General features: G+C 58.2%; 88 protein-coding genes and 1 tRNA gene (1 of these 89 running past the window's edge). 73 read left to right on the top strand and 16 right to left on the bottom strand.

Annotated elements, in window-relative coordinates; genetic code table 11:
- Nucleotides 1-242 precede the first annotated feature (242 nt).
- The 7 genes from C7J97_RS02590 to C7J97_RS02560 all read left to right on the top strand — a co-directional run bounded on the left by C7J97_RS02590 (nucleotide 243) and on the right by C7J97_RS02560 (nucleotide 6205).
- Nucleotides 243-575 (top strand): PadR family transcriptional regulator, encoded by a 333-nt coding sequence (locus C7J97_RS02590; protein ID WP_113991955.1) that lies wholly within the window; start codon nucleotides 243-245, stop codon nucleotides 573-575.
- On the top strand, nucleotides 568-1236 hold the full coding sequence (locus C7J97_RS02585; RefSeq protein WP_113991954.1) for a hypothetical protein: 669 nt from the start codon (nucleotides 568-570) through the stop codon (nucleotides 1234-1236). Before C7J97_RS02590 ends, C7J97_RS02585 begins: the two co-directional genes overlap by 8 nt.
- Nucleotides 1237-1459: 223 nt before the next feature.
- A complete protein-coding gene (locus C7J97_RS02580; protein ID WP_113991953.1) occupies nucleotides 1460-2332 on the top strand; it encodes a D-alanyl-D-alanine carboxypeptidase family protein in 873 nt (290 codons plus the stop codon).
- A gap of 84 nt (nucleotides 2333-2416) precedes the next feature.
- On the top strand, nucleotides 2417-3142 hold the full coding sequence (locus C7J97_RS02575; RefSeq protein WP_113991952.1) for a YkgJ family cysteine cluster protein: 726 nt from the start codon (nucleotides 2417-2419) through the stop codon (nucleotides 3140-3142).
- A gap of 186 nt (nucleotides 3143-3328) precedes the next feature.
- Nucleotides 3329-4357: an ABC transporter substrate-binding protein gene (locus tag C7J97_RS02570; protein WP_112120705.1), complete on the top strand. Its 1029-nt coding sequence runs from the start codon at nucleotides 3329-3331 to the stop codon at nucleotides 4355-4357.
- A gap of 116 nt (nucleotides 4358-4473) precedes the next feature.
- The gene (locus tag C7J97_RS02565; protein ID WP_097780424.1) at nucleotides 4474-5415 is read left to right on the top strand and encodes an ABC transporter permease; all 942 of its coding nucleotides are present in this window, start codon (nucleotides 4474-4476) and stop codon (nucleotides 5413-5415) included.
- The gene (locus C7J97_RS02560; RefSeq protein ID WP_005925547.1) at nucleotides 5408-6205 is read left to right on the top strand and encodes an ABC transporter ATP-binding protein; all 798 of its coding nucleotides are present in this window, start codon (nucleotides 5408-5410) and stop codon (nucleotides 6203-6205) included. Before C7J97_RS02565 ends, C7J97_RS02560 begins: the two co-directional genes overlap by 8 nt.
- Before the next feature lie 119 nt (nucleotides 6206-6324).
- Here the strand turns inward: C7J97_RS02560 and C7J97_RS02555 are convergent, their stop codons facing one another.
- Together C7J97_RS02555 and C7J97_RS02550 are read right to left on the bottom strand one after the other, a co-directional pair.
- Complete coding sequence (locus tag C7J97_RS02555) at nucleotides 6325-7413, bottom strand: sugar kinase (RefSeq protein WP_015538573.1); 1089 nt, start codon at nucleotides 7411-7413, stop codon at nucleotides 6325-6327.
- 163 nt (nucleotides 7414-7576) lie between these two features.
- The gene (locus tag C7J97_RS02550; protein WP_112120708.1) at nucleotides 7577-8491 is read right to left on the bottom strand and encodes a radical SAM protein; all 915 of its coding nucleotides are present in this window, start codon (nucleotides 8489-8491) and stop codon (nucleotides 7577-7579) included.
- 133 nt (nucleotides 8492-8624) lie between these two features.
- On the opposite strand from C7J97_RS02550, the gene C7J97_RS02545 reads away from it, so the two are divergent.
- The 3 genes from C7J97_RS02545 (at nucleotide 8625) to C7J97_RS02535 (ending at nucleotide 13077) form a co-directional block, all read left to right on the top strand.
- A complete protein-coding gene (locus C7J97_RS02545) occupies nucleotides 8625-10643 on the top strand; it encodes a fructose-1,6-bisphosphatase (RefSeq protein ID WP_113991951.1) in 2019 nt (672 codons plus the stop codon).
- A 281-nt stretch (nucleotides 10644-10924) separates the two neighbouring features.
- The gene (locus C7J97_RS02540; protein WP_097783974.1) at nucleotides 10925-12211 is read left to right on the top strand and encodes a UDP-N-acetylglucosamine 1-carboxyvinyltransferase; all 1287 of its coding nucleotides are present in this window, start codon (nucleotides 10925-10927) and stop codon (nucleotides 12209-12211) included.
- Between the two features lie 77 nt (nucleotides 12212-12288).
- Nucleotides 12289-13077, top strand: coding sequence for an MBL fold metallo-hydrolase (locus C7J97_RS02535; protein ID WP_113991950.1), 789 nt, complete (start codon nucleotides 12289-12291; stop codon nucleotides 13075-13077).
- 155 nt (nucleotides 13078-13232) lie between these two features.
- On the opposite strand, the gene C7J97_RS02530 is transcribed toward C7J97_RS02535, so the two are convergent.
- From C7J97_RS02530 to C7J97_RS02520, 3 genes are read right to left on the bottom strand one after another with little or no spacing between them, the layout of a single operon-like run.
- The gene (locus C7J97_RS02530; protein ID WP_113991949.1) at nucleotides 13233-14213 is read right to left on the bottom strand and encodes an ATP-binding protein; all 981 of its coding nucleotides are present in this window, start codon (nucleotides 14211-14213) and stop codon (nucleotides 13233-13235) included.
- A 9-nt stretch (nucleotides 14214-14222) separates the two neighbouring features.
- Nucleotides 14223-15137 carry a DnaD domain-containing protein gene (locus C7J97_RS02525; protein ID WP_097786329.1) on the bottom strand — a complete coding sequence of 305 codons (915 nt, stop codon included), beginning with the start codon at nucleotides 15135-15137 and terminating at the stop codon, nucleotides 14223-14225.
- A gap of 16 nt (nucleotides 15138-15153) precedes the next feature.
- On the bottom strand, nucleotides 15154-15522 hold the full coding sequence (locus C7J97_RS02520) for a hypothetical protein (RefSeq protein ID WP_113991948.1): 369 nt from the start codon (nucleotides 15520-15522) through the stop codon (nucleotides 15154-15156).
- Nucleotides 15523-15714: 192 nt separating this feature from the next.
- On the opposite strand from C7J97_RS02520, the gene C7J97_RS02515 reads away from it, so the two are divergent.
- Nucleotides 15715-15790: transfer RNA gene (locus C7J97_RS02515), tRNA-Thr, on the top strand.
- Between the two features lie 131 nt (nucleotides 15791-15921).
- Here the strand turns inward: C7J97_RS02515 and C7J97_RS02510 are convergent.
- Together C7J97_RS02510 and C7J97_RS02505 are read right to left on the bottom strand one after the other, a co-directional pair.
- Nucleotides 15922-16248 carry a GlsB/YeaQ/YmgE family stress response membrane protein gene (locus C7J97_RS02510; protein ID WP_015538566.1) on the bottom strand — a complete coding sequence of 109 codons (327 nt, stop codon included), beginning with the start codon at nucleotides 16246-16248 and terminating at the stop codon, nucleotides 15922-15924.
- A gap of 20 nt (nucleotides 16249-16268) precedes the next feature.
- Complete coding sequence (locus C7J97_RS02505; RefSeq protein ID WP_015538565.1) at nucleotides 16269-16958, bottom strand: endonuclease III domain-containing protein; 690 nt, start codon at nucleotides 16956-16958, stop codon at nucleotides 16269-16271.
- 172 nt (nucleotides 16959-17130) lie between these two features.
- Here C7J97_RS02505 and C7J97_RS02500 point away from each other — a divergent pair, with 172 nt between their 5' ends.
- From C7J97_RS02500 to nrdR, 34 genes are all read left to right on the top strand, one after another.
- The gene (locus C7J97_RS02500; protein WP_015538564.1) at nucleotides 17131-18405 is read left to right on the top strand and encodes a replication-associated recombination protein A; all 1275 of its coding nucleotides are present in this window, start codon (nucleotides 17131-17133) and stop codon (nucleotides 18403-18405) included.
- A 24-nt stretch (nucleotides 18406-18429) separates the two neighbouring features.
- Nucleotides 18430-18834 (top strand): Fur family transcriptional regulator, encoded by a 405-nt coding sequence (locus tag C7J97_RS02495; RefSeq protein ID WP_015538563.1) that lies wholly within the window; start codon nucleotides 18430-18432, stop codon nucleotides 18832-18834.
- Between the two features lie 118 nt (nucleotides 18835-18952).
- Complete coding sequence (gene miaB / locus C7J97_RS02490; protein WP_113991947.1) at nucleotides 18953-20344, top strand: tRNA (N6-isopentenyl adenosine(37)-C2)-methylthiotransferase MiaB; 1392 nt, start codon at nucleotides 18953-18955, stop codon at nucleotides 20342-20344.
- Between the two features lie 60 nt (nucleotides 20345-20404).
- A complete protein-coding gene (locus C7J97_RS02485; RefSeq protein ID WP_005925591.1) occupies nucleotides 20405-20812 on the top strand; it encodes a YlbF/YmcA family competence regulator in 408 nt (135 codons plus the stop codon).
- Between the two features lie 114 nt (nucleotides 20813-20926).
- Nucleotides 20927-23542: a DNA mismatch repair protein MutS gene (mutS, locus tag C7J97_RS02480; protein ID WP_097783968.1), complete on the top strand. Its 2616-nt coding sequence runs from the start codon at nucleotides 20927-20929 to the stop codon at nucleotides 23540-23542.
- Nucleotides 23543-23576: 34 nt separating this feature from the next.
- Complete coding sequence (mutL, locus tag C7J97_RS02475; protein WP_113991946.1) at nucleotides 23577-25721, top strand: DNA mismatch repair endonuclease MutL; 2145 nt, start codon at nucleotides 23577-23579, stop codon at nucleotides 25719-25721.
- A gap of 13 nt (nucleotides 25722-25734) precedes the next feature.
- A complete protein-coding gene (gene miaA, locus C7J97_RS02470) occupies nucleotides 25735-26655 on the top strand; it encodes a tRNA (adenosine(37)-N6)-dimethylallyltransferase MiaA (RefSeq protein ID WP_113991958.1) in 921 nt (306 codons plus the stop codon).
- A 5-nt stretch (nucleotides 26656-26660) separates the two neighbouring features.
- Complete coding sequence (locus tag C7J97_RS02465) at nucleotides 26661-27974, top strand: biotin/lipoyl attachment domain-containing protein (protein ID WP_242983420.1); 1314 nt, start codon at nucleotides 26661-26663, stop codon at nucleotides 27972-27974.
- Between the two features lie 109 nt (nucleotides 27975-28083).
- Nucleotides 28084-28548, top strand: a complete 465-nt coding sequence (locus tag C7J97_RS02460; protein WP_005925611.1) for a cell division protein SepF — start codon at nucleotides 28084-28086, stop codon at nucleotides 28546-28548.
- Complete coding sequence (locus C7J97_RS02455) at nucleotides 28532-29350, top strand: YlmH family RNA-binding protein (protein WP_113991944.1); 819 nt, start codon at nucleotides 28532-28534, stop codon at nucleotides 29348-29350. The genes C7J97_RS02460 and C7J97_RS02455 overlap by 17 nt, the downstream gene beginning before the upstream one ends.
- A gap of 21 nt (nucleotides 29351-29371) precedes the next feature.
- Nucleotides 29372-30211 (top strand): DivIVA domain-containing protein, encoded by an 840-nt coding sequence (locus C7J97_RS02450; protein ID WP_242983419.1) that lies wholly within the window; start codon nucleotides 29372-29374, stop codon nucleotides 30209-30211.
- Between the two features lie 36 nt (nucleotides 30212-30247).
- Nucleotides 30248-33043, top strand: coding sequence for an isoleucine--tRNA ligase (gene ileS, locus C7J97_RS02445; protein ID WP_113991942.1), 2796 nt, complete (start codon nucleotides 30248-30250; stop codon nucleotides 33041-33043).
- Between the two features lie 92 nt (nucleotides 33044-33135).
- Complete coding sequence (gene lspA / locus C7J97_RS02440; protein WP_113991941.1) at nucleotides 33136-33618, top strand: signal peptidase II; 483 nt, start codon at nucleotides 33136-33138, stop codon at nucleotides 33616-33618.
- A 3-nt stretch (nucleotides 33619-33621) separates the two neighbouring features.
- Nucleotides 33622-34554 carry an RluA family pseudouridine synthase gene (locus tag C7J97_RS02435; protein WP_113991940.1) on the top strand — a complete coding sequence of 311 codons (933 nt, stop codon included), beginning with the start codon at nucleotides 33622-33624 and terminating at the stop codon, nucleotides 34552-34554.
- Nucleotides 34551-35378, top strand: coding sequence for an HAD hydrolase family protein (locus C7J97_RS02430; protein ID WP_113991939.1), 828 nt, complete (start codon nucleotides 34551-34553; stop codon nucleotides 35376-35378). Before C7J97_RS02435 ends, C7J97_RS02430 begins: the two co-directional genes overlap by 4 nt.
- Before the next feature lie 82 nt (nucleotides 35379-35460).
- On the top strand, nucleotides 35461-35805 hold the full coding sequence (locus C7J97_RS02425) for a ComEA family DNA-binding protein (RefSeq protein ID WP_015538554.1): 345 nt from the start codon (nucleotides 35461-35463) through the stop codon (nucleotides 35803-35805).
- A gap of 53 nt (nucleotides 35806-35858) precedes the next feature.
- A complete protein-coding gene (gene ppk1, locus C7J97_RS02420) occupies nucleotides 35859-38252 on the top strand; it encodes a polyphosphate kinase 1 (RefSeq protein ID WP_113991937.1) in 2394 nt (797 codons plus the stop codon).
- 126 nt (nucleotides 38253-38378) lie between these two features.
- Complete coding sequence (locus tag C7J97_RS02415) at nucleotides 38379-38909, top strand: M23 family metallopeptidase (protein WP_113991936.1); 531 nt, start codon at nucleotides 38379-38381, stop codon at nucleotides 38907-38909.
- Nucleotides 38906-39415 (top strand): metalloprotease, encoded by a 510-nt coding sequence (locus C7J97_RS02410; protein WP_113991935.1) that lies wholly within the window; start codon nucleotides 38906-38908, stop codon nucleotides 39413-39415. The genes C7J97_RS02415 and C7J97_RS02410 overlap by 4 nt, the downstream gene beginning before the upstream one ends.
- A 37-nt stretch (nucleotides 39416-39452) precedes the next feature.
- Nucleotides 39453-41312 carry a TIGR03960 family B12-binding radical SAM protein gene (locus C7J97_RS02405; RefSeq protein ID WP_113991934.1) on the top strand — a complete coding sequence of 620 codons (1860 nt, stop codon included), beginning with the start codon at nucleotides 39453-39455 and terminating at the stop codon, nucleotides 41310-41312.
- On the top strand, nucleotides 41287-41931 hold the full coding sequence (locus C7J97_RS02400) for a TIGR03936 family radical SAM-associated protein (RefSeq protein ID WP_113991933.1): 645 nt from the start codon (nucleotides 41287-41289) through the stop codon (nucleotides 41929-41931). The genes C7J97_RS02405 and C7J97_RS02400 overlap by 26 nt, the downstream gene beginning before the upstream one ends.
- A gap of 217 nt (nucleotides 41932-42148) precedes the next feature.
- A complete protein-coding gene (rplS, locus tag C7J97_RS02395) occupies nucleotides 42149-42490 on the top strand; it encodes a 50S ribosomal protein L19 (RefSeq protein ID WP_015538550.1) in 342 nt (113 codons plus the stop codon).
- 105 nt (nucleotides 42491-42595) lie between these two features.
- On the top strand, nucleotides 42596-43147 hold the full coding sequence (gene lepB / locus C7J97_RS02390) for a signal peptidase I (RefSeq protein WP_113991932.1): 552 nt from the start codon (nucleotides 42596-42598) through the stop codon (nucleotides 43145-43147).
- Entirely contained in the window at nucleotides 43144-44067 is a 924-nt protein-coding gene (gene ylqF / locus C7J97_RS02385; protein ID WP_113991931.1) for a ribosome biogenesis GTPase YlqF, read from the top strand. The genes lepB and ylqF overlap by 4 nt, the downstream gene beginning before the upstream one ends.
- On the top strand, nucleotides 44064-44711 hold the full coding sequence (locus C7J97_RS02380; RefSeq protein WP_113621081.1) for a ribonuclease HII: 648 nt from the start codon (nucleotides 44064-44066) through the stop codon (nucleotides 44709-44711). Before ylqF ends, C7J97_RS02380 begins: the two co-directional genes overlap by 4 nt.
- On the top strand, nucleotides 44708-45076 hold the full coding sequence (locus tag C7J97_RS02375) for a YraN family protein (protein ID WP_015538547.1): 369 nt from the start codon (nucleotides 44708-44710) through the stop codon (nucleotides 45074-45076). Before C7J97_RS02380 ends, C7J97_RS02375 begins: the two co-directional genes overlap by 4 nt.
- A gap of 98 nt (nucleotides 45077-45174) precedes the next feature.
- Nucleotides 45175-46641, top strand: coding sequence for a threonine synthase (gene thrC / locus C7J97_RS02370; protein WP_113991930.1), 1467 nt, complete (start codon nucleotides 45175-45177; stop codon nucleotides 46639-46641).
- Between the two features lie 36 nt (nucleotides 46642-46677).
- A complete protein-coding gene (locus C7J97_RS02365; RefSeq protein WP_097783957.1) occupies nucleotides 46678-47361 on the top strand; it encodes a metallophosphoesterase in 684 nt (227 codons plus the stop codon).
- A gap of 216 nt (nucleotides 47362-47577) precedes the next feature.
- Nucleotides 47578-48894: a trigger factor gene (tig, locus tag C7J97_RS02360; protein WP_097786312.1), complete on the top strand. Its 1317-nt coding sequence runs from the start codon at nucleotides 47578-47580 to the stop codon at nucleotides 48892-48894.
- 138 nt (nucleotides 48895-49032) lie between these two features.
- Nucleotides 49033-49629: an ATP-dependent Clp endopeptidase proteolytic subunit ClpP gene (clpP, locus tag C7J97_RS02355; protein ID WP_015538544.1), complete on the top strand. Its 597-nt coding sequence runs from the start codon at nucleotides 49033-49035 to the stop codon at nucleotides 49627-49629.
- A gap of 36 nt (nucleotides 49630-49665) precedes the next feature.
- On the top strand, nucleotides 49666-50988 hold the full coding sequence (gene clpX / locus C7J97_RS02350) for an ATP-dependent Clp protease ATP-binding subunit ClpX (protein WP_113991929.1): 1323 nt from the start codon (nucleotides 49666-49668) through the stop codon (nucleotides 50986-50988).
- A 227-nt stretch (nucleotides 50989-51215) separates the two neighbouring features.
- Nucleotides 51216-52496, top strand: a complete 1281-nt coding sequence (locus tag C7J97_RS02345) for an aspartate aminotransferase type Ic (protein WP_005925678.1) — start codon at nucleotides 51216-51218, stop codon at nucleotides 52494-52496.
- Between the two features lie 182 nt (nucleotides 52497-52678).
- Nucleotides 52679-55012, top strand: a complete 2334-nt coding sequence (gene secF, locus C7J97_RS02340) for a protein translocase subunit SecF (protein WP_112120721.1) — start codon at nucleotides 52679-52681, stop codon at nucleotides 55010-55012.
- A gap of 16 nt (nucleotides 55013-55028) precedes the next feature.
- The gene (gene nrdR, locus C7J97_RS02335; protein WP_112120722.1) at nucleotides 55029-55496 is read left to right on the top strand and encodes a transcriptional regulator NrdR; all 468 of its coding nucleotides are present in this window, start codon (nucleotides 55029-55031) and stop codon (nucleotides 55494-55496) included.
- Between the two features lie 58 nt (nucleotides 55497-55554).
- Here the strand turns inward: nrdR and C7J97_RS02330 are convergent, their stop codons facing one another.
- Both C7J97_RS02330 and C7J97_RS02325 read right to left on the bottom strand, forming a co-directional pair.
- Nucleotides 55555-55923: a DUF4363 family protein gene (locus C7J97_RS02330; protein ID WP_112120723.1), complete on the bottom strand. Its 369-nt coding sequence runs from the start codon at nucleotides 55921-55923 to the stop codon at nucleotides 55555-55557.
- Nucleotides 55920-56612 carry a DUF421 domain-containing protein gene (locus C7J97_RS02325; protein ID WP_112120724.1) on the bottom strand — a complete coding sequence of 231 codons (693 nt, stop codon included), beginning with the start codon at nucleotides 56610-56612 and terminating at the stop codon, nucleotides 55920-55922. The genes C7J97_RS02330 and C7J97_RS02325 overlap by 4 nt, the downstream gene beginning before the upstream one ends.
- Between C7J97_RS02325 and C7J97_RS02320 the strand changes: the two genes are divergently transcribed.
- From C7J97_RS02320 to C7J97_RS02310, 3 genes are read left to right on the top strand one after another with little or no spacing between them, the layout of a single operon-like run.
- Nucleotides 56611-58155, top strand: a complete 1545-nt coding sequence (locus C7J97_RS02320) for a spore germination protein (RefSeq protein WP_113991928.1) — start codon at nucleotides 56611-56613, stop codon at nucleotides 58153-58155. The two genes, C7J97_RS02325 and C7J97_RS02320, sit on opposite strands and share 2 nt — an antisense overlap.
- Nucleotides 58152-58940 carry a hypothetical protein gene (locus C7J97_RS02315; RefSeq protein WP_113991927.1) on the top strand — a complete coding sequence of 263 codons (789 nt, stop codon included), beginning with the start codon at nucleotides 58152-58154 and terminating at the stop codon, nucleotides 58938-58940. The genes C7J97_RS02320 and C7J97_RS02315 overlap by 4 nt, the downstream gene beginning before the upstream one ends.
- 23 nt (nucleotides 58941-58963) lie before the next feature.
- Nucleotides 58964-59896, top strand: coding sequence for a hypothetical protein (locus C7J97_RS02310; RefSeq protein WP_242983418.1), 933 nt, complete (start codon nucleotides 58964-58966; stop codon nucleotides 59894-59896).
- Here C7J97_RS02310 and C7J97_RS02305 read toward each other — a convergent pair.
- From C7J97_RS02305 to C7J97_RS02295, 3 genes are read right to left on the bottom strand one after another with little or no spacing between them, the layout of a single operon-like run.
- The gene (locus C7J97_RS02305) at nucleotides 59893-61242 is read right to left on the bottom strand and encodes a sensor histidine kinase (RefSeq protein WP_113991925.1); all 1350 of its coding nucleotides are present in this window, start codon (nucleotides 61240-61242) and stop codon (nucleotides 59893-59895) included. The genes C7J97_RS02310 and C7J97_RS02305 overlap by 4 nt on opposite strands.
- The gene (locus tag C7J97_RS02300) at nucleotides 61239-61925 is read right to left on the bottom strand and encodes a response regulator transcription factor (RefSeq protein WP_113991924.1); all 687 of its coding nucleotides are present in this window, start codon (nucleotides 61923-61925) and stop codon (nucleotides 61239-61241) included. The genes C7J97_RS02305 and C7J97_RS02300 overlap by 4 nt, the downstream gene beginning before the upstream one ends.
- A 3-nt stretch (nucleotides 61926-61928) precedes the next feature.
- The gene (locus tag C7J97_RS02295; protein ID WP_113991923.1) at nucleotides 61929-63710 is read right to left on the bottom strand and encodes a Na/Pi cotransporter family protein; all 1782 of its coding nucleotides are present in this window, start codon (nucleotides 63708-63710) and stop codon (nucleotides 61929-61931) included.
- Between the two features lie 266 nt (nucleotides 63711-63976).
- On the opposite strand from C7J97_RS02295, the gene hprK reads away from it, so the two are divergent.
- The 13 genes from hprK to C7J97_RS02230 all read left to right on the top strand — a co-directional run bounded on the left by hprK (nucleotide 63977) and on the right by C7J97_RS02230 (nucleotide 79099).
- Nucleotides 63977-64912, top strand: a complete 936-nt coding sequence (hprK, locus tag C7J97_RS02290) for an HPr(Ser) kinase/phosphatase (RefSeq protein WP_113991922.1) — start codon at nucleotides 63977-63979, stop codon at nucleotides 64910-64912.
- Between the two features lie 28 nt (nucleotides 64913-64940).
- Nucleotides 64941-65837, top strand: coding sequence for a UDP-N-acetylmuramate dehydrogenase (gene murB / locus C7J97_RS02285; protein ID WP_113991921.1), 897 nt, complete (start codon nucleotides 64941-64943; stop codon nucleotides 65835-65837).
- Nucleotides 65838-65868: 31 nt separating this feature from the next.
- Complete coding sequence (rapZ, locus tag C7J97_RS02280; protein WP_113621071.1) at nucleotides 65869-66732, top strand: RNase adapter RapZ; 864 nt, start codon at nucleotides 65869-65871, stop codon at nucleotides 66730-66732.
- Nucleotides 66733-66748: 16 nt separating this feature from the next.
- Nucleotides 66749-67681, top strand: a complete 933-nt coding sequence (gene whiA / locus C7J97_RS02275) for a DNA-binding protein WhiA (RefSeq protein WP_005925729.1) — start codon at nucleotides 66749-66751, stop codon at nucleotides 67679-67681.
- Nucleotides 67678-71187, top strand: coding sequence for a DNA polymerase III subunit alpha (locus tag C7J97_RS02270; protein ID WP_113991920.1), 3510 nt, complete (start codon nucleotides 67678-67680; stop codon nucleotides 71185-71187). The genes whiA and C7J97_RS02270 overlap by 4 nt, the downstream gene beginning before the upstream one ends.
- A 272-nt stretch (nucleotides 71188-71459) precedes the next feature.
- Nucleotides 71460-72434: a 6-phosphofructokinase gene (gene pfkA / locus C7J97_RS02265; RefSeq protein ID WP_005925738.1), complete on the top strand. Its 975-nt coding sequence runs from the start codon at nucleotides 71460-71462 to the stop codon at nucleotides 72432-72434.
- Nucleotides 72435-72595: 161 nt separating this feature from the next.
- Nucleotides 72596-72979 carry an MmcQ/YjbR family DNA-binding protein gene (locus C7J97_RS02260; RefSeq protein ID WP_113991919.1) on the top strand — a complete coding sequence of 128 codons (384 nt, stop codon included), beginning with the start codon at nucleotides 72596-72598 and terminating at the stop codon, nucleotides 72977-72979.
- On the top strand, nucleotides 72969-73604 hold the full coding sequence (locus C7J97_RS02255; protein ID WP_005925743.1) for a GyrI-like domain-containing protein: 636 nt from the start codon (nucleotides 72969-72971) through the stop codon (nucleotides 73602-73604). Before C7J97_RS02260 ends, C7J97_RS02255 begins: the two co-directional genes overlap by 11 nt.
- 92 nt (nucleotides 73605-73696) lie before the next feature.
- Nucleotides 73697-75247 carry a glutamine-hydrolyzing GMP synthase gene (guaA, locus tag C7J97_RS02250; RefSeq protein ID WP_113991918.1) on the top strand — a complete coding sequence of 517 codons (1551 nt, stop codon included), beginning with the start codon at nucleotides 73697-73699 and terminating at the stop codon, nucleotides 75245-75247.
- Nucleotides 75248-75485: 238 nt separating this feature from the next.
- Nucleotides 75486-76262 carry an AzlC family ABC transporter permease gene (locus C7J97_RS02245; protein WP_097783948.1) on the top strand — a complete coding sequence of 259 codons (777 nt, stop codon included), beginning with the start codon at nucleotides 75486-75488 and terminating at the stop codon, nucleotides 76260-76262.
- Nucleotides 76252-76557, top strand: a complete 306-nt coding sequence (locus C7J97_RS02240) for an AzlD domain-containing protein (protein WP_005925791.1) — start codon at nucleotides 76252-76254, stop codon at nucleotides 76555-76557. The genes C7J97_RS02245 and C7J97_RS02240 overlap by 11 nt, the downstream gene beginning before the upstream one ends.
- Before the next feature lie 22 nt (nucleotides 76558-76579).
- Entirely contained in the window at nucleotides 76580-77416 is an 837-nt protein-coding gene (locus tag C7J97_RS02235) for an SDR family oxidoreductase (RefSeq protein ID WP_113991917.1), read from the top strand.
- A gap of 333 nt (nucleotides 77417-77749) precedes the next feature.
- Nucleotides 77750-79099 (top strand): uracil-xanthine permease family protein, encoded by a 1350-nt coding sequence (locus C7J97_RS02230; protein ID WP_044960821.1) that lies wholly within the window; start codon nucleotides 77750-77752, stop codon nucleotides 79097-79099.
- Between the two features lie 3 nt (nucleotides 79100-79102).
- Here C7J97_RS02230 and C7J97_RS02225 read toward each other — a convergent pair whose 3' ends face one another.
- A complete protein-coding gene (locus tag C7J97_RS02225) occupies nucleotides 79103-79762 on the bottom strand; it encodes a nucleotidyltransferase family protein (RefSeq protein WP_015538516.1) in 660 nt (219 codons plus the stop codon).
- A 103-nt stretch (nucleotides 79763-79865) separates the two neighbouring features.
- Here C7J97_RS02225 and C7J97_RS02220 point away from each other — a divergent pair, with 103 nt between their 5' ends.
- The 10 genes from C7J97_RS02220 to yqeB are packed head-to-tail and all read left to right on the top strand — an operon-like array spanning nucleotide 79866 to nucleotide 89049.
- On the top strand, nucleotides 79866-80669 hold the full coding sequence (locus C7J97_RS02220) for an FAD binding domain-containing protein (protein ID WP_113991914.1): 804 nt from the start codon (nucleotides 79866-79868) through the stop codon (nucleotides 80667-80669).
- Entirely contained in the window at nucleotides 80670-81140 is a 471-nt protein-coding gene (locus C7J97_RS02215) for a (2Fe-2S)-binding protein (protein WP_015538514.1), read from the top strand.
- Nucleotides 81137-83425, top strand: a complete 2289-nt coding sequence (locus tag C7J97_RS02210) for a xanthine dehydrogenase family protein molybdopterin-binding subunit (protein ID WP_113991913.1) — start codon at nucleotides 81137-81139, stop codon at nucleotides 83423-83425. The genes C7J97_RS02215 and C7J97_RS02210 overlap by 4 nt, the downstream gene beginning before the upstream one ends.
- 6 nt (nucleotides 83426-83431) lie before the next feature.
- Nucleotides 83432-84133 (top strand): selenium cofactor biosynthesis protein YqeC, encoded by a 702-nt coding sequence (yqeC, locus tag C7J97_RS02205; protein ID WP_113991912.1) that lies wholly within the window; start codon nucleotides 83432-83434, stop codon nucleotides 84131-84133.
- Complete coding sequence (gene selD, locus C7J97_RS02200) at nucleotides 84130-85167, top strand: selenide, water dikinase SelD (protein WP_113991911.1); 1038 nt, start codon at nucleotides 84130-84132, stop codon at nucleotides 85165-85167. The genes yqeC and selD overlap by 4 nt, the downstream gene beginning before the upstream one ends.
- Nucleotides 85168-85181: 14 nt before the next feature.
- A complete protein-coding gene (gene yedF / locus C7J97_RS02195) occupies nucleotides 85182-85796 on the top strand; it encodes a sulfurtransferase-like selenium metabolism protein YedF (protein ID WP_242983417.1) in 615 nt (204 codons plus the stop codon).
- Entirely contained in the window at nucleotides 85793-86941 is a 1149-nt protein-coding gene (locus C7J97_RS02190) for an aminotransferase class V-fold PLP-dependent enzyme (RefSeq protein WP_113991909.1), read from the top strand. Before yedF ends, C7J97_RS02190 begins: the two co-directional genes overlap by 4 nt.
- Nucleotides 86932-87162: a putative Se/S carrier protein gene (locus C7J97_RS02185; RefSeq protein ID WP_015538510.1), complete on the top strand. Its 231-nt coding sequence runs from the start codon at nucleotides 86932-86934 to the stop codon at nucleotides 87160-87162. The genes C7J97_RS02190 and C7J97_RS02185 overlap by 10 nt, the downstream gene beginning before the upstream one ends.
- A 19-nt stretch (nucleotides 87163-87181) precedes the next feature.
- Nucleotides 87182-88237 (top strand): XdhC family protein, encoded by a 1056-nt coding sequence (locus tag C7J97_RS02180; RefSeq protein ID WP_015538509.1) that lies wholly within the window; start codon nucleotides 87182-87184, stop codon nucleotides 88235-88237.
- Entirely contained in the window at nucleotides 88234-89049 is an 816-nt protein-coding gene (gene yqeB / locus C7J97_RS02175; protein ID WP_005925826.1) for a selenium-dependent molybdenum cofactor biosynthesis protein YqeB, read from the top strand. The genes C7J97_RS02180 and yqeB overlap by 4 nt, the downstream gene beginning before the upstream one ends.
- Before the next feature lie 73 nt (nucleotides 89050-89122).
- On the opposite strand, the gene C7J97_RS02170 is transcribed toward yqeB, so the two are convergent.
- From C7J97_RS02170 to C7J97_RS02160, 3 genes are all read right to left on the bottom strand, one after another.
- Complete coding sequence (locus tag C7J97_RS02170) at nucleotides 89123-89317, bottom strand: DUF3873 family protein (RefSeq protein WP_015538508.1); 195 nt, start codon at nucleotides 89315-89317, stop codon at nucleotides 89123-89125.
- A 160-nt stretch (nucleotides 89318-89477) separates the two neighbouring features.
- Nucleotides 89478-89981, bottom strand: coding sequence for a DUF2812 domain-containing protein (locus tag C7J97_RS02165; protein WP_015538507.1), 504 nt, complete (start codon nucleotides 89979-89981; stop codon nucleotides 89478-89480).
- Complete coding sequence (locus C7J97_RS02160; RefSeq protein WP_015538506.1) at nucleotides 89978-90295, bottom strand: PadR family transcriptional regulator; 318 nt, start codon at nucleotides 90293-90295, stop codon at nucleotides 89978-89980. The genes C7J97_RS02165 and C7J97_RS02160 overlap by 4 nt, the downstream gene beginning before the upstream one ends.
- Before the next feature lie 252 nt (nucleotides 90296-90547).
- Between C7J97_RS02160 and C7J97_RS02155 the strand changes: the two genes are divergently transcribed.
- Nucleotides 90548-91543 carry a PhoH family protein gene (locus C7J97_RS02155; RefSeq protein ID WP_112120735.1) on the top strand — a complete coding sequence of 332 codons (996 nt, stop codon included), beginning with the start codon at nucleotides 90548-90550 and terminating at the stop codon, nucleotides 91541-91543.
- Between the two features lie 23 nt (nucleotides 91544-91566).
- On the top strand, nucleotides 91567-91895 hold the 5' portion of the coding sequence (gene ybeY / locus C7J97_RS02150; protein ID WP_005925846.1) for an rRNA maturation RNase YbeY. The gene runs 163 nt beyond the window's last position; 329 of the gene's 492 nt are visible here — the first part of the coding sequence; it begins with the start codon at nucleotides 91567-91569; its stop codon lies off the right edge, out of view.

The following is a 91895-nucleotide window of genomic DNA, read 5'->3' as shown; positions in this document are numbered from 1 at the left end:
GAACACAGAAGTTAAGCTTACTTGTGCCGAAGATAGTTAGCTGGAAACGGCTTGTGAAAATAGGTAGTCGCCGACTTGAACAGAAAGCTCTGAGATGAAAGTCTCAGGGCTTTTTTGTTGCATAAAAATATAGCGTGATTTTTGGTCGTAATGCTAATATGTCAGGACTTGACAAGAACACTACTACGTAATACAATGTAGATAAGCTACTACGCATTACATACTAGCAGGAAGGAGGTTATATGGAAAACAATGCGCAGCTTTTAAAAGGCGTTCTGGAATATTGTGTTCTGAAATTGATTGCGCAAGAGCCGACCTATGGCTATGAGATCGTGATGCATCTGAAACAGGTCGGATTTTCTGACTTGAGCGAGAGCACGCTCTATCCGCTGCTATTGCGCTTGGAGCAACAGGGAAAGGTCACGGTGGAGCGCAGACCTTCTCCCAAGGGACCGAGCCGAAAATACTACATTGTAACGGAAGAAGGGCGGCAGGCGCTTCTTGAGTTTCGGCAGGATTGGAGCCAGCTCTGCCAGTTGGTGGAAAAAATTTTTAAGGAGGAGCCAGATGAATAAGTATTTTGCATTGCGAAAAACAAACCGGATGCGTACCGAGTTGCTGACTGAAAAAAGTCAGGAGCAGCTTAAAGAAGTGATTCGTTATCTTCGCCGGGTCAGCTGGGACTTCTGTGGCATCGAACTGGTGCGCAGCGATTTGCTTGATATTGCAATCCAAGCCAACAAAGAAAATCAGGAACTGTTTTATTCGATTTCGGACGCAAAGACCTTTGTGGAAGAGGTCAAGCCCAGCTTGAAAACACTGAGAGCCGGGGATTACTTCTGGTATGTTGCACCTCTGTATTTCTTTTTTGGGTGGGGCGTGGAAGGCTTGCTGCTCTATCCGGTAATTGGAAATTGGGTTTTTGAACTATCCGTAGGGTATCTGATGCAGCTTGTTGTTGCAGTGGCGGCGTTTTGCGTACTTTTCCGCCGGATGATGGAGCAGATAGGCTTTCCGCCGCGAGAGCATTGGCTGAAATATGCTGCATGGCTGGTGCTTTATATCGTGATTTTATATGGAACGGGCTGGTTCTTTACCCAGATCGCGGGTAAGATTGTACTGCTGCGGCTTCCGATTCTTAGCTATTCGGTCTTTTGCCTGCTTCTGGGTGCGGGGCTGTATGCGGTACATTTCTGGAGATATGGAAAAGATTCGCGTCTGAGTGCTCGCATATAAAGCAAAAAGCGACTTCGCTGCACTGTGCACAACAGTGCGACGGAGCCGCATACCTTATTGGGTAGTTGCCGACTTAACTGAAAGCTCTGAGATGAAAGTCTCGGGGCTTTTTTGTTGCATGAACATAAAAATACATAGCCGCAAATTTGCAGGGAAAAGCGCTTTTGCCTCGTGTTACAAGGTGAAAGCGCTTTACAATTTTGCAAAAAGGATGCGATTGATCATGAAACGATTCCACCGCCGCTGTCGGCGGCTATGTATTCTGGCAGCGCTGCTTGTGCTGCTGGTACTATTTTTGAGGCAGAATGTCCTGCTGGATACTGCCAGCCGACACGCAATCTTACTGGACGCCCAAAGCGGGCGGGTACTGGCGCAGAAACGTGCTGATGAGCGTACTGCACCGGCTTCCCTGACAAAAATGATGACTGTACTGCTGGCCATTGAGACTGAGCCCGATCTGGATAAACAGGTAACACTACCGGAGGATATTTTTCCAGCCTTACAGACCGAAAAAGCATCTATGGCGGGCTTTGTACCCGATGAGACTGTCACGGTGCGTGACCTGCTCTATGGTGCGATGCTGCCCTCCGGCGCAGAATGCTGTGAGGCGCTGGCGCAGCTGGTAAGCGGCAGTGAGGATAACTTTGCCGAACTGATGAACCAAAAGGCTGCAGAGCTTGGTATGAAGAATACCCATTTTACAAATGCAACCGGTCTGACCGATACCGAGCACTATTCCAGCGCGGCAGATATGGCAAAGCTCTTGCAGGCAGCGCTGCACAATACGACCTTTCGCACAATTTTTACAACCAAGCACTACACCACTACGGCGACTGCACAGCACCCGGAAGGCGTTTCGCTGACCAGCACACTGCTGGGCAAGCTGGACGGAACAGAGCTTCCCGAGGGGGCACAGATCGAAGGCGGCAAAACAGGGTATACCGCCGCCGCAGGGCTGTGTCTGGCCAGCCTTGCCATCGTGAACGGAAAAGAGTACATCCTTGTTACGCTTGCCGCGCCCGGAGACCACGGGACGGAGCAGTACAATATCCGCGATGCAGTGCATGTGTACCGGAAACTAGCGGATAAAAAATAACCGCGCTACACAGGGCTCGCCTTGCAAACCGGGTGCTCCGGCGGTACAATAGGGACATTCTATCATGGAAAAGGATGTTTGACTATGCGAGACGAAGCCATTGATCTGTGCGGACAGGTGGATTTTACCCGTACCGATGCCATGCCGCTGCTGGAGCGGGATACGCAGTTCCGCTTTGCCTGTGCGGGCTGCGGCAACTGCTGCCGCGGGCGGGAGGATATCGTGCTGTCCGGGTATGACTTGTGGCGTATTGCTGCCCGGCTGCGTCTGCCGCCGCAGATCGTAGCCCGGGGTTATTGCCGCAGCAGCATTGGCAGGGTGAGCCATTTACCGGTGCTGCGGCTTGCCCCGGTGAAGGAAAACCGCAACAACTGCCCCTTTCTGACCGAAAACCACTGCGCCATCCATGAGGCTGAGCCACTGGTTTGCGCACTGTATCCGCTGGCGCAGGAGATCAGCCGGGCAGGGGAGGTACACTACTTTTTGCAGCCCACCGGCTGCGGCGGGCAGGTGATCGAAGCAAGGGTGCAGGATTACCTTGCCCGCTACGATGTGCCCGCCCGGGAAGCCATTGACGTGCGCTGGGCGCAGACCTGCATGGCGCTGGAAGATACAGTGGAGCAGCTGGAGGCAGTGCTCAGCCCGGTGCTGGTGCACCGGATGCAGGCGAAGCTCTGGCAGGCACTGTATTTTGGCTACGATTATGCGCAGGACTATCTGCCGCAGCTGGAAGCAAACCTGCGAACGCTGGACACGGAACTGCACAAACTGACGGAGTATCAGAAAAAACGAAATAATGGTTCGAAATAATTGATGAATAGATTTGCTTGAATCGATAATAAAGGCCGTTTTCGGGTAAAAGTGGATTGTTTTGCCAGCAATTCTGTGCTATACTTCACGAGTGTAAAGCGAACCTTGTTTGATCCGCTTACAATATCGGCCCGGAGTGCGGCGTCCTGTTGGCTGCAAGGGCTGGAGATAGAGGAGATCATCAATATGCGTAAAATCACTCGTCGTTCCTTCCTGACTGCTGCCGTTGCCTGCGGTGCAGCAGCTGCCCTTTCCGCCTGCGGCGGTTCTTCCTCCGCATCTTCTGCGGCAGCGTCCTCCACGGTTGCTTCTGCATCGGTCGCTGCCGCTTCCAACGGCGAAAAGTTCACCGTTGGCATCTGCCAGCTGGTGCAGCACGCTGCACTGGATGCCGCTACGCAGGGCTTTGAGGATGCGCTGACCGCTTCCTTTGGCGAGAACGTCACCTTCGACTTCCAGAATGCACAGGGCGATTCCGCTACCTGCGCCACCATTGCTAACGGCTTTGTTTCCTCCGGCGTGGCACTGATCATGGCAAATGCTACCCCTGCTTTGCAGGCTGCACAGGCTGCTACCAACACCATCCCCATTCTGGGCACTTCCGTTACGGAGTACGGCGTGGCACTGGGTCTGGATAACTTCTCCGGCACCGTGGGAGGCAACGTCTCCGGCACCTCCGATCTGGCACCGCTGGATCAGCAGGCAGACATGATCGTGGAGTGGATGCCCGAGGTCAAGAAGGTCGGCCTGCTGTACTGCTCGGCCGAGGCAAACAGCCAGTATCAGGTAGACGAAGTGCAGAAGTATCTGGAGGCCAAGGGCGTGACTGCTACTCAGTACGCTTTCTCGGATTCCAACGACCTGTCCTCCGTCTGCCAGAAGGCTGCGGACGAGAACGATGCACTGTATGTGCCCACCGATAACACCGTTGCCGCCAATACCGGCATCGTGGACGGCATCTGCCGCCCGGCTAAAAAGCCTGTGTTCGCTGGTGAGGAGGGTATCTGCTCCGGCTGCGGCGTGGCCACCCTGTCTATCAGCTACTACGACTTGGGATACACCACCGGTGAGATGGCAGTCAAGATCCTGAACGGCGAGAGCGACATCTCCACCATGGCCATCGAGTACACCGATGTGACCAAAAAGTACAACAAGGCCATCTGCGATGACCTTGGCCTGACCGTACCGGAAGGCTATGTAGAGATCGAAGCCTGATAACAGCAAAACCGGAACAATATAAAAATAGCGGAGAAGAGTTGATTCTTGCTCTTCTCCGCTTTCCCGTATCAAAGCGGGAGATAAAAAAGTGTAACGTTTAGGAGGAAATTGTTTTGGAGATCATTGCGAGACTTGCAAACCTGCCGGGCGCTTTACCGGGTGCCTGTGCGCAGGGGCTTATCTGGGGTATCATGGCCATTGGCGTGTACCTGACCTACCGTATTCTGGATGTAGCCGACCTGACCGTGGACGGCAGCTTTGGCACCGGCGGCGCGGTGTGCGTCATGTGCCTGCTTTCCGGCATGAATGTCTGGGCAGCATTGCTGGTGGCTGTGCTGGCCGGCCTTGCTACCGGCCTTGTCACCGGCCTGCTGCACACCTTTATGGGCATTCCCGCCATTCTGGCCGGTATTCTGACCCAGCTGGCGCTGTATTCCATCAACCTGAAGATCATGGGCAAGGCCAACCAGTCCATCAACGTGGATAAATACGGCCTGCTCATCTCCCTGCGCTGGGTCAAGGAATTTGCCCTGCACAACCCCATCATCATGGTCATCCTTGCTACGGCGGTTGTTATTGGGGTGTTGTACTGGTTCTTCGGCACGGAGCTGGGCTGCGGCATCCGCGCTACCGGCTCTAACCCTGCCATGTCCCGCGCACAGGGCATCAACACCAACTTCAACATCGTGCTGGGTCTGGCCGTTTCCAATGCGCTGGTGGCTTTGTCCGGTGCGCTGCTCAGCCAGTATCAGGGCTTTGCAGATGTGGGCATGGGACGCGGTGCTATCGTCATCGGTCTGGCTGCCGTCATCATTGGCGAGGCCGTGTTTAGCCGCATCTTCCATAACTTTGCCCTCAAGCTGGCCTCTGTTTCCATCGGCGCGATCATCTATTATATCGTCATTCAGCTGGTGCTGACACTGGGCTTTGATGCAAACCTGCTCAAGCTGCTCAGTGCCTCCGTGGTGGCAGTGTTCCTTGCCGTGCCGTACTGGAAGGGCAAATACTTCTCGAAGCCGGTCAAAAAGGCAAAGGAGGACGCAAAAAATGCTTGAGATCCAAAATGTTTCCAAAACCTTCAATGCAGGCACGGTGAACCAGAAGACCGCCCTGAACGGCCTGAACCTGAAGCTGAACGAGGGCGATTTCGTTACCGTCATCGGCGGCAACGGCGCAGGAAAATCCACCATGCTGAATGCCGTGGCCGGTGTGTGGCCGGTGGACGAGGGCAAGATCCTCATTGACGGCGTGGACGTCACCCGCCTGAGCGAGCATCAGCGCGCCGCTTACATTGGCCGCGTGTTCCAAGACCCCATGACCGGCACTGCCGCCACCATGCAGATCGAGGAAAATCTGGCGCTGGCAGCTCGGCGCGGCAAGCGCCGCACCCTGCGCATCGGCATCACCAAGGCCGAGCGGGAGCAGTACCGTGAACTGCTTAAGACCCTTGATCTGGGCCTTGAGGATCGACTGACTGCCCGCGTGGGGCTGCTTTCCGGCGGTCAGCGGCAGGCGTTGACCCTGCTGATGGCTACCATGAACAAGCCGAAGCTCCTGCTGCTGGATGAGCATACCGCTGCACTGGACCCCAAAACGGCTCTGAAGGTGCTCACCCTCTCGGCGCGCATCGTGGAGGAGAACCATCTGACCACCATGATGATCACCCACAACATGAAGGATGCCATCAAATACGGCAACCGCCTCATTATGATGCACGAGGGTCACATCATCTACGACGTGGCAGGGGAGGAGAAGCAGAAGCTGCACGTCTCCGATCTGCTGGCCAAGTTCCAGATCGCCAGCGGCGGCGAGTTTGCCAACGACCGCATGATCCTGTCCAACTAAGCAAGAACAGAAGGATGCTCCATCCGCTTATGGCTGGAACGCCCTTCTTAAATAGCCTGATTGCATTACAAAAAATAGGCTCCCCGCCAAATGGCAGGGAGCCTATTGCTGTATGCGGGTTACCGCTTGATATCGTAGTTCATGTTCATCAGGTTGCGGATGGTGCTCACATCATCGGTGATGTTGGCATCGCCGTGGATGGTGTGCTTGATGGCGCTGCTGGCCACTGCAAAGTTGATCATATCCATAGCTTTGTAGTTGTGCAGCATGGCGTAGATCAGGCCGCTGGCAAAGGCGTCGCCGCCGCCCACGCGGTCCAGAATGTTAAAGGTGTACAGCTTGCTCTCGAAGGTGTGACCCTCGTACCACATAAAGGCCTTCAGGCTGTTCTCGCTGCCGCTGTGGGCGTAGCGCACATGGCGGGCGATGCACTTCAGGTTGGGGTAGCGCTCGATAAACCGCTGGAAAATCTCGTCTTGCTGCTCGTAGCTGGGCTGCAGGGGCACACCGTCCTTCCAGTCGCCCTTGCTGTGGTCGTTTTCGTCCTTCCACAGGTGGTAGGGCTCAATGCCCAGCAGCACATCCACGTAGGGCAGGCACTCGGTGCAGAAGTCTCGTGCTTCCTCCCAGGTCCACAGGGTGGAGCGGAAGTTGCCGTCAAAGCTCACGGTCAGGCCCTTCTTCTTGGCAACCTTCAGCATATCAAGGATCAGGCTGCGGCAGTTGGGTGCCAGTGCCGGGGTAATGCCGCTGAGGTGCAGCCAGTCGTAGCCCTCCAGCAGAGCGTCTAGATCCACCTGAGAGAAATCGTACTCGGTAATGGCACTGTGCTTGCGGTCGTAGATGACCTTGGATGCGCGGATGCCGTAGCCGGTCTCCAGATAATAAGTACCCAGACGGTTAGAAGGGGTCTCGTCCGGCTCGGTCAGGATCATGGGGGTGCAGTGCACATCGTTGGAGCGCAGCCAGCGCACAGCGCTCTTGCCCAGACTGTTGTTGGGTACTACGCTGAAAAAGGTGCTGTCCACGCCAAGGTTTGCCAGCGCCAGCGCAATGTTGGCCTCGCTGCCGCCGTAACTGGCCTCAAAAGCGGATGCCATGCGGATTTTTTCGTAGTTCGGCGGGGTCAGGCGCAGCATGATCTCACCACAGGTGATGAACTTCTGGCCATTGGGCTCGCTGCCAAGGATCGGATTGAAATGTTCCATAAAGCTCCTCCTGATGACATTGCGGAAACCCGCAACTATTAACACATCGTTGTATCCATTATAGTGCGTTCCCGGACAGAATGCAAGCGTTTGCACGCGCAAGCAAGAGAAAATAAGACCGAAAATTTGGTAAAGTTGCCGAAAAGGCTGCTCTGCCGCAGAATTACACTCCGGTCAGGTCAAAGCTGGGGGTGTATTCCTCCTTGGCGCTGCTCTTCTGCTGCATATAGCCCTGCACAAGCCCCTTGTCCATGGCGTAGTTCACCACCCGGCGGTATTCGTAGGTGGTGATGCGCCGCCCGATGCCGTGCTCTGCGGCCTTGTAGAAGGGAGTGTACTGGCTCATGACGCTGGGCAGAAAGCACCCGGGGTCGGCATCGTTCCACGCAGCCATCTGGTCCAGCACGGCAAAGCTGTCCTCCACATGACCCGGCAGCGCCAGATGCCGCAGAATGACCCCCTTTTGCAGGATGCCGTCTGCATCGAACACCGGATGTCCGGCCTGCGCCATCATGGCCTCGATGGCGGGCTTTGCCTCGGCAAAATAGTCCGGCGCGGCGGAAAGCTCTGCAGACAGGGCAGAGGATACATATTTTAGATCAGCCAGCCAGATGTCGATGTACCCGCGCCAAGCCTCTACGCTTTCCACGGTCTCGTAGCCGCCGGTATTGCACACGATGGGCAGCCGCAGCCCCTTGGCGCGGGCAATGTCCAGCGCGGCAATGATCCACGGCTGCCACTGCCCGGGGGTGACCAGATTGATGTTGTGCGCGCCCTGCGCCTGTAAATTCAAAAAGATCTCAGCCAAATGCTCCACGGTGATCTCTTTGCCCAGCCCCTCGGCGCTGATGGGGTAGTTCTGGCAGAAGCAGCACTTCAGGGTGCAGCCGGAAAAGAACACCGTGCCGCTGCCCCTTGTACCGCTGATGCAGGGCTCCTCCCAGTGGTGCAGGGCAGCACGGGCAGCTTTTAACGTAGCGCCCGCCCCGCAGAAGCCGGTGCGCCCGGCGGCACGGTCAGCACCACAGCGGCGGGGGCAGAGGGTGCAGCGAGTGGGAACGGAAATGGTTTTCGGCATAATATCCAAAGTCCTTTGCTTAAAATTTTCGTATTCAGTATACCACTTTTGGTGCCATTCGTGCTATACTGAAATATAGAGAAACGATAATACAAAAAACGCAACATCTTTGCAGGGCAAGGAATACGTTATGATGGAGGAGACCATGCGCACCGAAACCGATGAGATTCGCGATAATCTGAAGTACCTGACCCTGCTGGCCAGAGATTACCCTTCGCAGGCGGCAGCTGCCAGCGAGATCATCAGCACACAGGCGCTGCTCAAGCTGCCCAAGGGCACCGAGCATTTCATGAGCGACCTGCACGGCGAGAACGAGGCCTTTGTGCACATCCTGAACTCTGCCTCCGGTGTCATCCGGGAAAAGGTGGATGCCGTGCTGGGCAACACCATGCCGGAGGCAGCCCGTGCAGAGCTTGCCACCCTGATCTATTATCCCACCGAAAAGCTGCCTCAGCTTAAAGCACGCTGCACTACCGAGGATGCACTGGAGCAGTGGTATACCCAAACCCTTCTCCAGCTGATCGATATCTGCCGTCTGGTGTCCTCCAAGCACACCCGCGACCATGTGCGCGGCTGTCTGCCCTCCAGCTGCGGCTATATTCTGGACGAGCTGCTCCATGCCCACTTTGAGGATCACGATAAAGATCTGTACTACGGCCAGATCGTGGGCAGCATCATCGAAAATGGCCGCGCCGACCGCTTTATCGTGCGGCTGTGCGAGCTCATCAAGCATCTGGCGGTGGATAAACTGCATATCGTGGGCGACCTGTTTGACCGCGGCCCCCGCCCGGACATTATTCTGGATCTGTTGATGCGTCATCACAATGTAGATATCCAGTGGGGCAACCATGACGTGGTATGGATGGGCGCTGCCGCCGGCAGTCCCATCTGCATCTGTACGGTACTTAAAACTACACTTGCCTACCACAACCACGGGATGCTGGAGGACTGCTACGGCATCAACCTGCGGCACTTGCAGCGCATGGCGGAGCAGTTCTACGGCGAGGACGACCTTTCCATCTGGATGCCCCACACGGACGCCGCCCGCGGCCCCTATACGGAAGGAATGCTCCACCGCTGCGCCGTGATGCACAAGGCCATCTCCATCCTTATGTTCAAGCTGGAGTGTCAGGTCATCGACCGCAACCCGGATTTCCAGATGCAGGGGCGGGACTATCTGCGCCGCATCGACTGGAACGCCCACACCGTGCAGGTAGGGGAGAAAAGCTATCCTTTGCGGGACACCTCCTTCCCCACAGTAGACCCGGCAGACCCCGCAAAGCTGAACCCGGACGAGCAGCTGGTGCTGCGCAAGCTGGTACAGTCTTTCCGGCAGAGCGAAAGGTTACAGCAGCATATTGAATTTTTGTACGCCAAGGGCAGCGTGTACCACATTGAGAACGGAAACCTGCTCTACCACGGCGCTGTGCCCATGAATACGAAGGGCGGCTTTGCGGTGGAGCACTTTGAGGGACGCCGCTACTCCGGCCGTGCCCTGATGGATTACTGCGACGCCCGCGCCCGCCGTGGCTACTACGGGGCAGAAGGCAGCGCCGCCCGCCAGAGCGGACAGGATTTTCTGTGGTATCTGTGGTGCGGCAAGCTTTCGCCGTTGTTTGGCCGCAGCGCCATGACTACCTTCGAGCGGCTGTATATCGCAGACCCCGCCACCCATGCGGAGGTCAAGGACCCCTATTATAGCTGGTACAACGACGAAGCCGCCTGCCGCCGCATTCTGGCAGAGTTCGGATTGCCGGGCACGAGCCATATCGTCAACGGCCATGTGCCGGTGCAGGAGAAAAACGGCGAAAGTCCCATCAAGGGAGGGGGACGGCTGGTGGTCATCGACGGCGGGTTCTGCCGCGCCTACCACGAAAAGACCGGCATTGCCGGGTATACGCTGGTGTATTCCAGCCGCACCATGTCCCTGCGCACCCATCAGCCTTTTGAAAGCGCAGAGAAGGCGGTGCGGGAAAATTTGGATATCCTGTCCCAGAAGAACATTCTGGAGACTGAAAATCATCGCATCCTCGTGGAAGATACGGACGAGGGCGAGGTGCTGCGGGAGCGCGTGCACGACCTGAAGCAATTGGTGACGGCCTATCAGCTGGGCTGGATCCCGGAGGCGCGGTGCGAGGATCACGTTTGGTGATATCGCCAAAGGGTGAAATTTGGGTCGGTATTCGTCAAAATTGATGAAAAATTCAATAAATTATTGGAATATCCGCGTGTAATCTGGGCAAAACAGAAAATAATGAAACAGATACAAATCGGGCTTTGCTTTTTTGTGGAAGTAGTGTATAATAGGATAGTTATAAATCTGCCCCGGTGTTGGTAAATCTGTACACCCCGGCAGTACAAGTAACAAGATGGAATGCTTTCAGTAGCCTTAACAGGCCTGTGGCACAGGCCTTTGACAAGGAGATCATAAAAGTGGAGAAATTTGTTATTACCGGCGGTAAGCCCCTGCACGGAGAAGTTACTATTTCCGGCGCAAAAAATGCGGCTGTGGGTATTCTGCCTGCCACCATTCTGGCAGCGGATGTCTGCGTGATCGAAAATCTGCCCGATATCAGCGATGTGTCGGTCAGCCTCAAGATTCTGAGCACCCTTGGTGCACAGGTGAAGATGCTCAACCGCAACACCTACGAGATCGATACGCGGCATCTGGTCACTACCAATGTGCCGGACGATCTGTCCCGCCAGATGCGCGCCAGCTACTACTTCCTTGGCGCACTGCTCTCCCGCTTCGGCAAGGCACAGGTGGCCATGCCCGGCGGCTGCAATCTGGGCCCCCGCCCCATCGACCAGCACCTGAAGGTGTTCAGTGCACTGGGCGCAGAGGACAGCGTGGATTACGGCATGATCACCGTGCGCACCAAGCAGGAGCTGACCGGTGCCCATATCTTCTTTGATAAGGTCAGCGTGGGCGCTACCATGAACGGTATGCTCTCTGCGGTCATGGCCAAGGGGCAGACCATTCTGGAAAACTGCGCCAAGGAGCCCCATGTGGTGGATCTGGCAAACTTTTTGAATATGTGTGGCGCAGACGTGCGCGGTGCCGGTACGGATGTTATCAAGGTGCGCGGTGTGGAAAAGATGCACGGCTGCACTTACAGCATCATCCCGGATCAGATCGAGGCCGGCAGCTACATGGTAGCTGCGGCTGCCACCGGCGGCGATGTGCTCATCAAGAATGTTACCCCCAAGCACCTGGAGCCCATCACGGCAAAGCTGCGCCGTGCAGGGGTCACTGTGGAAGAATTTGATGATGCTGTGCGGGTATCCCGTACCGGCGATATTCTGCCGCTGAAGATCAACACCATGCCGCACCCCGGCTTCCCCACCGATATGCAGCCCCTGATGGGTGTGCTGCTGAGCGTGGCCAAGGGCACCAGCACCATCACCGAGAGCGTGTGGGATAATCGTTTCCGCTATGTGGACGAGCTGCGCAAGATGGGTGCCAGCGTACAGGTGGACGGTCAGGTGGCCGTGTTTGAGGGCGTAGAAAAGCTCAGCCCCGCACCGCTGCGCGCTTCCGACCTGCGTGCCGGTGCCGCCATGGTGGTGGCCGCTTTGATGGCCGATGGCACCAGCGAGATCGAGGAGATCGGTCATATCGAGCGCGGCTACGAGAATATCGTGGAAAAGCTGCGCGGTCTGGGCGCTGATATCAGCAAGGTGGAGCGGATGCCTGCTGCGCTGGAACAGGCCCTGTAACACAAACAACAAAACAAACAGCCTGCCGTAAGTTCTGTGCGGCGGGCTGTTTTCAGGTGGTAACATAAGAGGTTTTCATGGCAGAGTTCATTTCATTGTATTCCGGCTCCTCCGGCAACAGCAGCGTGGTGCGCTGCGGTGCGCAGTACCTCATCGTGGATATGGGCAAGGGTGTACGCACCACCACGGCAGCGCTCAAATCACTGGGACTAGCCGTCAGCGATTGTGCGGGCATCCTTGTCACCCACGAGCACAGCGACCACGTCAAGGGGCTTTCCACTTTCCTGAAAAAGAACCCGATGCCGGTGTACGGCGCAGCGGCTACGCTGGATTTTCTGGACGCCAACGATATCGTGCCCGCCAACTGTGAGCTGAACACGCTGGAGGGCAGGGAAGAGGACATCGGCTGCTTCGGGGTACAGTCCTTCCCCACCAGCCACGATGTACCCTGCGTAGGCTACCGCATCCACACCCCGGACGATAAGACCATGACCATCGCCACCGACCTTGGCACCCTGACCCCGCCGGTGCACGAGGCGCTTTCCGGCTGCGACCTTGTGGCGCTGGAAAGCAACTACGACCTGCACATGCTGCGCAGCGGGCCCTACCCCTACTATCTGCGCGCCCGCATCGAGAGCGTGCGGGGACACCTTTCCAACGACGAGTGCTCCGCAAAGCTTCTGGAGCTCATCCAGAGCGGCTGTAAAAAGTTCGCCCTGTGCCATCTCTCGCAGGAGAATAACACGCCCAACCTTGCCTTGCAGACCGTGTTCACCACCTTGGGTGCAGCCGGTGTCGTGCCGGAAAAAGACTGCATCGTGCAGGCACAGCGCCGCAACGAGGTGAGCCCTGCATTAGAGTTCTGATTTGCCGCAAAATAAAGCCATCTGCAACAGCTGATTCCAAGGGTTTCGCCCCTGGTCATGCTGCGGCAGATGGCTTTTTATTTACGCGGTGCTGCGCATTTGTTTTGCAATTGTTTCTCTCGAAAGATGGACGGCTCCGGCAGAAATGAAACGACTTATTCGGCGGCTTTCTGTACCCGGATATCACTGCCTAAAAACTGGATCTGCACAAAGGCCGCAAGGCGGCTGGAGATCTTCTCTGTATACAACTTTTCCAGCAGTGCGCCGTCCGTGATATTGGTGGTGACAATGGTAGGCAGCTTTGCGCCCAAGCGGTTATTCAGCAAGCTGTACAGATTCGTCAGGAAAAAGCTGGAATTGAACTCGGTGCCCAGATCGTCCAAAATCAGCAGGTCAGCGTTGCAGGCAGTCTGGAACAAGGTCTCCTCCTCGCCGCCGGGGTCGGTGCCGAAATGTAGCGCTTCCAGCTTGCCGAAAAAGTCCGGGCAGGAGACATAGATCACATCATAGTTCTGCCGCAGCACCTCACCGGCAATGGCAAGGGCGGCATGAGTCTTGCCCAGCCCTGCATTGCCCACCAGCAGCAGGCTTTCGCGGGTGGTGGGGGAAAAGTCTGCCGCGTAATCCCGCAGGTCGGCCAGAACCTCGGCCATATAGCTGCGCACGCTCTCGCCCAGCGCTTTGTCCACCGTGTTGGGGTAGTAGTCCAGCTGCATGGTGTCAAAGCTGGAGATGGACAGGCTGGACAGCTCCTCAATCTCCTTCCGGCGCAGCTGTTGCATCACCCGGCGCACACAGTCGCAGGTGCGGCCGTTCACCGCGCCGGTGTCCTCGCATCGCTTGCAGATGAACTTCGGCTCCAGCGCATCCGCAGGGCGTCCGCTTGCGGCCAACAGGGCAGTCAGCTTCTGCTTTGCCGCCGCAAGGGCGGCAGCAGTCTCGGTGCGGTCCTTGCCGGAGGCTCCGGCAATGGCGCAGCGGATGCCCCGCACACGCACTTCCTCCTCGGCGTGGCGCAGCCCGGGAATGGCAGCTTCGGCCTCGGCCTGTGCATCCTGCGCTAAGGCGCGGGCGGTCTGACGCCGCATGGCTACGGTGCGCAGTGCCTGCTGATACAATTCGTTTTTGGTACGCATAAAGGCTCCTTACTCCGGTTTCTTGATAAGAGAACGGCGGCGGGTGGCGTTTTTCAGGATATCGTTTCCGCTGGGTGCAGCGCGGTCCACCCGGATATTTCGGCTTGCTCCGGCTGCAGCCACCGGGCCGCGCACATCATGGATGCTGCGCAGACCCTTGGCGTTCCATGTTTTCAGGATGCTGTTCCAGTACCACAGATCCCGCTTGGGGCCTGCCTGTACGGCGGCTTCCTGCACCATGGCGTCGTCGTAGCCGTACACCTCGTACCAGCGCGCAATGGCTTTGCGCCCGCCCAGTGTCAGCTCCTCGGGGGTGATCTGCAGCAGGCTGCTGACGTATTCCTCGCGGCTCTGGCGCAGCGCCAGCAGCTTTAAGTGGGCATCGGCCTGCTCACCGGTCTCCACGCCCTCAGCGCGCCAGACCTTCAGCTCATGGGTCACAGCGGCCATGGTGCGCTTGCCCCGGCTGGCCACATAGGCTACGCAGAGCATCACAGTCTCAGGCGCAAAGCCCTCCTGCACATACAGGTTCACCAGCTTTTCCATCTCGGCATGGGTCAGCGGACGGGCAAAGCTGGTCTGTCCGCAGTCGATCAGGCTGGAGATCATGGGGTCGGTGCGGCTGGCGGCGGCGATCTCCGCCCAGCGCATAGGGGCAGGGGCGCTGGGCTCTGCGCCCGGTGCGGCGTTTTCTTCGTAGCGTTCCAAAAGCCCTGCACCCGCCCAGAAAGCCAGCGCACTCTCGGCGCTGATGCGGCTGCGCAGCTTGAGGTCGGCGCAGAGCTTGTCCGGGTCGGTCACGCCGGTGGCCAGCACATACAGCGCCACCCGCACATTGTATTCTTCGGCAATGCCCAGCTTGGAGAACACCAGCTGCGGCACGGCGATGGTATCGCCCTTCAGTTCCTTCAAACGGTAGATCATGGTTTCCTCGTTCAGTTTATTCGTTGGCAGTATCCGGCTCGGCAGGCGGCTCCCAGGGGTCGCAGTCCATCATGTCCGGGCAGTTGTTCCAGCGCTCCGACTCGGCCTCGTAGGCGTCTTTCAGATACTGCGCAGCGGCGGCACGCCCTTCGTCTGTAAGCGGGAATACCTCCCGGCGGCGCAGGGCGGGGTCGGTCTTGTCGATCGTCCAGGGCGCGGGCCAGTAGTCCACTGTGAGGATCTTTTCCTCCTTGGTGGCATCCGCGCCGCCGTCCGGGTCCGGCACGGTGCGCTTGCCCGGGGTAAGCCGGTAGCGCAGCCCGGCCTCGTTGCCGCTGTAATCATTCTTGCACAAAAAGTAGTGCAGCAGGGGAACAAAGATCATGGTGCAGCTCGTCCTTTCCGGCAAAAGGCGCAGCCTTTTGCGCAATCAATTCTATTATAAAGCCGCCGGGCTAAAATGCAATAACTTTTTGTGAAACACTCTGCAAAAGCTGCCCCGCTTACAGGAAATCCGGCCTTGACAGCACCGTAGAAATATGGTAAAATATTGCCTGTTGCAGCAGGTGTGCAATGTGCTACTGTGGCTCAGCTGGTAGAGCAGCTCACTCGTAATGAGCAGGTCGCCTGTTCGAATCAGGTCAGTAGCTCCAAAGAAAAACCCCCGAAAGTTGGCTTGTGAAGCCGGTTTTCGGGGGTTTTGCTTTGTGCGGAAAAGCAAAGCCGCCGCACCCTGCCCGGAAACTCCGGCAGCAGAATGCGGCGGCATACTGTTACAAAAAACTTACTTAGAGATCTTCTGACCGATCCAGATGCAGATGCAGGCACCGATCACCGAAATGGCAAAGGAAGAAAAGCTGCCGGAGGCGTGGATGCCCAGCAGGCCGAACAAAAACTCGCCCACAAAGCTGCCCAGCACGCCCATCAGAATGTTGCGGCCAAGGGAAGTTTCCGTGCCCATAAAGCGCCCGGCCAGATATCCGGCCAATGCGCCCACCAGCACGCCCACAAAAAGGGAGGCCAGCACGCCCACCAGCGTCAGCAGGCCGGTCAGGCAGCCCACCAGCACACATAGCAGGGCAATGATGAGCAAAATCGTTAAAGTGATCATAGTTTATACCTCCTTAAAAATTATGGCTCTGCCTGCTGCCCGGCGGCTTCGCGGGCGGTGCGGCAGATGTCTTTCAAACAGCATTTTTCGCATTCCGGCTTGCGGGCGTTGCACACCGCACGGCCATGCATCACAAAGCGGTGGCAAAGGTCGCTGCCTTCCTCCGGCGGGATGATCTTCCATAGCGCCATCTCCACCTTTTGCGGCTCCTTAATGCCGTCCACAAGGCCAATCTTATTGCACAGCCGGATGCAGTGGGTGTCGGTAACGATGGCGGGCTTGCCGAACACATCCCCCATGATGAGGTTTGCGCTCTTGCGCCCTACGCCGGGCAAAGCGAGCAACTCCTCAAAGGTATTGGGCACACGGCAGTCGTACTTGTCCCGCAGCATCCGCATACAGGCCGAGATATCCCGCGCCTTGGAGTGTCCCAGCCCGCAGGGCTTGACGATGGCTTCAATGTCCTCCGGCTCGGCGGCAGCCAACGCCGCCACGCTGGGGTATTTTGCAAACAACTCCTCCACCACAATGTTCACCCGGGCATCCGTGCACTGGGCGGCCAGCCGCACGCTGACCAGCAGCTGCCATGCGTGGTCGTAGTCCAAGGTGCAACCAGCATCCGGGTATTCGGCCTTGAGACGCCGGATGACCTCCAGCGCCAGCGCTTTTTTTGCGGTAAGATCCTCCGGGGCTTTTTTTCGTACCGGCATGGGACAAACCTCCTTTGAAAGGGAATACCTGAATCATACCATGTTTGACAGGATTTGTAAATGTTTGCAGGGCATTATCTGAGAATGATTTTCAGAAAAGCCCTTGTCCTCCTTTTCTAAATGCGCTATACTATATAAAAAGTGCCTTGCGGGCAGGAAAGGGGAACCCACCATGAATGAACCACTTGCGCAGCGCCTACGTCCCAAAACGCTGGCGGATGTGTGCGGGCAGCAGCATCTGCTGGCTCCGGGGCGGGTGTTCCGCCGTACCATTGAAAGCGGGCGCATTCCCAACATGATCTTTTACGGCCCCTCCGGCACCGGAAAGACTACGGTGGCACGCATCATTGCCGAGAACAGCGGCATGACCCTGCACAAGCTCAACGGCACCTCCTGCGGCACCGGGGATATCAAGGCAGTGCTCAAGGATATCGGCACGCTGGCAGCGGCGGGCGGCATTCTGCTGTATCTGGACGAGATCCAGTACCTGAACAAAAAACAGCAGCAGAGCCTTTTGGAATGCATCGAGGACGGCAGCGTCACCCTGATCGCCTCCACCACCGAGAACCCCTATTTCTACATCTATAACGCGCTGCTTTCCCGCTGCACGGTGTTTGAGTTCAAGCCCCTTGCCGCAGCGGACGTGGAGCGCGGGGTACGCAACGCCGTGCAGCGCCTTTCCGAGGGCGAGCAGGTGCCGGTATGCATGGACGAGGATGCCTGTGCCTATCTGGCTGAGAGCGCCGGGGGCGATCTGCGCAAGGCACTGGGCTGTCTGGACTTTGCGGTCACGGCAGCGCCGGTGGAAAACGGAGAAAAACGCATTACCTTAGATATGATCCGGCAGGTCACCCGCCGCACCGCCATGCGCTATGATCGGGAGGGCGACGACCACTACGACATCGTGTCCGCCTACCAGAAGTCCATGCGCGGGTCCGACCCGGACGCGGCGCTGCACTATCTGGCACGCCTGCTGGAGGCGGGAGACCTGCCCTCTGCCTGCCGCCGCCTGATGGTGTGCGCCTGCGAGGATGTGGGGCTTGCCTATCCGCAGATCATCCCAATCGTCAAGGCGGCGGTGGATGCCGCCAACATGGTGGGTCTGCCGGAGGCGCGTCTGCCGCTTGCGGATGCAGTCATTCTGGTGGCCACCAGCCCCAAATCCAACAGCGCCCACGATGCCATCAACGCAGCCATTGCGGATGTGCAGGCCGGGCGCACCGGACCCATCCCGCGCCAGCTGCAAAACAAGCACTTTGACGGCGAGGATGCGCTGGTAAAGGGGCAGAACTACAAATACGCCCACAGCTACGCGAACCACTGGGTACAGCAGCAGTATCTGCCGGATGTACTGAAGGATACCAAGTACTACACCTTTGGCGACAACAAGACCGAACAGGCCGCCCGGGCGTACTGGGCCAAGATCAAAGGGGAAGAAAACGTCTGAACCGTGTGAAAAAGGAGGATGGATATGCGTTACTCAAAACAGCGGGAGCTTGTCATGCAGACGGTGCAGCAGCTGTGCGACCACCCGACTGCGGAAGAAATCTACGATAAAGCCGCGCAGGAGTGCCCGAATCTGAGCCTTGGCACAGTATACCGCAACCTGAACAGTCTGGTGGAAGCCGGGCGGGTGCGCCGGGTGTCCATTCCCGGCAAGGCGGACCGCTTTGACCACACCCTGCCGTGGCACAGCCATTTGTACTGCACCGTCTGCGGCGGCGTCACCGATGCAGAGGTGGACGGAAAACAGGTGATGGAGCTGGTCAAAAACCAGAAGGGCAGGGTGCAGGATTGTGCCGTGGTGCTGCTGGGCGTGTGCGAAGAGTGCTGCCGCAGGCAGGATGCAGAGGCGGCAGCGGCTAAACAGGCATAAAATTTGCGTGTTTCCTCTTGCCCGCAGCGGCCAAACAGGGTATACTAAAGAGTGTCTTTTATAGAATGGCAGAAAATAGAGTTTCGCCGCACGGGGCTACCCTGCCCGGCGGAGAAGGATGGTTTGCTTGGAATACATTAACTTTGAACATAATACCGTTGCCGCCGAGCTGGTGCGGCAGACCTACGACACCCCGCCGCTGGCCTTTGTGCACAGCTACGGCTGTCAGCAGAACGTCAACGACGGCGAGCGCATTAAAGGCGTGCTGGTGGATATCGGCTACGGCCTGTGCGATAAGCCCGAGGATGCCGACCTGATCTTGTTCAACACCTGCGCCGTGCGTGAGCACGCCGAGCAGCGGGTGTTCGGCAACGTGGGCGCGCTGAAGGGCCTTAAGGAAAAAAAGCCCGGCCTTATCATCGGCCTGTGCGGCTGCATGGCCAACCAGAAGCATGTTGTGGAAAAGCTGCGCAAGAGCTACCCCTATGTGGATCTGGTGTTCGGCGTGGACGGCATCGACACCCTGCCGCAGCTGATCGCCCAGAAACTGCAAAAGCATAAGCGGGTGCTGCTGGACCCCGCACAGCGTCCGGTCATCGTGGAGAACATTCCCATCCGGCGCGAGAGCGAGTTCCGCGCATGGCTGCCCATCATGTACGGCTGCGATAACTTCTGCACCTACTGCATCGTGCCCTACGTCCGCGGCCGCGAGAAGAGCCGCAAGCCCGGCGATATCCTTGCGGAGTTCCGCAGCCTTGTGGAAGCGGGCTATAAGGAAATCACCCTGCTGGGTCAGAACGTGAACAGCTACGGTAAGGGGCTGGAGGAACAGATCGATTTCTCCGACCTGCTCAACCTGCTGTGCACCGTGCCTGGCGATTATCATATCCGCTTTATGACCAGCCACCCCAAGGACGCCAGCCATAAGCTGATCGATACCATCGCCGCCCAGCCGAAGCTGTGCAAGCACCTGCATCTGCCGGTGCAGTGCGGTTCCGACCGGCTTTTGCAGCAGATGAACCGCCACTATACGGTGGAGCAGTATCTGGAGCTCATCGATTACGCCCGCAAGACCGTGCCCGGCATCACCTTCTCCAGCGATATCATCGTGGGCTTCCCCGGCGAGACCGAGGAGGACTTTGTAAAAACGCTGGAACTGGTGCGCAAGGTGGGCTATATGCAGCTGTTCACCTTTATCTACTCCAAGCGCACTGGCACCAAGGCTGCCGAAATGCCGGACCCCACCCCCCGCAAGGAAAAGACCGACCGCATGACCCGCCTGCTGGCTACGCAGGACGAGATCGCCATGGCGCTGGTCAAGGCGCAGGTGGGGCAGACCGTCCGGGTATTGGTGGAAGGCTTCGGGCGTAATGAAGGCACCCTTTCCGGCCGGTTGGACAATAACCTGACCGTGGAGTTTGCCGCCGACCCGGCACTGCTGGGCAGCTACGCGACTGTACATCTTACCGGTGCCCGCGCCACCGTGCTGCTGGGTGAAGTGGAAGCATAAAAATGTGATTCCGGGGCAAACTGCCCCAGAAAGAATAAAAACAACAAGGAGAACCCAATCATGGATTGCATTGATCTTTTCAAGCGTGCCGCTATGGCACTTCAGACCGACCCCCGCTACGTCATTCTGGATCAGGCCCGCAAGGCAAACGACAAGGATGAGGAACTGCAGAACCTGATCGGCGAGTTCAATCTGGCCCGCATGGACCTGAACAACGAGATCGGCAAGAACGAGCGCGATGACGCCCGCATCGCTGAGCTGAACGAGAAGGTGAACAGCCTCTACGGTCAGATCATGGGCAACGAGGGCATGGTGGCATACAACGAGGCCAAGCGTGAGTGCGAGAACCTGGTCAACTATATCGACGCCATCATCAACACCGCCATGAACGGCGGCGACCCCATGACCGTGCAGGAGCCTTCTGCCTCCTGCACCGGCAGCTGTTCCACCTGCGGCGGCTGCCACTGAGCAAACTTTTTTGACCGGAACGCGGCTGTGCAACACAGACCGCGTTTTGTTTGCACCGGCGGTTACAGCCCGCAAACCGGCTGACGGAACCATACAAGGGAAAGAGGAAAAACCATGGCAGAGCTTTCGCCCATGATGCAGCAGTATCTTGAGATCAAAAATCAACACAAGGACGAAATTCTTTTTTACCGCATCGGCGATTTTTACGAGATGTTCTTCGACGATGCCGTCACGGCGTCCCGGGAGCTGGATCTTACCCTTACCGGCAAGCAGTGCGGCCTTGCGGAGCGCGCCCCCATGTGCGGCGTGCCCTTCCACAGCTACGAGGGCTATGTGGCGCGCCTGATCGCCAAGGGCTATAAGGTGGCTATCTGTGAGCAGGTGGAGGACCCCGCCAAGGCGAAAGGCCTTGTCAAGCGGGACATCATCCGGGTGGTCACCCCCGGTACGGTCATCGAGAGCAGTATGCTGCAGGACGACCGCAACAACTACATTGCCAGCCTGTACCTCAAGGGCAAAAAGGCGGGCCTGTGCTTTGCGGACGTTTCCACCGGTACGGCGCATATCACCGAACTGACGGCGGATAAGATCGCCCCGGCGGTCATTACCGAGCTGTGCCGCTACCACCCCAGCGAGGTGCTGCTGAATCCCGGCCTGCTGGACTGCCGCGAGGTGACCGCCTACATCAAAAAGAACATGAACTGCTCGGTGGAACTGGTCGAGGACGAGCGCTATGCGCCGGGGCTGGTGGCCTCTGCGCTGGAAGAACAGTTTGGCCGCGACTGGCCGCAGACCACCGGCATAGCTGCCGAGGGCCTTGTGCGCTTTGCTATGGCCGCCCTGCTGGAATACCTGCACGATACCCAGATCAAGGGTGTGGAGCGGTTAAAGACGGTCATTACTTACAACGAAGCCCAGTTCATGCGGCTTTCGCCGGTTACCCGGGCAAACCTTGAGCTGACCGAGACCCTGCGCGGACGCGAAAAGCGCGGTACCCTGCTGTGGGTGCTGGATAAGACCAGCACTGCCATGGGCAAGCGGATGCTGCGCAGCTGGATCGAGCAGCCGCTTATTTCCAGCCAGCTCATCAACCACCGCCTGAACGCTGTGGAGGCGCTGGTGCGCCAGACCATGGTGCGCGGCGACCTGACCGAAGAACTGCACTACATTGCGGATCTGGAGCGCCTGATGACCCGCACGGTGTACGGCTCTGCAACCCCCAAGGAGATCTACACCCTTGCCCAGACCTGTGACCGTCTGCCCGGTCTGCGCAAGCAGGCAGAGGGCTGCAACTGCCCGGAGCTTGCCGAGCTGGCCGCAAGTATCGACCCGCTGGAGGATATCAAGGCGCGCATTTATGCCGCAGTAGACCCGGACGCCCCCTCCACCCTCAAGGATGGCGGTGTCATCGCCAAGGGCTACCATGCCGAGGTGGACGAGCTGCGCTCCATCCGCGATAACACCAAGGGCGTGCTGGCACAGCTGGAAGCCCGCCTGCGGCAGGAGACTGGCATCCCCAAGCTGAAAATTGGCTATAACCATGTGTTCGGCTACTTCATCGAGGTGAGCAACTCCTACAAAAACCTTGTGCCGGAGACTTATATCCGCAAGCAGACCCTCACCTCCGGCGAGCGTTACATCACGCAGGAACTGAAGGAGCTGGAAAGCAAAATTCTTGGCGCGCACGAGCGGCTCATCTCGCTGGAACGCCGCCTGTTTGACGAACTGCTGGAGAGCATTGGTGCCCAGCTGGATCGCATCCAGCGCACCGCTAACGCCATTGCTCAGCTGGATGTGCTGGCTGCGCTGGCGCAGGTCGCTGCGGAAAACAACTACTGCCGCCCCGTGGTGGACGACAGCGATGTGCTGACCATCACCGAGGGGCGTCACCCGGTGGTGGAGCAGGTGCTCAAGGGCAGTATGTTTGTGCCCAATGATACCACCCTCAACTGCACCACCGACCGCTGCCTCATCATCACCGGCCCCAATATGGCGGGTAAATCCACTTATATGCGTCAGAATGCCCTCATTGCGCTGATGGCGCAGATCGGCTCCTTTGTGCCGGCAGCCAGCTGTCATGTGGGCGTGGTGGACGCCATCTTCACCCGCATCGGTGCCTCGGACGACCTTGCCGCAGGTCAGTCTACCTTTATGGTGGAGATGACCGAGGTAGCGGAGATCCTGAAAAATGCCACTGCCAAAAGTCTTGTGGTGCTGGATGAGATCGGCCGCGGCACCTCCACCTTTGACGGCATGAGCATCGCCCGCGCCGTGGTGGAGCATATCGCAGACCCCGCCAAGGGGCTGGGCTGCAAGACCCTGTTCGCCACCCATTACCACGAGCTGACCGAGCTGGAAGGCACCGTAGAGGGCGTAAAAAACTACAATATTGCGGTCAAAAAGCGCGGCGAGGACATCACCTTCCTGCGGCGCATCGTGCGCGGCCCCGCCGACGACAGCTACGGCATCGAGGTGGCAAAGCTGGCCGGTCTGCCCGGCAGCGTGACCCGCCGCGCCCACGAAGTGCTGCGTACGCTGGAGGCCTCTGCGCCCAAAAACAAGGTAGAGCAGATGGATTTTGACGCCTTGCAGGAGTACAATTCCCCGGCAGTGCCCAGCGAAATGATGGAAAAACTGGAGGCTGTGGATGTGGAAACGCTTACTCCCATTGAAGCGCTGAACTTTTTGTACGAGCTGAAAAAGACCCTCAAGGGCAGCCTGAACGGCTGACCGTAAAAATCAACCACAGGGGAGGGAAAAGACCATGGCAGTCATCCATGTTCTGGATAAACATACTGCGGAGCTGATTGCCGCCGGTGAGGTGGTGGAGCGCCCCGCATCGGTGGTCAAGGAGCTTTTGGAAAACTCCATCGACGCCGGTGCAACGCAGGTCACCGTAAGCATCGAGTCCGGCGGCGTAAAGCTGATCGAGATCAGCGATAACGGCACCGGTATTGATGCTGAGTATATCCCAACGGCTTTCATCCGCCACGCCACCAGCAAAATTGAAAAGCCGGATGACCTGAACAGCATCCACACACTGGGCTTCAGGGGTGAAGCACTGGCTTCCATTGCCAGCGTGGCGCGGGTAGAGTTGCTCACCCGCACCGAGGTGGACGAGTTTGCCACCTGCTACCGCATCTCCGGCGGTGAGGAGCAGGGCAGGGAGCCTGCCGCCCGTGCTGTGGGCACCACCATCCGGGTGCAGGACCTGTTCTACAACACCCCCGCCCGCATGAAGTTCCTCAAAAAGGACTCCAGCGAGGGCACCTTTGTGGCAGATAACGTGGGTCATGTGGCGCTCAGCCACCCGGAGGTCAGTGTCAAGTTCATCCGGGAAGGCAAGCTGCAATACGTCACCCCCGGCGATGGACAGCTGCGCAGCGCTGCCTACGCGGTGCTGGGGCGGGAGTTCAGCCGCGACCTTATCGAGGTGCACTCCGAGGAAGGGCTGTACCGGGTCACCGGTCTGATCACCCCGCCCAAGAGCTGCCGCGCTAGCCGCAGTATGCAGCATTTCTACATCAATGGCCGCTATGTGCGCAACCGCACCATCATGGCGGGCATGGAAATGGCCTTTAAGGGTACGACCATGCAGGGCAAGTTCCCGGGCGGCATCCTGCTGCTGGAAATGCCCACCGACCTTGTGGACGTCAATGTCCACCCTGCAAAGATTGAAGCCCGCTTTGCCCGGGAAAATGACGTGTTCGATGTCGTTTACCATGCGGTCAAGCTGGCGCTGGCACAGCCCGGCACCGGGGAGCGCCGCTTCACCTTTGAAGCAGACGAAAAAGAGAAAACTGAAAAAGAAAACGATACTCAGAGCGAAAATACTGTAAAGAATAATCACTTTACAGGACTTTCTGCCGTCATTCCGGGTCAGGCAGACCCCGGCACGCTGCCCGCGCAGCGTTGGGAAGCTCCGCAGCCACAGCGCCCCGCTGCTGCTGCGGTGAAAATCACCGCTTTTACCGCGAACACCCCGCCGGTACAGCCCGCACAGCCTGCCCGCGCGGCTGCTGCCGTGCCCCCGTGGCGGCAGTCTGGCCCCGCAGAGGATATCCTGGACCCGGTGGTCACCCTCCACAGCCCGGAAAAACCAGATGCAACCGAAGTCCAGCCCGCACCGCAGCCCTTCCGGGCAGCCGCTGCTGAGGCACAGCTGGATGTGCACCCGGAGACGGACGCCGCAGCCGATCCGCTGTTGGATCACATGGCGGCATGGAACACCATGCCCGCTGCCCCGGAGATTGAAGTTGCAACGGTGCCCTATCAGCCGGAGGAACCGGTGCAGTCCGAGCAGCCGGAACAGCTGGGTTTTGATGTGCCGCAGGGGGAAGAGCCGCTGCGGTATGTGGGCGAAGTATTCCGCACCTATATTCTGGCAGAGCGGGGAGACGAGCTGTGTCTGATCGATAAGCACGCTGCCCACGAGCGTCAGCTGTACGAAAAGCTGGCTGCGAACTACGGCAACGTGCCCAGCCAGCTGTTGTTGCAGCCCGCCGCCATCGACCTCTCTGCAGAGGAAAAGCAGGCGCTGCTGGAAAACCTCCCCCTGCTGGAAAACGCCGGGCTGGATGTGGCGGACTTTGGCGGCAGTACGGTGCTATTGCGCGCTGTGCCTGCGGACGTAGAGCCGCAGAATGCCGAGGATCTATTGGTAGAGATCGCCGACCGCCTGCTCAAGGGCAGCCGGGACGCGCTGAACGAGCACACCGAGTGGGTATTGCACTCCATCTCCTGCCGCGCCGCCATCAAGGCGGGGGACAAGTCCTCCCCGCAGGAGCTTATGGCACTGGCCGAGAAGATTCTCTCCGGCGAGGTGCCGCCCTTCTGCCCCCATGGCCGTCCCTGCGTGCTCAAGCTTACCCGAAAGGAGTTGGAAAAGCAGTTTGGACGCATCGTGTAATGCAAAACCCGCCGTGGTGGCTGTGGTAGGCCCCACCGCCACCGGCAAGACCGCGCTGGGCGTTGCGCTGGCGCAGCAGTTTTCCGGCGAGGTCATCAGCGCCGACTCTATGCAGATCTACAAAGGTCTGGATGTGGGCACCGCTAAGGTCACCCCGCAGGAGACCTGCGGCATCCCGCACCACGGCGTGGACATCCTCACTCCGGAAAAGACCTTCAGCGTGGCGGATTTCACCGCGCTGGCAGGGGAGTATATCCAGGATATCACTGCCCGGGGGCATCTGCCGCTGCTGGTAGGCGGCACCGGACTGTATGTGCAGAGCCTTTTGTATGGGGTGCGCTTCACCGCCGAAAAAGCCCCGGATGGTCTGCGCGAGCAGCTGACCGCTGAACTGGAAGCCAACGGCCCGGAAGCCATGTACGCAAAACTGCAAGCCGTGGACCCGGAAGCCGCCGCTGCCATCCACCCCAATAATAAGGTACGGGTGCTGCGGGCGCTGGAACACTACCGCGCCACTGGCAAGCGTCTCAGCGAACAAAAGGCCGATTCGCTGCCGCCGGAGCGCCCCTACCGCAGCCTTGTGCTGGGGCTGGATTTCCCGGACCGCGCAGCGCTGTACCGCCGCATCGACCTGCGGGTGGACAAAATGCTGGAGGCCGGGCTTTTGGCCGAGGCAGAATACGTCTGGCATAACCGCGAAGCCTTCCGCACCGCCGCACAGGCCATCGGCTATAAAGAATTTTTTCCGTATTTCCAGCAGACCGCCACGCTTGAGGTCTGCACTGAAAAGCTCAAACAGGCCTCCCGCAACTACGCCAAGCGCCAGCTGACATGGTTCCGCCACATGGACGGGGTTACATGGCTGGACGCCGGGGCGGCGGACGTGCGGCAGACCGCTTTGCGCCTGACCCAAGACTTTTTATTGAAAGGATGATCCTTATGCCGGAAACCCCTCAGGAACCGCGCCACAAGTTTTCTGCGCTTACCACGCTGGCGGCTGTGCTGGCCGCCTTTTTGCTGGCGGCGGCAGCGTATGTCTGCTGGCAGGCGGCGCACATCCTTTTCCCCCAGAACGTCTACGAAACGGCGCTGCCCATCACCATCTCCGATACCATTGAAGCGGACGGCGTGCTGCTGTTTGACGAGACCTGCATTTCCGGCAGCGGCAATCTGGGTTACCTTGTCTCGGACGGCGAGCGGGTGTCGGCAGGCACTGCCGTTGCAGAGCTGTATACCGACGCCAATCAGGCGGTGCTGCGCCAGCAGCTGACCCAGCTTACCAGCCAGATCGACCTGTTGCAGCGCTCCCAGAACACCGCAGCCACCCAGCTGGACGGCCTGCTCAAGGAGCGCTCCGGTGCGCTGTATGACCTGCTGGACGCACTGGACACCGCCCAATACAGCGATGTGGACGAAAGCACCGATGCCTATTTGCTGGCGCAGAACAAGCTGTGGATCACCACCGGCGATACCGCCGGCTTTGCGGATCAGATCGCGCTGCTTGCCCAGCAGGCACAGACCGTGCAGGCACAGCTGGGCAACCCCACCCAGATCACCGCCCCTACCACCGGCTACTTTGTCCGGGCTGCCAGCAGCGGACGGCTGAACGCCGGTGCTGCGGACATTCTGGCGCAGAGTCCGGAGCAGCTCAAGGCCTATCTGGACTCTGACCCCGAGATGCCGCTGGATGGCTGTGTAGGCAAGCTGGTAGCCGGGTTCAGCTGGCAGTACGCCGGGGTGTGCTCCGCAAAGCAGGCCGAAAAGCTGCTGGGCTCGGACGGTAAGCCCCTGCGCACGGCGGTGGAGATCAGCTTCCCCGGCCAGAGCGATGCCGCCTTGCGCGCCACCGTTTCCGAGGTGACCATTGATGCAGAAAAGGATGTTGCCCGCTTTGTGCTGCAATGCAACTCCATCAACGGCGATGTGCTGTGCCTCAACCACGCCCGCGCACGCATCAGCACCGGCGAGAGCACCGGCCTGCGGGTTCCCGCCGCAGCGGTGCACTACCTCAAGGAGGACGGCACCGAGGCCGAGACGCAGGGCGAAAACTATATTCCCGGCGTGTACGTCAAGTACGGCAACATCGCCCGTTTCTGTAAGATCGACCCGGTGGATGCCGACCATCCGCTGATCTCGGAAGACGATTACATCCTTGTTTTGCCCAAGGGAACGGACGGTTCTGTCAGTCAGGTAAGGCTTTATGACGAAATAATCGTCTCCGGACAAAATTTATATGACGGAAAACTTTTGTAGTTATTGACATCTGCTGCAAAAAATCAGATAATAGTAAAAGCTATTTGCATTCTTTTTGCAAAGAACGCCAGGCAGCCGGGCGCTGCCCGAATGAAAGGAGCAGATAATTATGTCTTTGCTGGATAGCATTAAGAAGGGCCTGATGGGCGAAGGGGACGAGTACGAGGACCAGTACATCGATGACGGCCCCCAGATGGTGAACAACAACAGCGGCGTTGGCATCGGGATGGACGAAGAGACCGAAGAGCCTGCCGAGGGCACCAGCAAGAAGAACAAGGTGGTCAACATCCATGCCACCACCCAGCTCAAGGTGGTTCTGGTCAAGCCCGAGCGGTTCGAGGATGCCAGCACCATTGCCGATCATCTGAACAACAAGCGTACCGTGGTGCTGAACCTGGAGTCCACCAACAAGGAGGTTTCCCGCCGTCTGGTAGACTTTTTGTCCGGCGTGGCCTACGCCAACAACGGCCAGATCAAGCGCGTAGCCAACAGCACCTTTATCATTACCCCGTACAACGTAGATATTATGGGCGATCTGCTGGACGAGCTGGAGAACAATGGCGCATTCTATTGATCCAGCAGCCGGTGCGGTACGGGGCTTTGTGCCCGCCCGCAACGATGAGGAACGCTACCTTATGCGGCATATCGAGGATCTTGCCGATGCGGCTTTTTCCCGCGGCATAGCCCGGTACTCTGCATTCCTCAGCGACCGGGAACAGGATCTTGCCCGGGCGGCACTGGGGCGTGCCGGTGTGCGGGACGGCTGGCGTCTTGACGGCGGCTGGCCCGAGGCCGAGCGCAGGGTGCTCTGTCTGGAGCCGGAGTACAGCTACGGCGAGTGTCCGGTGCGCTGCGTACAGCTGCAATGCCGGGCACTGCCCGGTGCGGCGCTCCCCGCGCACAAGGATTATCTGGGCAGCCTGATGGGGCTTGCCCTCAAGCGCGAGGCGCTGGGCGATATCCTGCTGCCTGCCGATGCGCCGGGCACAGCCTATGTGTTCGCACTGGAACCGGCGGCAAAGCTTATCTGCCGGGAGCTGTGTCAGGCGGGACGCACAGAGGTGTCCACCCATCTGCTGGAGTCGGAAGAGATCCCGGCTTTCCCGGCACCGGAGCGGCAGCTGCTCACCGCCACTGTGTCCTCCCTGCGGCTGGACGCGGTACTCTCTGCCATGCTGCACGTCAGCCGCGGCACCGCTGCGGAGCTGATCGAGGCGGGCAGGGTAGAGATCAACCATCTGCCGGTGGAAAAACCCCATGCCCCCGTATACGAGCAGGATGTGTTCACCGTGCGCGGCAAGGGCCGCTTCCGGCTGACTGCATTGCCCGGGAAAAGTAAAAAAGATCGTTCGATCATTGAGTTCTTTCAATATTAAAAGCTATGGGAGGAAATGACTATGCTGACCCCGCAGGATGTCCGCTCTGTACAATTTGAAAAAAACCTCCGCGGCTACCGTACAGAGGACGTGGATCGTTTTCTGGACAAGGTCGAGGAGCAGCTGCAGCAGAACGATGCGCAGGCAGAGCAGCTGCGCAAGCAGATCGCTGATCTGACCGCAGAGAACCAGAAGCTCAAGGATGAGCTGCAAAGCTTTGAGGCCGACGGCGATATGCTCAAGAGCGCGCTGATCAACGCCCAGCGCATGGGCGAAAACGTGATCCGTGAAGCAAACCAGAAGGCTGAGGAGATCATTCACCGCGCAAATCTGCGGGGCGATGATATCATCCGCGACGCCAACGAGCTGCTGCAAAAGGCAAGCGACCGCGCAGACGAGATCGAGAACGAAGCCAACGAGAAGCGTCTGGCTGAAGAGCGGGAGTACGACCGCGTCCGTCTGGAGGTCACCCGCTTCAAGGCGGATGTGCTCAATTTGTACCGCAGCCATGTGGAGTCTTTGAGCCGTCTGCCGGAGTTCCAGAAGGACGCTAAGGAAGCCGAAAAGGACGCCCCCGTACAGGATGCCGAGCCTGTGCAGGAAGCTGCCGCAGAGCAGCCCGCCGCACAGCCCGAGACTGCCCCCGCAGCCGATGCCGCAGCAGCCCCGGCCGAGCAACCTGCCGAAATGACCGAAACCACCGAACCTGCCGCCCCTGCCGATGACGACAAGGCGGCTGACAGCAGCGAGGATTTCTGGGCAAAGGACGAAAGCCAGCTCAAGCTGGACCCGCCTCCTGCTGATATGAAGCCGGACGAGCCGGACTACGACGCTTTTCAGGGCGTAAAGTTCAGCGAGTAAGGCACCCAACGCAAAAATAGAGGAGAGTGTAAACCATTGGCTAAGAACAAATCGCAGTACGACAGTACGTTGAACCTGCCCAAGACCCTGTTTGAGATGCGCGCCGGTCTGCCCAAAAAGGAACCGGTCATGCTCAAGGACTGGGACGACAACGACCTGTACAACCAGCTCATGAAGCACAACGAGGGCAAGCCCCTGTTCATTCTGCACGACGGCCCTCCGTATGCAAACGGCAACATCCACATGGGCACCGCCCTGAACAAGATCATCAAGGATATCATCATCCGCGAAAAGAACATGGAGGGCTATCAGGCTCCCTATGTGCCCGGTTTTGATACCCACGGCCTGCCCATTGAGCTGAAGGCCCTGTCCTCGGTGGGTGACAAGAAGAAGGACATCTCCAAGCTGGAGCTGCGCCAGATTTGTGAAAAGTTTGCCACCGAGCACATCGACATCATGAGCGACCAGTTCAAGCGTCTGGGCGTTATCGGTGACTTCGAGCACCCCTACCTGACCCTGAAGCCGGAGTTTGAGGCACGTCAGATCGAAATCTTCGGCGAGATGGCCAAGAAGGGCTACATCTACAAGGGTCTGAAGCCTGTGTACTGGTGCCCGGACTGCCGCACCGCACTGGCTGAGGCCGAGATCGAGTACGGCGAGGACGACTGCGATTCCATCTTTGTGCGCTTCCACGTCTCGCAGGACCCCAACGGTGTGCTGGCAAAGTACGGCATCCCCATGGATAAGACCTACTTCGTCATCTGGACCACCACCACTTGGACCCTGCCCGCCAACGAGGCTATCTGCCTGAACGGTCAGTTCGAGTATTCTTTCGTCAAGATCGGCGAGGAGTACCACATCATGGCGACCGATCTGGTCAAGAGCGTCATGGACGCCTGCCACATCGAGAACTACGAGATCGTGGGCGAGCCCGTTTCCGGCGCTGAGTTCGAGCTGATGCGCTATAACCACGTCTACCTGCCCAAGGAGGGCTGGGTCATTCTGGGCGACCACGTCACGCTGGAAAGCGGTTCCGGCTGCGTTCATACCGCAGGCGGTCACGGCGTGGACGACTTCAACGTCTGCCAGAAGTATCCGCAGGTGCCCATCACGGTGCCCGTGGATGACGGCGGCTATCTGACCGAGTTGGCCGGCAAGTACGCTGGGCAGCGCGTGTGGGCAGCCAACAAGACCATTCTGGCCGACCTGACTGCTTCCGGCGCTGTGATGGGTCAGGTGCACATCAAGCACCAGTACCCCCACTGCTGGCGCTGCCATCATCCCATCATCTTCCGCGCTACCGAGCAGTGGTTCTGCTCCATTGCCAAGTTCCGCGAGGATGTGTACAAGGCCATTGATACCGTCACTTGGATGCCGGATTGGGGCCATGACCGCATGACCGGCATGGTGCGCGACCGCAACGACTGGTGCATCAGCCGCCAGCGCACTTGGGGCGTGCCTATCCCCGCCTTCTACTGCAAGAAGTGCGGCACCTACCACATCACCGATGCTACCATCAAGGCTGTCAGCGCCCTGTTCCGCAAGGAAGGCTCTGACGCATGGTATAAGTACGATGCCGAGCAGATCATCCCCGCAGGCGAAGTGTGCGAGAAGTGCGGCGCTTCCGAGTGGGAGAAGGATTCCGACATCATGGACGTCTGGTTCGACTCCGGCTCCACCCATGCTGCCGTGCTGGACGAGCGCCCCGAGCTGCGTTTCCCCGCCGATATGTATATGGAAGGCGGCGACCAGTTCCGCGGCTGGTTCCAGTCCAGCCTGCTGACCAGCGTTGCAAGCAAGGGCTGCGCACCCTATAAGTCCGTGCTGTGCCACGGCTGGGTTGTGGACGAGCAGGGCAAGCAGATGCACAAGAGCGCCGGCAACGGCGTGGAGCCCAGCGAGATCATCAAGGACTACGGCGCAGACATCATCCGTCTGTGGGTGGCTTCTTCCGACTACACCGTGGATGTGCGCGCCGGTAAGAACATCTTCAAGCAGCTCAGCGAGGCTTACCGCAAGATCCGCAACACTGCCCGCTTCATTCTGGGCAATCTGGACGGCTTTGACCCCAACACCGATTGTGTTGCAGACGATCAGCTGCAGGATATCGACCGCTGGGCACTGGCTGCGCTGGATGACCTGATCGTCAACACCAACGCTGGCTACGCTGTGTACGACTTCAACAAGGTCTACCACGCTGTGTACAACTTCTGCGTGGTGGCCATGTCCAACTTCTATCTGGACGTCACCAAGGATCGTCTGTACTGCACCAACGGCACCGCCCGCAAGGCCGCCCAGACTACCATGTACAAGATCCTTGTTGCTCTGGACAAGATCATTGCCCCCATCCTGTGCTTCACCAGTCAGGAGATCTGGGACTTCATGCCCAAGACCGAGGGCATGAACAAGTATGTGGTGTTCGAGCAGATGCCCAAGGCTGGCCAGTACGCCGCCGACGATGCCTTCAAGGCAAAGTGGGCACAGCTCATCGCCGTGCGCGACGAGGTCAAGAAGGTGCTGGAGCAGGCCCGTGCCGAAAAGCTCATCGGTGCATCTCTGGAGGCCTCCGTCACCCTGTACTGCAGCGATGCCGTCTATGACCTGCTGAACAGCATCCCCATGGACGAGCTGGCCGACCTGATGATCGTCTCCCATGTGGAACTGGTCAAGGGCGAGGGCGGCGCTGCCAGCGCTGTCGAGGGCTTGGGCGTTGCAGCTGCACACGCCACCGGCGACAAGTGTGAGCGCTGCTGGAAGTACTCTGCTTCCATCGGCAGCCACCCCGCACACCCCACCCTGTGCGCACGCTGCGCCAGCGTTGTGGAAGCATAAGCGTCCCGCATCAATACAAATCTGTTTTGTAAAAAGGGCGGCGCTCCCTTGAACGGGGAGCGCCGTTTTTTATAACAGAAACGAGGTAGCTAATGGCATTTGTACTCTTCAATCTGGCAGCTGTGGCTGCGCTGATCGGCATTGACCAGCTGATCAAACTGTGGGCGGTGCAGGTTTTGCAGCCGGTAGGCGCTATGCCGTTCATCCCCCATGTGGTGGAGCTGCGGTTCGTGCTCAATCCGGGCATGGCTTTCAGCCTGCTCAGCGGCAAGCAGCTGTTCCTGATCATCGCCACAAGCGCGGCGCTGCTGGCGGTCGCCTATGGCCTGTTTTTCCGCAGCCGCGGCAAGCGCCTGCAGCAGGCAGCGCTGGTGCTGGTGCTGGGCGGCGGCATCGGCAACCTGATCGACCGTGTGCTCAACGGCGAGGTGGTGGACTACATCAACCTGCTGTTCATGCGCTTTGCTGTGTTCAATTTTGCAGATATCTGCGTTTGCGTGGGCGTGGCACTGTGGGTGCTGGTGATCTTTCTGGACGAAGTGCACGCCGATGATGCCGCTTCCAAGGAGCAGTAAATTATGGAACAGCGTGAATTTATCGTAGAGCAGGAGACTGCCGGTCAGCGTATCGACCGCTTTCTCAGCGGCGAGGACACCGGCCTGTCCCGCTCGGCGTTGCAGGCGCTGGTGGCCGAGGGGCATGTGCAGTGTAACGGCAAGGCCGTGGCCAAAAGCCTGAAACTCAAGGCAGGGGACACCGTGCTGCTGGAGATCCCAGACGCAAAGCCCATCGAGGCCGTGCCGCAGGATATTCCGCTGGAGATCGTCTACGAGGACGCCCATCTGCTGGTGGTCAACAAGCCCAAGGGCATGGTGGTGCACCCCGCACCCGGCAACCCGGACGGCACGCTGGTCAACGCCCTGCTGTGGCACTGCAAGGGCAGCCTTTCCGGCATTGGCGGTGAGATCCGCCCTGGCATCGTCCACCGCATCGATAAGGACACCAGCGGCCTGCTGGTGGTGGCAAAGGACGACGCTACCCACATCGGCCTTTCCCAGCAGATGGCAGTGCACAGCGTGGAGCGCGCCTACCAGACGGTAGTTTACGGCGGCTTTGCGCAGGACGAGGGCTTTGTGGAAGCAAACCTCGGCCGCAGCAAGATCGACCGCAAAAAAATGGCGGTCTACCCGGCAAATGAGCCCCACACCAAGTATGCCTACACCGGCTATAAGGTGCTGGAGCGGCTGGGGGAGTTCACCCTGCTGGAATGTCGCCTAAAGACCGGCCGCACCCATCAGATCCGTGTACACATGGCCTCCATCCACCACCCGGTGGCAGGGGACCCGGTGTACGGCCCCCACAACTGCATCACCAGCCTGCACGGCCAGTGTCTGCACGCCAAAACGCTGGGCTTTGTCCACCCCATCACCGGGGAGCAGCTGCGGTTCGATTCCGAGCTGCCGGACTACTTTACCCATTTTCTCGCAACTCTCAGGAGGAAAAACACATGAACGATTCTCTGGCATCCACTTTGGTGCTCTGTGATCTGGATAACCTGCTGCTGGGCGAGGATGGCAATCTGACCCAGGTGGTGCGGGATGTTTTGCAGCTGTTCAGCAGCCGCGGCGGCAGACTGACCGTTTTTTCGCAGCGCTCCCCGCGTGCCGTGCGCTCCATTCTGGGCAGCGTGCGTCTGGCTGCGCCTGCGCTGGTGTGCGGCGGCACCATGGCCTACCACTATGCCGACGGCAACCGGGTGCCCCTGTGCAGCTTTGCCCAGCAGCAGGAGCTTTTTGCCTGCCTGCCGGATACCCCCGGCGTGGGCGTTGCCGTGCAGATGCAGGACGGCACCACCCGTGTGCTGCGCATGAGCACTGCGCTGGAGCGCCACCTGCGGCAGGAGTGGACCCCGTATCTGCTGGCAAACGCCGCCGATATCCACCCCGAGCAGGTACTGCGGGTGTTGCTGTATCAGGACAGCAAGTCTGTGCCCCTGATCTCGCTGGCAGAAAAGGCCATCGGGGATCATGTTGCCCTGCTGGGTGAGCGCATTGCCCCGGACACCCTTGTCCTCACCCCCAAGCGGATCTCCGGACGGGAAATGCTGGACACCGTCTGCACCATGGCGCAGGTGGGTGCGGAGCAGGTTCTGGTGCTGGCGGGCGGTCAGCCCATGCTGGAGCTGGTGCAGACCGTGGAGCACAGCGCAGTGGCCGCCGATGCCCCGGCAGAGTTGCGCCTTGCCGCCGGGCAGGTCACCCTGACGGATGCCGCCGGTGGCGCTGCCGTGGAGGTTTTGTACCGCATGGTGCGTGCTGCTGAAAAATCTGTGTAAAACTTATGCAAGGTCCTCTGCAATTTTTCTGCAGAGGGCTTTCTTTTTAGCAAAAAATCAGGTAGAATGGGAGAAGAAGCCTATGCAAAACAAAAAACGCCGCGAGGAGCTGTTCCTGCTGCTGTGTCTTGCCGCCGCAGGGGTCTGTGCTGTGCTGGCGTTCCGGTTTGCAGTGCCGCTGCAAGCGCAAACGCCGCAGACACTGCCGGACACAAAGGAGCTGGCAGCGTATACGCAGGTGGAACTGAACACAGCCGATGCAGACGCTTTGTGCACCCTGCCCGGTGTCGGCCCCCACAATGCACAGGCCATTCTGGACTACCGGGCGCGGCACGGCCCGTTTGCACAGGTGGAGGATGCGGCACAGGTGCCGGGCATTACCCAAGCAATGGTGGATTCATGGGCAGGGCAGGCGTATGTCCGCTAGAGCGCACCCCGCTTGCTGCCTTGGTCAAAGAGGAAATATGGAGATATATTGTTATGAGTGACGAATCGATCTTTATCAACCGCGAACTGAGCTGGCTGGATTTCAACCGCCGCGTTCTGGCGCTGGGCAAGGACAAGAACGTCCCGCTGGGCGAGCGGATCAAATTTCTGGCAATTTACGGCTCCAATCTGGACGAGTTTTTCATGGTGCGCGTGGGCTCCTTGCAGGAGCGCGCAAACCTTGAGCAGAGCAAGACCAAAAAGGAAAAGCGGGAAAACAAGACCAACATGACCGCCGCCGAGCAGCTTGCCGCCATTATGCCCAAAACGGCGCAGCTGCAGGAAGAATGTGATAAATTCTACGCAAAAGCGCTGGAAAATTTGGCAGAGAACGGCTATCATAAGGTGGATTTCGATCACCTGACCAAGGAAGAGGAGCATCTCTGGAAAAAATACTTCCAGTCCGAGCTGTTCCCCATCCTCAGCCCGCAGATCGTGGATAACCGCCATCCGTTCCCGTTTTTGCGCAACAAGGAGATCTATCTTGGCGTGCTGCTCAAGGAAAAGCACACGCAGGAGCAGAGCCTTGGCATCGTGCCTATCTCCAGCCAGATGGAACGGCTGCACTTCATCAAAAAGGACGGCGCTGTGCAGTTTGCCCTCACCGAGGAGCTGGTGCTGCACTATGCGTCCAGCATCTTCGGCAAGGATTCTATTCAGGAAAAATGCCTGTTCCGGGTCACCCGCAACGCAGATATCGACGTAAAAGAGGGCATGATGGATCACGATATCGATTACCGTGAGATCATGACCGAGCTGCTCCGGCGCCGCCGCAAGCTGGCCGCTGTCCGTTTGCAGATCACTCCCGCCCCCGCACCGGAGGTGGAGCGGCTGCTGTGCAGCCGTCTGGAACTGACCCGCAAGCGGGTGTTCTTGCAAAAGAGCCCGCTGGATCTGAGCTTCTTCTTCAAGCTTTCCGGCCGCATGGAGGCCGAGGGTCACCCGGCGCTGTTCTACGCCCCCGCACGCCCCATGCTGCCGCCGCCGGATTATGATCTGGCTGCCGAGGTACAGAAGCATGACGTGCTGCTCAGCTACCCGTACCAGTCCATCCGCCCCTTTATCGCCATGCTCAAAAAGGCCGCACAGGACCCGGACGTCATCTCTATCAAGATGACCCTCTACCGCATGGCGCGGGAGTCCCAGATCGTGCAGGCGCTGATGGAAGCTGCCGAAAACGGCAAGGAAGTGGTAGCGCTGGTGGAGCTGCGCGCCCGCTTTGACGAGCAGAATAACATCGACTGGTCCAAGCAGCTGGAAAGCGCCGGCTGTACTGTCATCTACGGCTTCGAGGACTACAAGGTGCACTCCAAACTGACCCTCATCACCCGCAAGGGAGCAGAGGGCTACTCCTACATCACCCAGATCGGTACCGGCAACTACAACGAAAAAACCAGCGAGCTGTATACCGATTATTCCTTCATCACCGCAGACGAGCGCATCGGCGAGGAAGCCTCCAAGGTGTTCCGCAATCTGGCCGTGCAGCAGCTCACCGAGGAAAGCGACAAGATGTTGGTGGCTCCGCTGCGCTTCAAGAGCGTGCTGCTGGACGAGATGGATCACGTTATCGCTGCCGCCCGCATGGGACGTCCGGCTTCCATGATCCTGAAAAACAATTCTATCAGCGACCGGGACATCATCCTCAAATTGCAGGAAGCCAGCTGCGCCGGGGTGCGCATTGATATGATCGTGCGCGGCATTTGCTGTGTGCGCGCAGAGGTGCCCGGCAAGACCGAGAACCTGCACATCCGCAGTCTGGTGGGACGGTATCTTGAGCATGGTCGCATTTATAGCTTCTTCGATGGCACCCACACTCGCATTTATATTGCCTCCGGCGACTTCCTCACCCGCAATACCGAGTGCCGCGTAGAGGTGGGCGTGCGGGTGGAGGATCCCGCTCTGGTGCAAAAACTCACGGATATCCTTCAGCTGCAGCTGCGGGATAATGTCAACGCTAGGGTCATGGATGCCAGCGGCAACTACCAGAAGGTAAAGCCCGCCGAGGGCGAGCCGTTGGTCAACAGTCAGATGGGCATGTACGAGCTGCTGCGCAACGACTGGCAGCGCCCCGAGCCGTGGAAGTGCACCACCCCTGCCCCGGAAGCAGAAAAACCGGCGGCAGTCTGTCAGGAAGTTACCGTGGAGCAGCTGAAGCAGGAGCTGCCCCATGTGTTCCAGCCTGCACCGGAAAAGGCCGAGAAGGCCGCCCCGGCGGCACAGCAGCCCGACCACTACGAGGCGCTGGAGCAGATGCTGAACAATAAGCCCCGCGCTGCGCAGCCCACCCCCAAAGCTCCGGCTGCACCCCGCCCGGCTGTAAAGCCTGTTGTCACCGCACCCAAGAAAAAGAGCCTGCTGGAACGCATAGGAAGCTTTTTTCGGCGCTGATCTGTAAAATCATGTAAATCAAAGCCAGAGCTACTGCGCAGAAATTTGTGCGACGGCTCTGTTTTTTTGTTTATGTTCTCCCGCCCGTTGCTTGTGCATACACTATTCGGGATAGGAGGGCGGTGTATGCGGGCAAAACGGAGCGGACAGGCAGCAAAGCTGCGCAGATGGCGGTGGGGCATCATGGCACTTGTGCTGGCGGGGCTGGCACTCTGCCTGCTGGCGGCTTTGCCGGTGCAGGCTGCGCGGAATACCAAAAAGTATTGCTTTCCGCTGGATACTGCGGCGTGGCGCATCTCGGACGCCTACGGCGCGCGGACAGACCCCTTTACCGGCAAGCCTGCGTTCCATCAGGGGCTTGACCTTGCCTGCATAGCGGGCACGGCAGTGCGGGCAGTACAGGGCGGGGTAGTGACCGCAGCGGCATACAGCCCAAGCTACGGCAACCATCTGCGCATCCTGCACCCGGATGGCTGCGAGACCCGCTACGCGCACCTGCAATACCTCTATGTCCGCCCGGGAGAGGTGGTGCAGGCCGGGCAGGCGCTGGGCACAGTAGGGCAGACAGGCCGCGCCACCGGTGCGCACCTGCATCTGGAACTGTGGCAGCAGGGCGCTGCCTGCGACCCCGCCGCCCTGTTGGAGAATGCCCCGTGAACCGGCTGCGGGTGGGGAAGCTTGTATTCCGGGACCCGGTGCTGCTGTGCGGTGTGGTGTACCTGCTGCTCTACTTTGATGCCAGCGGTTTTCTGCGTCTGGGGCTACTGGCGGCTATTCTGCACGAGCTGGGGCACATTTTTGTCTACTGCATCCAGCAAAGGCATCTGCCGGTCATTGAGGCGACCATGACCGGCTTTTGTATGCGCACAGTAGGGGAAAGGCTCTCCCCGCGCCAGCGGCTCGTGCTGGCCGCCGCCGGGCCTGCGGTCAATTTTTTACTTGCCGGGGCGTGGGCGCTGCGCCTTGCGCAAGCTGCCACCATCCGCGGCAGCGCGTTCTGGGCGGCAAATCTGCTGACGGGGCTGTTCAACCTTTTGCCAATCCCGCCGCTGGATGGTGCACAGATAGCGGCGTGCGCGGCGGCGCTCTGGCGGCAAAAATACGGAAAGTGCACACAACCCGCCGGAAACGATTGCAAAACCGGCACATTTGGGGTAAAATAAAAAGAACGCAAAAAACGGATTGTTTATGGAGGACCCGATGTTTGATCCCAAACTGAAAGAAGCGCTGGGACGGGTGCAGAAGCCCGGCCGCTACACCGGCGGCGAGCCCGGCAGTATCTATAAAGAAAAGGACAAGGTGGATGTGCGCTTTGCCTTCTGCTTCCCGGATACCTACGAGGTGGGAATGTCCTTTCTGGGCGAAAAGATCCTGTACGAGCTGCTCAACAGCCACGAAAACTGGTGGTGCGAGCGCGCCTTTATGCCCTGGCTGGATATGAAGGCAGAGATGGAGCGCCTGCAGCTGCCGCTGTACACCATGGAGAGCAAGGACCCTCTCACGGCCTTTGATGCTGTGGGCTTTACTTTGCAGTACGAGCTTTCCTATACCAATATCCTTGCCATGCTGGACTTGGCGGGCATCCCGTTCTACTCCAAAGACCGTGATGACCGCTGGCCGCTGATCGTAGCGGGCGGCCCCTGCGCCTGCAACGCTGAGCCCATTGCGGATTTCTTTGATGTCATCCAACTGGGCGAGGGCGAGAACCAGCTGCCCGCCATCTGCGCCGAGATCGAAAAGGCTAAAAAAGAGGGCATCTCCAAAAAACAGCTGCTGCTCAACATTGCAAAGATCCCGGGCGTGTACATCCCGGCTTTCTACGATGTCACCTACCACGAGGATGGCAGAGTGAAGGCCATCACCCCCAACGAGCCGGGCATCCCCGCACGCATCACCAAAGCCATCATCAAGGATCTGAACCAGTTTGCCCCGCCCACAAACTTTGTGGTGCCCATGGTAGGTGCTATTCAGGATCGCGCCAGCATCGAGGTGCTGCGCGGTTGTGTGCGCGGCTGCCGGTTTTGTCAGGCAGGCTTCTTGTACCGCCCCATGCGCCAGCGCGATGCCAGTTTGCTGAACAAGGCAGCACAGGATCTGTGTGCAAACACCGGCTACGAAGAACTGAGCCTTTCCAGCCTTTCCACCTCTGACCACGGTCAGCTGGAAGAACTGCTGGACGATCTGAACGAGTGGGCACCCAAGGAGCACGTCAGCCTGTCGCTGCCTTCCCTGCGCGTGGACAACTTCTCCCAGAGCCTCATTGAAAAGACCACCAAGGTGCGCAAGAGCGGCCTGACCTTTGCTGCCGAGGCCGGTACCCAGCGCCTGCGCAATGTCATCAACAAAAACGTCACCTGGGACGAGATCGAAAAGACCTGCACCATCGCTTTCAATGCAGGCTACACCTCGGTCAAGCTTTACTTCATGATGGGCCTGCCCACCGAGACCATGGAGGATATCGAGGGTATTGCCGAGACTGCTCAGAAGGTGGTAGACCTCTACTACAAGAATACGAACCACGCCAAGGGACGCGGCGTGCAGGTGACCATTAGCTGCGCCTGCTTTGTGCCCAAGCCCCACACCCCCTTCCAGTTCGTGCCCATGGATACCGCCGAGACCCTGCAGGCCAAGCAGAAGCACCTGCTGGAAAGCGTGCACAGCCGCAAGATCAAGGTGAACTATCACGACAGCACCACCAGCTTCTTAGAGGGTGTGTTCGCCAAGGGTGACCGCCGCCTTGCCCCGGTCATCGTGGAGGCTTATAAGCGCGGCTGCTACTTCGACGGCTGGGAGGAGTGCTTCAAGTACGATACCTGGATGCAGACCTTTGCAGACATGGGCATCGACCCCGCCTTCTACTGCCAGCGCCCCATCGCGCTGGACGAGGTGACCCCGTGGTCCCACATGGACTACGGCATCACCCACGAGTATCTGGTGCGGGAGTACAACAAGGCTCTGGCCGCCCAGACCACCCCGCCCTGCAACCGTGCCTGCAACGCATGCGGTGCCAACCATCTGTTAGGAGGTCCCTGCTTTGATTACAGTCAGAATCTCGTTTGAAAAGAAAAATGAAGCCTCCTATATCTCCCTGCTGGACCTGCAGCGGGTGATGCAGCGGGTGCTCAAGCGCAGCGGTCTGCCGGTGTGGCATACGCTGGGTTTCAACCCCCATATCTACATGACCTTTGCCTGCCCGCTCTCGTTGGGACAGGAGAGCGAGTGCGAGTGCGTGGACGTTAAGACCGAGGCGGAAGCCCCGGATTTTGCCCAGTGGCGGACCGCCCTCAACGCCATTATGCCCGCCGGTATCCATGTTACCCGGGTGGCTCCGGTGGAAATGAAGGCGGACAGCATCGCCTTTGCCTGCTACCGCATCAGCTACCTGGCGGCTGCCGCTACGGTGCTGGAGCAGTATAATGCGCTGGAGACAGCCCCCGTGGAAAAGCACAGCAAGCGCGGCAAAAAGATCGTGAACCTTAAAGAGCATATCCCGCAGCTTAGTTATACTGTACTGGGGGACACCGTGCAGCTGGAGCTGTGCCTGCCCGCTGCGCAGGAGCTGAACCTGAACCCCTCGCTGCTCACCGGTTTTCTGGAAGAAAAGTTCGGCCTGCCCGCCGCAAGTGCCAACATTCTGCGCACCAAGTTTTTGACGGCAGACCGGCAGCTGTTTGTCTAAAGCTGCGCAAAAGTCCGTCTATCAGGCAAAACAGAAAATTTTTGCAAGATTTTTCGCTAAATTGCTTGCATTCAAGCCGGTTTTGTGCTATCCTATTAGGGCGTTAGTGTCCGCTGAGACCACAGCGGGGTTAATGACAAGTATTTATCATTAAACGGGCGGTCCTCTGACGGCTATGCCGTGCATGAACGTCTAAAAACAAATGGAGGATTCAAAAATGGACGCACTGAAGATTATTTCTGAAGGCAGCATCAAGGCTGAAAAGCCTCAGTTCAACGTTGGCGATACCGTCCGCGTTGATGTTCGTATCAAGGACGGCGACCGTGAGCGCATTCAGGCCTTTGAGGGCACTGTCATCGCCAAGAAGCACGGCGGCGTTGCAGAGACCTTCACCGTTCGCCGCGTGGCTTACGGTGTCGGCATCGAGCGTGTCTTCCCCGTCAACAGCCCCTTCGTTGAGAAGGTCACTGTTGTCCGCAAGGGCAAGGTTCGCCGCGCAAAGCTGTTCTATCTGCGTGGCCGTACGGGCAAGGCTGCCAAGGTCAAGAGCGATATTTGATCATCCCCGATTTGAAACCGGGAGAAAAGGGACAACTTGTTGTCCCTTTTTTCTTTTTCAAAGCCCGGGTGTATCATAAAATCAAGAAAGGCTGGTGGCAAAGCTATGGAAAAACAGCAGCAGTCTCCCTCCGCCGTACGTGGGCAGGGCATGCTGGAATGGTACGAAGCGCTCATCTCCGCAGCGCTGGTGCTGGTACTGATCTTTTCGTTTTTCTTCCGCATCATTCAGGTGGATGGACGCTCTATGGTGCCCACCCTGACCCACGGCGATAAGCTTATCGTCTGGGCGGCAGGCTACACCCCACAGCGGGGCGATGTGGTCATCGTGGACAGCTACACCGTCTACGGTAAGCCGCTGGTCAAGCGGATCATCGCAAAGGGCGGCGACACCATCAGCATCGACTATGACGCCGGTACGGTCACGGTGAACGGCGAGCTTTTGCAGGAGGACTACGTTGCAGCCCCTACCTATCTGGGCTACGATGTGCAGTTCCCGTTCACGGTGCCGGAGGGCACCCTGTTTGTGATGGGGGATAACCGCAATGAATCGCTGGACAGCCGCTCCTCCTATGTCGGCTGCATTGACGAGCGTGATATTCTGGGCAAGGTACTGCTGTGCTTTATGCCCTTTACAGAATTTGGGGTGGTAAAATGAACGAAATGGATACCCGGTTTGCAAACCAGTACAATATTCAGTGGTTCCCGGGCCACATGACCAAGACTCTGCGCATGATGGAGCAGGAGATCCAGCACGTTGATGCCAGCCTTGTGCTGCTGGACGCGCGCATCCCGCTTTCCAGCCTGAACCCGGAGATTGAGCGCATCACCGACCGCAAGCCCAAGCTCTATGCGCTGAACAAAGCCGACCTTGCCGACCCGGCTGTGACCGAGGCGTGGATCCGCTACTTCCACGCCGCAGATGCCGGCTGCGTGGCCATCAGCGCCAAGCAGAAGGGCGGCGCAAACGCCGTGAAGGTGGCCATTGAAAAGGAGCTTTCCGGTCTGCTGGAGCGCCGCCAGAACCGCGGCATGGGCGGTGCCAAAACGCAGGTGATGCTGTGCGGCATCCCCAACGTGGGCAAATCTACCTTTATCAACACCTTCGCGGGCTCTGCCCGCGCCAAGGCGGCAGACCGCCCCGGTGTGACCAAGGGCAAGCAGTGGGTCAGCACCGAAAAGTTTGACCTGCTGGATATGCCCGGCGTGCTGTGGAAAAAGTTCGATTCCAAGACCATTGCCTCCAATCTGGCCTTCATCGGCTCCATCAAGGACGATATTCTGGACGTAGAAGAGCTGGCCATGAACCTGCTGGACGAGGTGCGCCGCAACTATCCCGACCTTGTGGCACAGCGCTACAAGCTGGATGCCGAAACGCTGGCACTGCCGCCCTATGAGCTGCTGGAGGCCATCGGCCGCAAGCGCGGGCTGCTGGTGCGCGGCGGCGAGGTGAATACCGAGCGCTGCGCCATCATGCTGGTGGACGAGTTCCGCGCCTGCAAGTGGGGTCGCATCTCTTTGGAACGCCCGCCGCAGCGGGATGATTTGGCCGACTTTGCCGAGGAGGACGAGGAATGAAGCGCCGCTCGGATGAGGAGATCTCCGCTCCGCTGTATGCCTTTGATGCCGAGGTGCGCAGCCAGTACGGCTGCTTTGCCGGTGTAGATGAGGCCGGGCGCGGCCCGCTGTGCGGCCCTGTGTGCGTAGCGGCCTGTATTCTGGACCCGGAAAACCCGGTGTACGGCATCAACGATTCCAAAAAGCTGACCGAAAAAAAGCGCGAGGCGCTGTTTGACGAGATCTGCGAAAAAGCGCTGGCCTACCGCATCATCTTTGTGGGGCCGGAGGTCATCGACCGGGAAAACATCCTGAACGCCACCATGGGCGGGATGCAGCAGGCGGTGGAAGAGCTGGACATCGTGCCCAATCTGGTGCTGGTGGATGGCAACCGTACCCCCGCAGGCTTGCAGATCCCGGCACAGCCGGTGGTCAAGGGCGATGCCACCAGCGCCAGCATCGGCGCGGCCTCGGTGCTGGCCAAGGTCAGTCGTGACCGCTATATGCTGGAGCTGGACAAGCAGTATCCGCAGTATCAGCTGGCAAAGCACAAGGGCTACCCCACAAAGCTGCATTACGAGCTGATCGCGCAGTACGGCATCCAGCCGTTCTACCGACGCAGCTTCCTTAAAAAGCAGGGCTACTGGCCGGAGAGCGGCAAATGAACCGCGCCGAGACCGGCCGCAGGGGAGAAGCTGCCGCTGCCCGCTGGTATCAGAAACAGGGCGCGCAGCTGCTGGCGCATAACTATCATACCCGCATGGGAGAGCTGGATCTTGTGCTGCGGGAGCCGGACGGCACCATCGTCATCTGCGAGGTAAAGACCCGCAGCCAAGGGATGCTGCAGCGCCCCGCTGCCGCCGTAGACCCGGCCAAGCAGCACCGGCTGATCTGCGCTGCACAAAGGTATTTGCAGCAGACCGGCCAAAGCGAAGAACCGGTGCGTTTTGACGTTGCAGAGGTAGTTCCTCTTGACAGCGGGCGCTGGATGGTACATATTATAAAGGGTGCCTTTCTCTGCGAGACCTAAGGCAGGAACCGTGGCACCGGTGGGAAGTATGCGGCAAAACGAGGATTTTGCCGTACAACCGGGAACGTGCCCGGCACGTTCCGTGGCGAAAAGGAGCGATGACCATGCAGTTTTTCAGTACCAGAGATCAGAACCGCAAAGTAACTTCTTCTCAGGCAATTGCACAGGGACTGTCCGATGAGGGCGGTCTGTTTGTGCCGGAAAGTTTTCCGCAGGTGGATGTAAAAGCCCTGTGCGGGCTGGACTACCCCGCGCTGGCAGCAGCCGTTGTGCGGGAGTACCTGACCGATTACGAACCCACCTTCCTGACCGAGGCCACCCGCAGCACCTACGGCGCTGCTTTCGGCGGCAAGGCAGGCTATCTTGCCCCGGTGGAAGGGGACACCTATGCTCTGGAGCTGTGGCACGGCCCTACCTGCGCCTTTAAGGATTACGCCCTGCAGCTGATGCCCAAGCTGCTGGTGGAGGCCAAAAAGAATCTGGGTCGCACTGAAAAAACTCTGATCCTTGTGGCCACCAGCGGCGACACCGGTAAGGCTGCGCTGGACGGCTACCATGATATCCCCGGTGTGGAGATCGCCGTGTTCTACCCCACCGGCGGCACCAGCGAGATCCAGCGTTTGCAGATGGCAACGCAGGAGGGTGCTAATGTGGCGGTATACGCTGTGCGCGGCAACTTCGACGATGCCCAGACCGGCGTAAAGAAGGTGTTCGGCGATAAGGCCATCGCTGCCGAACTGGAAAAGCGCAACATCCGTCTTTCCAGCGCCAACTCCATCAACTGGGGCCGTCTTGTGCCGCAAATCGTCTACTATTTTGCCGCCTACGCCCAGCTGCTCAAAGCCGGCAAAATCACCTTCGGTGACGAGGTGGACTTCTGTGTGCCCACCGGCAACTTTGGCGATATCCTCGCCGGTTATTACGCAAAGCAGATGGGTCTGCCTGTGGGCAAGCTGGTCTGCGCCTCCAATGAGAACAACGTGCTGACCGATTTCCTCACCACCGGTACTTACACCGCAAAGCGGGAGTTCTTCAAGACCACCTCGCCCAGCATGGACATTCTGGTGTCCTCCAATCTGGAGCGTCTGCTGTACCATGTGACCGGCAGCGATGCCGAGGTGGCGGGCTTTATGCAGCAGCTGGCTGCTACCGGCAGCTACACCGTCCGCCCTGAGACGCTGGTCGCCATTCAGGAAATCTTTTCCTGCGGCTGGAGCAGCGAGGACGAGGTGGCAGGGGAGATCCGCTCCCGCTACGAAAAGGACGGCTACCTGTGCGATACCCACACCGCCGTGGCCTTCCATGTGGCTGCACAGAAAAAGCGGCAGGGCGTGCCCATGGTGGTGCTTTCCACCGCATCGCCCTTCAAGTTCCCCCGCAGCGTGCTGAGCGCACTGGGCAAAGCTGCCCCGGAAAACGATTTTGAAGCCATGCAGCAGCTGGAAGCTGCTACCGGTCACGCTGCACCGGCAAGCCTTGCCGCTCTGCGCAGCAAGCCGGAGCGCTTTGATACCGTCATTGCCCCGGCACAGATCGCTGAGGTGGCGCTGGGCTATCAGGCATAAGCTTCTGCGGACAGACAGAACAGGAGTAAACAGACTATGGCACTTTTTGTGCTTGGCGACCCCCATCTTTCTCTGGGCGCATCCAAGCCGATGGATATCTTCCCCGGCTGGAACGATTATGTGGACCGGCTGGAGAAAAACTGGCGCAAGCTCATCACCCCGCAGGATACCATCGTGCTGGCAGGGGATATCAGCTGGGCCATGCGCCTGACTGATACCCGCAAGGATTTCGCCTTTTTGCAGCAGCTGCCCGGACAGAAGATCATCATGAAGGGCAACCACGATTACTGGTGGTCCACCGCCAACAAGATGAACGCCTACCTCAAGGCCGAGGGCTTCGATACCCTGCATATCCTGCATAACAATTCTTACAGCGTGGAAGGGTACGCCATCTGCGGCACCCGCGGCTGGCTGTTCGATGTGGGCGAGCCCCACGATGAAAAGGTGATGAACCGGGAGATCGGCCGTCTGCGCATGAGCTTGCAGGCTGCGGAGCCCGGGCTGGAAAAGCTGGTGTTCCTGCACTATCCGCCGGTCTACACCGGCACCAGCGCCCCAGAGATCGTGGCCACCCTGAAGGAGTTCGGCATCAAGACCTGCTTCTACGGGCATCTGCACGGCAACGCCATCCGGTTTGCCGTACAGGGCGAGGTGGACGGCATCCGGTACAAGCTGGTAAGTGCCGACGGCCTGCGTTTCTGCCCCTACCGCATCAATTAACGGCGGTATAAAAGGGCAAAAACGACAAAATTTAAAAATTTGGTATGGCAATTGTGTCCAGAGCGTGCTATAATAAGTTTTGACGCGATTGTTGCACCCAATTGAGCGCGCGCGTCCCCGCATTCCGTGTGCATACAGCAAGGACGTGGTGCGCGGTTGCCCCGGGCAAAAACTTCCTGCCCTGAGCAATAGAATATTTGAGTGGAGGATAAACAAATGAATCTCATCAAGTGTGAAAAGCTCGAGAAGAGCATGGCAGAACTGCAGTTCTCCATCGACGCAGAGGCCTTCAAGAAGGCTGTTGCCGATGTTTTCAAAAAAGAGGGCAAGAAGTACCCTGTGCAGGGCTTCCGCAAGGGCAAGGCTCCCAAGGCTCTGATCGAGAAGATGTACGGCGCAGACGTCTTTACCTACGACGCCATCAACGAGCTGTTCCCGGAGGCTTTTGAGGCTGCCGCTAAGGAAGCCGGTGTGGAGCCCGTGGGCCGTCCTGAGGTCAGCGTGGATTCTGCCAGCGAGGCAGAGGGCGCTACCCTGACCGTGAAGGTCGCCGTGAAGCCCGAGGTCAAGGTTGGCAGCTACAACGGTCTGACCGTGGAAAAGACTGTCCATACTGTTACCGACGAGGCTGTGGACGCTGAGCTGAAGCGTGTGCAGGAGCGCAACGCCCGTGAGCTGACCCGTGAGGGCGCTGCTCAGAATGGCGATATCGCTGATATCGACTTCGAGGGCTTTGTGGACGGTGTTGCATTCGAGGGCGGCAAGGCTGAGCACTACAACCTGACTCTGGGCAGCGGCAGCTTCATCCCCGGCTTCGAGGAGCAGGTCGTTGGTCACTCTGCCGGCGAGGAGTTCGACGTGAACGTCACCTTCCCCACCGAGTATCAGGCTGCTGAGCTGGCTGGCAAGGCTGCTGTCTTCAAGATCAAGCTGCATGAGGTCAAGTACAAGGAGCTGCCCGCTCTGGATGACGAGCTGGCAAAGGACTGCTCCGAGTACGACACTCTGGACGAGTTCAAGGCTTCCATCCGCAAGAACAACCAGGAGCAGCTGGACAAGCAGGATGATCTGGCTGTCGAGAATGCTCTGGTCGATCAGGTCATCGAAAGCATGGAAGGCGAGATCCCTCAGGCTATGTACGATGTCCGCATGGACGAGATGGTCAACGACTTTGCTTTCCGTGTGGAGCAGCAGGGTCTGCGTCTGGAGGACTACCTGAAGTATATGGGTCAGTCCATGGAGCAGTTCCGCGCCGCTTTCATGCCGCAGGCTGAGAAGCAGGTCAAGATCGGTCTGGCTCTGGAGGCTGTTGCTGCTGCTGAGCACATCGAGGCTTCTGAGGACGAGATCAATGCCGAGATCAAGCGCATTGCTGACCAGTACAAGATGGAAGAGGACAAGGTGCGTGAGCTGATCAACCTCGAGGATCTGAAGCAGGATCTGGCTCGCACCAAGGCCATCGACTTCATCAAGAGCCACGCCAATATCGTGGAGAAGCCCGCAGAGGCTGAGAAGGCTGCTGACGCTGAGTAATCAGTGCCGGGCCCTGTAAAGCGCCGCAGGCGTTTTATCAAAGGTTGTTAAAATTGACCGGTACGGCTGAACTTTACAGGGGACCCGTATCGGTCAATTTTGCCAATAAACTTAAACCATTTTCAGGAGGCGAACTTTATGAGTTTTGTTCCTTACGTTGTCGAGCAGTCGGCGCACGGAGAGCGTTCTTACGATATTTTCTCTCGTCTGCTGAACGATCGCATCATCGTGCTGAGCGAGGATGTCAACGATACCACCGCAAGCCTTGTGGTGGCGCAGCTGCTGTATCTGGAAGGGCAGGACCCGGATAAGGACATCAGCCTGTATATCAACAGCCCCGGCGGTTCCATCAGCGCCGGTATGGCCATTCATGACACCATGCAGTATATCAAGTGCGATGTTTCCACCATCTGCATGGGCATGGCGGCCTCTATGGGTGCATTCCTGCTGGCAAGCGGCACCAAGGGCAAGCGCTTTGCGCTGCCCAACGCCGAGATCATGATCCACCAGCCGCTGATCGGCGGTCAGGGCGGTGGCCTTTCCGGTCAGACCACGGATATCAAGATCCATGCCGAGCACATGGTCTATATCCGCGATAAGATGAACCGGATGCTCAGCGAGTACACCGGCCAGCCGCTGGAAAAGATCCAGCAGGACACCGAGCGCGACAACTACCTTACCGCGCAGCAGGCAAAGGAATACGGCCTGATCGATGAGGTCATTGCCCACCGGTAAACCGCTATAATCTATCCAGGATAAGGAAAAACAGCTATGGCAAATAACAATTCCGGCAAAAACGAAAAGGATCTGGTTTGCAGCTTTTGCGGCAAGCATCAGGACGAAGTGGAGCGCATGATCATTGGCCCCGGGGTCAATATCTGCAGCGAGTGCATCGGCCTGTGCCACGATCTGCTCTCTGACAAGCCGGATCAGCCCAAAAGCGCCCGTCCGGCTCGCGGCAGCGCAAGCCGCGCCCATATCCAGCCCGCTGCTGCAGATCTGGATATCAACATCATGACCCCGGCCGAGATCAAGGAAGGTCTGGATCAGTATGTCATCGGTCAGGACGAGGCAAAGCGTGTGCTGTCCGTTTCGGTCTACAACCACTATAAGCGTATCCTCAGCGGCAAGGGCGGCGACGTGGAACTGCAAAAGTCCAACGTGCTGCTGCTGGGTCCCTCCGGCGTGGGCAAGACCCTGCTGGCGCAGACACTGGCTAAGATGCTGGGCGTGCCCTTCGCCATTGCGGACGCTACCACCCTTACCGAGGCCGGTTATGTGGGCGAGGACGTGGAAAACATTCTGCTCAAGCTGATCCAGGCGGCGGATTTTGATGTGCAGAAGGCACAGATCGGCATCATCTACATTGATGAGATCGACAAGATCACCCGCAAGAGCGAAAACCCCTCCATCACCCGCGATGTGGGCGGCGAGGGCGTACAGCAGGCACTGCTGAAGATCTTGGAGGGCACTGTCAGCAACGTGCCGCCGCAGGGCGGCCGCAAGCACCCGCAGCAGGAGTTCATCCAGATCGACACCACCAACATCCTGTTCATCTGCGGCGGTGCCTTTGACGGTCTGGACAAGTATATCCTGCGCCGCACCGATAAGTCCGCGCTGGGCTTCGGCAGTGCGCTGAAGGATAACTCCACCGAGGCTGAGCGCGCATTGCTGCGCAAGGTAGAGCCCCACGATCTGGTCAAGTTCGGCCTGATCCCGGAGCTGATCGGCCGTCTGCCGGTCATCACCGTGCTGGATGATCTGGACGAGGATGCGCTGGTGCGCGTGCTCAAGGAGCCCCGCAACAGTCTGGTCAAGCAGTATAAAGAGCTGCTGGGCATGGATAACGTGGAGCTTACCTTCACGGACGAAGCTTTGCACGCCATTGCCCGCAAGACCATCGAGCGCAAGACCGGTGCCCGTGGTCTGCGCAGCGTGATGGAAAGCATTCTGCTGCCCATCATGTACGAGGTGCCCAGCGATGCCACCATCATCCGCGTGACCGTGGATGAGGACACCGTGGAGGGCGGCGAGGCACATCTGGAATACGGTGCCGTGCGCAAACGCTATAAAAATCAGGCCGCTCTCAGCTGACGGCATCGCCGCACAGCAGGGGAGTGTACCTGCCTAAAAGCCCTGTTTCGAAAGCTTTTTGCTTTTGGCAGGGCTTTTTGCTTTCAAATTCTTGTTTCTGACAGGAAAATGTACTATAATAGTAAAGTATGGATCGTGCGGCGTGTGTTCTCTGGCAGGGGCATACCGCAAAAGACGAGCCATAGTATTGGGTAACAGGAAGAGTACTATAAAGGAGTGTGTTTTTAATGGCAAATTATCACGAGATGGATCGCGATGCGCTGACCGCTGAAAAGGCAGCGCTGGAACAGGCTTATAAAGAGTTTCAGGCAAAGGGTCTGAAGCTGAACATGGCACGCGGCAAGCCCGGCCCCCACCAGATGGATCTGGCAATGGACCTGCTGAAGATGACCGACTACACCACGGATGCAGGCACCGACGCCCGCAACTACGGCGAGCTGGAGGGTCTGAGCGAGGCTCGCGCCCTGTTTGCAGATGTGTTCGGCGTAAAGCCCAACGAGGTGTTCGTGGGCGGCAACTCCAGCCTGCAGCTGATGTACAACCTCATCAACATCGGTTATGTGTTCGGCTTCCCGGAGTCTCCCTGCCCTTGGTCTCAGGTAGAGAAGCGCAAGTTCCTCTGCCCGGTGCCCGGCTATGACCGTCACTTTGCTATCACCGAGGAGTTCGGCTTTGAGCTGATCAGCGTGCCCATGACCCCCAACGGCCCCGATATGGACGTTGTGGAAAAGCTGGTGGCTGAGGACGATACCATCAAGGGTATCTGGTGCGTGCCGCAGTACTCCAACCCCGATGGCTACACTTACAGTGATGAGACCATCGAGCGCTTTGCCAAGATGAAGACCGCCGCCCCGGATTTCAAGATCTTCTGGGATGAGGCCTACATCGTCCATCACCTGACCGAGGAGATCATCGAGACCCCCGTTCTGCTGAACGTGAGCAAGAAGTATGGCACGCAGGATCGCGTGTTTATGTTCACTTCCACCAGCAAGATCACCTTCCCGGGCGCCGGTGTTTCTGCCATTGCATGCAGCGACAACAGCATGAAGTATATGTGCAAGCGCTTTTCAGTGATGATCATCAGCTACGATAAGATGAACCAGCTGCGTCATGTCCGCTTCCTGAAGAACAAGGAGGGCGTTCTGGCACACATGGCAAAGCACCGCCGCCGTCTGGTGCCCTGCTTCGATGCCGTCAAGACCGCTTTTGCCGCCAACCTCACCCCCTGCGGCGATATTGCCCACTGGACCAACCCCAAGGGCGGCTACTTCATCAGCTTGTATGTCATGCCCGGCTGCGCTAAGCGCGTGGCGGAACTGTGCAAGAACGCAGGTCTGGTGCTGACCGGTGCAGGCTCTGCCTATCCGTACCACAAGGATCCGCAGGATTCTCATCTGCGCATCGCCCCCACTTACCCCAGTCTGGACGAGGTGGAGACCGCTTCCGAACTGCTGTGCGTCTGCGTGCGTCTGGCTGTTGTGGAAAAGCTGCTGGCTGATATGGCCTAAGGCTTAAAATAATTTGTATATTCTCCTCTGCGGGGCTCTTTGCAGGGCTGGCAGGGGAGTTTTATCACAGAAAGGTCGGCACGACGGCTGCTCTGTGAGGAGAGGAACCGTCGGCAAAACTTGCGGTTCACAACAAAAACGGCTGCGGCTGCACAGCCGCCGCTTTTGGAGGTTCCCGACTTATGAAAACAAAAGGCAAAGCATGGCAGCTGGTCGTTACCGCGCTGCTGATCGTTGTGTTTGTTTACACCGCCTTTTTTGGCGTGGCGGCAAAATACGGCGATGTGACCACCACCTACATCAAGGGTGCAAAGGATATCCGCTTTGGTGTGGATATCAAGGGCGGCGTCAACGTCACCTTTGTGCCCTCGGATAGCTACGATGCCACGGACGAGCAGCTGGATGCCGCCCGTCTGGTCATCGAGAACCGTCTGGTCGCGTTGAACGTGACCGACTACGAGCTGTATGTGGACAACAACTCCGACAGTCTGATTCTGGAGTTTCCGTGGCAGTCCGGCGAGACAGATTTTGACCCCGAGTCTGCTATTCAGGAGATCGGCACCACCGCCTACCTGACCTTCCGCGAGGGAGCCAGCAAGGACGGCGAGCTGATTTTGGACGGCTCCATGGTCGAAAGCGCTTCGGCGCAGTACGGCGCTGTGAGCAACGGCGGCAGCTCTGAGTATTACGTTGCCCTCAAGTTCACCACCGAGGGTGCCAAGGCTTTTGGCGATGCCACCACTAAGCTGGCCGCCGATAAGGGCAGCATCAGCATCTGGCTGGACGACGAGAACGTGAGCACCGCCACCGTCAACACCGCCATTACCGACGGACAGGCTATCATCACCAGCTCGGCGTCCAATCCCTTTACGCAGGATGCCGTGGTCAAGATGGCACGCCAGATCAACTCCGGTGCGCTGCCCTTTGCGCTGAGCGTGGACAGCTACTCCACCGTGAGCCCCAGTCTGGGCGAAAACAGCCTTGGTGCCATGGTGCTGGCCGGCCTGATTGCCTTTGCCCTCATCGTGGTGTTCATGACGGTGCTGTACCGTCTGCCGGGCTTTCTGGCCTGCATCGCGCTGGCCGGTCAGGTGGCTGCTACGCTGGCCTTTGTGTCCGGCTACTTCCCGGTGTTTGAAAGCTTTACCCTGACCCTGCCCGGTATCGCAGGTATCATTCTGGCCATCGGCATGGGCGTAGATGCCAACGTCATCACCGCCGAGCGCATCAAGGAGGAGCTGAAAAACGGCAAATCTCTGGACGGCGCACTGAAGAGCGGCTTTGCCCGCGGCCTGACCCCCATCATTGATGGCAACGTGACCATCGTCATCGTGGCCATCGTGCTCATGGGTGCCTTCGGCCCCTCGGATGGCCTGTTTGCTAAGGCACTGCATTTTGTGTTCTTTGCCTTCGGCCCCTCTACCGCAGGCACCATCTACGCCTTCGGTTATACGCTGCTCACCGGCGTGTTGCTGAACTTTGTGTTCGGCGTGTTCGCTACCCGTGTTATGATCCGCGGCGCAGCTGCCATCAAGGCACTGCGCAATCCGTGGCTGTATGGCGCTGCAAAGCCCGGGCAGGAAAAGGCCGAAAAGAAGCCGGTAAACTTTGTTGCCCTGCGCAAAAAGTTCCTGACCTTCTCTGCCTGCTTGATGGCAGTTATCCTGCTGTGCGCCGCAGTGTTCGGTGTGCATTTGGATACTGAGTTCACCGGCGGTGCTATGGTCACCCTGTCCTATGAGGGCAGCTTTGACCAAGCCGCTGTGCAAAAGACCGCTGCTGCGGCGCTGGAAAACACCGGCCTGACCCTGCAGACCGGCGAGAATGTGGCCACCGGCGACCAGACCCTGAAGATCTCCATGCCCGGCACCGAGACCGTGACCACCGAGCAGGTGGAGAACCTGCTGGATTCCTTGAATGAGAACTACCCGGACAACCAGTTTGCCCAGCTGTCTCTGAGCAACGTCAGCGCAGCCATGGGCACCAAGTTCCTGCAGAAGAGTCTGGTAGCTGTGGTGTTTGCACTGGTGCTCATTCTGCTGTATATCGCCCTGCGTTTCAAGAACATCGGCGGTCTGACCGGCGGTATGATGGCAGTGCTGGCGCTGGTCAACGACCTGATGGTGGTGTTTGGCACCTTTGTGCTGCTGCGCACCGCACTGGACGGCAACTTTATCGCCGCCATGCTCACCATCCTCGGCTACTCCATCAACGATACCGTTGTGGTGTACGACCGTATCCGTGAGAACCGCGCTCTCATGGGCAAAAAGGGCAGCTTTGAGGAGCTGGTCAACCAGTCGGTCAATCAGTCTGCCCGCCGTACCCTGATCACCACCATCACCACCGTGATGGCACTGGGTGTGATGTGCATCGTGGCAAAGCTCTACGGTCTGGACAGCATCTTTACCTTTGCATTCCCGCTGATGATGGGTATGATCAGCGGTGTGTACACCTCTCTGTGCGTTTCCACCTCGGCATGGGTGCTGTGGAGCGAGCGCAGCAAAAAGAAGAACTGAGGCGGAGGAACAAAAGATGAAGTGCCCTTATTGCGGTGCGGAGGAATCCAAGGTGATCGACTCCCGCCCCACGGAAGATAACGAGCGCATCCGCCGCCGCCGCGAGTGCCTGAACTGCCACATGCGCTTTACCACCTACGAGGTGGTGGAAACAGTGCCGCTGGTGGTCATCAAAAAGGATAACTCCCGCGAACCCTTTGACCGGCAGAAGCTGTTCAACGCCATGTTGCGCGCCTGTGCCAAGCGTCCTGTCAGCTACGAAACGCTGGAACGTGCCGTCAGCAGCATCGAGCAGTCCCTGTTCAGCTCCTACGACCGCGAGATCCCCAGTGTGCGCATCGGCGAGCTGACCATGGAGGAACTGAAAAAGATCGACGAGGTGGCCTATATCCGCTTTGCCTCGGTCTACCGCCAGTTTGCGGACGTGGAAAGTTTCCTTGATGAACTGAAAAAGCTTGTGGGCGACCGCAAGGAAAATCAGTAAACTATAACTTAAAAAGGACACTGCACGAAACACTGTGCAGTGTCCTTTTTTGCTCATCTTAAACCAGCCGCCGGGCAAGCCACTCCAGCCGCTCCACCTCTACCTGTGCGCGGCGCAGTTCGCCCAGTGCCTCCTCTGCGGCCTGCTGCTCAAGGTATCCGTCTGCCGCCCGCAGCGCGGCTTCCAGTTCCGTGTAGTCGGCCGTGCGCAGCAGATGGCTCATAGTTTCCCGCATGGTATCGCACAGTTCTGCACCCTCGGCAAGTGCCTGCCGTGCAGTGGAAAAATCTTTCTGCCGTACTGCCTCAAGGGCGCAGTCCAAGTCGGCCGAGATATCCTGTGCAAAGCTCTGCACCCGTCCGCTGCTGTAAAGGGATACTGCCAGCAGCGCCGCCACAATCAGGATACACGCATAGATCCGCTTCATCCTTTTCCTCCCGGCTGACGGCCTTCCTTCTTCAGCAGAAAATAGTCCTCGGTCTCGTTGCCGATAAGCAGTAAGATCTCCTGTGGCAGCACCGTGTTTGCCGTGGCGGTGCGTTCCAGCCACGCACGGTCCTTGCCGCACCAGCGCAGATTATCCTCCAGTACCTGCCCGTCCAGCACAAAGGGGATGGTGGCCTGTGTCTGCTGTACTTTCAACTGTAAATCGGAGAGGGTGGCTGCTTCCTGCTCCGGGCGCAGCGCCGCCGACAGTGTGCCGTTTGTTTCGATTACGGCGTAGGACACCCTGCGCGGGTCGAAGATATCCTTGCCGCGCAGCGCCTCCATCAGGTCGGCGGTGGTCAGCCGCAGCATCCGCAAAGCGTTCTGGTCGATCTTTCCGTCCAGAATGACCGTTTTGGGACGCCCGGAGAGAAAATTGAAGAACTTCTGGCTGCGGAAACTCACCACCGACCCCAGCAGCTCCAGTGCCGCAATGAGGAACAGCGGGATGAGGCTGGCGGTGATGGGCACATCCTCCGATTCAATGGAGATGGACGCCAGATTGGAGATCAGGATGGTGGATACCAGCTCTTCCGGCTGCAACTCTCCCAGCTGACGCTTGCCCATCAGCCGCATGGCAAACAAAACGCAGAGATACAAAATAATAGTGCGGCAAAGCAGCAGTTTCATGCACAAACCCTCCATGGTGGTGTGCGCGGCGTATTCCGCTGCGGCAAAGCGGGCATACTGCACACACAAAGGAGTGATGGATGTGCAGCAGCTTTCGCAAAGCCTTACGGAAAACCTGTCCGCGCTTGATGCTAGGTTTGGTCAGTCGGCGGACTATTATGCGAAGAAGATCGTTTTGTATGGCTGCCCAGGGTGCATCGTAATGTTTGACGGCATGGCAAGTCTCGATTCACTCTGGGAACTCTTGCTGGACGCCGCCGGGCGGCAGTCTGCTTCTGTCCGGCTTACTGGTACGCAAGCCTATGCGCATATCCTGCACGGCTCGGCGTTTCCGGCCGAGAGCACTCCGGTGCAGGATATGTCGCAGCTCGTAGCGCGGCTGACGGCGGGCATGGCGGTGCTGCTTTTAGAGGGCTGCAGCAGTGGTATTGTTTTTTCAGTGCAGGGGCTCAAATTCCGCTCCGTGGAAGAGCCATCCGCCGAGGGCAATCTGCGCGGCAGCAGGGAAGGCTTTACCGACCTGCTGCGGGTGAATCTGAGCCTTTTGCGCCGTCTTGTCCGCACCGATACCCTTATGCAGGAGGCCGCACAGGCGCACACTTGCTGCAATACCGAGTACGCTCTTTGCTACTGCAAGGACCGTGCCGACCCCGCTATGGTACAACGGGTGCGCGCCATTTTGCAAAGTGCAAGGCCGGAACTGCTGCTGGATTCCAGTTATTTCGTGCCGTGGCTGCTGCCCGGCAAGGCGCGGCTGTTCACCCCGGTACACTACACCGAGCGCCCGGCGGTCGCTGCCGCGAAGCTTTGCGAGGGAAAGCTGGTAATTTTGGTCAACGGCAGCCCCTCGGCATTGGTGCTGCCCGCGCTCTTCAGCGAGCAGTTCGAGTGTCTGGACGATTACGCCTCTACGGCGGCGTTCTCCTCTTTTTTGCGGGTGCTGAAATATTTTTCTTTCTACCTTACGGTGTTTTTGCCGGGGGTCTTTGTGTGCGTGGCGGTGTATCTGCCGGAGCTGCTGCCCCCGCAGCTGCTGTATAAGATCGAAGCAGCCGAAAAGGCCACCCCGCTGCCCCTGTTTGCCGAGATGCTGCTGGTGATCCTACTCTTAGAGATTATCCGGGAGGCCGGGCTGCGGATGCCGCAGTCGCTGGGGCACTCGGTCAGTCTGGTGTCGGCGCTCATCATTGGTGATGCCGCCATTGCCACCGGGCTTATGAGCACCCCGGTCATCTTTGTGGCCAGCATCACGGCCATTGCAGTCTTTGTCACCCCGGGTCTGTACGAGCCTGCCACCCTGCTGCGCATCGGCACGGTGCTGTTGGCAGGGCTTGCCGGACCAGTGGGACTGGCAGCAGCGTTTTTCGGCTTTTTGCTCAGCCTCGTCAGCACCGAAGCATTGGGTGTGCCGTATCTTGCGCCGCACCCCTTCCCGCAGCAGCCGCTTTCCGAGGACGGCGTTCTGCGCCGCAACTACCGGCAGCTGTCCCGGCAGGGGTTCAATATCTGGCAAAAGCGGGAGAGGGGGAAACGGCGGTCATGAAGCAGCAGACAGAACGTTTCACCCCGGCGGCGTTGACCCTCAGTTTGGTAACTGCAGCGCTGGCAGACGGCATCCCGCAAAGCGTTCCGGTGCGCCGGGCGCTGTGGCTGGGCGCAGTCAGCGCGGTGTGCCTGTGCATCCTTTCGGCACTGACAGCAGCGGCTTTGCAGGGCAAAACGCCCTCCCTTGCGGTGCGGCTGGCACTGACAGCTGGGCTTTTTATGGAACTGATGCACACCCTCGTGCAGGCACAAGGGCTGTGCACGGCAGAGTTTTCCTCCATGGCGCTGCTGGGCTTTCTGCCGCTGCTGCTCTGGGCGGGGTGGTGCATCCGTCCCGCAAGCTGGAACGCCTCGGCGCGGGTGCTGTGGTGGTTTGTAGCCGTGGGCGGCGTGGTCTGCCTGCTGGGGCTCGCCGGTCAACTGCACTGGTACCGCCTGTTCCCTTCGGCACAGCCGGCCGCAGCAAACTGGGACGTACCGGTCTACGCTGAATATTTTGCAGGAGCCCTTCTGTGCAGTGCGCGGTCTGCTCGCCGCACGGTCTGGCTGCCGGTATGGGGCTTTGCGGTGCAGGCTGCGGCTTTGCTGGGCGGCGCTTTGCTGTTTGGCAGCGGAACCTACCCCCGGCTGGAGTTGCTGCGGGCGTGGAGTAGCGGCAGCTTTTCCCGCATGGATGCGCTGCTTTTGCTGCTGTGGCTGCTGTGCGCTGTCTACCGGGTAGCCATGCTGTGTGCCGCTATCCGCTTGCTCTGGCAGCAGCCGGAAGCGGAGGTGCAACCATGAGAAAACAGAAATCTTGCAAACCGATGCTGTATTTGCTTCTAACAGGATGGTGCCTTTTATTCCTGCGCTGCGAAAGCACCGAGAAAAGCATGGTGCGGGCGGTGTATCTTTCACAGACAGGGCAGGGGTATCAGGCAGGGCTGCTCTATCAGGCACCGCAGGCCGCCGCCGATGCCGCCGAAGCCTCTGCCGCATTACAGTTTGTGCAGGCAGAGGGGCAAACGATGGAACAGGCGTTGGCTGGGGCAGAGCAGGCACTGCCCCAAACCGCAAGCTACCGCCTGTGTGACTACCTGTTGCTGTCAAAAGCGGAAGAGCCATTACTAACAGAGTACGAGCAGCTGGTGCTGCGGCACGGCTGCGGACGCACGGCGGCAAGGCTGCTTTGCGCAGAAGGAGAAACAGACCACCTTGCCACACGGGTCGCCCTGCCGGATGCCCTAATGGCACAAATAAAAGCCGCAGCACCCACCGCACCCCGGCTGTATGAGCACACAGAGCCGGGACTTCTGCCTGTTCTCGGGTGGAACGCGGAAGAGGTAACGATACAGGAAGGCGGCGTTCTGCATACCGTGGCAGCTAATACGCCCCTATCCCCGGAACAGACTGAGGTTTTCCGGATGCTTGCCGGGCAGGGCGGTATCCGGCAGCTCTGGCTGGAAGGGGAGCGCATCGGCATCCGGCGCTGCACCGTTTCGGTCACCCTGCAAAAGGCGCAGGTGCTTGTGCGGCTGGACTGCCAACGTGCCGCCCATAGCCCATTGCCCACGCAGGCGCAGCGGCAACAGCTTGCGGCGCAGTGCACCACACTTTTGCAAAGCTGCTGGCAGCAGGGCGTGGATGTGCTGCACCTGCAAGCCCGGGAAGCGCTGCGGAGCGGCAGCGGCGCAATCTTTGACCCAACAAAAAACGCCTGCCCGCAATGGCGGACAGACGTGCATTTCATGCTGTATTAAGAGGCGGTAGGAAAGGTGACAGTGATGGTGGTGCCAACGTCTACCTGACTTTCCAGCTTGATGCGGGCATTGTGGATACGGGCAATATGCTTGACGATGGCAAGCCCAAGCCCGGTGCCGCCGGTGGCCTTGCTACGGCTCTTGTCCACCCGGTAGAAGCGCTCGAACACGCTGGCCTGCGCTTCCCGCGGGATACCGATGCCGTTGTCGGCCACGGTCAGGGAGCAGTGTCCGTCCCGGTTGCAGCTGGTGATGATTTGTACCTTACCGCCCGGGCGGTTGTAGCGGATGGCGTTGTCGCACAGATTCTGGCACAGTTCATCCAGCAGCGCGCGGCTGCCAAGCACCGGGGCGCTCTCGCCCAGATAAGTCAGGGAGATATAGGCGCGGCGGGCGTTCAGTTTCTGGCGCTCCACACACTCCTTGGCAACCTCCAAAAGGTCTACCGTTTCCATTACGGGGGTGTCCCCGGTCTCGCTTACAGTGTCCAACTTGGAAAGCTGCAAAATATCGTTGACCAGCTGGATCATGCGGGTGGCCTCGCTGTGGATCTTGCGGCCGAAATCCGGCACATCCTCCGGCTTTGCAATGCCGGTCTCAATCAACTCTGCATAGCCGGAAATGCTGGTCAGCGGGGTCTTGAGCTCATGGCTGACATTGGCAGTAAACTCCTGCCGCATTTTCTCGTTGTTTTCTCGCAGAATGCGGTCGGAGTGGATGCTCTCTGCAAAGGGGATCAGTTCCCGGTAGGGCACATTTTCCTGAATGTGATCCAGATCCTCAGTCATGTTCAGCACCGGCTGTACCAGTGCTTTGGTCAGCAGGGCGGCCAGCACCGCAGCAGCCAGCATCAGCGCCACGCAGCTCAGCACGATGGCCGGAATGGTGGCATCATAGATGGACCACACGGTCTCGGCGTCCTGTGCCACGCGCAGCACATCCCCGCCGGAAAGCCGGAGCGCATAGTAATAGGTCTCATAGCCCATAGTCTGGGAATCGCGGATGTCCCGGCCCTCGCCGTTTGCAATGGCATCGCGGATCTCCGGGCGGGTCAGGTGGTTTTCCATGGGCTGGTCGGTGGCAGATTCAAACAGCACGCTGCCGTCCTGACTGATCAGCGTCACGCGCAGATCATCGGTCACAAAGGCACTCAGCTGTGTGGGGTCTCCGGCCTGTTCGTACCCAGCGCGCACAAGGTCGGTCTCGCGCTCCAAAGCCGACCATGCCTGCGCCGTAAAGGCCTTATGGAACACAAAAATGCACAGCACTGCGGTGAATATAAGCCCCAGAAAGCCCATCAGGAACAACCGGTAGCTGATCTTTTCTTCCATGCTGCGCAGCTTCATTCTTCTTCGGCCTCCTCATCGGTCAGCTTGTAGCCCACCTTGCGCACAGTGCAGATGTAACGCCCCGCATCGCCCAGCTTTTTGCGCAGGGTGCGGATGTGCATATCCACGGTACGGCTTTCCACCGAGATGTCGGTACCCCACACCACCTGCAAAATGGTCTCGCGGGTCACCACCAGACTGGTGTTTTCCAGCAGCAGCCGCAGCAGGCAGTATTCCTTGTAGGTCAGCTCCACGGGGGTACTGTTTACCGTAACGCTGTGGCGGGCATTGTCCAGCTGAATTTCATGGAAAATCAGCACGTCCGGCCTTACCTCCGGGGCAGAGCGCCGCAGCGCCACACGCACCCGGCTGAGAAATTCCATAATCCCGAAGGGCTTAGCAATGTAATCATCTGCGCCGCAGTCCAGCCCGCGCACGGTGTCCAGTTCGCTGGATTTTGCGGTGACCATAATGATGGGCAGCTTACGCAGGGAAGGGGTGTTGCGCAGCTTTTTCAGGATGGAAAAGCCATCCTCGCCGGGCAGCATCACGTCTAAGATCACCAGCTCCGGCTCAGCGGCACGCATGGCCTGCCAGAAGGGCTCGGCGCTCTCAAAGCCCTGCACCTCGTAGCCGTTGGATTGCAGGGCGTACTGCTCCAGTTCGCGGATGGAAGCGTCGTCCTCTACAATATAAATCATAACTCAGTTCTCCTCAGCAGTCTGTCCGTCCGGGAACAGATACCGCTCACGGTAGCGGCCCAGACGGCGGTGGAATTCTTCACTTTCCTTGGTGTCGTTGCCGTGGCGCAGATCGTTCAGGTAGGCGTGGGTGTCAAAGCTGTCCTGTGCCACCTCGATCTGCGCAACTGCCACGTTGCTGCAATGGTCGCATACACGCTCGTAGTTGGTCAGCAGATCGTCCAGCACAAAACCGTACTCAATAGAGCAGCTGCCGGCCTGCAGGCGGGCAACGTGCCGCGCCTTGATGGCGCGCACCAGCTCGTTGACCACGGCCTCCAGCGGCTCAACCTTGGAAGCAAGGTGCAGATCCCCCTTGCGGAAGGCATCGGTGGTGCGGCTCAGGGTGTCCTGCACCGCATCCTCCAGCACCTGCAGCTCCTCCTGTGCATCCTTGGAGAAGTGAATCTCCTTCTGGTGCATCTCCTCGGCGGATTCCAGAAGGTTGACGGAATGGTCGCTGATGCGCTCAAAATCACTGATGGTGTGCAGCAGGGTGTTCACGCTCTGGCTGTCGGTGTGGTTCAGTTCCCGGCCGGACAGCTTGACCAGATAAGTGCCCAGTGCGTCCTCGTACCGGTCCACCCGGCACTCCTCATCCCGCACCTTTTGGGCAAGTTCATCGTTCCATTCGTGGGTCAGGCTCATGGCCTGCACCACACCCACCCGGGCAAGCTCTGCCATTTCGGCGGTAGCGGCGCGGGCGCGCTCCACAGCCACAGCGGGGGTGTTCAGCAGACGGTCATCCAGCAGCGCAAACTCCTCTTTTTCCGGGGAATCGGGAATGGTCAGGATGGCCAGCTTTTCCAGCCCGGTGGCAAAGGGCAGCAGAATGACGGTGGCCAGAATGTTGAACACCGAGTGCACGATTGCAATGCCCCAAGCCTCGATGGTGGTATTCACAAAGGCAAAGTGGCAGACGGCGTTGAGTCCGTAGAACCCGAACAGAAAGATGGTCACACCGATAATGTTGAAGTACAGGTGCACCATGGCAGCCCGGCGGGCGTTCTTATTCGCACCCACAGAGGACAGCAGTGCGGTCACACAGGTACCGATGTTCTGACCCATGATGATGGGGATGGCACTGCCGTAGGTGATGACGCCGGTGGCGCTCAGCGCCTGCAGGATGCCCACGCTGGCGCTGGAGCTCTGGATGATGCCGGTGACCAGTGCGCCCACCAGAACGCCCAGCAGGGGGTTGGAGAAGCGGGTGAACAGGCTGGTGAACCATGTCTCATTCTGCAGCGGCAGCACCGCGTTGGACATGGTGGTCATGCCGGTCATCAGCACAGCAAAGCCGATGAGGATGGTGCCCACGCCCTTTTTCTTCTCACTCTTACACATATACAGCAAAATGCCAATAAATGCAAGCACAGGGCTAAAAGAAGTGGGCTTGAGCAGCTGGATGAACAGGCTGTCGCCCTGCAAGCCGGAAAGACTCAAGATCCAGCTGGTCACGGTAGTGCCCACGTTGCTGCCCATGATCACGCCAATGGCCTGATGCAGCTCCATGATGCCGCTGTTGACAAAGCCCACCACCATAACGGTGGTAGCGCTGGAACTCTGGATGACGGCAGTCACACACAGACCCAGAAAAAAGCCCTTGAGGGGGTTATCGGTCAGTTTGCTGAGAATTTTCTGCAGCTGGCCGCCGGCCTGCTTTTCCAGTGCCTTGCCCATGATGTCCATACCGAACAAAAACAGGGCCAGACCTCCCAGCAGCGAAAAGACATTAAAAATGGTCATAAGTGTTTCCCTCACTTTTCTTGACGTGTTTTTCCTGTGCTTTAAGTATAGAAAAACAATGTAAAATCTGAAATCGCCGAAATGTAAAACCCATGTAAAGTAAGAAAAATGTAAAAATCCTGTGCACACGCTGCGATGCAGCGTCGGTTTCCCGCCGTGGGTACAAAAACAGCGCCCCGGGCGTTGTATTTGCCGCCGAATTTTATTATAATATGAATAAGAGTGCCCGCAGCACAGCGCGGCAAAAGGATACAGGAGGAACCAGGATGGGTACGTTCAATGTTTCGCTTAAAACGCTGACCGACCGCGTCAGCATGGAAGTGGTATACACCCCCCGGGCGCTGGATGAAATCAGCGTGGAGATCGCCGAGGTCAACCGCCCGGGTCTGTTTCTGGCGGGCTATTATGATTATTTCGATAAGCTTCGCCTGCAGATCATGGGTCTGGCAGAGATGAACTTTCTGTCCGGTCTGACGGCAGAAAAGCGCTACGAGGCGCTGGAACAGCTGTTCCGGCAGCAGCCCCCGGCGGTCATCGTCTGCCGCAGCGAGGAACTGAAACCCTTCCCGGAGATGCAGGAGCTGGCGCAGAAGCACGCGGTTGCCCTGCTGCGCTCCAACGAGACCACCTGCACTTTGATGGGCAGTCTGATCAGCGTGCTGAACCTGGAACTTGCGCCCCGCATCACCCGGCACGGCGTGCTGGTGGAGGTGTACGGCGAGGGCATCCTGATCCTTGGTGACAGCGGCATCGGTAAAAGCGAACTGGCCATTGAGCTGGTCAAGCGCGGCCACCGTCTGGTGGCAGATGATGCCGTGGAACTGCGCAAGGTGTCCAACCGTCAGATCATGGGCACTGCCCCGGAAAATATCCGCCACTTCATCGAGCTGCGCGGCATCGGCATCGTCAATGTGGCCCGCGTGTACGGCGTAGGCGCTGTCAAGCTGAGCGAAAGTCTGGATCTGGTGGTGCAGCTGGAGGCGTGGGACCCCACCAAGAACTACCAGCGCACCGGTCTGGAAAGCGAATACTACGACATTCTGGGCGTGAGCATTCCCAGCACCAGCATCCCGGTCTCTCCCGGCCGCAATCTGGCTGTGGTGCTGGAGACTGCAGCCATCAATAACCGCCAGAAGAAGATGGGCTATAACGCAGCCAAGGAGCTGCTGATCCGGCTGGGACTGGATGACAAAATGGACTGAACCTCTCTATAAAAAGGAGCCTGACCCTATGGAACAACTCAAGCAGCTGCTCACCGCAGCAGGTATTGCTTATAAAGAAAACGAGCCGCTGGCAGCGCACTGTACTTTTAAGATCGGCGGCCCGGCGCGGCTGTTCGTGCAGCCGGCAGATCGGGCACAGCTTTGCCGTGCTGTTGCACTATGCAAAGCGCAGGGCGTCCGGTACTATTTGCTGGGCAACGGCAGCAATATCCTGTTTGCCGACGAGGGCTACAACGGCGTGGTGCTGGATATTTCCTCCATGCAGGACACTGTGGAGGTGCACGGAACACAACTCACCGCCGGGGCGGGCGTGCGGCTCTCGGCGCTGTGCAAAACGGCGCTGGAACATAGCCTGACCGGGCTGGAATTTGCCTACGGCATCCCCGGTACGGTGGGCGGCGCAGTCTACATGAACGCCGGAGCCTACGGCGGCGAGATAAAGGATGTGCTGACCACGGTGCAGTACCTCACCGCCGAGGGCGAGGCGAAGGAGGCAACGGCCGCGGAGCTTGACCTGCGCTACCGCCACAGCATTTTTGAAGAAAACGGCGGCTGTATCCTCTCGGCGCAGTTTGCCCTGACTCCGGGCAAACCGGAGGTTATCCGCGCAAAGATGGACGAACTGATGGCAAAACGGCTGGATAAGCAGCCGCTGGATAAGCCCAGCGCAGGCAGTACCTTCAAGCGCCCGGTGGGCGCTTTTGCCGCAGCCCTCATTGACCAGTGCGGTCTGCGGGGCTACCGACACGGCGGTGCCGCCGTCAGCGAGAAGCACTGCGGCTTTGTGGTGAACCTTGGCGGCGCCACCTGCGCAGACGTGCTGGCACTGTGCGAAGAAGTACGCACTATCGTAAAGGAAAAGACCGGTTACGATCTGGAAAAAGAGATCCGCGTAGTCCGCTGAACTGCGCAAATAGAGGGAGTGTGGAACACAGATGGAGCTGTTGATCGTCAGCGGACTTTCCGGCGCGGGAAAGTCTGTGGCTATGAATGCGCTGGAAGATATCGGTTTTTTCTGCATTGATAACGTCCCGGCGGGGCTGCTGCCCAGCATTACGGCGTTTTCCAAGGCGGGCGACAACCAGCTGGAGCGGGTGGCGCTTTCCATGGACGTGCGCGGCTGCCGCAGCAGGGAACAGATCGAGACTGCCCTGCAGCAGCTGGACGAGCAGAAAACACCCTATAAGATTCTGTTTCTGGATGCGCCGGACGATGTGCTGATGCGCCGTTACAGCGAGACCCGCCGCCGCCACCCCATCAGCATTGCAGAGGGCATCTCTACCCGGGATGCCTTTTTGAAGGAGCGGCAGATCTTACAGCCCTTGAAGGAACGTGCAAACTATACCATCAATACCGGTCTGCTCTCCACCTCCCAGAATAAAGAGCGTATCTGCGATTTGTTCATGAAAAACGGCGGGGCAAAAAATGCCATGCGTCTCACCATTATGTCCTTCGGGTTCAAGTTTGGTTTGCCGCCGGAGGCCGACCTTGTGCTGGATGTGCGCTGCCTGCCAAACCCCTTCTATGTGCCGGAACTGAAGCACAAGACCGGACTGGATCAGGAAGTGGTAGATTTTGTCATGGGCTACCCCGAAGCACAGGAGCTGCTGCGCCGGTACGAGAACTTTTTGCAGTACGCCCTGCCGCTCTATGTCAAGGAAGGCAAAAGCCAGCTGACCATTGCGGTGGGCTGCACAGGCGGCAAGCACCGCTCCATCACATTCGCACGCAAGCTTGCGGAATACTGCACCTCTCTGGGCTACGAGCCCGGGGTGCAGCACCGGGATGCCGTGCGCTGAAAACAGAGGAAATACTATGAGTTTTGCATCCAGTGCGCGGGAGGAGATCGCGCAGCGCAGCCCCACCAAGGAATGCTGTGTGCGTGCAGCCGCCTATGGCATTGCCTGCTTTGCCAAATACTTTGATGCCCGCGGTCTTGTGCTGCAAACCGAGCAACCCCATACGGTGCAGCTGGCGCAGCAGCTGTTTGCCCGCTGCGGCATCCGGGGCGAGATCACGGAAAAGCCCCGCGTCAGCGGTGTGCTGTACGAGTTCAACATCCGCGATGCGGAGCAGGTCACCCGCCTGCATGAACTGTTCGGCACCACCGGCAGGGAGACCAGCTTGCAGATCGACCCCGGGCTCATCCGTTGTCAGACCTGCGTCAGCGCCTATATCGCCATGGCCTTTTTGTGCAGTGGCACGGTCACCGACCCGCAAAAGGAATATAACCTGGAATTTCTCACCTCCCGGACGAACCTCGCCCGGGATTTTGAAGCGCTGCTGGCCGAGCACGAGTTTGCGCCCCACCGCACCCGCCGCAACGGCGTGAACCTGATCTACGTCAAGACCGGTGCCAATGTGGAGCGCTTACTCCGCTTTATGGGTGCTGCGGATGCCGCGACCCAGATCAGTGTGCTCAAGGCGTTCAAGCAGGTACGCAATCAGACCAACCGGCAGACCAACTGCGATACCGCAAACCTTGGCAAAACGGCGCGGGCGAATGCCCAGACCCTGAAAGCCATCCGCTATTTGCAGGAACAGCACGCACTGGAGACCTTGCCGGAGGTGCTGCAGCAGGCAGCAGCCAAGCGGCTGCAATACCCGGATCTTTCGCTTACCGCGCTGTGCGGCTGCTTTGATCCGGCTGTGAGCAAATCCGGCTTATCACACCGGATGAAAAAGCTGGAGGCGCTGGCGGAAAATCTGCGCCAGCGCCAGCAGGAGGGACAGGAGGCAGTACAATGAGTGAACCTACCGCAAATACCCGTCCCTTTGCCCATTTGCATATCCATACGGAATACAGCCTTCTGGACGGTGCCTGCCGCATCGACCAGCTGATGGAGCGGGTGAAGGAGTGCGGACAGACCGCCATTGCCTGCACCGACCACGGCGTAATGTACGGCTGTGTGCAGTTTTATAAGGCCGCCAAAAAGGCGGGTATCAAGCCCATCATCGGGTGCGAAGTGTATGTTGCCACTCGCACCCGCTTTGATAAGGTAAATAAAATAGACGGCAATAACCACCTGATTTTACTGTGCAAAAACGAGACCGGCTATAAGAACCTGATCAAAATGGTCTCTGCCGGTTTCGTGGAGGGCTTTTACTCCAAACCCCGCGTGGATAAGCAGCTTTTGGAGCAATACCACGAGGGACTGATCTGCCTTTCGGCCTGTCTGGCGGGCGAGATCCCGCAAGCCATTCTGGCAGGGGACTACGAGCGCGCAAAGGCGACTGCGCTGTGGTACCGGGAGCTGTTCGGTGCAGAGAATTACTACATCGAATTGCAGGATCACGGCCTGAAGGAGGATACCGCTGTTCTGCCGCAGCTCATCAAGCTTTCACGGGAGACGGGCATCCCCATGGCAGCCACCAACGACGCCCATTATCTGCGCAAAGAGGACGCCAAGATGCAGAGCATCCTGCTGTGCATCCAGACCGGCAAGACCATTCAGGACGCCGACCGTATGGAGTTCCAGACCGATGAATTCTACGTCAAGACCACAGACGAGATGTACGAGCTGTTCTCCATGGTGCCGGAAGCCTGCGCCAATACGGCAAAGATTGCCGAGCAGTGCAATTTTGACTTTGAATTCGGTCACACAAAGATTCCATACTACAAAGCCCCGGACGGCATGGACAATCAGGCCTACTTTGAAAAGCTCTGCTGGGACGGCTTGGAACGCCGCTACGGCCCGGACGTGCCGCAGGCCAACATCGACCGCCTGAAATACGAGATCGGCGTGGTCAAGACCATGGGGTACACCAACTATTACCTCATCGTATGGGACTACATCAATTTTGCAAAAAGTCAGGGCATCCCGGTGGGGCCGGGACGCGGCTCCGGCGCGGGCAGTATTGCTGCCTACTGCGTGGGCATCACGGATATCGACCCCATCCGCTATAACCTGATCTTCGAGCGCTTTTTGAACCCCGAACGCGTCAGTATGCCGGATTTCGATGTGGACTTCTGCTACGAGCGCCGACAGGAGGTCATCGACTACGTCAACCGCAAATACGGTGCGGACCATGTGGCGCAGATCGTTACCTTTGGTACGATGGCAGCCCGCAACGCCATCCGGGACGTGGGCCGTGTGATGGGACTCCCGTACCAGCAGGTAGATGTAGTGGCAAAGCTTGTGCCCATGGAGCTGAAAATGACCCTCAAGCGGGCGTTGGAGGTTTCCAGCGAGCTGAAAAAGCTCTACGATACCGATCCGCAGGTGACCGAGCTCATCGACACCGCACTGAAGGTGGAGGGTATGCCCCGGCACGCCTCCACCCACGCGGCAGGCGTGGTCATTACGCCGGAGCCGACGGATTATTATCTGCCGCTTGCCACCAACGACGGCCTGCCGGTGACCCAGTTCAATATGACCGAGATCGAAGAGCTGGGTCTTTTGAAGATGGACTTTCTGGGGCTGCGCACCCTGACTGTCATCCGAGATGCGGAGGTTGCGGTGCAAAAGCAGCACCCGGAGTTCTCCATCCGTGATCTGAACTATGACGACCCGGATACCTATAAAATGCTGGGACAGGGCGATACCGAGGGTGTGTTCCAGCTGGAATCCTCCGGCATGAAACAGGTGCTTGTGGGCTTGCAGCCCCAGAACCTTGAAGACGTCATCGCTCTGATCAGCCTGTACCGTCCGGGCCCCATGGACTCCATTCCCACCTATCTGCGCAACCGGCACGAACCGGACAAGATCAGCTACAAGACCCCGCAGCTGGCGCACATTCTGGATGTGACCAACGGCTGCATCGTCTATCAGGAGCAGGTCATGCAGATCTTCCGGGAACTGGCGGGCTTCTCCTTCGGGCAGGCAGATAACGTCCGCCGCGCCATGAGCAAAAAGAAGCATGCCGTCATGGAGGCAGAGCGGGAGCATTTTGTGCATGGCTGCACCGAGCCCGGCCACGAATGCCCCGGCTGCGTTGCCAACGGTATCCCGGAGCAGGTGGCAAACCAGATCTACGACGAGATGTCCAGCTTTGCGTCCTACGCCTTCAACAAGAGCCATGCGGCCTGCTACGCCTATGTGGCTTTCCAGACCGCTTATCTCAAGTGCCATTACCCCAGCCAGTTCATGGCAGCATTGCTGACCAGTGTGCTGGATAATACGGATAAGGTCATCGAGTATTCCGGCGAGTGCGCCCGTCTGGGCATTAAAGTCCTGCCGCCGGATGTGAACATCTCCAACGGCGGCTTTACCGCCGATGATAATGGTCAGATCCGTTTTGGGCTGAACGCCGTGAAAAACGTAGGCCGCAACCTTATCGAGAACGCAGTCACCGAGCGTAAGGAAAAGCCCTACACAAGCCTTTATGATTTCTGCAAGCGGATGCACGGCAGTGAGCTGAACCGCCGCGCGGTGGAAAGCCTGATCAAAGCCGGTGCCTTTGACTGCTTCGGCTCCAACCGCCACAGCATGGTAGAGGCGGTAGAGGGCATCCTCAAGAGCATCGAGACCGACTCCCGCCGCAATCTGGAAGGACAGTTGGATCTGTTCTCCGTGATGAGCGGGGAAGTGCAGCAAAGCCCGCAGGAGGATGTCTACGAGATCCGCCCCTTGGCAGAGTACACCCCTGCCGAGCTGCTGCAACAGGAAAAAGAGGTCAGCGGCCTGTACCTGTCCGGCCATCCGCTGGACGCTTACCGGGAAAAATCTGCCCGCATCGGCTCCCACACCATCAAAGACCTCACTGGCGAGGATGCCCATGTGCAGGACGGCGAAAAGGTGCGTATCGTGTGTGCAGTAGTCAAAAACCGCATGATGACGACAAAATCCAACAGCATGATGGCCTTTACCAGTGTGGAGGATCTGACCGGCACCATGGAGGTCATCGTGTTCCCCAAGGTGCTGGACAGGTTCCGGGATGCCATTCAGGAAAACGCTGTTGTGGTCATCGATGGCCGGCTTTCCGTGCGGGAGGATGAAGCCTCCAAGCTGCTGGCAGACAGCATTCTGCCCATTGACAGCTACGACCCGACCCGCTTGGATAAAGGCCGCCCGGACCCTGTCAAAACAGCTGCCCGGCGGGTATTCATCCGTCTGCCGTCCCGCAGCTGCCCCCAGTACGATAAAGTGGTGAACCTGCTGGAGATCTTTGATGGCGATATCCCGGTGATCCTGTATCTGGAAGATACCAAGCAGAAGCTGGCCGCACCGCGCCGGCTGTACACTTCCGGGCATCCGCTCTTCTTCAAAGAGCTGGAGCGGCTGCTGGGCGCAGAAAATGTTGCAACAAAATGACATATTTGCGCACGAATGGCACCGCATGGGACGATTTCAATTTTTCCAAGTGGTACAAATTGCAAAAATAATGCGATGTACCGTCATTATTTTGTACCGCATGGAATTGCATAAAGTCTCAAAACCCTATTGAAATTTGTCTGGATGGTGTGCTATAATCATTAAAGGCGAATCAAAGCTGTTGCAAAGCAACTGGCCTGTTTCTGGAAGAAGAGGGTACAGGCAAAAGGGTAAATGAAGAACTGAACTGTAAATTGGAGGGAATCTCTCGTATGGAAAAGCAAATCAAAACGATTGGCGTGCTTACAAGCGGTGGTGATGCTCCCGGCATGAACGCTGCTGTGCGCGCTGTGGTACGCACCGGCCTGCACAAGGGCTTCCGTATGATCGGCATTCAGCGCGGCTACAACGGCCTGCTTAACGGCGAGTGCTTTGAAATGAACCTGCGCAGCGTTTCTAACATCATCTCTGCTGGCGGCACCATTCTGTATACGGCACGCTGCTTGGAGTTCAAGACCAAGGAAGGTCAGGATAAGGGCGCTGAAAAGTGCCGCGAGCTGGGCATTGATGCGCTGGTCGTTATCGGCGGCGACGGCTCCTACCGCGGTGCCCGCGCACTGGCACACCGCGGCATTCCCATGATCGGCCTGCCCGGTACCATTGATAACGATATCGGCTGCACAGATTACACCATCGGCTACGATACCGCCATGAACACCGCGCTGGAAATGATCGACAAGCTGCGCGACACCACCCAGAGCCACGACCGCTGCAGTGTGGTCGAGGTCATGGGCCGCAACGCCGGTTACATCGCTCTGAACGTGGCCATCGCCTCCGGCGCTATGGCTGTGCTGCTGCCCGAGAAGGAATTCGATATGCAGCGCGACATTCTGGATAAGATCGCCGAGACCCAGAAGACCGGCAAGCGTCACTTTATCATCATTGTGGCCGAGGGCGTGGGTCATGCACAGGAGATCGCCAACGAGATCCAGGCACGTACCGGTATCGATTCCCGCGCAACCATTCTGGGTCATGTGCAGCGTGGCGGTTCTCCCACCCTGCGCGACCGCGTGAATGCTTCTGCCATGGGTTATCAGGCTGTCTGCCTGCTGGAGCAGGGCAAGTATAACCGCATCGTCGGCATGAAGGGTGAGAAGCTGGTGGACTACCCCGTGGACGAGGCTTTGGAGATGACCAAGAGCCTTGACCCCGTGCTGGTGGACGTGTGCAACACCATTTCCATCTGATCATAACATTTAATGCAAGAGCCATCCTCTCAGGTTTTCTGAGCGGATGGCTCTTTTTGCTACCGATTTTTCAGAATTGACGTATTATAAGTAAAAACCAACAACTTTTCGTTTACAAGTGCCTCCAAATCAGTTATACTGAGAAAAACGGAGGTGCTGCCATGAAATACAGCTGGATCGACACAGAGCTTCTTCAAAAGCCTGGCGTTACCAAAGACTTACAGGCAAAGTGGAACTGGATAAGATACCACATCGGCGGCAAAATGTTTGCAGCCGTCTGTCTGGATGATGCCACGGGAAAGCCGGTGTATATTACTTGCAAGCTGGACCCCGCCGAGGGCGATTTTCTGCGCCGACAGTATGAAGATATCATTCCGGGCTATTATATGAATAAGGTGCATTGGAACTCCGTAAAAGCAGAGGGAAATGTGCCGGATGCATTGCTGCGGGAGATGCTGGAAAAATCTTATCGGCTTGTGCTGGGCGGCTTTAGCAAAAAGAAACAGCGTGAGCTGTTGGAAGGAGAAAAGAAGGATGCCATTTGACTATAAGAAGGAATATAAAGAATTTTACCTCCCGCCGAAGAAACCGCAAATCATCACCGTCCCTGCGATGAATTTTGTGGCGGTGCAGGGCAAGGGCGACCCCAATGACCCGGCAGGGGAATACAAGGCAGCGCTGGAACTGCTGTACGGCATTGCGTTTACCATTAAAATGAGCTATAAGGGCAGCCATAAGATGGACGGCTATTTTGAATATGTCGTTCCACCACTGGAGGGACTGTGGCATCAGCCCGGGGCAGAGGGTGTGGATTTTTCCAACAAGGAGACCTTTATCTGGACCTCCATGATTCGTCTCCCGGAATTTGTCACCCGTGCCGAATTTGACTGGGCGGTGCAGGAGGCCACTACCAAAAAGAAAAAAGACTTTTCTAAGGTGGAATTTTTTACCTATGATGAAGGCCTGTGCGTGCAGTGTATGCACATCGGCTCCTATGACACCGAGCCGGGGACCCTGCGGCAGCTGGATGCGTTTGCAGCGGAGCAGGGATATTGCCCGGATTTTTCAGACACACGCTTCCATCACGAAATCTATCTGGGAGACCCGCGCCGCACCGCACCGGAGAAGCTGAAGACCGTGCTGCGACATCCGATCCGCAGAATGAAATAACAGAAAACTTCACAAAAACTGTCGCTTTTTGTTGTGAGATGTGCTATACTAAAATTATCTGTAAAACACACTTAAAAATGGAGGAAAACATCATGCAGCATGAAACTGTCATCGTGCTGGACTTTGGCGGACAGTACAATCAGCTGATTGCCCGCCGCGTCCGAGAAAATAATGTCTACTGCGAGATCTATTCCTATAAAACCGATCTTTCGGTCATCAAGGCCAAGAATCCCAAGGGCATCATCTTCACCGGCGGCCCCAACAGCGTTTATCTGGAGGACTCTCCCACCATCGACCCCGAAATCTTCAGCTGGGGCGTGCCTGTGCTGGGCATCTGCTACGGCAGCCAGCTGATGATGCACCTGCTGGGCGGTCATGTCTGCCGCGCTCCCGAGCGTGAGTACGGTAAGACCGAGGTGTTCGTGAACACCGAGAGCAAGCTGTTCACCGATGTACAGCCCTCTACCATCTGCTGGATGAGCCACAACGACTACATCGAGCAGGCGGCTCCCGGCTTCCAGATCACTGCCCACACTGCAAACTGCCCTGTGGCAGCCGTTGAAAATGCCGAAAAGGGTCTGTACGCCGTACAGTTCCACCCGGAGGTGCTGCACACCGCCGAGGGCAAGAAGATGCTGCGCAACTTTGTGTACAACGTCTGCGGCTGCTCCGGCGACTGGAAGATGGATTCCTTTGTAGAGAACAACGTTAAGGCTCTGCGGGAGCGCATCGGCGAGGGCAAGGTGCTGTGCGCCCTGTCCGGCGGCGTGGATTCCTCCGTGCTGGCCGCTATGCTGGCTAAGGCCATCGGCAAGCAGCTGACCTGCGTGTTCGTGGATCACGGCCTGCTGCGCAAGAATGAAAAGGAAGAGGTCTGCTCTGTCTTTGGCCCGGGCAATGCCAACGGCTTCGACATCAACTTCATCTGCGTAGATGCTCGCGACCGCTACTTCAGCAAGCTGAAGGGCATCACCGAGCCGGAGCGCAAGCGCAAGATCATCGGCGAGGAGTTCATCCGCGTGTTCGAGGAAGAGGCCAAGAAGATCGGCAAGGTGGATTTCCTTGCACAGGGCACCATCTACCCCGATGTGGTGGAAAGCGGTCTGGGCGGTGAGTCCACCGTCATCAAGAGCCACCATAACGTGGGCGGTCTGCCCGATACCGTGGACTTCAAGGAACTGGTGGAGCCTCTGCGTAACCTGTTCAAGGACGAGGTTCGTCAGGCCGGCCGTGAGCTGGGTCTGCCTGAGTATCTGGTCAGCCGTCAGCCGTTCCCCGGCCCCGGTCTGGGCATCCGTATCATCGGCGAGGTGACCCCCGAGAAGGTCACTATCGTACAGGACGCTGACGCCATCTGGCGCGAAGAGATCGCCAAGGCCGGTCTGGATAAGGAGATCAGCCAGTATTACGCAGCGCTGACCAATATGCACAGCGTTGGCGTTATGGGCGACGAGCGCACCTACGACTACGCCGTTGCGCTGCGCGCCGTGACCACCACCGACTTCATGACCGCAGAAAGCTATGACATGCCGTGGGATGTTCTGGGCACTGTTACCAGCCGCATCGTCAACGAAGTCAAGCACGTCAACCGCGTGTTCTACGATTGCACCGGTAAGCCGCCTGCAACCATTGAGCTCGAGTAATTCCCAATAGCGCCATCACCCCGGAGGGGTCCGTGAAAACGGAACCTCCGGGGTGTTTTTATCTTTTGGCACGATCAAACAAGCCATAACGTTCAAAGCGTCTCCTATATCAGCGCTCCCCCGAAGTCTTTTGAACGCAGTATTTTACACAAAAAGTCCGAAACCTCTTTCTTCTCTGCCTGCAGGGGAGTATAATAGATTCTGTTGTTTGCAAAATAGGAAAGGGGAAGTATCAACTATGGAATCGAAGCAGAGGCTTTTGGAGCCGCAGCTCGTCCAAACAGGAAGGGCAGATCAGTTCAGCCGCAAGGTGTTCTGTGACGGAATGCGGGACGGTGTGCCCATTGCACTGGGCTATTTTGCGGTATCGTTTTCGTTGGGCATCGCGGCGCGCAAGGCGGGTTTTACGCCGTTTCAGGGGTTTCTTGTCAGCCTGCTGAACAATGCCTCCGCAGGAGAATATGCCGCATTTGCGTTGATCATGGCAAACGCCACCTATTTTGAGGTGGCGGTCATTACTTTAATCGCCAATGCGCGGTATCTGCTGATGAGCTGTGCACTGGCACAGCGCTTTGCTCCGGAAACGCCCTTCTGGCATCGGCTGCTCATCGGCTATGATGTCACGGACGAACTGTTCGGCATTACTATCGCCCGCCCGGGCAACCTGAACCCGTACTATACCTATGGCGCTATCCTGCTGGCAGCGCCGGCTTGGGCTTGTGGTACGGCGCTGGGCATTATAGCGGGCAACCTGCTGCCGCTGCGGGTAGTCAGCGCCCTGAGCGTGGCACTTTACGGAATGTTTCTGGCCATCATCATCCCGCCGGCCCGCAAGGATCGGATCGTTGCGGTGCTGGTCGTCATCAGCTTTGCGCTGAGTTTTCTGTGCAGCTATCTGCCGGGCATCTCGGCACTCTCCGAAGGCACCCGCACCATCCTTTTGACAGTGGCGATCTCCGGTGCAGCAGCGGTGCTGTTCCCGGTCAGGCAGGAGGAAAACGAAGATGACGCATAACAATTATATCTATATTGCGGTCATGGCGCTGGTGTCCTATGCCATCCGCATCCTGCCGCTGACGCTGATCCGCAAACCGATCAAAAACCGCTTCATCCAGTCGTTTTTGTACTATGTGCCCTATGTAACGCTGGCTGTGATGACCTTTCCGGCCATCATTCAGGCAACGCAGAGCCCGGCAGCAGGTGCTGTTGCACTGGTAGTCGGCATTGCTGCCGCATGGTTTGGCGCAAGCCTGTTTCAGGTGGCTGCAGGCTGCTGTGCCGTGGTGTTCGTGCTGGAATTTTTTATCTGATGCCTTATTGCGGGAGAACAAAATGAAAAAGATCCTTGTAACCGGTGCAGGCGGCTTTGTGGGCTCCCGCGTGATGCAGCAATGGGCGGGGCATTACGAACTGTGCACCTTTCCTAAAGGCTTTCTGGCAACAGCAGGGGAGGACGCCGTGCGGCAGGCTGTTTTGCAGCAGCGCCCGGATGTCATTCTGCACACTGCAGCCATTTCGGATACCGGCTACTGCGCCGGCCACCCGGAGCAGGCTTACCGCGCCAATGTGGAACTGTCGGTCTGGCTTGCCCGGGCGGCAGCTGAGATCGGCGCAAAGCTGGTGGCTTTCAGCTCGGATCAGGTCTATGCCGGTGTGGAGCAGTCCGGCCCGCTGCCGGAAACAATTCCGTTAAAGCCTGCCAATGTGTACGGGCAGGGCAAGCTGGAAATGGAGCAGCGGGTGCAGGCGCTCTGCCCGGGTGCCGTATTGCTGCGCGCCACATGGATGTACGACCTGCCGGGCTACCGGCTGCCCATCCGGGGCAACCTGCCGCTGAACCTTCTGCGTGCGGCGCAGCGGGGAGAATCTGTCCGCTTTTCTGTCTGGGACTTCCGGGGCATCACCTATGTCCGGCAGGCGGTAGCACTGCTGGAAGCTGCCCTGACCCTGCCCGGCGGGGTCTATAACTTTGGCAGTGAAAACGCTGAAAACATGGTACTGACCGCCCGGCAGTTTGCTGAGACACTGGGGATCACGGTCGATATTCAGGAAGCTGACTGGGCACGGAATCTTGCGATGGATTGCAGCAAGCTGCGGGCGCAGGGCATCGTATTTGACACCACACAGGCAGGGCTGACGCGCTGTTTGCGGGATTATGGACTGCTCTGACTGCAGAAACAAAAATTTTTCCGTATCGCACAAAAAACAGAGAAAAGCACGAAAAAAGCAGGGGATTCTGTATGATGCCAGGCGAATCAGGCTGGACAAATCATGCGGAAGCCCTGCTTTTTTGCTTGTCTGCCGAAGAAAAGTTCGCTTAAAGGATGCAGCATTTCTTCATATAAAAAGTCATACTTATTTTACATCTTATCTGCATTTTGCTATAATATTTTCGCTTTTTTGCAAAGCATCCGAACCGCATAAACCTTTAAAACCTTGAGGAGAGTGGAATTTTTGAAGGAAGTCAAGCTTGAAGAAGCGGCTTATCAGTTTGAAGCCAAAATGTCCCTGCGGCAGGCCATCCCGCTGGGCTTGCAGCATGTCTGCGCCATGTTCGTGGGCAACCTGACCCCGCTGCTGATCATTACCAGCGCCTGCGGCATTGCAGGCGGCGAGTTTGCAGACCTGCAGGTCACCCTGCTGCAGAGCGCCATGTTCGTGGCAGGCATCGTTACGCTGGTGCAGTTGTTCACCATCGGACCCGTGGGCGGCGCAGTGCCTATCATCATGGGTACCAGTTCCGGCTTTATCGGCGTGTTCAACAGCGTTGTGGGCACGATGGGCGGCGGTGTGCTGGCCTATGGCGCGATCATGGGCGCATCCATCATCGGCGGTATTTTTGAAAGCGTGCTGGGCTTCTTCCTGAAGCCGCTGCGCAGGTTCTTCCCGCCGGTGGTCACCGGCACGGTGGTGCTTTCCATCGGTCTTTCGCTGATCTCGGTGGGCATCAACTCCTTCGGCGGCGGCAACAAGGCCAAGGACTTCGGCTCTGTGGAGAACCTGCTTCTGGCACTGTTCGTGCTGGTGGTCATCCTGTTCTTCAAACACTGGACCACCGGCTTCCTTAGCTCCTCTGCCATCCTCATCGGCATTCTGGCCGGTTATGTGGTTGCTTTCATTATGGGTCTGGTGCTGCCCACCACCGGCGTGACTGCTGATGGTGTAGAGTTCACCAAGGCATGGGTGCTCAACTGGAACAAGGTGGCACAGGCCTCCTGGTTCGCAGTACCCAAGCTGATGCCGGTCAAGGTGGTATTCGATGCCCGTGCAATCCTGCCGGTGCTGATCATGTTCATCGTTACCGCAGTGGAGACTGTGGGCGATATCTCCGGCGTGATGGAGGGCGGCATGAACCGTGAGCCCTCTGATAAGGAGCTGTCCGGCGGCGTCATCTGCGATGGCCTCGGCTCTACCTTTGCCGCACTGTTCGGCGTGCTGCCCAATACCTCCTTCAGCCAGAACGTGGGTCTGGTGGCCATGACCAAGGTGGTTAACCGTATGGCACTGGCCTCCGGTGCCGTGTTCCTGATCCTCTGCGGCCTGATCCCCAAGCTGGGTGCGCTGATTTCCATCATGCCGCAGGCCGTTCTGGGCGGTGCTGCCGTTATGATGTTCTCTTCCATCGTGGTCAGCGGCATCCAGCTGATCACCAAGGAAAAGATGACTCCGCGCCACCTGACCATCGTGTCTGTGGCACTGGGCGTGGGCTATGGCATGGGTGCCAACAGCGGCATTCTGGCACAGGCTCCGCAGGCCCTCCAGCTGATCTGCGGCGAGTCCGGCATTGTTCCGGCCGCCTTTGTGGCAATTCTGCTGAACGTGCTGCTGCCCAAGAACGATATGGCAGAATAAATTTTAACTTTTTTGTCGGGCAAGGGCTTCCAGCTGCTGCAACACCTCCGGGGTGTCTGCATCCAGCAGCTCTGCGCTGTCCGCAATGTAAACCGTGCGCACCTGCGCAGGATACTTTTTAAGCAGCACGTTGCCGCCTTTATTTTCCGGCAGGGTGAGCAGTTCCGGAAAGAAACTGCTTCCAAACAGAACGGGACTTCCAACAAGAGGCGCCGGGTCGTTTTCGGCCACGGCTCCCAGACGGAAGATCTCCCGTTCTGTTTCTTTTTGCCATTCTGCCGGGTACAACCGCTCCTGGCAGAAGCGCTCTGTCATAGCTTCTACCGTCTCCCGGCGCAGCAGGGGCTGATCCCCGGGCAGAAACATACAACCGCTAAGCTCCGGCAGCTGCTCCAGCAGCGCCGAAAGACCCAGCCGAACGGTATCGTTGCGGCCGGGCAGGCTGTGCAGCAGCACCGGGACGCCCTGCGCCCTGCACAGTGCCTGCACCTCCTCCGAGCGGGTCACCACGATGCGGGCAGCGATACCGGGTGTGGCGGTAGCGTCAAAAGCACGGCAGAGCATGGGTTGCCCGCAAAAATCTGCCAGTAGCTTGTTTGTGCCAAACCGGCGGCTCAGCCCGGAGGCCATGATCACACAGCCGACCGTAAGCGACTTCTTCATACAAAAACACCCCTTCAGCAGCATTTTATAATAGTATTATATCGAAAGCTGTGCTAAAATAAAAGCAGAGATATCGCAGCGATAGAAAAGAGAGGTACTGCACATGATGACGATCCGAGAATACAAGCGGGCAGAAAGTCTGGAGGAAGCGTGGCAGCTGAACCAGAAAAAACCAAACCGCATTTTGGGCGGCATGATCTGGCTGAAGATGGAAACCATCAATGTCGGCACCGCCATCGACCTTTCCGGTCTGGGACTGGATACCATTGAGGAGAACGAGGAGGGCTTTTCCATCGGCGCTATGGTCACCCTGCGTCAGCTGGAACAGCACCCGGGGCTTGCCGCCTACACCCACGGCGCTATGCGGGAGGCTGTGCGCCATATCGTGGGCGTGCAGCTGCGCAATCTGGCTACTGTGGGTGGCAGCATTTACAGCCGGTTCGGCTTTTCGGATGTGCTGACCATGTTCCTTGCCATGGATTGTGATGTGGAACTGTACAAGGGCGGCATCCTGCCGCTGCAGGAATATGCACAGCGCCCCTACGACCGGGACATTCTGGTGCGGCTGATTGTAAAAAAGACACCGATGCAGATTTATTACCAGTCGGTGCGCAACAGCCAGACCGATATCCCGGTGCTGACCTGTGCTGCCGCCCGGATGGAGAACGGCGATTACAACATCGTCATTGGTGCGCGTCCGCTGCGCGCCGTGCGGTTCGAACTCCCGGCAGAGCCTGCCCTTGCGGCAGAACAGCTTGCCGCGCAGTTTGCCGAAAGCGTAAAGGCGCAGATCGTTACCGGATCCAATATGCGCGGCAGCGCCGAATACCGCAGACATCTGGCAGGCGTGCTGACAAAGCGCGCAGTGCTGGAGCTGGAACAGCGTAAAATGCAGGAGGAAAAGTAAATGCAGATCACACTTACCTTGAACGGCATCCGGGTGTCCGAGGAGATCGCCCCGGATATGCTTTTGATCGATTTTGTCCGTGCACACGGCTGCAAGAGCGTCAAGCGCGGCTGCGAGACTTCCAACTGCGGTCTGTGCACCGTATTTATGGACGATAAGCCTGTGCTGTCCTGCTCCGTGCTGGCAGCCCGCGCCGATGGGCACAAGATCACCACGCTGGAGGGTCTGCAGGAGGAGGCCGCCGAGTTCGGTGCCTTTATCGCAGATCAGGGTGCAGAGCAGTGCGGCTTCTGCAACCCGGGCTTTATTATGAATGCGCTGGCTTTATTCCGGGAGCAGCCGTACCCCACCGAAGAGCAGGTGAAGGAATACCTTGCCGGAAACCTGTGCCGCTGCTCCGGCTACGAAGGCCAGCTGCGCGGCATTATGAGCTTTCTGGCATGGAAAAAGCAGAAGGAGGGCGTACAGTGAAAACCGTCAACAAACCGTTCCGCAAAAAAGATGCGATGCAGCTGGTCACCGGCCAGCCTGTCTATATGGATGACATCATCCCGCAGGACTGCCTGATCGTCAAGCTGCTGCGCTCGCCCCATGCAAACGCCATCGTCCGCAGCATCAACACCGCTGTTGCCAAAAAAGTGCCCGGCATCGAGGCTATCTTCACTTGGGAGGATGTGCCGCAGGATGCCCGCCGCTACACGCAGGCCGGCCAGACTTACCCGGAGGCCAGCCCCTACGACCGTCTGCTGATCGATCGCCACGTCCGCTTTGTGGGAGACGTGGTGGCCATCGTAGCCGGTAAGGATGAAAAGTGCGTGGACAAGGCACTCAAGCTCATTAAAGTGGATTATGAGGTGCTGGAAGCCGTGCTGGATTTCCACACCGCAAAGGATAATCCTATCCTTGTGCATCCGGAGGATAACTGGGAAAGCCTTGCCCCCGTGGGCGCCGACAACAAGCGCAACCTCTGCGCTCATGATGAATGCGGCAATGGTGATATCGACGCTGTGCTGGCCGGGTGCGATGTGGTCATCGACCATGTGTACCACACCAAGGCCTGTCAGCAGGCCATGATGGAGACCTTCCGCACCTATTGTTCCATTGATACTTATGGGCGGCTGAATGTGCTCAGCTCTACCCAGATCGTGTTCCACGCCCGCCGCAACATTGCCAATGCACTGCACATTCCCAAGTCCATGGTGCGTGTCTCCAAGCCCCGCATCGGCGGCGGCTTTGGCGCTAAGCAGACCGCGGTCAGCGAGGTGTACCCGGCTTTTGTGACTTGGATGACCAAAAAGCCCTCCAAGCTCATCTTCAGCCGTGTGGAAAGTCAGACGGCTTCCTCGCCGCGCCACGAGATGGAGATGCACGTCCGTCTGGGCGCTACCAAGGATGGCATTGTGAAGGGCATTGACCTGTACACCCTGTCCAACACCGGTGCTTACGGCGAGCACGGCCCCACTACCGTGGGCCTGTCCGGTCATAAGTCCATCCCGCTGTACGGCAAGGCCGAAGCCTTCCGCTTTGTCAGCGATGTGGTGTACACCAACCACATGTCTGCCGGTGCATACCGCGGCTATGGTGCTACACAGGGCCTGTTTGCGGTGGAGTCTGCCGTGAACGAGCTGGCGCACAAGCTGAACATGGACCCCATTGCACTGCGTCTGAAGAACACCGTGCAGGAGGGTGATGTGATGCCCGCCTACTACGGCGCAGTAAATACCAGCTGTGCGCTGGACCGGTGTGTGCTTAAGGTGCGCGAGATGATCGACTGGGAGCACAAGTACCCCGCCCGGGATATGGGCAACGGCAAGATCCGTGCCGTAGGCATGGGTATGGCCATGCAGGGCTCCGGCATTTCCGGCATGGACGTGGGCAGTGCTACCCTCAAACTGAACGATGACGGCTTTTATACCCTTATGATCGGTGCTGCCGATATGGGCACCGGCTGCGATACTACGCTGGCGCAGATCGCCGCCGAGGTGCTGGACTGCCCGCTGGATAACATTACCGTCTTTGGTGCGGATACGGATTCTTCCCCTTACGATTCCGGCTCCTACGCCTCTAGCACCACCTATGTCACCGGTAAGGCTACCGAAAAGTGCGCCATGAAGCTGCGGGAACAGATCTGCAAGTTGGGCGCAGAGCTGCTGGAATGCCCGGCGGATGCTGTGGAGTTTGACGGCAAAGTCGTGTTTGAAAGCGCTGACCCCACCCGCCAAAAGACCCTGTCCGAGATCGCCTTTGCTTCTCAGTTTGGCCATAAGATCCCGCTGGAATTTACCGAGACCCATACCTCGCCTTTGTCGCCGCCGCCGTATATGGTGGGCGCTGCCGAGGTAGAGGTGGATACCGAGACCGGCGAGGTGAAGGTGCTGGAATTTGACGCCTGCGTGGACTGCGGCACCCCCATCAACCCCAACCTGACCCGTGTGCAGGCAGAGGGCGGTATTTTGCAGGGCATCGGTATGACCCTGACCGAGAACATCACCTACGACAGAAACGGATACCCGGAGGAGAACTCTCTGTTCCAGTACAAGATCCCTGCCCGCAACGATATCGGGCATATCCATGTGGAGTTTGAGAATAGCTATGAGCCCAACGGCCCCTTTGGCGCAAAGTCCATCGGTGAGGTGGTCATCAATACGCCGCTGCCCGCCATCTCGGACGCCATCTACAACGCCATCGGCACCCGCTTCTACGAGCTGCCCATCACCCCGGAGCAGATCGCCATGGCAGTTGCAGCCAAGCAGTAATAGCAGATGCTGAACGAAAAAGAGCTTCCGTTTCTAGCAGAGAAAGGGCATATCGTTTCTCTGGTAGGCGGTGGGGGCAAAACGACCCTGCTGTATGCCATGGCAGACCACTGTGCCCGTAAGGGTTGGCGGGTGCTTGTGACTACCACCACCCACATCCGGCAACCGGCAGTCTGCTATGCACCGGATGACGCAGCGCTTACCGCCTTATGGCAAGCGGGTCACTATGCAGTGATCGGAACCCCGGCTGAAAACGGAAAGCTGACTTTGCCGCAGCCGCAGCTTTTGCGCCGGATGGCGCAGGCGGATGCGGTGTTTATAGAAGCAGACGGGGCAAAGCACTACCCCTGCAAAGTCCCGGCGGCGCACGAGCCGGTGCTGCTGCCCCAAAGCGATATCGTTTTGGCGATGGCAGGGCTTTCGGCGCTGGATAGGCCCTTGCGGGAGGCCTGCTTCCGCTACGATACCATCCGTCCGCAGTTTTTAGCGGCTGCGCCGGATGCGCCTCTTACACCGTCTGTGCTGGCACAGCTGCTTGCAAGCGCGCAGGGTGGCCGCAAGGCGGTGGGTGACCGGCAGTTTTATGCCGTACTCAATCAGGTTGATACGCCAAAGCTGCAGCAGCAGGGCATACAAATACAACAGCTTTTGCGTCAGCAGGGCATACTGTGCGTGCTGACGCATTTTAAAGAGGAAGAACGCGCATGAGCAAGGAAGATAAGATCGTATTCTGTACCGGGGGCGGCTGCACCGCAAAGCTGGGTGCCGGGGTGCTGAGCCGTATTCTGGAAAAGCTGCCCCGGGGCGAAAAAGACCCGGATCTTCTGGTCGGCTATGACAGCCGGGATGATGCCGCAGTCTACCGCATTACGGACAACATTGCACTGGTGCAGACTGTGGACTTTTTTCCGCCGATGGTGGACGACCCCTATACCTTTGGGCAGATCGCAGCCACAAACGCCCTGAGCGATGTCTACGCCATGGGCGGCGAGGTAAAGACCGCCCTGAATCTGGTCTGTTTTCCGGAGGATATGGACTTGAATGTGCTGGGCGAGATTTTGCGCGGCGGTGCTGAAAAGGTGGCAGAAGCCGGCGGCAGCCTTGCAGGCGGGCATTCCATTGCAGATAGCGGGGTGAAATACGGTCTTTCTGTAACCGGCCTTGTAGACCCGCACCGGATGTATACGAACGACACCGGTATGCCGGGCGACAAGCTGGTATTGACCAAGGCTTTGGGTGTGGGGCTGCTGTGTACGGCAAACCGTGTGGGCGAAGCCGCCCCGGAGGAGATGGAAGCCGCCATCCGCTCCATGACCACTCTGAACAAAACGGCGGCAGAGATCAGCCGCAAATACCGCGTCCATGCCGCTACGGATGTGACCGGCTTCAGCTTTCTCGGCCATCTGCATGAAATGATGGGCGGCAAACTTTCCTGCGTCATCCATGCAAATGCCGTGCCAGTGCTGCCGGGTGCCCAAAAAGCAGCCGATGCGTTTTTGTACACCGCCGCCGGGCAGCGCAACCGCAACCATACCGGGCCGTTCGTTCGGTTCGAGAACGTAAGCTTTGCCATGGAGGAAGTTCTGTTCGACCCGCAGACCTCCGGCGGGCTGCTGCTGGCGGTAGACCCGGCGGATGCCGCGGCACTGGAACAGGCGTTGTGCGCCGCAGGGCTGCCGGCAAGCATCGTTGGAGAAATCCTGCCGAAGCAGGAAATTGAGATCACTGTAACAGACAAATGAGAGGAGTAATCAACATGGCTGAATTTATCAAAGTGGATGCACTGGGCGATGCCTGCCCGCTGCCTGTTGTCAAGGCAAAAAAGGCGATTTCCGAGCTGCAGGGCGCGGGACAGGTGGAGGTACTGGTGGACAACGAGATTGCTGTGCAAAACCTGACCAAGATGGCACAGCAAAAGGGTTATCAGTACAGTGCCGAAAAACTGGAAGAGCGCAAATACCGTGTGCTGTTCACGCTGGGCGAAGCAGTAAGCGCCCCAGCAGAAGATGCTCCTGTCTGCACCCCCGATGCCCGCACCGATACGGTGGTGGCTATTTCCGCTGCCGTTATGGGCGAAGGCAGCGAGGAGTTGGGTAAGACCCTGCTCAAGGCCTTTGTATTTGCACTGACCCAGCAGGACAAGCTGCCCAAGACCATTCTGTTCTATAACGGCGGCGCGGCGCTGACCTGTGAAGGCTCTGCCATGCTGGAGGATCTCAAGGAACTGGAGGCACAGGGCGTGGAAATCCTGACCTGCGGCACCTGCCTGAATTTCTATGGCCTTACCGAGAAGCTGGCTGTGGGCAGCGTGACCAATATGTACACCATTGCTGAAAAGCTGACACAGGCCGGAAACGTGGTAAAGCCGTGATCTATCTGGATAACGCGGCCACCACTCTGCATAAACCACCGCAGGTGGAACAGGCTATTCTGGAGGCGCTGCATACAGCAGGCAACCCCGGGCGCGGTGCCCATGAGCCTACTCTTCACGCCGCACGGATCGTACTGGACACCCGTCTGGCGCTGGCAGAACTTTTCCATGCGCCAGACCCTTCCTGCATTGTTTTTGCCGCCAATGCAACCATGGCGCTGAACACAGTACTGAACGGCGTGCTGCATCCGGGCGACCATGTCATCACAACGGTATGCGAGCATAATTCTGTTCTGCGTCCGCTGTACCGGTTGCGGGCGCAGGGAGTAGGGGTTTCCTTTACCGGGGTGGATAACGCTGCACGGCTTTGCTACGACCAGTGGGAAACGCTGCTGCGTCCCACGACTCTGGCACTGGTGGTGACAGGGGCTTCCAACGTGACCGGCAATGGCATCGACCTTGCCCGCGCAGCGGATTTTGCCCACCGGCACGGTCTGCTGCTGATCGTGGATGCAGCCCAGACTGCCGGTGCGCAGCCCATTGATGTACAGCAGCTGGGCATTGATGCTCTCTGCTTTACCGGGCACAAAGCTCTGCTGGGACCGCAGGGCACCGGCGGAGCTTATGTGCGCCCCGGGTTACAAATTGCGCCGCTCCTTGTTGGCGGCAGCGGCGTGCACAGCTTTGACGAAATGCACCCCTTGCAGATGCCCGCCGCACTGGAGGCTGGCACGCTGAACGTGCACGGCCTTGCGGGGCTTTGCGCCGGGGTGCGCTGGCTGTTGGAGCAGGGCGTAGAAAACCTTGCTGCCCGGGAAAACGCCCTTGCCCGCCTGTTTTATGAGCAGGTGCGTACTGCGCCGGGCGTAACAGTGTATGGTGATATGGCTATGCAGCCTCGTGCGCCCATTGTGGCGCTGAACATCGCACAGGAGGATTCTGCCCGGGTGGCAGATATCTTGTGGGAGGACTACGGCATCTGCGTGCGTGCCGGGGCGCATTGTGCTCCGCTGATGCACAAGGCCCTTGGCACGGCCGAGCAGGGCGTAGTACGGTTCAGCTTTTCCCACTTCAATACCGAACAGGAGGTGCAGCAGGCAGCACAGGCAGTTTGCGCACTTGCACGGGAGATTTTATGCGAGTAAAACGAAGCTATATCGTGCTTTCCTTCCGCACCACCTTAGAGGCTATGGAGTGGGAAAAGCAATGCAATGCCCGGCAGGTGCCCGGGCGGCTGATCCCGCTGCCGCGTGAGATCTCGGCAGGGTGCGGGCTTGCATGGCGTATGCTGCCGGAGGACTGGCAAAGCTGGCAGGCAGAACTGGATCAGACACAGTTTGATAAGGTAACACCTGTGGAGCAATAATTAAGGGAGAGAAACACCAATGAACAGACAAACGCTTGCAGACGTTCTGCAAAGTACAAACCAGACCGGCAGCTATACGCTGGCTACCGTGCTGGAAGGCGCAGAGGCAGGCAGTCAGCTGCTGCTGCGGGACGGAGACGCCCTGTGGCAGACCCAGAGTGCCGAACTTTTGCAGCGTCAGCTTGCCGTCCTGCAGGCCTGTACCGCTACGGGCTTTCTTACACTGGAAGGTCAGCGGGTATTTGCTGAGCGCTTTGGTGCGGTGCCGCAGCTGGTGGTCTGCGGCGGCGGTCATGTTGCTGCTGCCCTTGTAAAGCAGGCAAAGCTTCTCGGCATACCAGTGCTTGCCATAGATGATCGGGAGGAATTTGCTCAGCAGCTGCGCGCCGCCGGAGCGGATACCGTGCTCTGCGCTCCCTTTGCGCAGGCGCTTCAGGGTGTGCCCGGCGGGGCGGAGACCTATTTTGCGGTGCTGACCCGCTCCCACGTCTTTGATCTGGACTGCCTTACCCGGATTCTGCAAAAGCCTGCGGCCTATGTGGGCATGATGGGCAGCCGAGGCCGTGCCGCATTGGTGCGCCGTCAGCTGTTGGAGAACGGTCTGGACAGCCAGCGGATCGATGCACTCTGCGCACCCATCGGCCTTGCCATTGGCGCACAGACGGCTGCGGAGATCGCGCTTTCCATTCTGGCGCAGATCGTGCAGGTCAAAAATGCCCGCCCCCAGACCGAGGGCTATCCCGTCGCATTGCTGGATGCGATGGTGCAGGCAGAAAAAGCCCATACCCCGGCGGTACTGGCTACTATTATTGCGCGGCACGGCTCCACCCCGCGGGATGTGGGCGCAAAAATGCTCGTTCTGCCCGATGGCAGTATAGTGGGCAGTGTGGGCGGCGGCATTATGGAGCATTACACGGTACAGGCGGCTCAGAAGCTGTTAGCACAGGCTGTGCCCGCCTTGCAATGCTTACAGCTTTCGGCTGACGGCAAAAACGAGGACACAGCCATTGCTGCCTGTGGCGGCTCCATGGAGGTGCTATTGCAGACACTTTTCTCCGGGGAGGAAATAAAATGAAAAAGGACGCCCTAATTATCGTGCGCGGCGGCGGCGACCTTGCCACCGGTACCATCCACCGGTTGTGTAGCGCCGGGCTGCGAGTGCTGGTATTGGAAACGACACAGCCCGCAGCCATCCGCCGTCAGGTAGCTCTGTGTGAAGCAGTGTATGAAGGCGAAGCCACTGTTGAGGGTCTGCGCGCTGTCCGCATTGAAGCATTGGAACAGGCACAGTCCGTCTGGGCGCAGGGCGCTGTTCCGGTGCTCGTTGACCCAGAGGGGGCCTGTATTGCCCGGGCAAAGCCGGAGGTCGTAGTGGATGCCATTCTGGCCAAGCGCAACCTTGGCACCAGCCGGGATATGGCACCGTTGACTATTGCCCTTGGCCCCGGCTTTGTAGCCGGGCAGGACGTAGATGCCGTGGTAGAAACCAAGCGCGGCCACCGGCTTGGCCGGATCATCCGGGAGGGGAGCGCTATCCCCAATACCGGCATTCCCGGCGTCATTGGCGGGTACGGTGCAGAGCGGGTGATCCATGCACAGGCCGCCGGTGTTTTTATGAATGTGCGTAAAATCGGCGATTTAGTAGAGAAGGGTGAGACTATTGCCACCATCCGCACCCCGGAGGGGGCAGAAATCCCGGTCACAGCACAGATTCCCGGCATTCTGCGCGGATTGCTGCGCAGCGGCTATCCGGTTACGCCGGGCTTTAAGATTGCGGATATCGACCCCCGGCGGGAGGAGCTTTCCAACTGTTTCCTGATCTCAGATAAATCTCGCTGTATTGCCGGCAGTGTACTGGAACTTGTCTGTGCGCAGGTGTGGCAGTAAAACCTATATAAAAATAACCCCTGCCGTTTTGCGGAAAGGTCTGCAAATACGGCAGGGGTTTTAAGGTTCTATGTTAGTTGCGGTAGCAGCGATCCTGTCCTACAAGCCAGTTTTCGCACAGACGCTGGGCTTCCTCTAAGCTGCGGCTCTCGCAGTCAAAGAAGGCACCGCGCATAGAGCAGTAGGAGTAGTGCACCTTAGGAACACCATTGCCATCCTTGAAGCGCTCGTATCGTTCTTCACCGGGCATCAAAAAAAGCTGTTCCATGGTTCCTTCTCCTTTGTGTTCAAGCAGTCCAAACGGCCGCCGGGCGGCGGCACACAACGCTTGCTATTGTATCACGATGGAGAACGGTTTGCTATGGTCTTTTTATCCAAAGATACGCCTCTTTTTTCTCTGCAGTTGTGGCGAAGAAGGGATTGACAAATCATTCGTGCAAACTGCGTTGCTTTTCCAGCGCTGCTTTCATGCCGTGGATACGCCCCAGTGCATAGGAGAGCATTGCTGCGCACAACAGGTTCAGCCAGCCGTAGCGAGCCTGATTCAAAGAGTTCGTTATGCCAAGGATCAGGTTTGCCAGACAGATCAGGGAAAGCATCCGGTCGATGCGGCTCAGATGCGTCAGACGGGAGTCAATATCCGAGAGCAGCTCAAAGCTGCCAAGCTCCGCTTTCCGACGGAAGTACACCCAGTTGACACAGCCGCCGATATATTCTGCACCCAGTTCCTTTACAAAGGCGCGGTAATCGCTGCTGGGGTTCATCTCCAAGCGGATGATATATTCGCCCGGTTCGCAGCGCACAAAGGTGTAAAAGGAAAAACCGGTATTGTCCAGTACCCAGCCCTCCTGCGCCATCTCGTTCAGCCAGCGCTCTTCTTTTTCAAAATCCCACACAAAGAAAAGCTTGAAAACGGTTTTCTTTTCCCTCATAAGGTTTCCTCCTTCAGGATGCTCTCACCATTTGCCACAAGCTGCTGCAAACGGGCAAGCTCGTGCTTTAAGACCTGTACGCCCTCTGCGGTAAGCTGATATTCCTTTTTGCGGCTGCCGCTCTCAGCGGGCAGGGGACGGATCCAGCCTTTTTCACACAGGGAGGTCAATGCTCCGTACAGTGTCCCGGCGGCAAGATGGACTCTGCCACCGGAAAGCTGCTCCGTCTGCTGCATGATGCCATAGCCGTGCTGCGGATGGTAAAGAGACAACAGGATATAATAGGTCGATTCGGTCAATGCAAGGTTTTCCATACTGAAATACTCCATGGATTCTATCGGACGTCTTTATATCGTCAGCCGATATATTGCGTTTAAAGTATATCGTCTCCCGATATACTTTGTCAAGCGTTTTCAGAAAAAGGCCATCAAAAAGCTTTAAAACGCAGTTCGTATGGAAAAACCGATGGAATGCAGGAAAATATTTTGTGCACTTTTCATAGTTTTCTTCTGAAGATTTTGGTGGTACAATATAGTTATCAAATTCTGCAATTCGGGAGGAGCTCCATGGCGGAAAAGTGTATTGAACTGGATAGTGTAGAGATCGCAGCGGCTGTTTTTGGCAACTGTGACCGGAATATTCGCTTGTTGGAAAAAGAGTTTTCTGTTACCGCTGTCTGCCGCGGCACACAGCTTCGCATTTCCGGCGAGCCTGCCAATGTGGCGGCAGCGAACCGCGCCGTGGAGGGAATGCTTCTTCTGATCGAGAACCGCACCCCGCTGGAAGATCAGACTGTGCACTACTGCATCAGTCTGGCGCATGATGGCGCAGAGAAGCGGGTAAAGGAGCTGACCGAGGACTTTGTTACCGTCACGGTCAAGGGACGCCCGATCCGCCCCAAAACGCTGGGACAGAAGGAATACCTGAGCGCCATCCGCTCCAATGCCATTACCTTCGGTGTCGGCCCGGCGGGTACCGGCAAGACCTATCTGGCCGTTGCCATGGCGGTGAAAGCCTTCAAGGCCAAGGAGGTATCCCGCATCATCTTGACCCGCCCGGCGGTGGAGGCAGGGGAGAAGCTGGGCTTTCTGCCCGGTGACCTGCAGCAGAAGGTAGACCCCTATCTGCGGCCGCTGTACGACGGCCTGTTTGATATGCTGGGCGCAGAGACCTACGAGCGTCTGGTGGAAAAGCAGATCATTGAGGTCGCCCCGCTGGCTTATATGCGCGGGCGCACACTGGATGATTCCTTTATCATTCTGGACGAGGCGCAGAACACTACCCCGGAGCAGATGAAAATGTTCCTTACCCGTATGGGCGTAGGCTCTAAGGTGGTCGTTACCGGCGATGTGACCCAGATCGATCTACCGGGCAGCACCCGCAGCGGTCTGGTGGACGCGCTGAAGGTGCTGAAGGATGTGAACGGCATTGCACAATGCTACTTTACCGATAAAGACGTTGTGCGTCACCGGTTGGTGCAGGAGATCGTAAAGGCTTACGAACGTGCCGCCCATCCGGCTGCCGATGCGAAAAATAAAGAAAACAATAAGAATTTTAAATAAATCCCTGAAAGGAGTGGACCGATATGTCCAATAAAGTTTTGATCACCAACTCCCAGAAAGCTGTTAAGGTGCCCTCCGGGCTCCGCATTCTGATCCGCCGTGCCTGCAATGCCGTGCTGGAATATGAGCATTTCGACCGTCCCGCCGAGATCAGCGTTACCTTTGTGGACAACGCTGCCATTGCCGAGCTGAACAACCAGTACCGCAATAAGCCCATGCCTACTGATGTGCTGAGCTTTCCTCTGGGTGAGAACGGCAAGTATGATATCGACGAGAACAACGGCTGCATGATGCTGGGCGATATCGTCATCAGCATGGAGCGCGCCATGGAGCAGGCCAATCTGTATGGGCA

This window comes from Faecalibacterium prausnitzii, assembly GCF_003324185.1.
Classification (GTDB): Bacteria; Bacillota; Clostridia; order Oscillospirales; family Ruminococcaceae; genus Faecalibacterium; species Faecalibacterium prausnitzii.
Note: the sequence above shows the minus strand (reverse complement) of the source record. Positions and strands in the feature narration are given on the sequence as shown.

Excerpts from the sequence above, each read along its gene's own strand:
- C7J97_RS02590 (WP_113991955.1), top strand. The coding sequence starts at position 243 with ATGGAAAACAATGCGCAGCTTTTAAAAGGCGTTCTGGAATATTGTGTT.
- C7J97_RS02585 (WP_113991954.1), top strand. The coding sequence starts at position 568 with ATGAATAAGTATTTTGCATTGCGAAAAACAAACCGGATGCGTACCGAG.
- C7J97_RS02580 (WP_113991953.1), top strand. The coding sequence starts at position 1,460 with ATGAAACGATTCCACCGCCGCTGTCGGCGGCTATGTATTCTGGCAGCG.
- C7J97_RS02575 (WP_113991952.1), top strand. The coding sequence starts at position 2,417 with ATGCGAGACGAAGCCATTGATCTGTGCGGACAGGTGGATTTTACCCGT.
- C7J97_RS02570 (WP_112120705.1), top strand. The coding sequence starts at position 3,329 with ATGCGTAAAATCACTCGTCGTTCCTTCCTGACTGCTGCCGTTGCCTGC.
- C7J97_RS02560 (WP_005925547.1), top strand. The coding sequence starts at position 5,408 with ATGCTTGAGATCCAAAATGTTTCCAAAACCTTCAATGCAGGCACGGTG.
- C7J97_RS02555 (WP_015538573.1), bottom strand. The coding sequence starts at position 7,413 with ATGGAACATTTCAATCCGATCCTTGGCAGCGAGCCCAATGGCCAGAAG.
- C7J97_RS02550 (WP_112120708.1), bottom strand. The coding sequence starts at position 8,491 with ATGCCGAAAACCATTTCCGTTCCCACTCGCTGCACCCTCTGCCCCCGC.
- C7J97_RS02545 (WP_113991951.1), top strand. The coding sequence starts at position 8,625 with ATGGAGGAGACCATGCGCACCGAAACCGATGAGATTCGCGATAATCTG.
- C7J97_RS02535 (WP_113991950.1), top strand. The coding sequence starts at position 12,289 with ATGGCAGAGTTCATTTCATTGTATTCCGGCTCCTCCGGCAACAGCAGC.
- C7J97_RS02530 (WP_113991949.1), bottom strand. The coding sequence starts at position 14,213 with ATGCGTACCAAAAACGAATTGTATCAGCAGGCACTGCGCACCGTAGCC.
- C7J97_RS02525 (WP_097786329.1), bottom strand. The coding sequence starts at position 15,137 with ATGATCTACCGTTTGAAGGAACTGAAGGGCGATACCATCGCCGTGCCG.
- C7J97_RS02520 (WP_113991948.1), bottom strand. The coding sequence starts at position 15,522 with ATGATCTTTGTTCCCCTGCTGCACTACTTTTTGTGCAAGAATGATTAC.
- C7J97_RS02510 (WP_015538566.1), bottom strand. The coding sequence starts at position 16,248 with ATGATCACTTTAACGATTTTGCTCATCATTGCCCTGCTATGTGTGCTG.
- C7J97_RS02505 (WP_015538565.1), bottom strand. The coding sequence starts at position 16,958 with ATGCCGGTACGAAAAAAAGCCCCGGAGGATCTTACCGCAAAAAAAGCG.
- C7J97_RS02500 (WP_015538564.1), top strand. The coding sequence starts at position 17,131 with ATGAATGAACCACTTGCGCAGCGCCTACGTCCCAAAACGCTGGCGGAT.
- C7J97_RS02495 (WP_015538563.1), top strand. The coding sequence starts at position 18,430 with ATGCGTTACTCAAAACAGCGGGAGCTTGTCATGCAGACGGTGCAGCAG.
- miaB (WP_113991947.1), top strand. The coding sequence starts at position 18,953 with ATGGTTTGCTTGGAATACATTAACTTTGAACATAATACCGTTGCCGCC.
- C7J97_RS02485 (WP_005925591.1), top strand. The coding sequence starts at position 20,405 with ATGGATTGCATTGATCTTTTCAAGCGTGCCGCTATGGCACTTCAGACC.
- mutS (WP_097783968.1), top strand. The coding sequence starts at position 20,927 with ATGGCAGAGCTTTCGCCCATGATGCAGCAGTATCTTGAGATCAAAAAT.
- mutL (WP_113991946.1), top strand. The coding sequence starts at position 23,577 with ATGGCAGTCATCCATGTTCTGGATAAACATACTGCGGAGCTGATTGCC.
- C7J97_RS02465 (WP_242983420.1), top strand. The coding sequence starts at position 26,661 with ATGCCGGAAACCCCTCAGGAACCGCGCCACAAGTTTTCTGCGCTTACC.
- C7J97_RS02460 (WP_005925611.1), top strand. The coding sequence starts at position 28,084 with ATGTCTTTGCTGGATAGCATTAAGAAGGGCCTGATGGGCGAAGGGGAC.
- C7J97_RS02455 (WP_113991944.1), top strand. The coding sequence starts at position 28,532 with ATGGCGCATTCTATTGATCCAGCAGCCGGTGCGGTACGGGGCTTTGTG.
- C7J97_RS02450 (WP_242983419.1), top strand. The coding sequence starts at position 29,372 with ATGCTGACCCCGCAGGATGTCCGCTCTGTACAATTTGAAAAAAACCTC.
- lspA (WP_113991941.1), top strand. The coding sequence starts at position 33,136 with ATGGCATTTGTACTCTTCAATCTGGCAGCTGTGGCTGCGCTGATCGGC.
- C7J97_RS02435 (WP_113991940.1), top strand. The coding sequence starts at position 33,622 with ATGGAACAGCGTGAATTTATCGTAGAGCAGGAGACTGCCGGTCAGCGT.
- C7J97_RS02430 (WP_113991939.1), top strand. The coding sequence starts at position 34,551 with ATGAACGATTCTCTGGCATCCACTTTGGTGCTCTGTGATCTGGATAAC.
- C7J97_RS02425 (WP_015538554.1), top strand. The coding sequence starts at position 35,461 with ATGCAAAACAAAAAACGCCGCGAGGAGCTGTTCCTGCTGCTGTGTCTT.
- ppk1 (WP_113991937.1), top strand. The coding sequence starts at position 35,859 with ATGAGTGACGAATCGATCTTTATCAACCGCGAACTGAGCTGGCTGGAT.
- C7J97_RS02415 (WP_113991936.1), top strand. The coding sequence starts at position 38,379 with ATGCGGGCAAAACGGAGCGGACAGGCAGCAAAGCTGCGCAGATGGCGG.
- C7J97_RS02405 (WP_113991934.1), top strand. The coding sequence starts at position 39,453 with ATGTTTGATCCCAAACTGAAAGAAGCGCTGGGACGGGTGCAGAAGCCC.
- rplS (WP_015538550.1), top strand. The coding sequence starts at position 42,149 with ATGGACGCACTGAAGATTATTTCTGAAGGCAGCATCAAGGCTGAAAAG.
- lepB (WP_113991932.1), top strand. The coding sequence starts at position 42,596 with ATGGAAAAACAGCAGCAGTCTCCCTCCGCCGTACGTGGGCAGGGCATG.
- ylqF (WP_113991931.1), top strand. The coding sequence starts at position 43,144 with ATGAACGAAATGGATACCCGGTTTGCAAACCAGTACAATATTCAGTGG.
- C7J97_RS02380 (WP_113621081.1), top strand. The coding sequence starts at position 44,064 with ATGAAGCGCCGCTCGGATGAGGAGATCTCCGCTCCGCTGTATGCCTTT.
- C7J97_RS02375 (WP_015538547.1), top strand. The coding sequence starts at position 44,708 with ATGAACCGCGCCGAGACCGGCCGCAGGGGAGAAGCTGCCGCTGCCCGC.
- thrC (WP_113991930.1), top strand. The coding sequence starts at position 45,175 with ATGACCATGCAGTTTTTCAGTACCAGAGATCAGAACCGCAAAGTAACT.
- C7J97_RS02365 (WP_097783957.1), top strand. The coding sequence starts at position 46,678 with ATGGCACTTTTTGTGCTTGGCGACCCCCATCTTTCTCTGGGCGCATCC.
- tig (WP_097786312.1), top strand. The coding sequence starts at position 47,578 with ATGAATCTCATCAAGTGTGAAAAGCTCGAGAAGAGCATGGCAGAACTG.
- clpP (WP_015538544.1), top strand. The coding sequence starts at position 49,033 with ATGAGTTTTGTTCCTTACGTTGTCGAGCAGTCGGCGCACGGAGAGCGT.
- clpX (WP_113991929.1), top strand. The coding sequence starts at position 49,666 with ATGGCAAATAACAATTCCGGCAAAAACGAAAAGGATCTGGTTTGCAGC.
- C7J97_RS02345 (WP_005925678.1), top strand. The coding sequence starts at position 51,216 with ATGGCAAATTATCACGAGATGGATCGCGATGCGCTGACCGCTGAAAAG.
- secF (WP_112120721.1), top strand. The coding sequence starts at position 52,679 with ATGAAAACAAAAGGCAAAGCATGGCAGCTGGTCGTTACCGCGCTGCTG.
- nrdR (WP_112120722.1), top strand. The coding sequence starts at position 55,029 with ATGAAGTGCCCTTATTGCGGTGCGGAGGAATCCAAGGTGATCGACTCC.
- C7J97_RS02330 (WP_112120723.1), bottom strand. The coding sequence starts at position 55,923 with ATGAAGCGGATCTATGCGTGTATCCTGATTGTGGCGGCGCTGCTGGCA.
- C7J97_RS02320 (WP_113991928.1), top strand. The coding sequence starts at position 56,611 with ATGCACAAACCCTCCATGGTGGTGTGCGCGGCGTATTCCGCTGCGGCA.
- C7J97_RS02325 (WP_112120724.1), bottom strand. The coding sequence starts at position 56,612 with ATGAAACTGCTGCTTTGCCGCACTATTATTTTGTATCTCTGCGTTTTG.
- C7J97_RS02315 (WP_113991927.1), top strand. The coding sequence starts at position 58,152 with ATGAAGCAGCAGACAGAACGTTTCACCCCGGCGGCGTTGACCCTCAGT.
- C7J97_RS02310 (WP_242983418.1), top strand. The coding sequence starts at position 58,964 with ATGCTGTATTTGCTTCTAACAGGATGGTGCCTTTTATTCCTGCGCTGC.
- C7J97_RS02305 (WP_113991925.1), bottom strand. The coding sequence starts at position 61,242 with ATGAAGCTGCGCAGCATGGAAGAAAAGATCAGCTACCGGTTGTTCCTG.
- C7J97_RS02300 (WP_113991924.1), bottom strand. The coding sequence starts at position 61,925 with ATGATTTATATTGTAGAGGACGACGCTTCCATCCGCGAACTGGAGCAG.
- C7J97_RS02295 (WP_113991923.1), bottom strand. The coding sequence starts at position 63,710 with ATGACCATTTTTAATGTCTTTTCGCTGCTGGGAGGTCTGGCCCTGTTT.
- hprK (WP_113991922.1), top strand. The coding sequence starts at position 63,977 with ATGGGTACGTTCAATGTTTCGCTTAAAACGCTGACCGACCGCGTCAGC.
- murB (WP_113991921.1), top strand. The coding sequence starts at position 64,941 with ATGGAACAACTCAAGCAGCTGCTCACCGCAGCAGGTATTGCTTATAAA.
- rapZ (WP_113621071.1), top strand. The coding sequence starts at position 65,869 with ATGGAGCTGTTGATCGTCAGCGGACTTTCCGGCGCGGGAAAGTCTGTG.
- whiA (WP_005925729.1), top strand. The coding sequence starts at position 66,749 with ATGAGTTTTGCATCCAGTGCGCGGGAGGAGATCGCGCAGCGCAGCCCC.
- C7J97_RS02270 (WP_113991920.1), top strand. The coding sequence starts at position 67,678 with ATGAGTGAACCTACCGCAAATACCCGTCCCTTTGCCCATTTGCATATC.
- pfkA (WP_005925738.1), top strand. The coding sequence starts at position 71,460 with ATGGAAAAGCAAATCAAAACGATTGGCGTGCTTACAAGCGGTGGTGAT.
- C7J97_RS02260 (WP_113991919.1), top strand. The coding sequence starts at position 72,596 with ATGAAATACAGCTGGATCGACACAGAGCTTCTTCAAAAGCCTGGCGTT.
- C7J97_RS02255 (WP_005925743.1), top strand. The coding sequence starts at position 72,969 with ATGCCATTTGACTATAAGAAGGAATATAAAGAATTTTACCTCCCGCCG.
- guaA (WP_113991918.1), top strand. The coding sequence starts at position 73,697 with ATGCAGCATGAAACTGTCATCGTGCTGGACTTTGGCGGACAGTACAAT.
- C7J97_RS02245 (WP_097783948.1), top strand. The coding sequence starts at position 75,486 with ATGGAATCGAAGCAGAGGCTTTTGGAGCCGCAGCTCGTCCAAACAGGA.
- C7J97_RS02240 (WP_005925791.1), top strand. The coding sequence starts at position 76,252 with ATGACGCATAACAATTATATCTATATTGCGGTCATGGCGCTGGTGTCC.
- C7J97_RS02235 (WP_113991917.1), top strand. The coding sequence starts at position 76,580 with ATGAAAAAGATCCTTGTAACCGGTGCAGGCGGCTTTGTGGGCTCCCGC.
- C7J97_RS02230 (WP_044960821.1), top strand. The coding sequence starts at position 77,750 with ATGTCCCTGCGGCAGGCCATCCCGCTGGGCTTGCAGCATGTCTGCGCC.
- C7J97_RS02225 (WP_015538516.1), bottom strand. The coding sequence starts at position 79,762 with ATGAAGAAGTCGCTTACGGTCGGCTGTGTGATCATGGCCTCCGGGCTG.
- C7J97_RS02220 (WP_113991914.1), top strand. The coding sequence starts at position 79,866 with ATGATGACGATCCGAGAATACAAGCGGGCAGAAAGTCTGGAGGAAGCG.
- C7J97_RS02215 (WP_015538514.1), top strand. The coding sequence starts at position 80,670 with ATGCAGATCACACTTACCTTGAACGGCATCCGGGTGTCCGAGGAGATC.
- yqeC (WP_113991912.1), top strand. The coding sequence starts at position 83,432 with ATGCTGAACGAAAAAGAGCTTCCGTTTCTAGCAGAGAAAGGGCATATC.
- selD (WP_113991911.1), top strand. The coding sequence starts at position 84,130 with ATGAGCAAGGAAGATAAGATCGTATTCTGTACCGGGGGCGGCTGCACC.
- yedF (WP_242983417.1), top strand. The coding sequence starts at position 85,182 with ATGGCTGAATTTATCAAAGTGGATGCACTGGGCGATGCCTGCCCGCTG.
- C7J97_RS02185 (WP_015538510.1), top strand. The coding sequence starts at position 86,932 with ATGCGAGTAAAACGAAGCTATATCGTGCTTTCCTTCCGCACCACCTTA.
- C7J97_RS02180 (WP_015538509.1), top strand. The coding sequence starts at position 87,182 with ATGAACAGACAAACGCTTGCAGACGTTCTGCAAAGTACAAACCAGACC.
- yqeB (WP_005925826.1), top strand. The coding sequence starts at position 88,234 with ATGAAAAAGGACGCCCTAATTATCGTGCGCGGCGGCGGCGACCTTGCC.
- C7J97_RS02170 (WP_015538508.1), bottom strand. The coding sequence starts at position 89,317 with ATGGAACAGCTTTTTTTGATGCCCGGTGAAGAACGATACGAGCGCTTC.
- C7J97_RS02165 (WP_015538507.1), bottom strand. The coding sequence starts at position 89,981 with ATGAGGGAAAAGAAAACCGTTTTCAAGCTTTTCTTTGTGTGGGATTTT.
- C7J97_RS02160 (WP_015538506.1), bottom strand. The coding sequence starts at position 90,295 with ATGGAAAACCTTGCATTGACCGAATCGACCTATTATATCCTGTTGTCT.
- C7J97_RS02155 (WP_112120735.1), top strand. The coding sequence starts at position 90,548 with ATGGCGGAAAAGTGTATTGAACTGGATAGTGTAGAGATCGCAGCGGCT.